The 115343-nt window shown below is 57.3% G+C and carries 95 protein-coding genes, 1 tRNA gene, 1 pseudogene and 1 riboswitch (1 of these 98 running past the window's edge); of the genes and pseudogenes, 32 read left to right on the plus strand and 65 right to left on the minus strand.

Going from position 1 to position 115343, the window contains the following annotated elements; translation table 11 throughout:
• Positions 1-83: 83 nt before the first annotated feature.
• From CLV88_RS14525 to CLV88_RS14545, 5 genes are all read right to left on the minus strand, one after another.
• Positions 84-1028 (minus strand): aminotransferase class IV, encoded by a 945-nt coding sequence (locus tag CLV88_RS14525; RefSeq protein ID WP_106609145.1) that lies wholly within the window; start codon positions 1026-1028, stop codon positions 84-86.
• A complete protein-coding gene (locus tag CLV88_RS14530) occupies positions 1025-1438 on the minus strand; it encodes a rhodanese-like domain-containing protein (RefSeq protein WP_106609146.1) in 414 nt (137 codons plus the stop codon). Before CLV88_RS14530 ends, CLV88_RS14525 begins: the two co-directional genes overlap by 4 nt.
• A 206-nt stretch (positions 1439-1644) precedes the next feature.
• A complete protein-coding gene (locus CLV88_RS14535) occupies positions 1645-2439 on the minus strand; it encodes an ATP-binding cassette domain-containing protein (RefSeq protein ID WP_106609147.1) in 795 nt (264 codons plus the stop codon).
• Position 2440: 1 nt separating this feature from the next.
• Positions 2441-3565 carry an ABC transporter permease gene (locus CLV88_RS14540; RefSeq protein WP_106609267.1) on the minus strand — a complete coding sequence of 375 codons (1125 nt, stop codon included), beginning with the start codon at positions 3563-3565 and terminating at the stop codon, positions 2441-2443.
• 83 nt (positions 3566-3648) lie between these two features.
• Entirely contained in the window at positions 3649-4599 is a 951-nt protein-coding gene (locus CLV88_RS14545) for a sugar ABC transporter substrate-binding protein (RefSeq protein ID WP_106609148.1), read from the minus strand.
• A gap of 181 nt (positions 4600-4780) precedes the next feature.
• On the opposite strand from CLV88_RS14545, the gene CLV88_RS14550 reads away from it, so the two are divergent.
• Entirely contained in the window at positions 4781-5782 is a 1002-nt protein-coding gene (locus CLV88_RS14550; protein WP_106609149.1) for a LacI family DNA-binding transcriptional regulator, read from the plus strand.
• A 7-nt stretch (positions 5783-5789) separates the two neighbouring features.
• Here the strand turns inward: CLV88_RS14550 and CLV88_RS14555 are convergent, their stop codons facing one another.
• From CLV88_RS14555 to CLV88_RS14565, 3 genes are all read right to left on the minus strand, one after another.
• Positions 5790-6923, minus strand: coding sequence for a Gfo/Idh/MocA family protein (locus CLV88_RS14555; RefSeq protein WP_106609150.1), 1134 nt, complete (start codon positions 6921-6923; stop codon positions 5790-5792).
• A 94-nt stretch (positions 6924-7017) separates the two neighbouring features.
• Entirely contained in the window at positions 7018-7911 is an 894-nt protein-coding gene (locus CLV88_RS14560) for a TIM barrel protein (protein ID WP_106609151.1), read from the minus strand.
• A gap of 17 nt (positions 7912-7928) precedes the next feature.
• Entirely contained in the window at positions 7929-9032 is a 1104-nt protein-coding gene (locus CLV88_RS14565; protein WP_106609268.1) for a Gfo/Idh/MocA family protein, read from the minus strand.
• A 148-nt stretch (positions 9033-9180) separates the two neighbouring features.
• On the opposite strand from CLV88_RS14565, the gene iolD reads away from it, so the two are divergent.
• Genes iolD through CLV88_RS14585 form a run of 4 tightly spaced genes read left to right on the plus strand, consistent with a single transcriptional unit; the run spans position 9181 to position 13723 of the window.
• Entirely contained in the window at positions 9181-11049 is a 1869-nt protein-coding gene (gene iolD / locus CLV88_RS14570; RefSeq protein WP_106609152.1) for a 3D-(3,5/4)-trihydroxycyclohexane-1,2-dione acylhydrolase (decyclizing), read from the plus strand.
• Entirely contained in the window at positions 11049-12032 is a 984-nt protein-coding gene (gene iolC / locus CLV88_RS14575) for a 5-dehydro-2-deoxygluconokinase (RefSeq protein WP_106609153.1), read from the plus strand. The genes iolD and iolC overlap by 1 nt, the downstream gene beginning before the upstream one ends.
• A gap of 21 nt (positions 12033-12053) precedes the next feature.
• Positions 12054-12896, plus strand: a complete 843-nt coding sequence (locus CLV88_RS14580; RefSeq protein ID WP_106609154.1) for a 5-deoxy-glucuronate isomerase — start codon at positions 12054-12056, stop codon at positions 12894-12896.
• A complete protein-coding gene (locus tag CLV88_RS14585) occupies positions 12893-13723 on the plus strand; it encodes a class II fructose-bisphosphate aldolase (protein ID WP_106609155.1) in 831 nt (276 codons plus the stop codon). Before CLV88_RS14580 ends, CLV88_RS14585 begins: the two co-directional genes overlap by 4 nt.
• Positions 13724-13776: 53 nt before the next feature.
• On the opposite strand, the gene comE is transcribed toward CLV88_RS14585, so the two are convergent.
• The 10 genes from comE to CLV88_RS14635 are packed head-to-tail and all read right to left on the minus strand — an operon-like array spanning position 13777 to position 23841.
• Positions 13777-14331, minus strand: coding sequence for a sulfopyruvate decarboxylase subunit beta (gene comE / locus CLV88_RS14590; protein WP_106609156.1), 555 nt, complete (start codon positions 14329-14331; stop codon positions 13777-13779).
• Positions 14332-14333: 2 nt separating this feature from the next.
• Entirely contained in the window at positions 14334-14837 is a 504-nt protein-coding gene (gene comD / locus CLV88_RS14595; protein WP_106609157.1) for a sulfopyruvate decarboxylase subunit alpha, read from the minus strand.
• Positions 14838-14839: 2 nt separating this feature from the next.
• The gene (locus CLV88_RS14600; RefSeq protein WP_243403671.1) at positions 14840-15763 is read right to left on the minus strand and encodes a hydroxyacid dehydrogenase; all 924 of its coding nucleotides are present in this window, start codon (positions 15761-15763) and stop codon (positions 14840-14842) included.
• Positions 15760-17214, minus strand: coding sequence for an NAD-dependent succinate-semialdehyde dehydrogenase (locus tag CLV88_RS14605; protein ID WP_106609158.1), 1455 nt, complete (start codon positions 17212-17214; stop codon positions 15760-15762). The genes CLV88_RS14600 and CLV88_RS14605 overlap by 4 nt, the downstream gene beginning before the upstream one ends.
• Positions 17211-18206, minus strand: a complete 996-nt coding sequence (locus CLV88_RS14610; RefSeq protein WP_106609159.1) for an aldose epimerase family protein — start codon at positions 18204-18206, stop codon at positions 17211-17213. The genes CLV88_RS14605 and CLV88_RS14610 overlap by 4 nt, the downstream gene beginning before the upstream one ends.
• A 2-nt stretch (positions 18207-18208) precedes the next feature.
• Positions 18209-19297, minus strand: coding sequence for a Gfo/Idh/MocA family protein (locus tag CLV88_RS14615; RefSeq protein ID WP_106609160.1), 1089 nt, complete (start codon positions 19295-19297; stop codon positions 18209-18211).
• A gap of 5 nt (positions 19298-19302) precedes the next feature.
• Positions 19303-20685, minus strand: a complete 1383-nt coding sequence (locus tag CLV88_RS14620) for an L-fucose/L-arabinose isomerase family protein (protein WP_106609161.1) — start codon at positions 20683-20685, stop codon at positions 19303-19305.
• Positions 20686-21720, minus strand: coding sequence for a tagatose 1,6-diphosphate aldolase (locus CLV88_RS14625; RefSeq protein ID WP_106609162.1), 1035 nt, complete (start codon positions 21718-21720; stop codon positions 20686-20688). It lies immediately after the preceding gene.
• On the minus strand, positions 21701-22603 hold the full coding sequence (locus CLV88_RS14630) for a PfkB family carbohydrate kinase (RefSeq protein WP_106609163.1): 903 nt from the start codon (positions 22601-22603) through the stop codon (positions 21701-21703). Before CLV88_RS14630 ends, CLV88_RS14625 begins: the two co-directional genes overlap by 20 nt.
• Entirely contained in the window at positions 22603-23841 is a 1239-nt protein-coding gene (locus tag CLV88_RS14635) for a cytochrome-c peroxidase (RefSeq protein WP_243403672.1), read from the minus strand. The genes CLV88_RS14630 and CLV88_RS14635 overlap by 1 nt, the downstream gene beginning before the upstream one ends.
• Before the next feature lie 81 nt (positions 23842-23922).
• Between CLV88_RS14635 and CLV88_RS14640 the strand changes: the two genes are divergently transcribed.
• Positions 23923-24393 (plus strand): tetratricopeptide repeat protein, encoded by a 471-nt coding sequence (locus tag CLV88_RS14640; RefSeq protein WP_106609165.1) that lies wholly within the window; start codon positions 23923-23925, stop codon positions 24391-24393.
• Between the two features lie 54 nt (positions 24394-24447).
• Here CLV88_RS14640 and CLV88_RS14645 read toward each other — a convergent pair whose 3' ends face one another.
• The 6 genes from CLV88_RS14645 to CLV88_RS14670 form a co-directional block, all read right to left on the minus strand.
• Positions 24448-25506, minus strand: coding sequence for a TRAP transporter substrate-binding protein (locus CLV88_RS14645; RefSeq protein WP_106609166.1), 1059 nt, complete (start codon positions 25504-25506; stop codon positions 24448-24450).
• Between the two features lie 39 nt (positions 25507-25545).
• Positions 25546-27042: a TRAP transporter large permease gene (locus CLV88_RS14650; protein ID WP_106609167.1), complete on the minus strand. Its 1497-nt coding sequence runs from the start codon at positions 27040-27042 to the stop codon at positions 25546-25548.
• Positions 27042-27623: a TRAP transporter small permease gene (locus tag CLV88_RS14655; protein ID WP_106609168.1), complete on the minus strand. Its 582-nt coding sequence runs from the start codon at positions 27621-27623 to the stop codon at positions 27042-27044. Before CLV88_RS14655 ends, CLV88_RS14650 begins: the two co-directional genes overlap by 1 nt.
• Positions 27624-27749: 126 nt before the next feature.
• Entirely contained in the window at positions 27750-28520 is a 771-nt protein-coding gene (locus CLV88_RS14660) for a DeoR/GlpR family DNA-binding transcription regulator (protein WP_106609169.1), read from the minus strand.
• Positions 28521-28618: 98 nt separating this feature from the next.
• Positions 28619-29647: an SIS domain-containing protein gene (locus CLV88_RS14665; protein WP_106609170.1), complete on the minus strand. Its 1029-nt coding sequence runs from the start codon at positions 29645-29647 to the stop codon at positions 28619-28621.
• 13 nt (positions 29648-29660) lie between these two features.
• Positions 29661-30455, minus strand: coding sequence for a GntR family transcriptional regulator (locus CLV88_RS14670; protein ID WP_423827739.1), 795 nt, complete (start codon positions 30453-30455; stop codon positions 29661-29663).
• Between the two features lie 379 nt (positions 30456-30834).
• Between CLV88_RS14670 and CLV88_RS14675 the strand changes: the two genes are divergently transcribed.
• The 6 genes from CLV88_RS14675 to CLV88_RS14700 all read left to right on the plus strand — a co-directional run bounded on the left by CLV88_RS14675 (position 30835) and on the right by CLV88_RS14700 (position 37850).
• The gene (locus tag CLV88_RS14675) at positions 30835-32037 is read left to right on the plus strand and encodes a pyridoxal phosphate-dependent aminotransferase (RefSeq protein ID WP_106609171.1); all 1203 of its coding nucleotides are present in this window, start codon (positions 30835-30837) and stop codon (positions 32035-32037) included.
• 5 nt (positions 32038-32042) lie between these two features.
• The gene (locus CLV88_RS14680) at positions 32043-33113 is read left to right on the plus strand and encodes a GNAT family N-acetyltransferase (protein WP_106609172.1); all 1071 of its coding nucleotides are present in this window, start codon (positions 32043-32045) and stop codon (positions 33111-33113) included.
• 228 nt (positions 33114-33341) lie between these two features.
• Positions 33342-34076 carry an RraA family protein gene (locus tag CLV88_RS14685; protein ID WP_165798907.1) on the plus strand — a complete coding sequence of 245 codons (735 nt, stop codon included), beginning with the start codon at positions 33342-33344 and terminating at the stop codon, positions 34074-34076.
• A 62-nt stretch (positions 34077-34138) separates the two neighbouring features.
• Entirely contained in the window at positions 34139-35326 is a 1188-nt protein-coding gene (locus CLV88_RS14690; RefSeq protein ID WP_106609174.1) for a carboxylate--amine ligase, read from the plus strand.
• Between the two features lie 51 nt (positions 35327-35377).
• Positions 35378-36799, plus strand: a complete 1422-nt coding sequence (locus tag CLV88_RS14695) for an oligosaccharide flippase family protein (RefSeq protein ID WP_106609175.1) — start codon at positions 35378-35380, stop codon at positions 36797-36799.
• Between the two features lie 346 nt (positions 36800-37145).
• The gene (locus CLV88_RS14700) at positions 37146-37850 is read left to right on the plus strand and encodes a sugar transferase (protein WP_106609176.1); all 705 of its coding nucleotides are present in this window, start codon (positions 37146-37148) and stop codon (positions 37848-37850) included.
• 261 nt (positions 37851-38111) lie between these two features.
• Here the strand turns inward: CLV88_RS14700 and CLV88_RS14705 are convergent, their stop codons facing one another.
• Positions 38112-39329 (minus strand): glycosyltransferase, encoded by a 1218-nt coding sequence (locus tag CLV88_RS14705; protein WP_106609177.1) that lies wholly within the window; start codon positions 39327-39329, stop codon positions 38112-38114.
• 147 nt (positions 39330-39476) lie between these two features.
• On the opposite strand from CLV88_RS14705, the gene CLV88_RS14710 reads away from it, so the two are divergent.
• Positions 39477-40655 carry a polysaccharide pyruvyl transferase family protein gene (locus tag CLV88_RS14710; RefSeq protein WP_106609178.1) on the plus strand — a complete coding sequence of 393 codons (1179 nt, stop codon included), beginning with the start codon at positions 39477-39479 and terminating at the stop codon, positions 40653-40655.
• Positions 40656-40663: 8 nt separating this feature from the next.
• On the opposite strand, the gene CLV88_RS14715 is transcribed toward CLV88_RS14710, so the two are convergent.
• Both CLV88_RS14715 and CLV88_RS14720 read right to left on the minus strand, forming a co-directional pair.
• The gene (locus CLV88_RS14715) at positions 40664-42352 is read right to left on the minus strand and encodes a hypothetical protein (RefSeq protein ID WP_106609179.1); all 1689 of its coding nucleotides are present in this window, start codon (positions 42350-42352) and stop codon (positions 40664-40666) included.
• A 1-nt stretch (position 42353) separates the two neighbouring features.
• Positions 42354-43790: a hypothetical protein gene (locus CLV88_RS14720; RefSeq protein WP_165798908.1), complete on the minus strand. Its 1437-nt coding sequence runs from the start codon at positions 43788-43790 to the stop codon at positions 42354-42356.
• A gap of 357 nt (positions 43791-44147) precedes the next feature.
• On the opposite strand from CLV88_RS14720, the gene CLV88_RS14725 reads away from it, so the two are divergent.
• Both CLV88_RS14725 and CLV88_RS14730 read left to right on the plus strand, forming a co-directional pair.
• Complete coding sequence (locus CLV88_RS14725) at positions 44148-46355, plus strand: GumC family protein (RefSeq protein WP_165798909.1); 2208 nt, start codon at positions 44148-44150, stop codon at positions 46353-46355.
• Positions 46342-47511, plus strand: coding sequence for a glycosyltransferase (locus CLV88_RS14730; RefSeq protein WP_106609182.1), 1170 nt, complete (start codon positions 46342-46344; stop codon positions 47509-47511). Before CLV88_RS14725 ends, CLV88_RS14730 begins: the two co-directional genes overlap by 14 nt.
• Before the next feature lie 5 nt (positions 47512-47516).
• On the opposite strand, the gene CLV88_RS14735 is transcribed toward CLV88_RS14730, so the two are convergent.
• Both CLV88_RS14735 and CLV88_RS14740 read right to left on the minus strand, forming a co-directional pair.
• Positions 47517-48929 carry a glucosamine inositolphosphorylceramide transferase family protein gene (locus CLV88_RS14735; protein ID WP_133169971.1) on the minus strand — a complete coding sequence of 471 codons (1413 nt, stop codon included), beginning with the start codon at positions 48927-48929 and terminating at the stop codon, positions 47517-47519.
• A 75-nt stretch (positions 48930-49004) separates the two neighbouring features.
• On the minus strand, positions 49005-50975 hold the full coding sequence (locus CLV88_RS14740; protein WP_207797070.1) for a di-heme-cytochrome C peroxidase: 1971 nt from the start codon (positions 50973-50975) through the stop codon (positions 49005-49007).
• Positions 50976-51106: 131 nt separating this feature from the next.
• Between CLV88_RS14740 and CLV88_RS14745 the strand changes: the two genes are divergently transcribed.
• Positions 51107-51745: a hypothetical protein gene (locus CLV88_RS14745; RefSeq protein WP_106609185.1), complete on the plus strand. Its 639-nt coding sequence runs from the start codon at positions 51107-51109 to the stop codon at positions 51743-51745.
• Positions 51746-51753: 8 nt separating this feature from the next.
• Here CLV88_RS14745 and CLV88_RS14750 read toward each other — a convergent pair whose 3' ends face one another.
• Positions 51754-54903, minus strand: a complete 3150-nt coding sequence (locus tag CLV88_RS14750; protein ID WP_106609186.1) for an ATP-binding protein — start codon at positions 54901-54903, stop codon at positions 51754-51756.
• 253 nt (positions 54904-55156) lie between these two features.
• Between CLV88_RS14750 and CLV88_RS14755 the strand changes: the two genes are divergently transcribed.
• The 3 genes from CLV88_RS14755 to CLV88_RS14765 all read left to right on the plus strand — a co-directional run bounded on the left by CLV88_RS14755 (position 55157) and on the right by CLV88_RS14765 (position 62169).
• Positions 55157-56617: a hypothetical protein gene (locus CLV88_RS14755; RefSeq protein ID WP_106609187.1), complete on the plus strand. Its 1461-nt coding sequence runs from the start codon at positions 55157-55159 to the stop codon at positions 56615-56617.
• Positions 56617-60882 carry an alpha/beta fold hydrolase gene (locus CLV88_RS14760; RefSeq protein WP_106609188.1) on the plus strand — a complete coding sequence of 1422 codons (4266 nt, stop codon included), beginning with the start codon at positions 56617-56619 and terminating at the stop codon, positions 60880-60882. Before CLV88_RS14755 ends, CLV88_RS14760 begins: the two co-directional genes overlap by 1 nt.
• A gap of 165 nt (positions 60883-61047) precedes the next feature.
• On the plus strand, positions 61048-62169 hold the full coding sequence (locus CLV88_RS14765; protein WP_106609189.1) for an MHYT domain-containing protein: 1122 nt from the start codon (positions 61048-61050) through the stop codon (positions 62167-62169).
• 5 nt (positions 62170-62174) lie between these two features.
• On the opposite strand, the gene CLV88_RS14770 is transcribed toward CLV88_RS14765, so the two are convergent.
• From CLV88_RS14770 to CLV88_RS14785, 4 genes are read right to left on the minus strand one after another with little or no spacing between them, the layout of a single operon-like run.
• Complete coding sequence (locus CLV88_RS14770; protein WP_243403679.1) at positions 62175-63188, minus strand: FecCD family ABC transporter permease; 1014 nt, start codon at positions 63186-63188, stop codon at positions 62175-62177.
• Between the two features lie 50 nt (positions 63189-63238).
• Positions 63239-64174 carry an ABC transporter substrate-binding protein gene (locus CLV88_RS14775; protein ID WP_106609190.1) on the minus strand — a complete coding sequence of 312 codons (936 nt, stop codon included), beginning with the start codon at positions 64172-64174 and terminating at the stop codon, positions 63239-63241.
• Positions 64175-64185: 11 nt separating this feature from the next.
• The gene (locus CLV88_RS14780) at positions 64186-64968 is read right to left on the minus strand and encodes an ABC transporter ATP-binding protein (protein ID WP_106609191.1); all 783 of its coding nucleotides are present in this window, start codon (positions 64966-64968) and stop codon (positions 64186-64188) included.
• On the minus strand, positions 64965-65372 hold the full coding sequence (locus CLV88_RS14785; RefSeq protein ID WP_106609272.1) for a DUF1636 family protein: 408 nt from the start codon (positions 65370-65372) through the stop codon (positions 64965-64967). The genes CLV88_RS14780 and CLV88_RS14785 overlap by 4 nt, the downstream gene beginning before the upstream one ends.
• A 102-nt stretch (positions 65373-65474) precedes the next feature.
• Positions 65475-65681: riboswitch (cobalamin riboswitch) on the minus strand.
• A 180-nt stretch (positions 65682-65861) separates the two neighbouring features.
• Here CLV88_RS14785 and CLV88_RS14790 point away from each other — a divergent pair.
• Positions 65862-66833 carry an alpha/beta hydrolase gene (locus tag CLV88_RS14790; protein WP_106609192.1) on the plus strand — a complete coding sequence of 324 codons (972 nt, stop codon included), beginning with the start codon at positions 65862-65864 and terminating at the stop codon, positions 66831-66833.
• 130 nt (positions 66834-66963) lie between these two features.
• Here the strand turns inward: CLV88_RS14790 and CLV88_RS14795 are convergent, their stop codons facing one another.
• From CLV88_RS14795 to CLV88_RS14815, 5 genes are all read right to left on the minus strand, one after another.
• Complete coding sequence (locus tag CLV88_RS14795; RefSeq protein WP_165798910.1) at positions 66964-67287, minus strand: hypothetical protein; 324 nt, start codon at positions 67285-67287, stop codon at positions 66964-66966.
• 171 nt (positions 67288-67458) lie between these two features.
• Positions 67459-67535: transfer RNA gene (locus tag CLV88_RS14800), tRNA-Arg, on the minus strand.
• A 72-nt stretch (positions 67536-67607) separates the two neighbouring features.
• Positions 67608-68996, minus strand: a complete 1389-nt coding sequence (locus CLV88_RS14805; protein ID WP_106609194.1) for a sensor histidine kinase — start codon at positions 68994-68996, stop codon at positions 67608-67610.
• A 20-nt stretch (positions 68997-69016) separates the two neighbouring features.
• Positions 69017-70435, minus strand: coding sequence for a dihydrolipoyl dehydrogenase family protein (locus CLV88_RS14810; protein WP_106609195.1), 1419 nt, complete (start codon positions 70433-70435; stop codon positions 69017-69019).
• Complete coding sequence (locus tag CLV88_RS14815) at positions 70435-71178, minus strand: TVP38/TMEM64 family protein (RefSeq protein WP_106609273.1); 744 nt, start codon at positions 71176-71178, stop codon at positions 70435-70437. Before CLV88_RS14815 ends, CLV88_RS14810 begins: the two co-directional genes overlap by 1 nt.
• A gap of 291 nt (positions 71179-71469) precedes the next feature.
• On the opposite strand from CLV88_RS14815, the gene rpmH reads away from it, so the two are divergent.
• The 7 genes and pseudogenes from rpmH (at position 71470) to CLV88_RS14845 (ending at position 75039) form a co-directional block, all read left to right on the plus strand.
• Positions 71470-71604: a 50S ribosomal protein L34 gene (gene rpmH, locus CLV88_RS14820; protein ID WP_048599009.1), complete on the plus strand. Its 135-nt coding sequence runs from the start codon at positions 71470-71472 to the stop codon at positions 71602-71604.
• 27 nt (positions 71605-71631) lie between these two features.
• Positions 71632-72048 carry a ribonuclease P protein component gene (gene rnpA / locus CLV88_RS14825; protein ID WP_106609196.1) on the plus strand — a complete coding sequence of 139 codons (417 nt, stop codon included), beginning with the start codon at positions 71632-71634 and terminating at the stop codon, positions 72046-72048.
• 144 nt (positions 72049-72192) lie between these two features.
• The gene (locus tag CLV88_RS23785; RefSeq protein ID WP_423827738.1) at positions 72193-72309 is read left to right on the plus strand and encodes a putative quinol monooxygenase; all 117 of its coding nucleotides are present in this window, start codon (positions 72193-72195) and stop codon (positions 72307-72309) included.
• 12 nt (positions 72310-72321) lie between these two features.
• Positions 72322-72480 (plus strand): annotated as a pseudogene (locus tag CLV88_RS23375) (putative quinol monooxygenase); the annotation flags it as partial.
• A gap of 396 nt (positions 72481-72876) precedes the next feature.
• Positions 72877-73740: an acetylglutamate kinase gene (gene argB, locus CLV88_RS14835; RefSeq protein WP_106609197.1), complete on the plus strand. Its 864-nt coding sequence runs from the start codon at positions 72877-72879 to the stop codon at positions 73738-73740.
• A 155-nt stretch (positions 73741-73895) separates the two neighbouring features.
• On the plus strand, positions 73896-74558 hold the full coding sequence (locus CLV88_RS14840) for a ferredoxin (protein ID WP_106609198.1): 663 nt from the start codon (positions 73896-73898) through the stop codon (positions 74556-74558).
• Complete coding sequence (locus CLV88_RS14845) at positions 74548-75039, plus strand: SixA phosphatase family protein (protein ID WP_106609199.1); 492 nt, start codon at positions 74548-74550, stop codon at positions 75037-75039. The genes CLV88_RS14840 and CLV88_RS14845 overlap by 11 nt, the downstream gene beginning before the upstream one ends.
• 73 nt (positions 75040-75112) lie before the next feature.
• On the opposite strand, the gene CLV88_RS14850 is transcribed toward CLV88_RS14845, so the two are convergent.
• The 12 genes from CLV88_RS14850 to mutL form a co-directional block, all read right to left on the minus strand.
• Positions 75113-75904 carry an amino acid ABC transporter ATP-binding protein gene (locus CLV88_RS14850; RefSeq protein ID WP_106609200.1) on the minus strand — a complete coding sequence of 264 codons (792 nt, stop codon included), beginning with the start codon at positions 75902-75904 and terminating at the stop codon, positions 75113-75115.
• Between the two features lie 15 nt (positions 75905-75919).
• Positions 75920-77215, minus strand: coding sequence for an amino acid ABC transporter permease (locus tag CLV88_RS14855; protein ID WP_106609201.1), 1296 nt, complete (start codon positions 77213-77215; stop codon positions 75920-75922).
• A 3-nt stretch (positions 77216-77218) separates the two neighbouring features.
• Positions 77219-78451 (minus strand): amino acid ABC transporter permease, encoded by a 1233-nt coding sequence (locus CLV88_RS14860; RefSeq protein WP_106609202.1) that lies wholly within the window; start codon positions 78449-78451, stop codon positions 77219-77221.
• Positions 78452-78587: 136 nt separating this feature from the next.
• Positions 78588-79604 carry an amino acid ABC transporter substrate-binding protein gene (locus CLV88_RS14865; RefSeq protein WP_106609274.1) on the minus strand — a complete coding sequence of 339 codons (1017 nt, stop codon included), beginning with the start codon at positions 79602-79604 and terminating at the stop codon, positions 78588-78590.
• 203 nt (positions 79605-79807) lie between these two features.
• Complete coding sequence (locus CLV88_RS14870; RefSeq protein WP_106609203.1) at positions 79808-80515, minus strand: ATP12 family chaperone protein; 708 nt, start codon at positions 80513-80515, stop codon at positions 79808-79810.
• Between the two features lie 2 nt (positions 80516-80517).
• Positions 80518-81192: an HAD-IA family hydrolase gene (locus CLV88_RS14875; protein ID WP_106609204.1), complete on the minus strand. Its 675-nt coding sequence runs from the start codon at positions 81190-81192 to the stop codon at positions 80518-80520.
• A complete protein-coding gene (locus tag CLV88_RS14880; protein WP_106609205.1) occupies positions 81189-82232 on the minus strand; it encodes an RluA family pseudouridine synthase in 1044 nt (347 codons plus the stop codon). Before CLV88_RS14880 ends, CLV88_RS14875 begins: the two co-directional genes overlap by 4 nt.
• Entirely contained in the window at positions 82229-82606 is a 378-nt protein-coding gene (gene crcB, locus CLV88_RS14885; protein WP_106609275.1) for a fluoride efflux transporter CrcB, read from the minus strand. Before crcB ends, CLV88_RS14880 begins: the two co-directional genes overlap by 4 nt.
• A gap of 102 nt (positions 82607-82708) precedes the next feature.
• The gene (locus tag CLV88_RS14890) at positions 82709-84019 is read right to left on the minus strand and encodes a replication-associated recombination protein A (RefSeq protein WP_106609276.1); all 1311 of its coding nucleotides are present in this window, start codon (positions 84017-84019) and stop codon (positions 82709-82711) included.
• 141 nt (positions 84020-84160) lie between these two features.
• The gene (locus CLV88_RS14895) at positions 84161-84487 is read right to left on the minus strand and encodes a DUF3775 domain-containing protein (protein WP_106609206.1); all 327 of its coding nucleotides are present in this window, start codon (positions 84485-84487) and stop codon (positions 84161-84163) included.
• A gap of 167 nt (positions 84488-84654) precedes the next feature.
• Complete coding sequence (locus CLV88_RS14900) at positions 84655-86043, minus strand: DNA recombination protein RmuC (RefSeq protein ID WP_106609207.1); 1389 nt, start codon at positions 86041-86043, stop codon at positions 84655-84657.
• Between the two features lie 68 nt (positions 86044-86111).
• Positions 86112-88019, minus strand: a complete 1908-nt coding sequence (gene mutL, locus CLV88_RS14905) for a DNA mismatch repair endonuclease MutL (RefSeq protein ID WP_106609208.1) — start codon at positions 88017-88019, stop codon at positions 86112-86114.
• 158 nt (positions 88020-88177) lie between these two features.
• Here mutL and CLV88_RS14910 point away from each other — a divergent pair, with 158 nt between their 5' ends.
• Positions 88178-89527: an aminotransferase class III-fold pyridoxal phosphate-dependent enzyme gene (locus CLV88_RS14910; protein ID WP_106609209.1), complete on the plus strand. Its 1350-nt coding sequence runs from the start codon at positions 88178-88180 to the stop codon at positions 89525-89527.
• Positions 89528-89667: 140 nt separating this feature from the next.
• Here the strand turns inward: CLV88_RS14910 and CLV88_RS14915 are convergent, their stop codons facing one another.
• On the minus strand, positions 89668-93246 hold the full coding sequence (locus CLV88_RS14915; RefSeq protein WP_106609210.1) for a hydantoinase B/oxoprolinase family protein: 3579 nt from the start codon (positions 93244-93246) through the stop codon (positions 89668-89670).
• Between the two features lie 175 nt (positions 93247-93421).
• Between CLV88_RS14915 and CLV88_RS14920 the strand changes: the two genes are divergently transcribed.
• On the plus strand, positions 93422-95146 hold the full coding sequence (locus CLV88_RS14920) for a SulP family inorganic anion transporter (RefSeq protein ID WP_106609211.1): 1725 nt from the start codon (positions 93422-93424) through the stop codon (positions 95144-95146).
• A 61-nt stretch (positions 95147-95207) separates the two neighbouring features.
• Here the strand turns inward: CLV88_RS14920 and CLV88_RS14925 are convergent, their stop codons facing one another.
• The 4 genes from CLV88_RS14925 to CLV88_RS14940 are packed head-to-tail and all read right to left on the minus strand — an operon-like array spanning position 95208 to position 99104.
• On the minus strand, positions 95208-96134 hold the full coding sequence (locus CLV88_RS14925) for a metal ABC transporter permease (RefSeq protein WP_106609212.1): 927 nt from the start codon (positions 96132-96134) through the stop codon (positions 95208-95210).
• On the minus strand, positions 96131-97336 hold the full coding sequence (locus CLV88_RS14930; RefSeq protein WP_106609213.1) for a metal ABC transporter permease: 1206 nt from the start codon (positions 97334-97336) through the stop codon (positions 96131-96133). Before CLV88_RS14930 ends, CLV88_RS14925 begins: the two co-directional genes overlap by 4 nt.
• A 3-nt stretch (positions 97337-97339) precedes the next feature.
• Entirely contained in the window at positions 97340-98137 is a 798-nt protein-coding gene (locus CLV88_RS14935; protein WP_106609214.1) for a metal ABC transporter ATP-binding protein, read from the minus strand.
• Position 98138: 1 nt separating this feature from the next.
• Positions 98139-99104, minus strand: a complete 966-nt coding sequence (locus CLV88_RS14940) for a metal ABC transporter solute-binding protein, Zn/Mn family (RefSeq protein WP_106609215.1) — start codon at positions 99102-99104, stop codon at positions 98139-98141.
• A 199-nt stretch (positions 99105-99303) separates the two neighbouring features.
• Here CLV88_RS14940 and deoC point away from each other — a divergent pair, with 199 nt between their 5' ends.
• A complete protein-coding gene (gene deoC / locus CLV88_RS14945; RefSeq protein WP_106609216.1) occupies positions 99304-100308 on the plus strand; it encodes a deoxyribose-phosphate aldolase in 1005 nt (334 codons plus the stop codon).
• A 10-nt stretch (positions 100309-100318) separates the two neighbouring features.
• Complete coding sequence (locus CLV88_RS14950) at positions 100319-102664, plus strand: aldehyde dehydrogenase family protein (RefSeq protein ID WP_106609217.1); 2346 nt, start codon at positions 100319-100321, stop codon at positions 102662-102664.
• Positions 102665-102811: 147 nt separating this feature from the next.
• Here CLV88_RS14950 and CLV88_RS14955 read toward each other — a convergent pair whose 3' ends face one another.
• Both CLV88_RS14955 and CLV88_RS14960 read right to left on the minus strand, forming a co-directional pair.
• A complete protein-coding gene (locus CLV88_RS14955) occupies positions 102812-104269 on the minus strand; it encodes a diguanylate cyclase (RefSeq protein ID WP_243403675.1) in 1458 nt (485 codons plus the stop codon).
• A 191-nt stretch (positions 104270-104460) separates the two neighbouring features.
• Positions 104461-105846, minus strand: coding sequence for a DUF3179 domain-containing (seleno)protein (locus CLV88_RS14960; protein WP_243403676.1), 1386 nt, complete (start codon positions 105844-105846; stop codon positions 104461-104463).
• A gap of 190 nt (positions 105847-106036) precedes the next feature.
• Between CLV88_RS14960 and CLV88_RS14965 the strand changes: the two genes are divergently transcribed.
• Positions 106037-106807, plus strand: a complete 771-nt coding sequence (locus tag CLV88_RS14965) for a class I SAM-dependent methyltransferase (RefSeq protein ID WP_106609219.1) — start codon at positions 106037-106039, stop codon at positions 106805-106807.
• Positions 106808-106848: 41 nt separating this feature from the next.
• On the opposite strand, the gene CLV88_RS14970 is transcribed toward CLV88_RS14965, so the two are convergent.
• From CLV88_RS14970 to CLV88_RS15000, 7 genes are all read right to left on the minus strand, one after another.
• On the minus strand, positions 106849-108147 hold the full coding sequence (locus CLV88_RS14970; protein WP_106609220.1) for a M16 family metallopeptidase: 1299 nt from the start codon (positions 108145-108147) through the stop codon (positions 106849-106851).
• Positions 108144-109478: a M16 family metallopeptidase gene (locus CLV88_RS14975; RefSeq protein ID WP_106609221.1), complete on the minus strand. Its 1335-nt coding sequence runs from the start codon at positions 109476-109478 to the stop codon at positions 108144-108146. The genes CLV88_RS14970 and CLV88_RS14975 overlap by 4 nt, the downstream gene beginning before the upstream one ends.
• Positions 109479-109629: 151 nt before the next feature.
• Positions 109630-110145, minus strand: a complete 516-nt coding sequence (locus CLV88_RS14980; RefSeq protein WP_106609222.1) for a DUF3035 domain-containing protein — start codon at positions 110143-110145, stop codon at positions 109630-109632.
• Between the two features lie 52 nt (positions 110146-110197).
• Complete coding sequence (gene lspA / locus CLV88_RS14985; protein ID WP_106609223.1) at positions 110198-110668, minus strand: signal peptidase II; 471 nt, start codon at positions 110666-110668, stop codon at positions 110198-110200.
• Between the two features lie 107 nt (positions 110669-110775).
• Positions 110776-112365 (minus strand): bifunctional phosphoribosylaminoimidazolecarboxamide formyltransferase/IMP cyclohydrolase, encoded by a 1590-nt coding sequence (purH, locus tag CLV88_RS14990; protein WP_106609224.1) that lies wholly within the window; start codon positions 112363-112365, stop codon positions 110776-110778.
• Between the two features lie 22 nt (positions 112366-112387).
• Positions 112388-114130: a heparinase II/III family protein gene (locus tag CLV88_RS14995; RefSeq protein ID WP_106609225.1), complete on the minus strand. Its 1743-nt coding sequence runs from the start codon at positions 114128-114130 to the stop codon at positions 112388-112390.
• Positions 114131-114297: 167 nt separating this feature from the next.
• Positions 114298-115343: the 3' portion of an RsmB/NOP family class I SAM-dependent RNA methyltransferase gene (locus tag CLV88_RS15000; RefSeq protein ID WP_243403677.1), read on the minus strand. It continues 262 nt past the right edge of the window; only the last 1046 of its 1308 coding nucleotides appear in the window; the start codon falls outside the window, past its right edge — the gene reads right to left on this strand; the stop codon is at positions 114298-114300.

Consider the following 115343-nt stretch of genomic DNA (forward strand, 5'->3'; position numbering starts at 1 on the left):
AAGATCAAAACAAGGAAACAAAACCGCAATCAATATCCCAACAAAAAGAACATACCTATTCAACAAAAATACAGGAAAAAGAATCAAATAAGGGGTGTTTTCTGCGCTGCCACGTCCGCCGCAACCAGCGCCTTATAGAGCGCCCTTAAGCGCAGCGTCATTGGACCCGCGCCCGATGTGCTGCCGATCACCTTGCCGTCAATCTCGGCCACCGGTGTCTGCGCGCCAAACGTTCCGGTAAGAAACGCCTCATCCGCGCCATAGGCCTCGTATAGCGAATAGTTCTTTTCGCGCACCGGAATGTCGTTTTCCCGGCACAGATCGATCACCTTCTGGCGCGTCACGCCATTCATGCAATAATCCCCGGTCGAGGTCCAAACCTCGCCCCGGCGCACGATGAAGAAATTGCAGGCGTTGGTCGTGTTCACAAATCCATGCGGATCCAGCATCAGCGCCTCATCGGCCCCTGCCTGTTCGGCCTGTAAACAGGCAATCACACAGTTCAGCTTGGAATGGCTGTTGAACTTGGCATCCTGACTGGTCGGCAGCCCGCGCACCTGTGGCACCGTGGCCAGCCTGATCCCCTTGGCCTGCACGTTTTCTGCCGGTTTGGAATGCTCAACAATCGCCACGATAGTCGGCCCGAAGCGCGACAGGCTGGGGTGCTGAAACGGCTTGGCCTTGCGGCCGCGCGTGATCATCAGACGGCAATGTGCATCGCCTGTCATGCCATTCGCCGCTGCCGTGCGGTTCAGAATGTCGCGAATATCCGCAGGCCCCATGTCAATCTCTAGCGACACCGATTTCAGCGAATTGAACAGCCGGTCCATGTGCTCGTCAAAAAACGCCCAACACCCATCGTACAGTCGCATCCCCTCCCACATGCCGTCGCCCAGCATGAAACCGCTGTCATAGACCGACACCTTGGCCGCGTCCTTGTGCACGATCTCGCCGTTCACATAGATCAACAGATCGTCGTTGCGTGCATCCGCCTCTGCGTCATGGGTCGTCTGGCCCAGTTCGATCATGCACCCTCCCCCCTTGACGCAGAAGGGATTTCAACGGGCCCACCCTGCTTCTCCCACGTCGAAAATCCCTCTTTCAAATGCGCTGCCTCAAACCCCATGTCCTGCAGCAACGCCACCGAAAGTGCCGAGCGCCAGCCAGACGCGCAATGGAAGACAAATTTGCGGTCCTCGCCAAAGATTGGCTTGAAATATGGGCTCTCGGGATCAACCCAGAACTCCAGCATCCCGCGCGGACAGTGGAAACTGCCGGGGATATAACCCAGTTTCTGGCGTTCCCGCACGTCGCGCAGATCAACAACCAAAACCGACGGGTCGTCCAGCATTGCGATCATGTCCGGCGTTTCCACCTCTTCGATCCGCGCTCGTGCGGCGCTGACCATCTCTTTGACCGAAGTCCTCAATTTTGGCATCTGCCCCCCTTTTGCCGTCTGCGCGGTCACATCAATTCAATCCCGCCACCCAAAGTAGTGACGCCATTCAATCGCACCATCAAGCTCGACCTCACATTTTGCAGGCGTTGAACACGCGGGCCTTCCTCGTTGCCAAATCGCGACCAAAACAAAAAACACCGCCCCAGATCACTCCGGCGCGGTGTCATTTAATCAAATACGTCAGATCAGACAGTTCCGCCGAGGCTCCCCTCAAGCGCAACCAGCTCCTGACCACCGGCCATCAGATCCTGCAACTCTTCTGGCGTGATCTGCCCGCGTTGCGCGGTGCCCAGCGTTTTGCCACGGTTCAGCACGGTAAAGCGATCTCCCACGGCCATCGCGTGGCGTACGTTGTGTGTGATGAAGACTACCGCGATCCCCTGCTTGCGCACCTTGTCGATGGTCGCCAGCACGTTCGCGGTCTGACGCACACCAAGGGCCGAGGTCGGCTCGTCCAAAATCAGCACTTTCGCGCCAAAATGAACCGCACGGGCAATGGCAACCGTTTGACGCTCACCGCCCGACAAAGTCCCGACCGCCTGATCCGGCCCCCGCAGGTTGATGCCCATCTTGCGCATCTCTTCCATGGTGACCCGGTTGGCCTTTTCATGATCAAAGAACGACATGCCAGCCACTTTCTTGGTCGGCTCATTGCCCATAAAAAAGTTACGGCTGACAGACATCAGCGGGATCATCGCCAAATGCTGGTGCACGGTTGCAATCCCCGCCGAAATCGCATCCCGGGGATCTGCAAAATGCATCTCCTGACCTTCGAAATGGATTTCGCCATGGGTGGGTTTGTGCACACCAGACATCGTTTTGATAAAGGTCGATTTTCCGGCACCGTTATCACCCAACAGGCAATGACATTCGCCGGGATACACCTCGACCGACACCCCAGCCAGCGCAATCACGCTGCCAAAATGCTTTTCGATGTTCTTCATCTGAATGATGGGCGCATGTTCTGTACGAGAGTTCATATCAACGCTCCCCCGTAATGATGCGACGGATATACGTGTTCAGGATCACAGCACCGAGCAGGATCACCCCAAGGAACACCCTAAAGAGCGAACTTTCGACCCCGGCAAAGAACAGACCCTGCTGCACCACACCAAAGATCAACGCCCCCAGCGCCGCCCCAATGACAGAGCCATATCCGCCCGTCAAAAGCGCGCCACCGATCACAACCGCAATGATCGCCTCAAATTCCTTGAGCAAACCACGGTCCGCCCCGGCAGAGCCGAACTCCATCACCTGACAGGTTGCAAACACACAGGCGCAGAACGCGGTGAACATGAACATCAGGATTTTGACGCGGTTCACTGGCACACCCGAGTTGCGCGCTGCTTCTGCGTCGCCACCCGAGGCAAAGATCCAGTTGCCGAATTTGGTCTTGGTCAACAGAATATGACCCAACACCACCAGTATCAGCGCCCAAACGATCAGCATCGGCACGCCGTCAACAACTGGTTGCCCGGCCCGCGATCCGCGCTCAAACACCGCGATAATCCCGGCGTCACCCATCCACTGGAAAAATCCGGTCAGGATCTTGCCGCCAAACACCGCTGCCAGCCAATCACCTTCGGAAACATCCTTGATGCCGCCAATGATCGTCTTGCGTTCGATCGTCTGTGGGAAATAAATCGTAAACCCGCGTAGAATGAACAGGAACGCCAGCGTCACGATGAAGCTTGGCAAACCTGTGCGGATCACGATGAACCCGTTCAACGCGCCCAGCGCGATGCACAGGATAAAGGCCGTGATAATGGCCATCCACACCGGCCAGCCCAACGTGACCGAGAAGATTGCGATCATCATGCCCGCAAAGCCGATCATCGACCCGACCGACAGGTCAAACTCGCCCGCAATCATCAACAAACAGGCACCCACTGCGATAATCATGAATTGGGCCGAAACCTGGCTCCAGTTCATAATGCCCTGGCTGTTGAACATGCCCGAGTCAAAGGCGAAAAGAAGGAAAAGAGCGAATACAATGGCGGTGCCCACAATGCCGCCGAGTTCAGGGCGGATCATGGCTTCGCGGAACTTAGAGCGTTGTTTAATACGCTCGTCACCGCCTGCCGCCGCATTAGGTGCGTCAGACATGGTCATGGACCTCGATTAAGTTTGGATTGGGGTAGCGAAAAAAGAAGGGGCGGCCAGCACGTGCCAGCCGCCCACAACATTAATCAGCGATATTCGCCGGCATACTTCTCGACCAGGGTCAGACCATCAGCAGTCACAAACCCAGGGCCAGAGTTGATGTTGTTACCCGGCAGAACGCCGTAGCGGTGATAGTTGGTCATAACCACAACCGGCAGGTATGCCTGCAGGAACGGCTGCTGGTCGATGCCCCAGTTAATGGTGCCCGCCTTAATGCCTTTGACGATTTCTTCACCCAGATCGAAGGTGCCGAAATAGATGTCACCGGCCATGCCGTTTTCATCCAGCGCCAACAGGGTTGGATCAGCAGATGTCGGGCCAAGCGTCAGAACGGCGTCTGTATCAGGATTAGCTGACAGATACGCCAGAACCTTGTTCTTGATTTCCGATGGATCCTGACCCGAGTCGATCATCTGGTTGGCCAGATCAATACCCAGACCATCCGCGAAGCCCTGGCAACGCTCGGTCGACGATGGCGACGAGATATAGTGGTTCACGCAGAGGAACGATCCAACGCCGTCACCCTTTGCACGCAGACCAGCCGCATGGCCAGCATCATATTCGGGCTGACCCACATACATCAGCGCGCCTACTTCGCGTGCCTGCTCAGGGGTGCCTGAGTTCATGATGATCACATCAACACCGGAATCAACCGCCGCCTGAATGGGGCCGGACAGAACGTCATAGTCGCTCAGCGTGGTGATGATGCCGTTTGGCCCAGACGCTGCCGCCTGCTCGATGATACGCGCCATGTCGGCCAAATCGCCGGTGGGCGGGTTGCGGTATTCGACCTCAACACCCATCTGCTCGCCCGCAAGCGCGATGCCGTTCTTGATGGTGTTCCACCAGCTGTCGCTGTCGGGTGCGTGGCTGACGAGGATATATTTCTCGCCCTCAGCAGACGCCACAGTTGCCGCCATCAGCGGCGTTACAATAACTGCCGCGGCCAGTGCGGCCTTCTTGAAAATTGATTGCATACTTTTCCTCCCTAAAGTCTCCGGTCAAGGCGAGAGATCGGAATCTCTCCACCCTTCGACTCAAAACTAAGCACATCGCGACCCATATTGCAACCGGTTGCAAATTATGCTCTCCTATTTTTCACAAGCCTGCGGTAAACCTCGCAAATTGTCACAGCCAGCCATGGGAGCAGCCAACCGAATGTCGATCACACTCAAAGAAGTGGCCCAACGTGCGGGTGTCTCGCGGTCGGCCGTGTCACGCACGTTCACCGATGGTGCTTCGGTCTCTGAGAAGATGCGGCGCAAGGTTGAAAAAGCGGCCAAGGAACTGGGTTACAGTCCCAACGCGCTGGCCTCTTCGCTGACCACAGGCCGCACCAAGATGATCGGCCTGATCTCGAACAACTTTCACAACCCGATCTTCCTACAAGTCTTTGATCTCTTTACACGCGGCCTTCAGGAACGCGGCTTGCGCCCCCTTCTTGTGAACCTCACAGACGAGGTCGATCCGGAAAACTCGGTCCGCATGTTGCGCCAATACAGCGTAGATGGCGTGGTGGTGGCATCTTCCACCCTGCCCCCGGAATTTGCCGAGGCATTCCGCGATGCCAAAATGCCCGTTGTGCACTCCTTTGGCCGTCAATCTGCCAACCCAAAAGTGCACGTCGTTGGCATCGACAACGTCGAATGTGGGCGCATGGTTGCGCGCACGTTGTACGAGCGGGGGTATACTGACGTTGCCTTTCTTGGTGGTCCAGAAAACGCGACCTCGACCCAGGATCGCCAAAAAGGGTTCCTCTGGCAGCTCTCTGAGTACCCATCAATGAACGTCAGCCACAGTTTTGCCGACGCCTATTCGTTTGAGGCCGGGCGCCGCGAAATGCTCCGTCTGCTAGACGCGGGCAAACCCGCGCAGGCGTACTTCTGCGGGGATGATGTCTTGTCTATCGGGGCACTTTCCGCAGTCTGTGATCGCGGATTGAAAGTACCTGATGACATTGGAATCATTGGGCTAAACGACATGGAAATGTCCCGCTGGGAGAATATCGACCTCACGACCGTTCACCAGCCGATCAGCCAGATTGTCACCTCTTCGGTGGAATTGGTCGTTGCCATGCTCGACGAACCCGACAGGTTCCCCGAGGCGCGGATTTTCCCCTGCTCAGTGGTGGACCGGGGCACGTTGCGCCCCGCTCCTTAATTTCAGTTCAGCGAAAGATCGACGGACGCGCATCAACCCACGCGCCATTGTCGTTGGATGATGCGACAGCTGCATGAACCGCCGCCATCGACCGCACACCATCCGCCGCATTGGGCAACCCATCACGGATCTCGCCGCGAATCGCATCCGCGAGATCGCAATAGATATTGGCCACTGCCAGCGGGAAGCCCTCTGGGTGCGCAATTGCAACGCGCGACAAACGCTCCGCATCCGCACTCAGCCCGCCTTCTCCCTTTTCAATGATCTGCGTGCGACCGCCCACCGGTGTATAAATCAACTGGTTCGGCTGTTCAGACGCCCAGCGCAAACCGCCGGTCTCGCCAAATATCTGGATATCAAACCCATGCTGACGCCCAATCGCCACGGATGATGTCCAGAGCCGCCCAACCGTGCCGCCATCCATACGGAAATTGACCATTGCGTCGTCTTCCAACTCTCGGCTGGCAATCGTCGACGCAAAGTCGGCAGACAGAGTTTTCACCTCGTCATCACAGACGAAGCTGGCCATGTGCAACGCATGAATGCCGCAATCGGCAAACTGCCCGGACACACCTGCCATCTTGGGGTCATAGCGCCAGCGCACACGCGGATTATCCGCATCTGTCGCGTCTCCATGATGTCCGTGACTAAAGTTTGTCACCACCAGCCGCACTTTGCCGATCTCACCCGTCCGCACCATAGCCCGTGCCTGACGCACCATTGGATAGGCCGAGTAGCAATAGTTCACCGCACAGATTTTGCCGGTGGATTCGGCCACGCGCACAATCTCTTCGCCTTCCTCAACGGTCATTGTCATCGGCTTTTCGCACAGCACGTTGAACCCGGCCTCAAGGAACGATTTGGTAATCTCAAAATGTGTCGAATTCGGAGTCGCAACCGTCACCAGATCAACGCGATCCTCGCGACCCTGCTCTCCGGCTAGCATGTCCTCCCAGCCGCCATAGGCCCGGTCAGCCGCCACGCCCAGCCGCTGCGCATACTCTCGCCCAACCTCCGGGCGATGATCCAGCGCCCCGGCAGCTAATTCAAAATGCCCGTCCGCAAGCGCACCCAACCTGTGCGCTGGTCCGATCTGGCTGCCTTCACCGCCACCGATCATTCCCCATTTCAGCTTCTTCATGCCAACATCCTTCTCGTGTCACAGGCACCCGTCGACCGCAAAACGGCACAGACGCAATACCGACGTAATACCGACGTAATACCGACGTCGCATTTTACGCAAATCCGATCCCTTCAAGATACTCTCGGTTCAGGCGTGCATCCCCCAACGGATCGGGGTCCAACAGCGGGTCACAATCCTGTTCTACCGTGCACCATCCTTGGAAATTTGCCTCTAACAGAACGTCGCGCACCGCTGAAAAATTGACATCCCCATCGCCCAGATTACAAAAAATTCCTTGCCCGCAAGCGTCATAGAACCCGGTCCGGTTTTCAATGACCTCTGCCTTGATCCTTGGGTTTATGTCTTTGAAATGCATATAAGAAATTCTCCCAATATGCCGTTTCATAAAGGCCACAGGATCAAACCCGGCGTAGGAATGGTGCCCGGTGTCAAAGCAGATCTTCATGATCTTCTCATCCACTTCATCCAACAGCCGTTCCAACTCTGGCTCAAAATCCATAAACCCCGCCGCATGAGCGTGGATGCCCACGGTCAATCCATACTCCTCGGTCCCAATCCTTGCCGCCGTCGCAATCCGATCCCGATAGGCATTCCATTCGGCCGTTTCCATCTGCTCGGCCTCGCTTGCACGCCCCGCTGTCGGCGCCCTTCGTTCGCTGATTGAGTCAATTAAAACAAGGTGTTGTGCGCCATGCGCGGACAGTGAACGACAGGTTCTGTGCGTCGCGTCCAAAACCTCATCCCATTTCTCAGCGTCATGAAACGGGCGAAAAACAACGCCGCCAATCAGCTCCAGATCATGCTGCGCCAGCCCCTCACCCAGCTCTACTGGGTCCTCGGGCATGAACCCCACAGGGCCCAGCTCAATGCCCTTGTATCCCGCCGCTGCGCAGTCCCGCAAAACGGATCGCCAACTCGGATTACGAGGATCATTTGCAAACTCCACACCCCAACTACATGGGGCATTCCCAATTCTGATTGCCATGGCTTTTTCTCCAACCGTCAGAAATGACTGACGTTTTTCCACATCTTGTCGCGCGACGATTGCATCGCCGCGGCAATTACCCGGTTCACGTCATGCCCATCCCGAAAGGTGGGCCAAACCGGTTGTCCGGTCTCAATGGCCAACAGGAAATCCCGCGCCTCGATGATAATTTGATCCTGATACCCGGTTCCATGACCGGGTCCCTGACAGAACGGTAAATAGTCCGGATGCGCCGGCCCGGTCAGCACTTTGACAAACCCGCGCGTCGCCTCATCCCCGTGTGATCGATAAACCCAAATCGCGTTCTGATCTTCCTGATCAAATCGAATGGCGCCTTTTGTTCCCGTGATTTCATAGGCATAGCCCATCTTGCGCCCATGCGCGACGCGGCTGAAATATAGCTGCCCCATCGCGCCATTTTCGAACCGGCACATGAATTGCCCATGATCGTCATTGGTCACATCCCCACCCGGACGGGTGCTGTGAACGGTCTCCACCTCTGCGATCAATCGATCAATCGGTCCAATCAGCGCCAATGCTGCATTCACCATATGCGGGGCCAAATCGCCCATTGTGCCATTGGCCTGCCCGGTCGTACGCCAGTTCGCAGGCGTTTCGGGATCTGCCAGGAAATCTTCGGTATGTTCTCCGCGAAACCAGGTCACATCGCCAATCTCACCATCCGCAATCAACTTGCGCGCAAACTGGCTGGCAGGGGTACGAATGTAGTTGAACCCAACCATATTGGCGACACCATGGGTCTCGGCCAGCTCCACCATCCGTGCGCCATCTTCGATTGACGCCCCCAGCGGTTTTTCACACAAAACCGGCTTGCCCAGCCGCATCGCGGCCTCAGCGATTTCCAGATGTGTCTCTTGTGGCGATGCGATCACAACAGCCTCAACCGAAGGGTCGTTCACTAAAACACGCCAATCATGCGTCGCGCGGTGAAACCCATAGGCCACCCGGTAGCGCTCTGCCGACGCCTTGCTTGTAGCACAAACCATTTCCAGGCTTGGGCGCAAATTCGTATTGAACACGGCCCCCACAGCAGACATGGCAACAGCATGGGCTTTGCCCATGTAACCACCGCCAACGATGCCTATACCGACCTTTGCCACCACAGTTTCCTCCGAACACCAATTTGGCTACCGATTCTCAAGTTGTGATTTTCAATTTGCAACCGGTTGCAAAATTAGTATCCTGAGAATCGAGAGGCTGCAAGTCTCTTTCGATATCGCCGCATGCCCACGAAAGGTTTTGGCCACCATGACGACAACCAGCGAAACGATCACCCTAACGACTGCTCAGGCCATCATTCGTTGGCTATCCAATCAGTTCATCGAAGTGGATGGCAAGGAGATGCGCGTATGCGGAGGAGGATTTGGAATCTTCGGGCATGGCAACGTAACCTGCCTTGGCGAAGCTCTGCACGGTGTTCAGGATGAACTGCCGCTCTATCGCGGACAAAACGAGCAAAGCATGGGTTTTGCCGCGGCTGGCTATTCCAAGCAATGGCTGCGGCAGCGATTCATGTTCTGCACCGCCAGCGCAGGGCCCGGTACGTCTAACCTGCTGACCAGCGCGGCCTTGGCACATGCCAACCGTCTGCCGATGCTGCTTTTGTGTGGTGACACGTTCCTGACGCGTCTGCCTGACCCGGTTTTGCAGCAGATGGAGAATTACAACGATCCAACTTTTGGTGTGAATGACGCGTTCAAGCCGGTGGTCCGCTATTGGGATCGCATCTGCCACCCGGCGCAGATCCTGCAATCGCTGCCAAACGCGCTTGCCACAATGCTTGATCCGGCTGATTGCGGCCCGGCATTCCTTGGGCTGCCGCAAGATGTACAAGGATGGACCTACGATTACCCAACGGTTTTCTTTGAGAAAAAAGTGCACCGCATTCGACGCCAGTCCCCGGATGAGAGCGAAATCGCTGATGCCGTTGCACTGCTCAAGTCAGCTCAGCGGCCGATGATCATTGCGGGTGGCGGGGTTCAATATTCGCGCGCTACGGCCGAGCTCACCGCTTTTGCAGAAGCGCACCAAATCCCGGTTGTCGAAACAATCGCCGGACGCGCCAACATGCTCGACACGCATCCGCTCAATATTGGGCCGATCGGCGTGACCGGATCGGATTCGGCCAATGCCATTGCCGAAAAGGCCGACGTTATTCTGGCCGTCGGCACCCGCCTTCAGGACTTTACCACCGGATCATGGACTGCATTTGCCAAAGACGCCAAATTTGTCTCAGTCAACGCGGCCCGTCACGATGCGGGCAAACACATGTCATTGCCAGTTGTCGGCGACGCCAAAATGTCGCTTGCCGCTTTGGCGCACGCCCTTGATTACGACACCCCATCCGAATGGGTCACATTTGCCAAGGCAGAGCGCACCAAGTGGGTCAGCTATGTTGCCGACAATGTCGCTTATGGCAATCGCCCCAACTCCTATGCACAAGCCATCGGAGTGGTGAACAAACTCTGCGATTCCCGTGACAGGGTGGTCGCTGCAGCGGGCGGTCTGCCTGCCGAAGTTACCGCAAACTGGCGCACTTTGGACATCGGCACAGTTGACGTTGAATTCGGGTTCTCTTGCATGGGTTACGAAATTTCGGGCGCATGGGGTGCCAGAATTGCCCAGGCCGAACGTGAACCAGATCGCGACACCATCACATTCTGCGGTGATGGCTCTTACATGATGATGAATAGCGACATCTATTCGTCTGTCCTCAGCCAAAAGAAGATGATTGTGCTGGTTCTGGACAATGGCGGGTTCGCGGTTATCAACAAGCTGCAAAACAACACCGGCAACGAGAGCTTTAACAACCTGCTGGCCGATTGCCCGACCATCGCTGAACCCTTTGCCGTCGATTTCGAAGCCCACGCCGCCGCCATGGGCGCCGCAACCGAACGCGTCGCAAACCCAGCCGAGCTGGAAGACGCGTTCAAACGCGCCAAGGCTTCTGACAAAACCTACGTCATTGTTATGGACGTTGATCCCTACGATGGCTGGACAACCGAAGGTCACGCATGGTGGGAGGTGGGCACACCACACATCACCGACGATGAAAACGTGCGCAAAGCGCATGTCGACTGGGAATCTTCCCGCTCCAAACAGCGACGGGGTGTGTGATGAGCGCCCTACTCGAAGGCATTCGCAAGAACCGCTTTGCCGTGTTCGGGCGGGCGGGCATGGATATGTTTGCTGACCCGGTCGGCACCAAAAGCGAAAATGCTGAACAATTCCGCTCAGACCTTGGCGGGTCTTCCGCCAATATCTGCGCAGGCCTGTGCAAGCTGGGCAGCACCAGCGCGCTGGTGACGTCAGTCTCGGACGACGCCGTCGGGCGGTTCTGTATCAATCGGCTAAATCACTACGGTGTCGACACTCGCTATGTGCGCTCAATTGCTGGCGAATTCCGAACATCCCTTGCCGTTTACGAAAGCTGTATCGAAGATTTCCAGAATGTCATCTACCGGAATGGCGCCGCCGATTTCCAAGTGACCGACGCGGATGTCGACGCTGTTGATTACGCCAATTTCAGCGCTCTGATTTCCGCCGGAACCGTGTTTGCCGCCGAACCTTCGCGCGGCTCAACGTTTCGGGCCTTTGAAAACGCACGCAAGGCGGGCCTGCCGGTGATCTTTGACATCGACTATCGCCCATACTCGTGGCCGTCGCCCGAGGTCGCATCCGACGTACTTTCGCGCGCGGGCGATCAAAGCGACCTGATCGTTGGCAATGATGAAGAGTTCGGCTTTATGGCGGGCGGCATCGAAAAAGGCTTGGAGAAAGCGCGCGAACTGGCGTCAAAACCGGGCCGCATCGTGATCTACAAAATGGGTCACGAAGGGGCCGTTACCTTTGCCGACGGTAAAGAAATTCGCACCGGAATCTACCCCGTGACTGCTGTAAAACCCAATGGTGCTGGCGACAGCTTCATGGCTGGCCTTTTGGCTTCACTGGCCAACGGACATGATCTGCGCGACGCCGTTTTACGCGGCTCGGCCTGCGCGTCGATTGTCGTGTCGCAACCCGGCTGTGCTCCGGCCATGCCCACCACCAATGAACTTGAGGCATTTCTCGCTTCTCACTCCGGCCCAAGCGACGCTTGAGCCGCCAGAAAGGACTGCACAATGCATATTGCGCCTTACGATAACCAAAACCAGGCCATCGTGGATGCTGACCACGATCTGGTGCCGCTGACCTATTTCAACATCGTCAAACTCAAGCAAGGTGAGGTGTTCGAATACAGCGTGCCAGGCTATGAAACCTGTATTGTTCCAGCCACGGGCACCGTTGACGTCGATGTCGAAGGCGCAGTTTACACAGGAATTGGCAACCGCACCGTCGATGTCTGGGACGGCGACCCCGAAGGTGTCTACGTGCCGGTCGGAGCCACCGTGCGCCTGACTTGCAAATCTGAGGCCACGGAAACCTTCATTGCCGGGGCGAAATATGACAAGGTGCTAGAGCCATTCGACGTGCGCGCCGATGCGCTTGATCTTGTGCAATACGGATCAGATGACACCAAAACCCACCGCAAAATCAAACACATCCTTGGCGCAAAGCACCACGACAAAGTAGGCCGCCTTTTGGTCAGTGAGCTGTTCACAGTTGGCCAAGGGGGCTGGTCCGGATTTCCCAGCCACAAGCACGACACAGACCGCTTGCCCGAAGAAACCCGCCACGACGAAACCTATAACTTCCGATTCCGCCCAAATTACGGTTCCGGCCTGCAAATGCTGCAACGCGAAGATAACAAGCCCGGCGATGCCTATCACATCGTGGATGGCTCCACGATTTGCATCGACAAGGGATATCACCCCTGTGCGGTCCTGCCCGGCTATGAGATGTACTATTTCACCATTCTGGGCGGTTTGAGCCAACGCAGCCTGAAGCAATATTTCCAACCCACACATGCCGAACAATTGCACACAATTCCCGGCATCATGGACATGGTGGCAAAGTTCAAATGAGTTTGGTGACTTTGAAAGATGTCCTTCAACCCGCGTTGAAGGATGGTTACGCCGTGGCTGGTCTTGTGACACTTGGCTGGGAAGACATGCGTGCCTATGTAGCCGCCGCCGAGGCCGAAAATGTGCCCGTCATTCTACAGGCTGGTCCCTCGTGCCGTGCACATACACCGTTGTCTGTGTTGGGCAAGATGTTCACGCACCTTGCTGAAAACGCATCCGTCCCGGTCGTGGCCCATCTTGATCATGGCTACACGCCCGAAGAATGCCACGAAGCCATCGACAGCGGCTTTACCTCCGTTATGTTTGACGGCTCTCGCGAGGCGATTGACAAGAACATCGCCAACACAGCCGCCATCGTTGAAATGGCCCATACAGCGGGGGTATCTTGCGAGGGTGAGATTGGATTTGTTGGCTATTCCGGCGGCGAGGGTTCCGCAGGAACCGACCCCGAAGAAGCCGCCCGTTTTGCCCGCGAAACCGGCGTCGACGCGATGGCCATTTCCGTAGGCAACGTCCATTTGCAGCAAAACAAAGAAGGCGGCCTGGACGAGGCGCGCATCCGTGCCATCGAAGCAATGACCGACATTCCGCTGGTCATCCACGGCGGCTCTGGCGTGCCGGTCGCTCAGCGCACCTCATTGGCGCAGCAGTCCAGTATCTGTAAATTCAACATCGGTACCGAACTGCGCATGGCCTTTGGTTCTGCGCTACGCACTTCGGTCAATGCCGATCCTGACCGGTTCGACCGCGTGCAAATCCTGAAAGACACCCATGACCCGTTGGTCGCCGCGACCCGCACGGTTCTGCGCGCCTTTCAAAAAGGCTAGGGTCAGGACCCTAAGAGTTCTGGGCGCGGGTCAAACCCGCGCCCAAACCGCCATTACTTGGCAACTTCTGTCATGAAACGATCGCGGATCACCACAGGATCCATGGTAATCACCGGCATCTTGGCATTACCGCTCTCGCATTTGCAGACGATGATCGTCATTTGATCGCCATCCAACGCCTCTTGCAGCACCCGTCCTGTGTCCTCCGCTGCGCACTCGACCACATTCTCGCACCCACACGCCTCGGCCACTTTGGCAAGCGATGTTTTCATGCCCGCATAAGTCGGTTGATCTCCGGTCGACCCGTATGAACCATTATCCACAATCATCAAAATGAAGTTATTTGCCACATTGTTCGCAATGGTCGGCAACGTGCCAAGGTTGGTCAACACAGACCCATCCCCGTCAATCGCGATCACTTTCTTGGGTTGTGCCAAGGCCAGCCCCAACCCGATTGATGAGGCCAGTCCCATTGTGCCCAACATGTAAAAGTTGGTTGGCTGATCGTCGATGGCGTGCAGCTCTTGGCTGGGAATGCCGATATTACAGACCACCAACTGATCCCGCAGGATCGGTGCGATTTCTTTAAGTATTTCAGAGCGGATCATGATCAGTACCCTCCCCAGAATGACGCATCCGTCAGGATTGCGACCGGTTTGTTGCACATGAACGTATAGTCGATGATCTTACCCAGCTCCTCGACATCGTCACGTTTATGGAAATGATAGGTCGGGATGTTCATCTGCGCCAAAAGCGCCTTGGTGTGCACCGCCATCTCCACCTGACACGCCACCGGTTCGCCCAGCTCTCCGCGATAGGAGATCAGCATCGGCAAAGGCATCCGGTAATACTGGATCAACGTCGCCAATGTGTTGATTGTCACGCCCAACGCGGTGTTCTGCATGATGATCGCGGGCTTTTTGCCGCCCATAAAGGCACCGGCGCACAGGCCCATGCCCTCGTCTTCTTTGTTTGATGGCACGTGATGAATATCGGGCGACTCTTCAAGAACTTCGATCACCCCGGCCAGCTGCTTGCACGGCACCGTGGTGATAAAGTTAACGCCCTTTTCGGTTAGGTCGGATACGATCCGCCTGTCTATGTCCTTGGCCATGTTCACTCCTGCGATAAAGTCTTGAGGGTCAGGTCTGCGATCATCTCGCTGACCCGAACGTTGCTGTCCTGCGTCACGCCCGCAATATGCGGGGTCAGGATCAGGTTGGGCAGTTCGGCGAATTTCGCCGCCGCCTTTGCTGTCAAAGGTTCGGTCTCAAACACGTCCAGCGCAGCACCAGCAATGCCGCCCTGTCGCAGCGCATCGGCCAGCGCCGCTTCATCCACGACGCCCCCGCGCGCTGCATTGATCAACACCGCATCATCACGCATCTGCCCCAGCGCTTCGGCGTTGATCAGATGGCGGGTGCCATCCGTCAACGGGACGTGCAGGCTGATCACATCCGCACATGCATACATATCTTCCAGCGACACATTCTTGGTCTTGGACCAAAGCGGGCTGTCTGATGGGACAAACGGATCATGTGCACAGGTCCGCATTCCCAGATTATGCGCCATATCCGCCGTTGCTTGTGCAATCTCGCCAAACCCGATCAACCCTAATGTGCGCCCGGCAACCTCTCGCCCGGAACATGCGGCGCGCGGCCAGGCGCCCGCCAGCATCTGCGCCTTGGCCTGATAGGCATTGCGCAACAGGATTGCAGCGTTGGTCACAACGTATTCGGCCACCGAAAGCGTATTGGCGCCCACAGCTGGACACACGGCAACACCAGCCTCCTTGCAGGCTGCAAGGTCGATGTTATCAAGCCCAACACCAAGCCGGCCAACCATCTGCAAATCCGGCGCTGCGGCAAGCAGCGCCCGTGTCACCTGTGTTCTGTTGCGCACGATCAGCACCCGGACACCGGCCATCCTCGCCGGTATATCGCCTTGGGCATCGGCCAACTCCGGCGCGTATTGCGTTGGAAAGGCGTCCGCCATCCGCACGACCGACGCCTCGTCCATGAATTCTGTGACCAGTATCAACCGCCCAACTCCGCAAGGCACAGGTACTTGGTCTCAAGGTAGTCATCCAGCCCTTGGCTGCCGCCCTCCTTGCCCATACCGCTTTCCTTAAGGCCACCAAACGGCGCTTCTACGGTGGTGATAAGCCCCGAATTTATACCGATCAGCCCATAGTCCAGTTCTTCGTTCAGCCGGAACGCCCGCCCCAGATCGCGGGTATAAGCATAGGCGGCCAGCCCGAACTCTGTGTCATTTGCCGCCGCAATAGCCTCTTCTTCGGATTCGAACTTGAAGACAGCCGCGATGGGGCCAAAAATCTCGTCCTTGGCAAATTGCATGTCAGCAGTGGCGCCAGTGATCACGGTTGGCTCAAAAAACGTTCCACCTAGCGCGTGACGATTGCCGCCCTGCACAACCTCGCCGCCTTTGGTCGTGGCGTCGGCAATCATTTCTTCAACCTTCGCAACCGCGCCGTCATCAATCAGCGGGCCTTGCGCTACGCCATCCTGCGTTCCGTCCCCAACAACAAGTTTTGCCGTCGCCTCGCGCAGCTTCTCGACAAAGGTGTCGTGAATGCCTGCCTGCACGTAAAACCGGTTGGTACAGACACAGGTCTGCCCCATGTTACGGAATTTGGCGATCATGCCGCCTTCAACGGCGGCGTCCACATCGGCATCGTCAAACACAAGGAACGGTGCGTTGCCGCCCAGCTCCATCGACACTTTCTTGACCGTATCTGCCGACTGGCGGATCAGTGTTTTGCCCACCTCGGTAGAGCCGGTGAAGGTCACCTTGCGCACCTCTGGGCTGGCCATGATCGCTCCGCCAATGGCGCGCGCGCTGCCGGTCACGATATTGATCACACCAGCAGGAAACCCGACATCCTCGGCCAGCTTGCCCCACACCAGACCGGAATACGGTGTTGATGTCGCGGGTTTTGCCACGACAGTGCAGCCCGCCGCCAAGGCTGGCCCCAGCTTACGCGCCAGCATGGATGACGGGAAATTCCACGGCGTAATCGCCCCAACCACACCCACCGGGTGGCGCGTCGCCATCAACCGCCGGCCATTGATCGGCGCGGGGATGATCTCGCCTTTGGCGCGGCGGATTTCTTCGGCAAACCAGCGGATATAGGCCGCGCCAATTGCAATCTCGCCACGCGCTTCAAACAGCGGCTTGCCCTGTTCTGCGGTCAGCAGCTGCGCCAGCGCCTCTTGGTTGTCCATCAGCGCATCGTGCAGCTTGTGCATCAGCCCGACACGCTCCAGCAAACCGGTACGCGCCCATGGCTTAAACGCCGCACTTGCGGCGGCAATCGCGCGCTCGGTTTCATCCGCGCCACTGTTGGGAACACTGCCCAGTGCCGCGCCAGTGGCAGGATTGGTCACTGCAATCTCCGCCCCTCCATCGGCGCCAACCCATTCACCGCCAATCAGGTTGGCCTGCATCATCAAACCGTTAAAATCGCTCATGTGTTTTCCTTCAAAAATACGAATTGCGTGTGTTGGCGATAGCGCTCATCAGGTCGCAATATCGCCTGTGGAAAATGGGCGTGATGGTTGGCGTCTGGCCAAACCTGCGGTTCCATCGCAAGCCCCGCATACGCCCCCATAGGCTCTCCACTCAGCCCTCCCAGGTCAATATTGATATTCGCACCGTCATATATCTGAAGCCCCGGTTCGGTTGTGCGGCACTCCATAGACACCCCCGAACGTTGGCTCTTGAGCCATGCGACCGGGCGTATCGCGCCGCGTTTCTGTGACAGACAGAAATTGTGATCCACAGGATGGGCCTGTTTCAACCGCGCAAACGCGCGAAAATCAAAGCTGGTTCCATCAACATCGCGGACTTCTCCGGTCGGGATCAACTCACCGTCCACTGGCAAATATTGCCCCGTATCAACTTTGAGCAAATGCTCAGAAATAGTCCGGCCATCATCCAGCACAAAATAACTATGATGCGCCAAATTACACAGCGTTGGCGCATCCGTCTCGGCTTCCATCACAAAATCCAGCACACCGCCATCAAGAACCCGGATCGTCACCCGTGCGGTTAACGCGCCCGGAAACCCCATATGCCCGTCCGGTAACTCATGTGTCAGCACGACATGCGACGCGCTGTGTTCCTGCACCTGCCACAGCCGTTTGCCCATGCTGTCCAGCCCACCGTGCAAACAGTGCTTTCCCAGAAAATTGCAGGCCAGCTGATGCGTGGCGCCGTCAATCTCAAGATGCCCGTCTGCAATCCGATTGGCGTAACGCCCGGCAATCGCACCAAAAAACGGCGAACGGTCAAGGTAAGGTGCAAACTCGGGAAACCCAAGCACCAGCGGCGCGTCATGCCCCTCCAGTCTCAGGTCCTGCAACACCGCCCCATAGGTCAGCACATGCGCCGTCAGGCCTCCTCCCTCCAGCCGCAGCCGATGCACCGTTTCGCCTGTTGGCATGGTCCCAAATGCGTGCATCTTTACACCTTCACGTCAATGGCCTGCCCGCAACGCGCGCTTTCTTCGGCAGCCTCGCCCACGATCACTGACCACAACCCGTCCAACAGCGTCACTTCGGGTGTGCCGTGACCTTGGTTCACCAGATCGCGGAATTTCGCGTGTTGGAAATAGGTCGATCCGTGGTGATCGCCCGCCGACAGGATGGAATGATCGACCTCGATCTCTTCGCGGATCACGTCCTTGCTGGCGCGGTGTGAAATCTCGATTTCCGAGGCACGCTCGGCCCCGTCCACTGTGAATCGCGCTGGCCCCGGCACCTTGGCGTCAACCCGCGCCGCCGCCCCTGTAACCGACACCACCTCTTGCCAATAAGACCCTTCGGCAAACATGCACAGATCAAGCATTCCGCGTGTCCCGTTCTCAAAATCGACAACCACATAGGCGTTGTCGATAATGTCCGGCACGCGCCCCTCGTAGCGCTCGTCCAGATGATTCACATCCACACCCGCGCTGGCAAACACCCGCACCGGATTGCTCTCGAGCGTCAGGCGCATCAAGTCCCAGAAATGGCAGCATTTTTCAACCAAAGTGCCCCCGGTACGTTTTGAAAACCGGTTCCAGTCGCCAACCTTTTCCAGAAATGGAAAGCGGTGTTCCCGGATCGACATCATGCGCGGCGCGCCCACTGTGCCGCTCTGCACCTCCTGCAAAAGCCGTTGTACGGGTGGCATGTAACGGTACTCCATCGCCACCCATACGGGTGCGGCACGGCCATCGGCCTTGGCCAAAACTTCGCGGCAATCCGCAGACGTGGTGCACAATGGTTTTTCGCACAGGATGGGCAGGTTAGTTTCCAACAGATCCAGCATAATGGAGTGGTGCGTGTCATTTGGCGCGCCAATTAACACCGCATCACACACGCCCGCCGACAGCATATCCTTGTAATCGGCGAACCCCGTTGCCCCGCCCGCAGTTTCAATCGACGCGGCGCGCATCCCCTCATTCGGGTCGGCCACGGCCGTGACTTCGCACCCCTCCAGCAGGTTGAGGTTACGAATGTGTTCTTGCCCCATCATCCCGGAACCGATGATGCCATATCGCACTGTCATTCCGCTCAAAGCTCCAAAACCGGCAGGTTCATGGCACCCGCCACCCCGCGCAACGTGTCAATATGGTCGCCATAGGCCAGCGCCATGTGATGCTCCAAACCGCACTCGATCATCCGGTCCAGCACTTCGCCAGTGGGTCGCGTGAATTTCAAAACACCCGAGGTGCCGGTGAATGCCATTGGCCGCGCCTGCATCTCTCCTTTGGCCAGCACCATCGATGGTACGCCATCCGCCTGGCTGATCCGCATCATGGTCACGGTGCCCGGTTTCAGAGGAAACTGAAACAGCAATGGCTGTTTGCGATTGGTGTGAACCGTCGCTTCAGCCTCAAACGCCGGGTCACGCATCGACATGGGCGCCTGTCCGCAATGCCAAACGACCCCTGTGTCGTCCTCTGCATCCATGTCCACGATATCCGTCAAAAACACCGGGGCATCAGCGGCCTGCATCAGGATCAACTGGGTCAGCGCCCCGTAAACGTCAGCTTCGCAGGCACAGGGCACGCGCGCCTCGCCCAACATCCCCGCCGGTCCGCACACCGCGCCGCCATATTCGGTAAACGTCTCAGGCCAGCACCGAATGGCAAAAGCATCATATGCCCCTTCAGCGCGCAGCGTGTCCAACCCCGCCTTAAGCCGCAAAGACCGATCCAGCTGCGCCTGATCCACGTCTTCCAACCCGCTCAGCACCTGATCCGCCTCATTTCTCAACGCCCGCGCCCGCTCATCAGATGCGTTGCGCGCCTTATCAAACAGGTCGTCCAGCTCAATCGCATCAACCCCGACCTGCGCCAGATCCCGGATCGCATTTGCATCATAGGCGCATGTGTCAAAGCCAACCGGATGGGCACCAATGCGCGCAATCCGGTTGCCTTTGACGGCCTCTGCTACCGCGCGCCCTGCGTCGGTCGCCTCCGGGCGCGCTGCTGCCACCGCGTGGCCTGCGCCACGCGCACCTGTCAACAAATCCTGCACATCGCGAGAAACATCCGCCTCTGGATCGGCATAGAGCCAGCCAAAGTCGCGCCCGTTGCGCCGCAAGGCATGGCTGGCGAGGTTCAGCCCGCAAAAGGCGTTCAGCCGCAGCCGCCCGCCGAGCCTCGGTTCGGGAACGGCCCAAATATGCAGCGCCTGTTCAAACGCATTGGCCACCGAAACCACAAAAGACGCATCCGTAAACGTCACCTGCAACACCAGAACCGCGTCGACATGTCCCTGCTGCAACGTGTCAATCGCCGCTCCTGCTGCTTCGTCATCCATCAACAACACGCGCGGCCCGCACAATTCGTGCCCGCTCGCGTCCAACACCGCGAGCATCGCCGCCAACTTGCTTTCAGCATAGGCCACATCAAATGTCGGCCGCGCCAATGGCAGTATTCCAAGTTTCATTCAGTGGTCTCCAAAATCGCCATATTCGTGGCGAAAACTCGCATCCCCGGGCGCAAACCGCGCACCACCGGCACCATAACACGCATGTTCCGCCCAATTGGCCGCGCTTGCATCCGCCAACGCCGAGATATCGGCCATGTACTCCGCCGACGGCCCCTCAAGTTCACGCCGAATGGCATCCCAATCCGGGTAGGCGCCAAACGCATCCAGCCAAATCGCCCGCCCCGCCAAAAAGCCTGACGCACCGGCGGCAAAGGCATGTTCCAGAACTTTGCGGAACTCTGGCTTGCCTGCACCTGCGCTCAACATCACCCAAGGCCGCCCGGCAAGCCGCCCCATCTCGTCAAACACCTGCTGAACCTCTGCCGAACCATCCGCATCTGCGGCATTCACCGGGCTTTCCAGCTTAAAGACGTCAACACCGTATTCCGGCTTAGCAAACTCCTCGACCGAGGCCAGAACATCGTCCGCCTTCTTGCCCTTCATCTCCACATATTCCTTGGTCTGGTGCGCATCCGCCGCCAATGGATAGACCAGCAATTCAAACAGGAATGGAACGTCATAGCGGGCGCATTCTTCGCCAATCCTCTTGACATAATCCTTCTGTGCCTGATTGACCGCGTCCCCCGCATCCGGACGATACCATGCCAGCACCTTGACCGCGTCACCGCCCATGCGCTTGATCTTGGCAACGGACCACTCGTCGATATCAGACGACAATCGCCCCTCTGGCGTTTCGCTGAACAGGCTGTCTTCCAGCGTCACAATCAGCCCCTTTGTCGGGGACAATACGTCAACGCTATGGGGTATCGCATAATGCGGGTCCAAGAGCATCGCCGTGCTTTGCGCCTGCAATGTCTCGATCAACAGTCCCTTGAACCGTGCAACCTCCTCCCAAGGGGCCTGCTCCACGCCCAGATGCTTGGCGATCGGGCCCTTGATCGGCGGGCGTTGATCTACGGCTGTCATTTTAAACAGACCGTTCTCGTCGGCCATACGGCGCAACCCCCAAAGCTTACCGGGTGTCAGTGTCATGGGTTCTCTCCTTCAGGAATTCGTCTGTTTCTTCGCGCGTTGGCGCACCTTCCCGACCACCGGGTTTCAGGCATTTCAACGCCGCCGCTGCATTCGCAAATTCAATGGCGCGCCGCTCGGTCAGCCCTTCGGCCAACCCCAGCGCCAGCGCCCCGTGCCAGATGTCTCCGGCACCTAATGTGTCAATTGGTTCGACCTGAAATGCCGGTACATGCACGATGTCACCACCATCCGCGTACCAAACGCCATGTTCACCGTCGGTCACACAGACCCAGCACCCATAGCGTTCGCAGATCTGCAACAGGGCCGCCTCGGGCGTCATACCCGGCACCAGATCCTTCAGGCCCTGCATGGATAACGCAGCATGGCTGGCATGGTTCAGCAATTCGGGATCAATCGGCGCTTCACCGTCCAGCACACCCGGCACCCCGCACTCACGTGCAAACTGAAGCGCATCCCGCGCCGCCGAAACGCGCCGGGTATCCGTTAAAACCGCGCCCAGCCCTTCAATCCCAGCGAACCAATCCGTGGCCAGCACAAGCCCCTGACCACGGAAGTTCACAATCTGCCGCTCGCCGGCCGCATCCACATAAACCGATGAATACGAACTGCGCGCACCGGGTGTGCGGGTCACGTTGGACACGTCAACTCCGTCCTTGCTCAACCCGTCCAGCACCATGTCGCCAATCAAGTCCTGCCCCAATCGTGCGCCAAGGATCGCATGACCGCCCAGCCGTGCCACGGCCACCGCCGCGTTTGCCGCGCACCCGCCGCCAACGATCGCCGCGTCCTCGGTCCCGAATTTTTCGGCCCGCTCAGGCAATTCCGGTAAATAGAACAGAAAATCGACCACTGCAGCGCCGACACACAAAACTTTGCTCATCAGGGCACCTCAAGTCCGCTTGGCACCTGATCAGGCCGCCCCAACCGCCCCTTGACCGACTCTGTCCCGGTTAGCGCATGAAGAAAGGCCACGATCTGGGCCACTTCCGCATCACTCAACGAAACCGGTTCAATATCGGATACCGCACCCAGCCGCGCGCGCTCGCGCTTGTCCTGCATCGAAAGCAAATCTGCTGCCGACAACCATGGAACCTCTGGCAGAACCGCCATGCTCGCATCCCAAGCCTCAAACGCAGCTCGTGCATCGAGGTGGTGGCGCACGATCCCTTCCAACGTCGCATAAGCTCCGTTGTGCCCATACGGCCCAGTCAGCGCGACGTTACGCAATTGCGGCGTCCTGAACCGATACGCATCCTCTAAACGGTCCGATGCCCCCATGCGCCCCACATCGCGCACAATCGGATCCCACTGGCGTGTTTTGCCGGGTCCAAAATGCGGCAACATCAGCGCATGAAAACTTTGATCTGACAACAACTTACCGGAATGGCAAGCGCTGCACTGCGCCTTGCCAAAAAACAGGTCCATGCCCGCCTTTTGCGCCCCGTCCAGCGCTGCTTTATCACCGTTCAGATAGGCGTCAAACGGGCTGTCGAAACTCTGAAATTCACTGCCCTGAAACGCTGCCAAAGCATTGGCGACATGGGTTATCGAAATATCCAGCGGCTTGTTCACATCCTCAAACGCTGCCACAAACATGTCCGCATATTCCGGAATCACCCGCACCCGCTTGGCGATAATTGGCCAAACCGCATCAATCCGATCATAGGCCGCGCCAGCGACCTGATTTTCCTTTGGATCACCCGCCATTTCAAACTGCGACGTCATCGGAAACACCGCCTGTACGGCCAGAATGCTGTCCAACCCTTCGGGCAGCCATTCCTGTGCTGGCGTGTCAAACCCATTGTCATAAATCGCAGACTTCGAAACGCGCCCGTCGTGAAACAGAATATCAATGTCACGCGCACCCAAATTCCACAGCGCGGGTGCATTGCGCGGAATGCGCTTGATAATACGCGTATTCCCTTGACCCGGCGTCCGCTCCGGGCCCAGCCCCATGCCACCTTCGCCAATGCCCAGCGACAAACCGTCCCCGCTGCCATGCTCGGGGTGATGACAGGTCGCGCAGGCGATGTTGCGATTACCCGACAGGATTGGGTCAAAAAACAACAGCTGCCCGATCTTGGCCTTGGCTGGATCAAACTCCAGAAAATCCGACACTTGCAAAGGTGCCGGAAGCGGGTTCCCATACGCGGGCGCGCACGCAAACGCGGCGCAAAATATCAAACCAACGGAGCCAAAATGAAGCGACTTGCCCTTGTTCTGATGCTGACTGCCCAGACCGCCTTTGCCGAAATCGAAACGGCGCGCGATCTTATGGATGCCCAGGATTACGAGGCCGCGATGCAGGAACTCCTGCCAGCGGCGCGGTCCGGCAATGCCGAGGCCGAAGAACTGATTGGCGTGATGTACGCGCTGGGGCTGGGTGTCCCGCGCGACGATATCCGCGCATTTGAGTGGTACTTGCGCTCCTCTCTCAAGGGGCACGCTGGCGCTCAATCTGGTATTGGATGGTATTACGAGGTCGGCCGCGGAATGCCCGCACCGGATCTGGTCAGAGCCTACATGTGGTACACGCTCTCCGCGATCGGAGGCGATCCGGATGCGGCCATTTCCCTTGAGGAAGTGGTGAAAAAGATGACCAAGGAACAAATCGAAAAAGCCCATATTCTGGTGGACGACTATCGGGTCTGGCTTTACCCGTTTCGCTAAGCGGAGGCGGAGGCGCCCACACAGGCGCCTCCCTTTTCTTGCACATAGGAACGATCAGTTCAGATCTTTCGCCATGCCTTCGTTGATGCTGGCTTCGGCGTCCGCTACGGCAGATACCAGCGCGTCAAAGATCACGTCACCGCCGTCAATGTTGCCTTTGAACCAGTCATATACCGGCGCAGCAGCTTCTTTGAACGCGGCCTTTTCTTCAGGTGTCGGCACATAGAGATCACCGCCACCGGCGACAAAATCTTCATACGCTTGGATCGACTTACGCTTGGGCGACGCGAAGGTTGCCTGCTGCAACGCCGAGAACCCATCGACAACAACGCGACGCATATCTTCTGGCATATCCATGAACTTGGCGTTGTTCATCCACCACAGCGCGCCCATATAGGCGTGGCCGTCCAGCGTCACATATTGCAGGCCAGCATCCGGGAATTTCATACCCATGATGTCGGTGATACCGTTCTTGGAACCTTCTACAACACCAGTCTGAAAGCTGGTGAACAGCTCAGGCCATGGGATCGGAGTTGGCGATGCACCCAGTGCGCGCACCAGCTCTTGGGGCAGGTCTGCAACCACGGTCCGGATCTTCAGCCCTTCCATGTCGCTGGGCGACTGAACGCGGCGTTTAGTGTTGGCAAAGTTACGCCAGCCGCCAGTGTTACCAATGGTCATCAGGCGAATTGTCCCGCCGCTGTCTTCCAGCGCCATTTCACGCATCTTGCGGGTGAAATCACCGGCAAGCACTTCTTCGGCAATGCGGTCGTTCGCCATCAGATACGGCAGGTCAAGCACCTGAACATAAGGGAAAATCCCCGATGCGCCGCCCGAAGTCGAAATATAGACATCGATGGTGCCGTCAGCCACACCTTGCAAACACTCCGCACCCTTTGCGCACAGCTGTGTACCGATGAACAGCTCAACTTCAATCGCGCCGTTCGATGCGGCTTCTACAAAATTCTTGAAGACAACAAGACCGTCGTAGTCCTCGTCGTTTTCATTCGAGTTCGCAGTCGCCCGGATCGTGTAGTCCGCCGCTTGCACCGCAATGGCCGAACCGGCCAGCATCGCAGCCGCCGTAAGCGCCTTGATGGTTGATTTGAACATGTTTTCCTCCTTGTTAACTCTTGGTTTTAGCTTTTGTTTTTATTGGACAAAGCCCGTCAGACGCGGGATCGTCATAGAAATCGCCGGGATATAGGTGATCAGGAAGATCACGACCACCTCGACCATCAGGAACGGCAGGATCGCCTTCGAGATCGCCTCGACCTTTTCACCAGACACTGAACTGGCCACAAACAGCACCAGCCCCATCGGCGGCGTGGCCAGACCTACGGTCAGGTTCACGCTCATAATGATCGCAAAGTGAACCGGGTGCACACCCAGATCGACAAAGATTGGACCCAGGATTGGACCCAGAATGATAATTGCCGGCCCCGCATCCAGGAACATACCGACCACAAACAGCAGGATGTTGATCAGAAACAACAGGATCAGCGGGTTTTCAGACAGCCCCAGAATCCAGTCCGCCATGATCTCCGGCGCGTGGCTCAAGCTCACCACCGTTTTAAAGGCGACAGCCGCCCCAACCAGCAACAGAACCGTCGACGACGCCAGCGCCGCCCGTGTCAGCGCGCCCGGCAAATCGCTCAGCTTCATAGACCGCAAGATAAAGAACGATACCACCAGCGCATAGGCCACCGCGACCGCACTTGCTTCGGTTGGGGTAAAGACACCCACCAGAATACCGCCCAGAATGATGATCGGAGTCTGCAAAGGCGCCACCGCCTTTTTACAGATGATCCTGAAATCGTTGCTCACCTTGGTCCGCAACCGCATTAGCAAAAGATGCGCAATCGGCAGGAACACAAGAAACACCAGCCAGCCATTGACCGAGATATTCACCCCGGCCAATCCCAGCAGGGCGGATACACCAGCAAACAAACCGACCAGCACCCCGGCAAAATTCAACCGCAGCAACGCAAAGCTGACATTCGCTTCCAGCGGAGTAATCGTCTGATTTTGATGCACAATCCGTTCGGCCTTTGGCAGATCGTATTTGTCCGCCATCAGGCGCACCATCACCATCAGACCAATACCCACCATCACACCCGGCACAATTCCGGCCAGGAACAGCGCGGCAACGCTTTCGCCCATTACATAGGCGTAAATGATCATGATGCCAGAGGGCGGAATGATCGGTCCGATCACCGAGCTCGCCGCCGTCACCGCCGCCGCGAAGGTCCGCGAGTAACCGTTTTTCTCCATCGCCGGGATCAGCGTCGAGCCAAGCGCCGACGTGTCCGCCACCGCAGAGCCGGACAGTCCGGCAAACAGGATGGAACTCAGAATGTTCACATGCGCCAGCCCGCCGCGCAAATGCCCCATCATGGCTTGGCTGAACTCGACAATCCGCGTGGTAATACCGCCGCGGTTCATCAGCTCACCCGCCAGTACAAAAAACGGCAACGCCATTAGCGGGAAACTGTCCATCCCGTTGTAAACATTGCGGTACAACAGCGCGATATCGCGTTCCTGCCCATTCAGCATCAGCAGCACACCAGGCGCAAACAGCAAGGCAAAGACAACCGGCAGACCGATCATCAGGAAGACTAGGAAAACCGGAAGGAAAAGAGCCAGCATCAGTCGGCCTCCATCGCTACGCCAAAGCTGTCATCGTCCGGCAAAGTTGCATTCGGATTGATCAACAGGAACACCGTCCGCATCAACAGTTCGATATTCACCGAGATCAGCAAAAGGACACACAGGAACAGCGAGCCATACATATAGCGCAGCTTCACTTTGATGGCCTCAAGCCCGACCCAGTCAAACGGCAACACCAAAGACGAGCTGTTAAAGTTGCCCCCAAACCCCATCGTGTGATTGTATCCGTGGCTTACCGCAATCAGCAGAACGGCCAGCGACATGACCAGCAAAACCAAGTTCAGCATCGCGCCCAACCGGCTCGGGAGTGCTGAGCCAAGCATGTCGATGGCGACAAACCCGCCCCACCGATACGCCGACGGCGCCATCAAACCCGTCATCCACAGCATCAGAAACCGCGCGCCCTCATCCGGCCACGGCAAGGCGCTGTTCAAAACATAGCGACAAAAAACCTGAGTCAGAATCACGACAACCATCAAGGCGAGGGCAACCCAGCCCACCAGCCTTCCGGCGCGCAAAATCCACGTGTTCACCCACGCTAGGGCGTTCAAAATAGCCATTCTATTACCTTCCTCCCCGGAGGCACCAGATCAGCGTGACCAATGATGGTTCGTTTTGATTTCGTTATTTTCGATTAGAAGCACAAGTCGAAGCGACCTGTCAAGAAAATGCGCATCGCTTTCTCATTATGCCTCTACCAACCCAACACCGTGGGCTACACAAAGCGCGCGCAATTCCTGCGGACACCGGCGATCTGTCACCAATGTGCGCACCTGCGACAAATGCCCGATGCAGACAGAGGCCATTCGGTCATATTTCGAACTGTCCGCTGCCAGAATAACGTGGCGCGCGTTCTCAACAATCGCGCGAACAAGCGATGCTTCGCGCAAGTCATAGTCCAGCAATGCACCGTCCTGCGCGATGGCTGCCGCGCCAATCACGGCAACATCGGACCGGAACTGACGAATGAAATCCACAGCCACCTCACCCAATATCGCACCGTCGGATGCTCGGACCACGCCACCGGGAACCATCACTTCTACACCCGGAAAATCTCTTATTTCATTGGCCACGGACACTGAATCCGTCACAATCTTCAAGCCAGTGTGCCCCTGAAGATGGCGCGCCACGGCCGCCGTCGTCGTGCCCGAGTTGATCATAACGGCAGTGTTATCCGGTACCATTTCGGCCACCGCACGACCAATCGTTTCTTTCTCATCTTTCGCGATCTGTTGGCGCACGGAAAACCGGGTGTATTCCGTGCCCGCCAAAAGAGATGCGCCACCGTGAAAGCGCATCACCAGACCTTCGTCCGCGAGATAACTCAGGTCTTTACGAATGGTTTGTGGCGTGGTCACGAATAACGCCGCCAATTCATCCACAGTCGCGCGCCCGTTTTCCTTAAGCCGGGCCAGGATCGCTGCATGGCGAGACTGTGAATTTTTCGACGGTCGCATATCTTTCGCTTTCACCAGTTAACTTTCGTATTTAGCAAAAAACGAAAGCACATGGCAAGTCGCACTAGCCAGATTCGGGCCATACGCACCAGATTCGCTCAGACCGTTTCCGTGACTTTGTTCAAATGGCGCGGCACATCCGGGTTTATGCCACGGTTTGCCGCGACTTGGTCAACCATACCATAAAACGAAACAATCGCTGCAATTGGGTCCGTCAACCAATGCCCTGTTCGAACATGCGGCAGGACGTTGGCTTGCTTCACCAGCGACGTGGTCGCAAAAACTTGCGCGCCCTTGGCCGCCAATTCGTCGGCAACACCGGCAACTGAAGTTTCAGCAGCGTCGGCACCTGCAAAGATCAACACTGGAAATCCTTGCTCCACAATGGACACCGGCCCATGCATCACCTCAGCCGAAGAATAGCTTTCGGCCTGAATCAAACAGGTTTCCTTAAACTTCAATGCGGCTTCGTTCGAAATAGCCCACGACGGCCCCCGCCCCAGCGTATAAAGCGGCCTTCCATCCATTGCGCCCGCCGCCGTGCCCCAATCGCAACTGGTGGCTTGCGACAGGAACTCAGGAAGCGAAAACAGCGCGGCTTTGAGCGCTTCATCGTGCTTCCATTCCGCCAGAAACCAAAGCCCGGCAATAATTGACGTGACAAAGGTTTTGGTCGCCGCAACGCTCAGCTCTGGCCCCGCATGGATCGGCAATGTCGCGTTTGACACTTTGGCCAGTCGCGACTCGTCGTTGTTCGTGATCGCCACAGCATAGCTCCCCGCCTCCGCCAGCGAACGTGTCATCTGCACAATGTCCGGGCTTTGACCGGATTGCGACACCGAAACACAAACCGAACGATCGCACCGCAGGTTAACGCCATAGATTGATTGCACCGATGGCCCAACCGATGCCATTGGCCGCTGCAACAACAGCTCACTGGCGTATTTCAGATAGGTACATGCATGGTCCGACGACCCGCGCGCGACAGACATCAAAAAGGGTGGATCAATGGCTCTGACATCATCGGCGGCCTGAACAATATTGGCACCGCCCAGCGACAACAGACGTTCAACCGCTTCGGGAATTTCCAAAATCTCTCGTTTCATTTGGGATTCAGACTGTGTCATAACAAGCCGCCTTTCATGTGGACAAGCGCAGATCGGCCACAAAATCGTAGGCGTCACCGCGAAAAATGGAGCGGGTCAGTTCAATAACACGACCGCTGCTAAGGTAAGATCTGCGCAGAATTCTCAACCCGGCTGTCCCCTCAGCCACCTGCAACAGCTCCGCGTCTTCTGCCTCCAGGTTGATTGCAGAAATCTTTTGCACGGCCCGCACAGGGTGGTTCCCGGATTTGTGAAGCAAATCATAAAGCGAGGTGGTCACCTCAACTGGATTGGGAAGGATGTCATACGGTAGAGAGGCGTATTCCAACGCCATCGGACGCTTTTCTGCTTCCCTCAATCGGCAAATCCGTGAGACTTGCTCGCCCTCGGCCAGCCCCAGCGCCTGCACTTCTTCAAAGGTTGGCCGAAAAACACCGCGCTCCAGCCAAGTCGACCGCGCTTGCATTCCACGGTCACGCATCTCTTCGGTAAATGACGTCAGGTGAGACAGCGATTGTTCAACCCGAACAACATCATCCCGCACGAATGAACCGGATCCCTGCCTCTGCTCAATGACACCCTGCCGCACCAATTCCTGAATGGCCTTGCGGACTGTGACCCGCGACAGACCTGTGATTTCAACCAGTTCCCGCTCAGGTGGCAGAGAGGAATTTGGGCGCAGAACACCCGTTTCGATCCCCTCCACTAGGCGATGGCGCAGCTGCACGTATCGCGGTCCACCCACCCCACGGCCCAACCAGCCGTCCGGTTTCAGAAAGTCGACAACATCCACAACCTCGCCTCCTACTACTTCGTAGCCCACCACCATCGCCGCCAATCGGTACGGCGCCACGCAATCGAACCAATGTGTAACTGCTCCAATAAGCGCAAAATAATACCATTTCAATACCTTTATTCAGCAATGTGAATTCAATAAATACCAATTATTAAAAAACAAGACCAATCAAGGAAAATATGGTCCAATTTCACCGCTGAAAATAGGTCGTAAGACCGGTTTAAGAACCGCACCATTCTTAGATGGAGCCCACCCCCCACCTCATCAATCGTGCTCCAGAGACCCATAACAATCTCGATATATGTATTTTTTTCAAACGCTTATCCTGAAAAATCACACAAGCATTGTGAACAACAGTGAATTCGCACAGTATCCAGAAGGCTGAAGATGATCGCACAGGACGCCAAGAAACATGATTTCCAAAGCAGGCAAGCTTGCCGGTGTTAAACGTCCCGCCTCAATGGAAATGGCACAAAAGGCCCGAGAACTGGCTCAGTCCGGCCAAAACATCATTTCGCTGAGTTCGGGCCAACCTCATTGGGATACACCGCAGCCTGTCAAAGACGCAGCATGGCGCGCGCTAGAACACGGCGAGACCAAATACACACCCGTTGACGGCATCCCGCCGCTCAAGCACGCGATCATTGAAAAATTCATACGGGACAACGATTTATCATATAATCCGTCCGAGGTTATTGTGGGCGCGGGCGTCAAACAAGTCATTTCCAACGCGCTCGCGGCCACGCTTGATCCCGGCGATGAGGTGCTCTTTCCAACACCATGCTGGGTCAGCTACCCCGACATTGCACGCCTGTGCGGGGCCACTCCAGTCCCGATTGCGACTGGCCCCGAAACCCAATTCAAACTCACCCCGGATCAGCTGAGCAGCGCAATCACGCCACGCACAAAATGGGTTATTCTGAATTCTCCAAACAACCCGTCCGGCGCGATTTACACGGCGCAAGAGCTCAGGGCACTGGCCGAAATCCTGCTGCAACACGAACACGTGGCCATCCTCTGCGACGATATTTACGAGCATTTTTGCTACACCGATGCCCCTTTCGTAACGATGGCTCAGGTCGAGCCGCGCCTGAAATCACGCACCCTGACATGCAATGGCGTCTCCAAGGCTTATGCAATGACAGGCTGGCGCATCGGCTACGCGGGCGGGCCCGACTCTGTAATTTCCGGCATGCGCACAATCCAGTCGCAAACCACATCCGCACCCAGCTCAATCGCACAATGGGCCGCTGTTGAGGCTTTGACAGGCGATCAATCGTTCCTTGTCACCAACCGCGAACTTTACCGGTCCAACCGCGATGTCGCAGTCGGCCTTCTCTCCTCAGTTGACGGCATGTCTTGCCAAACACCCGATGGCGGGTTCTATGCCTACCCAGATATTTCGACGCTTATCGGCAAATCAACACCCGGTGGTGTTCGCATTGAAACAGATGACGACTTTGCCATGCAATTGCTGCTGGAAACCGGCGTCGCGATCGTCGCAGGGTCTGCCTACGGTACCTCGCCATTTATAAGGGTCAGCTTTGCAACGTCGCAGGCTTTGTTGAAGGACGCGTGCCAGCGCATTGCTGCCTTCTGCCAAGACTTGCGCTAACCAAGATGCGCTGCGATATCATCTCTGTCCCGGACCTCGACGCAGACAGCATCGAACAATGGCGCCAGAACCAGCTCCAAAACCCCGACCTGTGCAGCCCATTCTTCTCTGTTGGCTATGCACAGGCTGTTGCCAAACACCGCAGCGACGTCAAAGTCGCGGTTATAGAATACTCCGAACAGACAAAAAGCTTCTTTGCCTTCCACAAACTGTCCAGAGCGCGCGGCGCGCCGCTGGGTGGGCAAATCTCCGACTACCAAGGGATCGTCGGCCCAACTGGCGCCCCCATTCACACCCCGTCCTTCCTTAAATCTGTCGGCCTTGCCAGCTACGATTTCAACCATGCGCTCCAAACACAGCCAACCTTTGCGCAAAATGCATACTGGCAGTCAGACTCGCCCCGCATCGACCTGCGCGACGGGTATGAGAACTGGTATAAAGGCCGCGCGCAGGAAACCAGCGCGCTCAAAACCGTCGCTCGCAAAAAACGTAAACTGATCCGCGAACTGGGCGAGCTGCGTTTCCTGGCACATGACCCCGACCCTGATGCGTGGGACATTTTTCTTGAATGGAAACGGGCCGCATTAGCGGAACAGAACGCCCGGTTTATTCTGGATACGCCATGGCTCATGGACGTCGCCAAGACCATCCGCGATACAAAAACAACTGATTTTGCTGGCATGTTTTCGACGCTCTACGCTGGGGACCGCCTGATCGCGGCGCATTTCGGAATGCGTTCACACGCGGCGCTGCACTGGTGGATGCCATCTTATGACGCCTCGCTTAATCGATATTCTCCGGGCCTCGTGCACCTCGCGCTTTGCGCCGAAGACGCAGACGCGCGCGGGCTCAGCGAAGTGGACCTCGGGCGCGGTACGCAGCGGTACAAAAGAGAATTTTCAAACGCGTCGCGCCAGTTGTGCGAAGGCAGCTTGGAACGCCCGCTTTCAATTCCCGGCAGTGCGCGCGGTATACGCAAACTCACCCAAAAAGGACTCAACAGGTTTGGCTCAAACCGCTCAGCGGAACTCGGCAAACGTGCAATGACCCGCGCTTTATCACAGGGCCGCGTCTAAAAGAGGCACCATTGTTTCCAATTGTGATACAATAATTCAAAAAAACGTCATTGATTTGGAAACAGTTCGTTTCCAAGATCTCTGTTTCAACTCCACGAACGAATGCGCGTATCCTGTGTTCAGTTTGTATTAAAATCTTATTGGGTTTGCGTCGCCGTTTCCGGGCGCGGACCGTTGTTCATGTCTACTCGGATCGGTTCTACCGTCTTAAACTGGGGGAAAGACAGAATGTTGGAAAAAAATGTGTGCGCCGCGAAACCCAAATCCGCGGACATCACGCCGGGACCAGGATTTCGCATCAAGTCATCCAGCGAACGGCTACCCCAAGATATCATTGATGGTTTTAGCAAATTTGAATCATGTGATGTGTCTGACATGCTCAACCGCATGTTCGCGATGCATCAACAGATCAATAACGTTGTGAACACGAGAAAGCTGTTTGGCCCCGCCTGCACGGTCAAAGTGTATCCGGGCGACAATCTCATGGTGCACAAGGTACTGGATATTGCCAATCCCGGCGATGTGATCGTTGTCGATTGCACCGGCTCCGCTAGCGCTGCTGTCATTGGCGACCTGATTGCAAACAAGGCAGCGTCGCGTGGCATAGCCGGGTTTGTCATTGACGGTCTGGTGCGTGATCTGGACGGCCTCAAGGAACTCGACATGCCGATCTTTGCCCGTGGCACGACACCCTTCGGCCCGCTCCATCGGGGGCCGGGCGAAATAAACTACCCGATCAGCTGCGGCGGCGTAGTGGTCAATCAAGGTGATGTCATCTGCGCGGATTGCAGCGGGGTAACTGTGGTCCCTCAGGACTTTGCCACCGAGGTTCTCGCGCGACTTCAGGCCAACGATGCACGCATGTCCGAATACGTCGCAAATATACGCATGGGAAATTTTTCGAATGCGTGGGTTGATGATCTTCTTGAAGAAAAAGGTTGTCGATTAGACGAAAACTCTTGATCGTCCTTACAATACAGCGCGGCGCTCTCTGACCGCTTTTCAAACAGGCCAGAAGGCGACCAATGAATACCAGCACCCCCATATTGTTTCTTGGCGGCGAAATGAACGCGCTCGCAATTGCACGCCACCTTGGTCCGCTGGGAGTGCCGATCAAGGCCAGTGGCAATTCCGGTTGCTGGGTGATGAACAGCCGCTATTGCCAGCAGAGTTTTCCGGTTCCCGAAGGAACCGAAACCCATGCTCATTGGCGCGCGCTGCTTTTGGGCGCTGACACCCATGGCCTCGAGGGGCACATTCTATTCGCGCTCAATGACGATTCCATCGAATTTGTCCTCGACAATTATGACGCCCTAAAAGACCGCTTTATTCTTGAACGGTTCGATCCAGACCTGAAACGCGCCGTGTTGAACAAGCAGGACACACTCGACCTTGCCAATCAGGTCGGCGTGCCCGCGCCTCTATATTGGCCGGTCTCAAACATGGAAGACGTACGCCAAGCGGTGCCCGATGTCACCTTTCCGGTCATGATCAAACCCATGCACTCGCACCACTTTGTCGAGACGTTTGGCAAAAAGCTCTTTATCATCGAAGACAGTCCGGACGAGCTTCTGGAAAAGGCGCAGCTCGCGTTTGACCACGATCTCGACATCATGATTGTCGAAATGATCCCGGGCGACGATAACATGGCGACCAGTTGTTACACCTATTACGGAGAGCACGGCAAACCGCTGATCCATTTCACCAAAACCATTATTCGTCGCCTGCCCAAGAACATGGGCGGCGCTGTGTTTCATAATACCGAATGGCACGAAGAAACCGATCGCGTCGGGCACCAGTTCATTTCTGGCATCGGTTGGCGCGGCATTGCAGAGCTTGAATTCAAGATCGACGCCCGCGACGGCAAACTCAAGATTATCGAGCTGAACTCCAGATTTACAGCCCCCCATCGCCTGCTGATCAAGGTCGGGGCCAAAACGGATCTGATCGTCTATTGCGACCTTACGGGCCAACCCATTCCAAAACTTGAAAATTTTGACTACGGCCTGCGGTGCTGGTATCCGATACGCGACTTCCGCGCCTATCTCGAATTGCGCAAAAAGGGCGAGCTGACGCTCTGGCAATGGCTGGGCTCCGTTTTCGAGAAGCGATGGATTTTGCCTTCTTTCAGCTGGGTTGATCCGGTGCCTGAACTCATCCGGTTGGGCCAGACGCTCAGAAATGGATTTCGCCGTCTCGGGCGCCTGAATTGATCCTTCCACTTTTTCCACTTTGTGCCACGGGCATCTGTCGACGACTTTCAAATGCATAGTTTCATCCAAAAACTTGCGTCTCCTTTTGCCGTTGGCGTTGGCGCACGTTTGTTGGTTCAATGCCTGTCTTTTGTCAGCATTATGATTGCATCGCGCGTTCTTTCACTCGCTGAATTTGGTGTGTTCGCACTGTCATGGGCGCTGTTGGTTGTCTCCAACAGCTTTATGTTTACCGGCTTTTACCACGCGCTCCTGCGCAGTCACGATTTGGACCGGGACAAGGACACCTATTTTTGGGTCCTGTTTATCATGGCGGCCATAACGTCACTCGTTTTCCTCGGGCTTGGCCTGATTTCACAGGCAAATGCCTCAAATCTCGGCGCGCTGCTCGTAGTTTTCTGCCTCTTGCCCTTCCTACGTGCACCAATCGCCTGGAACGAAGCACAGCTCTTTGCCGACAAACGCCCCCGCACCGCCAGCGCGTATATCGTTGTCGGAGAAGTGATCGCGCTGATCGCCATGATCCTCGCGCTGCGATCCGGTTGGGGCGTATACGCGCTGGTTCTTGGCCGGTACACAACATCCATTGTCGAATTGTTGGTCACAACCGCGATCCTGCGCCGGTTCCCTCGGTTTTCCTGCCAGCTCGAAATCGTCAAGCGCGGCTGGAAAACCGCCCGGTCCCTTTGGGTCACAACCGCAACCGGTATGTTCAATAATTACGGCGCAGATTTTCTGCTCGGGCTTTTTCTGACGCCCGCCGCCGTTGGTGCCTTTCGTGGCGGAGCCCGCATCGCACAAACCGCCTCGGACTTGCTGGCAACCCCGCTTTCCCTGCTCAGCTGGGCCCGTTTCTCGCGCCTCGAAAAAGAAAACCAGAGCACCGACATGGCGTCCGCTTGGCACGAATACACTGCCTTTGGAGCCGCAGCGATTTGGCCGGCAATGGTGTCACTTGCTTTGCTATCCGACCAAATTGTCGTGCTGGTTTTCACCAAAGACTGGTTGCCAGCGGCACCCATTATCGGAATTCTTTGTCTGGCCCGCGCCATTAGATTGGGCTCCATGCTGCTTGAGCCGACAATGGGCTGCCGCAACAAGGCGATCATCCAAGAGCGCATTCGATGGCTCGGCCTGATCGTTCTGCTGGTCCTGTTGCTGACAATTGGACGTTCTGGTGCCGAAATGGCCGCCTTTTGTCTGCTTGGCACGGCCGTTGTTATCTCAACAGTTTCACTCATCGCGATGGTCAAAGAGCTGGACCTCAAGCTGTCCGATATCGTGCGTGACATTACACCCGGCGTCGTCATTTCGCTGATGTGCATCGCAATGATTTCCGCCTCTGATTCTTTTTTGAACCATCTGCCGGACACGACAGCCTTCATGTTTCTATTTGCCTCGTTATTTATTTGCTGGGTGGCGAGCATTACGATCTGCATAAAAGCTAAGTTGCTTGTTTTACCCGCCAGCTAAGTCTCAGCTCAATTGAGAGGTACAAACCATTCCAGCGCGCCTATTTTGCAGCTCTGGGCACCATAGACCGACGCTCCAGCCCGACCGTTTTTCACCAAAAACCAAACAATTTCAGAGATTTATGCCAAATATTCTTTGGTGGAACCAATACTGCGACGGCAGAGCGCTCCATTCAACACAGGTGGAAATCACCTCGCGGAACAGCCGCCTCTTGGGCCTCAATGGTACTCAGATCACCAATCAGCACTATCGTTTCCCACACGGAAACCTATTGTTTCAATATTTTACGGAAAGCATATATCCAATTTATGCAATATTTGCAGAGCGTCACTGAGGGGGACGAAACTTGTACCAACAGCGTATTCCTCTGGAACCAAGCGCGGGGCCAGAGACTGCATACAAGTTAAGGGTCGCAGAAGGCAACCAACGCAGGGGCATAACTGCCAGCCTGCTAGAACCTGTGTTTGATCGCACCTTTGCCGCCGTAGCTCTGTTCGCCGTAACGCCCCTTATTCTGTTGCTCTGCCTGCTATTAAAACTCACCCAGGGCGGTCCGGTGTTTTACGCACACAACCGGCTGGGCAAAGGTGGCAAAACTTTTCCATGTTACAAGTTCCGCACGATGGCACAGAATGCCGACCAGCGCCTTGAACAAGTGCTGCGCATAGATCCGATTGCGCGCGCGGAATGGGAACAAAGGCAAAAACTTGATCGCGACCCCCGCGTTCACAAGCTGGGTGCGTTCCTGCGTAAGACCAGCCTGGACGAAATCCCGCAATTCTGGAACGTTCTGGTGGGCCATATGTCAATCGTTGGCCCGCGCCCCATTACCCGCGACGAGGCACACCATTATGGTGCAGATCTCAGCCTGTGTTTGTCGGTCAAACCCGGCATTACCGGCATTTGGCAGGTCAGCGGGCGCTCAAACACCACCTACGCGGAACGCGTTGCCCTTGATGTCGGCTATGTTAAAAACCTGCGTCTTTGGACCGACATAAAAATCATCCTTAAAACGGTGTTTGTCGTCCTGAACCAAAGCGACGCGCGTTAAGGTCAGGCCCCATTAATCCTGCATCTCTGGCGCCAAATCCGCGAAATATCGTTGGTTTGGGCTGCGAAGGTAAGTGTTGCTCATTTTATTGAACGGCCCGAGCCTCTGAGATGAAACGGAATTGGCGTCCTTTGGATTTGGCGGATTTTCAGCCCGGCCATGTCTCGGGATCTTAAAATTGAACCGCTATTCCTTCACCCCTGATCCTAACTAAACCGAAAACCTGTCAAACCAGTGGCGCAGGATTAATGGCGCCTGACCCTAGCGCGCCACGCTTTCATAAAGCTCCATCAATTCGTCGATCCAGCTTTGCTGAGTATGGGCCAACTGATGCCAGACATCGAAGGCCCTTTCGCTCATGCCCCGTAAGGCGTCATCCGACAGCTCGTCGAACGTAGTCAGAGCACTGCACATACTATCGATGTCATGAACATCAAACTGATACCCCACACCTAACCCACAAATCTCTTCCGCCATCAGCGCAGATTGCGCCGTCAGAACCGGCACGCCGCTGCCCAGCGCTTCGACCAAGACCAGGGCAAACGGTTCGGGATGCAGCGACGGCATGACCAGCGCGCGATGTCCTTCAATACGTTGCCCTATCTCTTCGCGCGTCAGCCACCCCGTGACCTCGAAACCTTGCGATACCAGCGTTTCGGCCAACGGCCCCTCGCCCACAAAGGTCACGTGTGCACCGCAGCGAACGGCTGCTTCGGCCAGCCGGGCAACTCCTTTATCGGCCTCCAAGCGTCCGACATAGACAAATCCGGTGTTCTCTTCGACACACACCCGCTGATCCGTAAACGGCCGCGCCGGGTTTCTGACGGTGTGAAACATCTCCGGCTCATACCCGGCGCGCGACAACCTTGGGATCATCGCAGGAAGGATCGGCACAATGCCGGCCCAGCCCTCCTGTCTCGCAAACAACCGCTGGACATTGCGCTGACGCGCCAACCGCCACAGCTTGTGCGGATAGGATCGCTTGTCGCAGTTGCGCGTGACACAGGCAAAAGACAACGGCACGCGCTGGCACACAGTGTCATGCCGGTAGTCCATGTAAACACCGTTTGGACAGGCCAAAAACATGTCATGCGCATGCACCCATGTGCGCCGTGCCACGGGACGCAGCGCCTCAAACACCGCCGGTGAAAACACCTGCGCCCACCCATGCAGATGATACACCGTGCCCGCGCTATCATGCTTGCGCAGAACTTGGGCGATCAATCCCTCTGTCGCGTCATTGTAAAGCCCGCGTCGAAACGCCCTGGCAGCGCTTTGAGACAACAGCCGCTCGCCCCCGAGGGCGTGCACCTCAACCCCCAATCGCGCCAACTCATCGTTTTCGCCATCGTCCCCACACACATACACAACCGGCACACCGCGCTCTCGAAGCAATCGCACAGACAATAGCGCCAATCCGGTGGCGCCACCCCGCGCTTGGCTGGCATCATTGATCACGACAACCTTTTGGACCGGCATGGTTTGGCTTATCTCCGCATCTTGCGGCACAAACCGCGGTTTCTCTGCACCTTACAGCCACAACGTTGCATTCGTGCGCAATTTTTATCTGTGCACATCAGCCATGCCAGATACCTTTAGTGTCGAACAGACAATTGGGACTGCACAATGAAAATTGTCATCTTTGGCCTGCCTTACAGCGAAAATGTTGGCGACGGTGTCATTGCGGAATGCCTGTCCCACACGCTTGAAGCCGCCCCCGCTCAGCCGCGTGTCAACTGCATCGACATCTCCGGGCGCGAAGGCTTTGGTCAGGTCATGGTCAAAAATCGCCAACACGTGTTGCGCGTACTGTCTGCCCTGCCCTTACCTGTCCGGCAATTGCTCGTGAAATGGAAGCTGGGAAAGCTGCTCGACACCCACGCGCCGCGCTGGTCTCAGACCCTCAATGGCGCGGATCTGGCGATCATCGGCGGCGGTCAGATTCTGTCAGACGCCGATCTCAACTTCCCGCTCAAGGTCAGCCGCGTTGCGCGCCTGTTGCGTGGCGCTGGAATTCCATACGCACTCTACGCGGCGGGAGTTGCCAGCAATTGGACCAAACCCGGCGCTGCCCTGTTTCACGATGTCTTCTCACCCGATCTGTTTCTGATTGGGCTGCGCGATGCCGGATCAATCGAAAACTGGCAGTCTCAATGTCCAGGCACATCCCCCTTGCCCCTGTTGCGGCTCGATCCGGGTTTGCTGGCCTTCGCCACCTATGGTGCGCCGTCTAAACACGGTGATCGTATCGGCCTGTGCATCACCGATCCCAGCATTCTCAACTACCATGCGGATGGTCAAGCCGCCGGAACCAGCGGCAACGGGCTGGACTTCTACGCCGACATCATTCTCACGCTGATCGCCCAAGAAAATCCGGTTTCAATCTTTTGCAATGGTGCCGCCGAAGACCGGCGCACCGTGGAAACACTGGCCACACACCCAGACCTGCACCCACATAAGGAAACCGGAGCACTTCGCATTGAAAGCGCACCAAATACGCCCCGCGAACTGGTGTCGCTGATCTCTGGCTATCGCGCTGTGCTTGCCCACCGACTACACGCATGTATCGTTGCGTATTCCTATCAAATTCCATGCGTCGGGTTTGGATGGGACAATAAGTTGGCCGACTTTTTCAAAACCGTGCACCTCGGTGACCGCGTTCTGACAGACCCAAAAATCTCTCCAGCAGACGTGCTCGAAAAACTCAACACAGCCTTGTCCCAAGGCATAAACCCGGATCAACACGCTCAAATCCTCGCCAAAACCCGTGATGACATCCATGCTTTAACAACCGTGCCCAAGTAGCCCAGCGCTTAACGCGTCGTTCGATACATCCGCACCCGCAACTGCGTGACATCACCCTGTGATGTCTCACCCGGCCCCACGATCACATCCACCTGATCCGCCTTGCCCACTGCGATCGGCCCCAGATTAAATTCTTGCGCGGATGTCACCACCTCGTGGATCAGCACATCTCCATTCAGAATCACATCCAAGGTCACCCCATCGGTGCTGCGATCCGCCGGGGATATATCCACCTGCACTATCACGTCTCGTGCCTTCGGGCTCACGTGGCGCACCATGACGTCCAAGGGCGCATCGCCATGCAATCCGGGCAGCACCCAGCCCGGACCAGCCCGCGTCAACCCATCCAGATCGGTGCCCAGATAGGGCGTCCACGGTACTCCGTTCTTTTCCTGCCCACGCCGCAATTGCATTGGCCTTTCCGCACCGCCCTTGCGCACGTGCCAACTGAAATTGCTTCCTCGCTGCGCGGGATCAAACGCAAACTGAAACCGGGTATCTGCCAGCACAGGGCTTTGGCCAAGCTGGACTTCCTCGCCCAACGCACCTTCCGCAGACACCAAAATCACCGGCGTATCTTCGTCCAACGTGATCTTTTCGCCGCCCCATTCCGCACCATTGGGCAAAACAGCCCGAATATTAGGGTCGCGGATTACCACATCCCGATTTGCCCCCCACAGAACCATGGCGTTTTCGCCATAACGACAGCCAAAAACCAGCGGATCGTCAGAGACAGGCGCAACCGATTGCCCGACAAAATACTGCTGTATCAATGCAAATGTCTTGCCCACGTCCGTGGGCTCGAAATCCTCACCAATCAGCGGCGCATACCCGTCACCCCTTGGGTTTAGCGGATACCAAACCGCGCGCGTTACGCCAGACAGCGACATCTGACAATGGCTCTTGATCAGATAAGCTGGCGCCTCCTGCCCCGAGCGCCATCCGAACTCCGTGATCTCCAACGGCACTTCCCGCGCCTCTGGCCGCAACCGCAACAGGTCGATCATCGCGGGCAAATCCTCTGGTGCCACCGAATAGGGATGCACAACCCAGGCATCCACAAACTTGGCCGCGCCCTGTTCAAACAACGCGTCAAACCACGCTAGCGGGATCGATTCTGCCGCCCCGCCAAGAATACGCATCGGCTTTTCCAGTCCGCGCACATGAGTTGAGGTCTCAGCAAGCAGTGCCACATACGCCGCCGCCCGCTCCTCTAATGTGCCATCCCACCCCGGCCCCGACGCAAATCTCTGGCTGTTCATCTCGTTGCCAACCTCAACGGCATCCACCGCTGCAAACCGCTGCGCCGCCGTTGCCGCAAACCGCGCAAACGCCCCCACAGCCTCCGCGCTGTACGGCGTGTTGCCTTCGTCATAGCGTTCATGCGGGTTGTTGACGGTCAAACTCATGCGCGCCCCAAATGCGCCAATCGTGTCAGGGTAAACAACACGTGGCCCCGCAAAGTCATACGCCCCGCCCGCCTGCTCGACCGATTGCCAATAGACGGCATCGCGAAAATCACGCACGCCCAGCGCAATCGCTGCCTGCATCATTCTGTCCGATGTTGCCTGCCCAAAATTAGAAGCCGCCCCCAGACGCGCACCAACCCGGTCTTGGGCCAGCGCTGGTTGGGCACAGATCCCGATCACCAGCGCACTTGCCAGTAACCGTCGCACTTTGCTCAAATACCCCGACATCTCAGTACGCCGCCTGCCCGCGCATGGCCTTGGTCTGTAACGGTACATCAACCATCGCGCGATACCTCAAGACACTGCCCCGCGACAAACCCGCCGACAATCCGGCTAACGTGAAAAAGAACATGCCCGGATTGGGCGTCGTCGCAATCAACAAATCCGAGCAGAAAAACGCAAAACACGCCGCCTTTAGCGATTCCGTAACCGCCACATTCTCCTGATCACGCGGATCAGGCGACAGGCGGAACAATGACAAAAAGAAAATCAGATACAAACCTGTGCCAATCACCCCAATGCTGCCCAAACTCGCCACCAGCCAGTTTGACGCCCGCACACTGCCCAATCCCGCGCCCACCATCCACGTATCTACAAAATTCTGAAACGCCTGATTGTTCCAGCTCATCCGCTCCACACCCGAACTGGTATCCAGCTTGCCAAACAGCGAGCGTTCCAGAAAATCAGACACCGGCGTTAACGTTTCCATCGCCACATACAATGTCCATCCAAACAGCCAGCACAGCATGACAACCGCAATTGCCACCGCCGCCGCGCGTCCGGGCAGGCGGTCGCGCATACGCGTCACCATCATGAAACCGCCATACAGCACCAGATAGATAACCACCGCCACATACGCGCCCGAAGACGTGGATCTCAGCAAGACAAAGATCGACAACGCCAACATCCACGGCGCAATCTTTGATTGCCGGTTCTGCGCCCAGTAATGCAGCCAAAACGCAAACAGCCCCAGCGAAAATGCGCCAAAGACCGACGCCTCTGGAAAGCCTCCGATCATGCGTTTTAGACCCATCATATAATGGTCTTCCAGAATGGCGTAATTGGCGGTGCGGATCGGCTCCATCAGGGCACTGGTCCCGGTTGAGAATGTAAAGACATCCAGCAATCCCAGCACCAGATGCACCACCGATGCAACCACCATCGAGCGCACCACAATGGCGCCATTGGGCCGCGCCCGAAACAAAGTCGCAAAACACAGATAGGCCAGCGCGCTCATCGTCAGCAGGAACAGCTGCGTGATATTCCCACTCGTCGCCCGCAGCGGAATCGCAACAATGCCGCTATCATTCGAGCTGCGCGACAGGCTAAAAATCTCAGTCTGCCCTGCAAACACCCGCGCCGCAAACAGTGCTGAAAGCAGGCAAAACAACCAGAACATCAGCAACCAGAACCCCGGCTGGCCGGGTTTCAACGTGCCCAGCATCCTGTTCGCTCCATAGGGTTGCACCGCGCAGCATGCAAAAACAGCCAAGACCGCGCATTCCTTCAACCCGATAGTCGAACCACCAACCGCGGGCAAATTAAACGCCGCCGCGGCACCAAACGGAACCAACGCAAAAAACACCCACAGGCTTTTGTAGGGGCCTTGGCTGACAATCAAACCGCAGGCGGCCAGGGCCAGGAATGTGCTTGGGACTATCTCCATTGTCATCCAGCATAAGCTACGCGCGCTTGTTTCTGTCAAGACACGCGAACACACGCGGCAAATCTATCTAAACGTCAGCGCTTTCAAGATATGATTCGGCGCAAACCGGGCACGCTCCCCTTGCTACCACGCAACAATCCAACCCTCTGGCCGCGATTGTGCAACAATCAGCGCATTGAACCCGGCGTCATGCGAATCTGGTCCGTTAACCTCGACTTACGGGACATTAGACGTCACAATTTGGGGAAACCGGCGCGGCGGCAAAACAACCGTATGAATATCGCATGGCAATTCCGGTGTTCACAGACCGGTCAGAGCAGCAATTTCAATCCGCCGGAACACAAAATGGAACGTTGGATGAATCGACACGACCCCAGACATGACGCATCCCCCTACGGGATGCCGCGCGGAGAAAGCCTGACCGACCCGGATTCACATGATATCCGGGCGCTGTTTCGCAGCCTCTGGCAAAAACGCTGGCGTTTCCTGCTTGTTATGCTTGGCGTCGGTATTGCGGTCTTCGTCTTGGTCTCCAGCATGGCACCCACCTACACCGCATATGCCAAGGTGGTTCTTGACCCGCGCAAAGCACAGATCGTAACCGGCAACGAGGTTGTTGCGTCCCTTCAGCCCAGCGAAGAAATGGTGAACGGAGAAGTTGCCGTTCTCAGCTCAAATCTGTTGATCACAGACGTGGTCAATCTGCTGTCCGATGACCTCAAGAATAAACTGGACCCGGCCTTACAGCCTAAATCGCTGATGGATCGCGGCAAAGACACGGTCAAATCCGCACTGGGCGCCCTCACCGGATCGTCGCCCGCCCCGACACCTTCCAGCGGTCTGTCCGAGGAAGAACAACGCACCGCCCGCGTGGTCAAGGCCATCCGAAACGGCTTGTCCGTTTATGACGAACCCGATTCCTTTGTGATTGTCGTGAAGTCCGAATTTGGCGACCGTGAATTGGCCCAAGTCATCCCTAACACCGTCATCAATGTCTACCTCGACACTCAGACCGGCGCGCGACGTGACGCCGTCACACAGGCTGCCGACTCGCTCCAGGCGCAAGTCAGCACGCTGGAAGCCGAGGTGGAAGCCGCCGAACTGGCCGTATCTGAATATATCGCCAAGAGTGTTTTGGAAAACGGCGGCACACTGGAAAACACCGTTGAACAGCTCTCCAGCCTTAACACCCAGCTGATCGCAACCCGTTCAGAGCGTGTCGCCGCTCGTGCGCGGTTTACGCAACTGGAAAGCACGATCAACACCCGTGGCCCACGCGCAGCAGCCAATATCGTGGACACTCCCACGATGGAGACTTTGCGCGTTCAGGAACTGTCACTCCTGCAAGAAGACGCTGAATGGGCCCGCAGCTTTGACGAAACCCAAAAACGGCGTGTACGCATCCGCGATGAACTAGAAGCCGTCGGTCAGGCAATGGAGCGCGAGGTCATGGATGTCCTTGAAATCCAGCGCAATGAACTAGAAATTGCCGAGCTGCGCGAAGCAAGCCTGAGTCAAAGCATTGCCAACCTCGAGGCCAAGGTCATTCAGATTTCCGGCAGTATGCTGCAACTCAAACAGTTAGAGCGCGAGGCCGCAGCGTCGCGCCAAAACTATCAGACCCTGTTAACACGCCTGACCGAGATGCGCAGCCAACGCGACCTGCAACAAGCTGACGCAAAACTGATCGAAACCGCCATTCGCCCTGAAATCCCCACGGCGCCCAGACCCAAACTGATGGCGGCCTTTACCGCCATTCTGGCTGGCACCGTGCTGGGCGCGGTTATTCTGTTCAATGAAATGGCCCCCACCACGTTCCGCTCCAGCCACGAGCTGGAACGCGCCACCGATCTGCCAATCCTCTCAGCGCTGCCCAAACTGCGACGATCGGCTGCGCGCAACATTCTGTCAGAGGTCAAGGGCAACCCACTTGGTGCCTATTCCGAAGGTGTCCGACAATTGCGCACATCCCTTGATGTGATGGGACATCGGCAACAAACCGTCATGCTCACATCCGCGCTCCAGAACGAAGGCAAATCAACCACGCTTCTCGCGCTGGCTCAAGTCACCGCCATGGCCAACAAAGACGTCATCGTGCTTGACCTTGACGCGCGCGGACCGTCCATCAAACGGCAACTTGGGATTACGCTCGAAAACGACCTGTCGGACTACATCAACCACAAATGCAATTTGTCTGAGGTAATCTACCGGGCGGACAACCTTGATTTTGACGTGCTTGCCTTTGACGACCTTGATTTGCAGGCGGTCGAGGATCTGTCGACCGACTGGATCGAACCCTTGATCACCGAGCTCAAAGACAAATACGACGCCGTATTGATTGACTCACCCGCATTGTTCCCAGCACTTGACGCATTACTGATTTCGCAGCTTGTCGATGCGCGCATTCTTGTTGTCGCCTGTGAAAGCACCCAACGGTCTGCCGTTATGCGCGGTATCCGCCACTTCAAAAAGGCTCATACGCCAATCGACGGTGCGGTGCTCAGCATGGCCAATAACCGTAACGCCTCGCGCCAATACGAAGTCGGTAGCTATGAATACTCATAGCTATCCCCATATCCAAACCACAAACGCCAGCGATTTGCGGGTGGCCATTGTCCATTATTGGCTGGTTGGAATGCGTGGCGGTGAAAAGGTTCTGGAAACCTTATGCCGCATGTTCCCACAAGCGGTCATTTTCACCCATGTCTACGCGCCCGACCAGATGAGCGACCTCATCAACAGCCACGAGGTGCGCACCACCAAAATCTCCAACCTGCCCATGGCGCGCAGCATGTACCAAAAATACCTGCCGCTCATGCCAAACGCACTCGCCAAACTCGACCTGACAGATTTTGACCTGATCATTTCCAGCGAGTCCGGCCCAGCCAAAGGCGTTAAAACACGCGCTGACGCGGTGCACCTGTGCTACTGCCATTCCCCCATGCGTTACATTTGGGATCAATACGATGTTTACCGACAGCAGGCCGGTCTGATCACCCGTACCGTGATGCCCGCATTGGTTGGAAAATTGCGCAGCTGGGACCAGCAAAGCGCCAGCGCGCTTGATGGTATCGCCAGCAATTCCAACCATGTTGCCAATCGGGTCAAAACCTATTGGGACTGTCCGTCACACGTCGTCCACCCCCCCGTCGCGGTCGAGGACTTTTCGCCCGTACCCGCCTCGGAACTGGGCGAATTTTACCTTTGGGCGGGTGAGCTCGCCCCCTATAAACGCCCAGATCTCGCGGTGGAGGCATTCAATCGCCTTAAGAAACCGCTGATCGTCATTGGCGGTCCACCCAAAACCGAACGCACCCTTTCGCGGCTCGCAAATCCGGAATATGTCCATTTTCTCGGACGTGTCAGCTTTGACAAAATGAAGGCATACATGGCCCATTGCCGCGCGCTGATCTTCCCCGGAGAAGAAGATTTCGGCATTGTTCCGGTCGAGGTCATGGCTTCGGGTCGTCCCGTCATTGCCTATGGAAAAGGTGGTGCATTGGACACCGTTGTTGACGGCAAAACGGGTCTTTTATTTCAGGATCAAACCGTCGAAGGGTTGATACAAGCCGTTACGGATTTTGAGGCACAGGGCCTCGACAAACTGCCAGCACATTCCATCGTCAAACACGCCCAGAAATTCTCTGAAAAGGTTTTTGTCGAACGTTTCCTTGCCTTCGCACGCGACCATGGCCTCGATATCGCTCTTACCGAAGAGTGACCCACCTAAGGGTGTCTAACATCCACCACAAACCACCCATCCGCAAAATCCGCATGATGACAGCCGATCACACCGGGGATCTGCTCTGGCGTCACGTGTCTTAGTCGCCGTTCGGAATATGCCTCCAGCGTCAATTCAGTGATCTCCATCACGTTCAACCCATAGCCGTAAACACCTCCGGTATTGTCCTGTGACATCCGAACCAACCGGCCATCGCCCACGTGCACCCGCCCGGCATTGCGCGCCGTGGCGCTGTCAATCACCACAGGGTTCATCGGATGCGGCTCCACGGATTTCAAGGCGGGGCCATCCACCCGAAACACATGCAGATCGCTGCAAAAATCCCCAAAGCTGTCGCTGCTCAGATTGGCAAACATCCACGTTTCTCCACCGTGTTTTGCCAACACCACATCTGACGCGGCTTGCCCCTCCAACGCTGTAGTGTGCAGTTCCCACCCCAAAGGGAAATCCGTTGCGCGCCACACTTCAACCCGTTTGGCCGCGCAGGTTTCGGGGATCATGTACACTTCGCCATCTTGCTCAAAGACAAACGGAAACGACAAATGTATGTCGCGCCGCATCACCTCGCCCAACGGGTGCCAACCGGCCTCATCCACACGCGCCACCGAAAGATGCCCCAACCCTCGGGAATAGTCATATTCCTCGTAAAAACAGTATGTCGCGCCCTGCCACTGAAACAAAAACGGATCCGCTGCAAATGTTCCCCGCTCTGGGGTCACTTCAATCGCGCTCGCCGGATCAAAGTCGTCCAACCCGCCACGCCCATAGCGCAGGCGAAACTGCCGTGGCGCGCGCCCCATCCGCGATCTGACCTTGCGAACAACACGCCCCGCTGCTTCCCCAGCAACAGCACCCAAATATCCCGCAACTGACACAGACGCGTGCCCCGGCACCATCTCAAATCGTGGCCCTTGGCCATCCACATCGCACCGCGCTAACTCGCGCAGGACCAATTGCACCGATTTCTCGCGCAAATAGGCTTTTGTCATCGACACAAGCGGTTTGGTGTCATAGCTGCCCGCCGCCAGAAAGGAATCCTCACCGTCCCGCCCCACCCGCGACAGCATCACCTTAACAAACGGCGCCCCCCGAGACATCTCTGCCCATCCGGCATCCGCCGCATAAGACGATAGTCGCCACATCCCAAACCGCGCCTGGGTGGCAATATCAAACGCAACTTGAGACATTGAAAAATCGATCACCACATCGGGCTGTCCCGGCACCACGTCGCTGACAGGAGCCTCAACCGGTTTAGACAAAGGCCGCAATCGCGTCTCAAGCCGCTCTATGACCGCCATGGCGCCACCGGGTCGGGCCATGTCTTCGTCCGCAACACGCTGAAACAAAACAAGCTCGTAGCGCGCGTCTCGTTTCAACGCAGAAACAAGACGCACCACGCCTGCATCACCGGCCAACGCGCTCGGGCAAACAATTCCAACTTTCAGGATACGCTCGCCCTCGCTCGCCTTGCGTCAAATCGACTTCAGAAACTCGATGATCGCCGCGCGCTCCTCATCCGTGAACGCGGGCCCAATCACACCCGTCTTGTCGCCGTTTTTCTGCACTCCAAATCCATGCCCTGAATTTAGGTTTCCCGGCAACGATGTGTCCAGAATAAACAGCCCATCCTGATAAGGTGGATAGCTGTCAGCCCCCAAATCGGGCTGTTTCACACCCACTTTTATCGGATCAATCTCGAGGCTGCCCAATTGCACGAATGCAGGACGTTCATCAACCGGGCGCAACAGATCGTCCAATGTCGGGACCGAGCCGTTATGCAAGAACGGCGCAGTTGCCCAAACGCCGTTCAGCGGGCGCGCCTTATATCCGGCATCCGCCTGCAAACAGTTTGGCCGGTTACCTTGATATGGCGCGCGGTCGGCTTCGGCAATGCCATTGGCCTCGAACCACGCATTGTTGGTGTTCTGCACCAGCGCCGCCAGCGCCTTGGCAAAATTCAGCATCGGTCCGTCATTCACCCGAACCTGCTCCAATGCGCCGTTGCCTTGGTTCAAACAGATCGTCGCCGCCAGCCCAATAGCCTCGGTCCCTGTCTCAATATTACCGGCGGTGTCGATTGTGCGATCCCGCAAAATTCCCGCCTGTGCCGGATCGGTGCCCACCACACGCAAGGGGATTACGTTGACACTGATATAGGGCAGTTCCGTTTCCAACTGCTGCGCACCGGACGTGTACTGGATTTTTTTGAACACCCGATCCGACCAGAACGCTTCGCTATCCGGTGCGGGTAAATGGCACCCGGAACAGTGTTTTGCATACAGCGCGGCACCCTTGGTGCGCAATTCTCCGTCAATCGCGCCCAACGCATCTGGCCATTTTGGCGACAACAGCCCGCCAAAAGCCTTGGCCTCCATCGGATGTGTTTTGCCTGCCAGCGTATCTTCGATCCAATCCAGGTTTCTGACCGGCACAGCAGATGAAAACCGCTGTTCGTCCTTGGGCGCGGTTGTGTTGACATGCGTATGCACACCCAATGCCTCGCCAGAGTTGCGCATCAGCGGCTGCATGATCGACCCGTCATACTGCACCCAGTTAAACCAAGACGATGTCCAGATATGCGGGAAATTCACCGGCGCCGAAATCGGCACGTAATTCTGTGGCCGGTCAATATTTTCTGCAAAAACCTGATTGCCAATCCGGTTCAGCGCGTCCAACCGTCCATGCCCCTCAAGCACGTTGAACCGATCCGGATAGGACGCGCCCAGTGCCCCTTTCAGATCGACCGCCAATTGCTGTTTCGCCGCCGCCCCATAGCGATCACCCAGAATGGTCCGGGCAAACCGCTCAAATCGCCGGTTGGGTGTCGGCAAAGCCGAAGCCAACGCCGTCTGCCCCAACGCCGCCCCCAACGTATTGGTCAGCGCATCCAAATCCACGGTCGACGGCCCGCCGTCCACGACATATCGCTTGCCCTCATAGCTGAACTGCCCCGTATGACAGGCCGCACAGGTCAACCCAAGAGATGTTGCCTTGCCCGACACACCCGGCAAATTCTGGAAATCCGACGTCGCAAACCCAATCGGAAGCCCATACGGATTGTCCGGCGAAACCGGCGATGGAATGAACCCGAACCGCGCCAGATACCCGGTTTCGAAAAGCCTTGGCTGTCGGTTGGGCCACAACAAACCGCTCAACGAGGCTTCCGGTACCTCCAGCGCCAGCAACCACTCTACCGGAACCGGAAACGTGCTGGTCCCCTGAGAGGTGTGATGGAACCTGTGCCGCGTGTCAGCACTCCAGTTTTGCCCCATCTCATCAGCCATCTCCAGCGTGGCCACATCTGGCAACTCAGGTGGTGTCAAGCGCTCTCGCAACGTGGCCACCGTGGGCGATTTTAGCCCGATCACGACCAACACGGCCACGCCGATCACAACAATCAGCCAAAACTTCCACGAACCTAGAAATGAAAAGAACCGTCGCAACATATTGTTCCTAAACAGTTAAAATAAACACCTGTGCGAAAGCACCAATGGGATGGAACCAAGCATAATTCACCCTATGCTTGTGTGTCACTCATTTCTTCTCGCATAGTGTTAATGCGAGGAGACAAATCATGTTTATTGGTCACTATGGAATTGCTCTAGGAACACACGCTTTGATCCCCGCAGCGCCCCTGCCTGCAGTGTTCCTTGCCACCCAGTCAATCGACATCGTTTGGTCTTCACTGGTACTGGCGGGCGTGGAAAAGGTAGAGATCCGCCCCGGTGCCACTGCGACCACGCCGCTAAATCTCTACTACATGCCCTATTCGCACAGCCTGCTTGGCGCTTGTGTTATCAGCCTCGCCTGCGCGGGATTGGCGCTTGGGGCTGGTTTGACAGGGGCGGTCGCCCTTGTCATTTTCGCTGTCGCTCTGTCGCACTGGTTTCTGGACCTGATCGTACATGTTCACACACTCAGCATTTTGCCGCACGGTCGCAAAGTCGGCTTTGGCCTTTGGCAAAACCGGCCCGCATCAATCATTCTGGAATTTGCCCTTATCCTTGGCGGAATGGCGCTCTATTGGTCGGCTTTCGCCCCGCTCAAGGGCGCGTCAGGATGGCTGTTCCTTGCGGTCTGCGCCTTTGCGCTCTTTGCTCAGGCCATGTCGTTCTTTGGAAAACCGCCCAAAAACAAAACCGCGCTGTGCCTGACGATCCTGGGGGTGTTCACGGCTCTCACGCTGGCCTCATTCTGGATGAACCAGACCTGACCGGGCGCTTACGCCCCCAGTTCATCCAACGACTGGCGCACCTCTTGCGCGGCAAGGTCATATCCGTCCGCGTCAAAGAACTCTCGCGCCAATTCCAAATGGTCACGCGCCACCTCTGCACGGCGACCAGACTTGGCCAATAGCCCCAAACCGTGATGTGCCCGCGCGACCAGCGGGCCGGTTCTGGCATTTGTATCCTTCAGGTATTTCTCAAACAGCGCCTTGGCTCGCCCGCGCGCAGATAAACGCATCTGCGCAAATGCCAGCAAATCCTTTGCCCCCAATTTCGGCTTTGGTCCCGTCGACCGCCTCAACCCCATCAGCGCCAACAGGATTTCAGCCTGATAAAGCAACATGATACGCTGCAATTCATTGGTTCCCAAAACGCGCACATCCTCGGTCATGTCGCGCATCTCTTGCCGGCCCCGCGCGATCTTTCCAGACTTGAAACACGCCATCATGCGCCCAATCCACGTGGTATGGTGCAGCGTAAAATCCTCGATATCGCGCGATGTTTGCATAATCGGCGTAAACGCCTCAGGGTCCGGAAATTCGCCCTCTTCCAACAGACCGATGGCAACATCAAATAACCCTGCAACACGCCAATCCGCCGTTCCGGGGACGGCATGTTCAAACACCGTTTGCGTCGCTTCGCGCAGCTTCACCGGATCGCGCTTGGTAAAACAATGCACCGCCTTGGCCCAATTCGCATAGGCCATGGCGCGCGAATCCCGGTTTTCAAGCCCATAGGCCTCCAGTTCATCGATCAACTTTTCGGCTTTGCGTGTCTGACCGTTGCCACGGAAACACGCCTGCATGTTGTAGATACACGCCTGTATCATATGCCCGTCCTGCAACCGTTCCGCGACCGGGCGAACCTCCTTGTAAATCGCGTAAAGCTCGTCAATCGTGGCCGCTTCGGTATCACCATAGATCCTCAGTTTGGCGGCTTTGACCCAGGCTTTCGACGCCTCGTCGCCGATGGCTTCACTATCGCGCGTCGCTTGTTCGATCAGGTCCAACGCCAGCGGATAGTTCCCGCCATGGCATCGCGACAACGCCTGCAATGTCAGGCAAATCACGTAATTTCGCGACGGCCCAATCGCCTCCAACCGCCCACCACGTTGTTCCACCACTTCGTTCACACGGCGGAAATTCCCAAAGATGTCCAATGCCCGGCAATGCAGCAATAGCATCTCGCCATAGTCGCGATCCCCGACAATGTCTGGGTCGGCCTCGATCAATTCAAAGGCGCGTTCCAGTTGGACATCGGCAATATCAACCGCGTAAACCGACATCGATTCCGACGCAGCCTGCCAAAAATATTGCACCGCTTTATCGGGGTCTTCTCCATTGGAGAAATGAAATGCCAACTCCGCCGCAGTCGACCCATCCACCGTTTCCAACGCCGCACCAACCTGCAAATGCAACCGCGTCCGCTCGGCTTTCAGGATCGACTCGTAGATCGTTTCCCCAACCAGCGCGTGCGAAAACCGCAAGGCCCTACGCCCGCCCCGCGGATCAATCTCTGCAATCCCGAGGTTTGTGACCTCATCAACGGCCGCCAGCACGGCGTCATTGTCTCCGGTACATTTTTCCAGAAAACCAACGCTGAAACGCCGCCCCTTGGTCGCCGCAAATTTAAGACAGCTTTGCGCGTCTGATGACAGCCCGTCAAACCCGCTCAGAATGATATGCTGCAAATTGCCCGCCTCGCGCAGCGTTCCATCCTTGGCTTCAAACGTGACTTTGCCGTTCTCAATCTGGATTTGCCCGTCCTGCTTCAGGAATTGCACCACTTCCTCGGCAAACAATGGCAGACCGTCGCTGGTCTGTGTCACGAATTTTAACAGGTTATCGGGGATTTCAGCGGCGCCCAGAACCGACCGTATGATGCTCGCTAATCCTTCGGTGCTCAGCGGGCTTAACTGTAAATGCCGAACTGTTCCGGAAAGAATACCTTCCATGCGTTTATCAGGGCGGCGGGTCACTGCGATCCGCAAATCGCCGCTGGCAACCATTTCCGACAACAGATCAGCACTTGTCGAATCCATCCAGTGTGCATCTTCAATCAGGATCGCAATATCCGACTGACGCGACAGTACCCGCAACGCACGCGTCAGCTCGGCACGTATTTCAATCGCATTCTCGCGCTCCGCTCTGGCACTGCCCCCCGCCGTCCCGGCCAACAAATCGACAAAGGCATGTGCCTCAACAACCTGTGGCCCAAAGGCACTGGCCATTTGCGCCGTCAACACAGAAACTGGCTGGTCCGGTGCCCAGTTCAAATAGGAACGCAGCAACCCAACCAATGGATAGAACGACGCGCTGCGCCGCCCAATCTCGCAATTCCCCTTCAACAGCCGGATCTTTTGCCCCAAACGGCTGCCCAGCTCGTAAAACAGCCGGGATTTTCCAATCCCGGCCTGTCCGACAATCTCGATAACGGGTGCTTCGCTCTGATCCTGCCCGGCCCACTTTGTCAGGATGTCCAGTTCCGCATCGCGCCCCGCAAAATCCTTTGCCCCGCGCCGTAATCGCATCTGGAACGCGCTGCGTTCCTGCAATACCGATTTCAATCGGAAAACCGGCTCTGGCTCAGAAAATCCCTTGAGGGTCTTGTCGCCAAGCGCTTCTAACTCAACATGATTTTCCACCTGATCGCGGATGCGCGTCGAAATTAGCACTTCGCCCGCCTGCGCCATACCCTCTAACCGCGAGGCCCGGTTTACCGCACTGCCCAGCACGTTCAGGCTCATCTTGGAACTGATCGACAAATCCCCAACAGTGACAACACCGCCGCCCAGCCCAATCCGCATCTGCGGCGCGTGACCATAAAGCTTTTCAAACTGCTCCGCGTTCTCGCTCAGAAAACTCTGGATCTCCAGGGCCGTTTCACAGGCATTCAACGACGCATTCTCAACCGCGACCGGCGCGCCAAAGATCGCCAACAGGCTGTCGCCGCCGAATTCCACGGTGTGCCCGTGGCGTTTCTCAACGATTGACCACGCCCCGCGCATCAGGTCACGCATCAACCCGTAAAAATTGTCAGCACCCAGCGTTTCAGACAATTCCGTCGACCCAACCACATCCGCAAACAGGATCGCCGCCCAACGTCTCTGGCCGGAAATCTCTTCTTGCTGGGTCAAGTTTGTCATTTTTAGTCACCCATTTCATAGGCGCTCGGCGCATTGGCTACGCATCGTTTCACAACCGTGCAACACCAACTTCCCTTACGTTAATCGAGGATAGTGCGTTTACCAAAAGGCGCAAATCATTTGTCAATTTCGCGTCCAACGGACCGAAAAATCGAAAAATATTAGGTCAAAATTCCACCCTGCGCTACCATGACGGGAACATTTACCCCGTGACATTCTTCTATAGCGACATCACCTTTTGAAAGGTAAGCCATTGGAACAGACTCATAACACCCTGAAATACGTTTGCCTTTCCGATTTTCACTCCGGCGCATTATCCAGCGTCTTCACGGCCTTAGACAAAAACTGTGCGTTTGATCCCGATACTGTCAGCCCGACGACCGAGACACTGGGCGCAGCCCTTGGCGCAACCCTCAAATCCCTTAACGGAAAAGACGCTCCGCCTGATCTGATCATGATGGGCGATTCGTTCGATATGTCCTTTTCGCCACCCGATCGCGCCAGCCATGTTCTCGGGACGGTTCTCAAATCGCTCTACGCTACACCCGGCGCTCTATCGCAGAAAATGCTGTTCCTGCCGGGCAATCATGATCACGCGCTCTGGACAGCCGAACGGTATGATGGACGTGCCGAAGATGGCGTTGTACCGGGCTTTCGTCACGTCACGGCCGCGTTCCAGCCGACCAACGAATGCCCCGCCTCACGCATACTCGAACATCTCGCATCCACGCTTGGCCTCGACCTCAAGGTGCCCACCTATTACCCTAATATGGGCCTCACCAATGCGGCTGGCGACCGCGCCATTGTGCTGCATCACGGCCACTTCACCGAAAGCACTTATCGCGCCATGAATCTTGTCGCCTCCGTGATGAGCGGACGTACCGACATCGGTGAGGACGTGGAAACGCTTGAGGCGCTAAATGGCAACTGGATCGATTTTGGCTGGTCCACCATCGGCTCTGGTGGTCTTCTGGGCAAGGACGTCACCGAGGCCTATCACAGCCTGCTCACAGGCGCAGAAACCGCCAAATTTCAACAACGTATCGCGGACCATCTGGCCCACATCGTGGCCACAAAATTTGACCTCCCCCCGACAAAAATGATCGAAGAGGGCCTCGCGATTGCCGCCCGTGGGATCGTCGAAAGCCTCGTTGGTAATTTCAGCCAACTGGAACGCTACGCCTACACCGCGCCCCTCTCTGCCGGGTCGGTCGATACGCTGAAATCCTATCTCTCCAAAGCGGTCTTGCCGCAAATGCACAAGGAACTCGGTGCAACTCTGCCCGACCGCACCACGTTCATCTTTGGCCACACCCACAAGCCCTTCGAAGACCAGATCATCACGGACGGATTTTCCGGCCCTGTCGGCCTTTATAACACCGGCGGCTGGGTGCTGGACACAGCGCTGCTCTCAACAGTCGAGGGCGGCTCGGCGGTGTTTATCGACGATGATCTCAACACCGCCGCCCTGCGCCTCTACGGAATGCCGGTCAACGGCCAACCCACCAGCGTGCGTGTCACCACTGCCGATATTGACCGCGACGGAAACAACCCGCTGGTTCAGCGCCTGCAACACGCCGTCGACCAGAACGCGGATCTCTGGACCGCCTTTTCCAACGCTGTCGCAGGGGATTTGGAACTGCGCCAAACCATGATCCTTCGAATGACCGAAGAATCCGACAGCCGCGCCAACAAATTGGGAGGGCTGGTGTGATGACCAAACCCGAAAAGAACCTCACCGCAAACCTCACCACATCCTTCCACATGGACCCGATTTCGATCACGCCCTCCGCTCTGACCGAGACAACATTCGACGCCATTGTCGTTGGCAGCGGTTACGGCGGCGGCGTCGCGGCCTCTCGCCTCTCGCGCGCTGGTCTAAAGGTCTGTGTGCTCGAACGAGGCCGCGAAATCCTACCCGGTGACTACCCGAATTCCATCACGTCCGCCCTTGCCGAAACCCAGCTGACCGCCTCTCAAGTCGGTCGGCTGACACCGGACAAAAACGGCATGATGGACATGCGCATGAACGACGATATCAATGTGATTGTCGGCTGCGGGCTTGGCGGCACATCCCTGATCAACGCCAACGTCGCGTTGGAAACCGACCCGCGCACGTTCAAGGATAAACGCTGGCCCGACTTCTTCCGCCAAGACGGCGCACTTGATCCATTCTACGACATGGCGCGCGACATGCTCGGCTCCAACCCATTGCCGCCGCAATACAACCCGCACAAGCTGCAAGCGCTTGAAACGTCAGCCAATTACATGGATGCAAAGTTCGAGCGCCCACCGATCAATGTCACCTTCACCGACGGCCCAAATGCCGCCGGGGTGATGCAGGCCGCCTGCAACATGTGCGGCGATTGCTGCTCGGGTTGCAACTACGGCGCCAAGAACACAACCCTGATGAACTACCTTCCCGATGCCCACAAACACGGCGCCACCATCGTCTGCGAAGCCCGCGTGCAAACCGTGCTGCAAAAGGGTGACGGCTGGGAGGTTACTATCGAGGACATCACCGATCTCAAGAACCCAAAGACCATTCACCTATCTGCCGACACCGTCGTGTTGGGCGCGGGTACTTTGGGCAGCACCGAAATCCTCATGCGCTCGTCCAAGGCGGGCCTGCCGCTCAGCACCAAAAATCTCGGCGCTGGCTTTTCCGGCAATGGCGACGTGCTGGCCTTTGGTTTTGATGCCAACTGGAAGCACGCCAAAACCGAGAAAGACCGCGCGCCGGTCTACGGCATTGGTGCCGGCGCGAACATCCCCACATGGGACACGCCGCAATACATGCCCGGCCCCTGCATCACCGGTGTGATCAAGGTCGACATGGAACCGGGTAAACCCGGCGAAAAGGGCCTTGTCATCGAAGAGGGTGTCGCCCCCGGCGCGCTCGCCATGGTCTACGGCGCGGCCTTTTTCATGGAAGAGGCCCTTCATGGTGATCTGTTCCGCTTCCCCGACGCCCAAATGCGCCTGATGGACATCAAGGCCATCGGAAACGCCTTTGAAACCGGAGGTGACATTACCGGCATGGCCTATGACGGCCCGATCAGCCGCACACAGACTTTCCTGTTGATGTCGCACGACGCCGCAGATGGCGAAATCCAGTATGATCAAGACCTCGACATGGCCATCGTCTCATGGCCCGGCGTCGGCGCGTCCAAAACATATCTGCACGATAACGACATGATCCGCGACGCCTGTGATGGTATTTGGGCCAACTACCTCGAAAACCCGATCTCGCTCACACCGTTTGGCGAAAAACTCGTCACCGTACACCCGGTTGGCGGGTGCCGCATGGGTGACAGCGGCGAAACCGGTGTGGTCAATGATCACTGCGAGTTGTTCACCGGCACGGGCACCGACACCCACAAGGGGCTTCTGGTCTGTGACGGCTCGGTCATGCCCACCTCGCTTGGCCTGAACCCTCTCTTGACCATTACCGCCGTGTCCGAACGCGCGATGTCGATGCTGATCGAGAAAAACGGCTGGAAAAACACCGAAGCACAGCCCGCCCATCAACCCATGATGCGCAAAATGGACGATCCCATCGACCACGCCTTGCCTAAAACTGACGCCAAATCTGGCCAGCCTGAAATCATAACCAAGGTCATTCATGGTCTCGATGATGTACGCGCAAAACTCAGCCATATCCAAAAACTACGCGAAACCGATCTCTCCGCCGCCACCAAGGCGGCGCGCGAGTTGCTGGACGACCTGATCGACAAATACGGCCCTGATAGCTGGATCAAGAAAAAATACGCCAAGACTCGCGTCTACTGGGGGCTGACCGATGGCGAAATGCGCGATGATCTCGGCCCGGCCATCGACGACATCCTGCATGTGCTCGACAAGGTCAGCGACGAAATGTCGGAAAACGCCGACACTGTTCCATGGACCACGCGCCTCGAAGGGGTCATTGAATACCTCGCCGATGACGTTGGCGATTTCTCTCCCGAAGCCAGCTTTGACGAAACCATGTCAGGCCACGTCGCCCGCCCCACACCAGCGGCAACCGGGGCAATCTCTGACCCCTACGCCGTATCCGCAGCACTTGGCGCCACCCGCGACGACGGCGAGATGACCGGCAATTTCCACATCTACGCCCCCTCGATCGAGGCCGTGCTCAAAGACAAAACCCATCCCGCCGACCTCTCGGGCGAGGTACTCTGCCCGCTCTTGCCCGGTGGCAAAGGCACTATCAAACCCGGCACCGGTACGTTTGAGCTCTTGAAACAGGATGCTTCGCATGTCGAAGAATGGCTGATGGTCTATGTCGGCCAACTGGTGTCCAAGGACGATCCCGACGGCACTGTGCATTATTTCAAAGGTGTCAAAACCCTCAAACGCCGTGCCGGTTCCGATTGGTGGACTGACCTCACCACGCTCTTTGTGGACCTTTACGAGGGCGAGGACGACACCGGCAATCACATCGCCCAAGGTGTGATCCGCCTTGGCATGCAACAGCTTGCTGCTCAGGCGCAGACAATCACGTCGAAACTCAACACCGACGTGCCGGCCGATCTGATCTACCGCCTGTTTATGGACATCGTCTCGCGCGGCAATTTGCACAAGGATTTGGTCGCACCCAAGACCCGCAAACAACTCATGCGCCGCATCCTTCAGGCGATCCTTGCCAAGCTCGACCCAGAGGCCGCGTCCAAGGTCGAAATGGCCATCTCCATGGTCTTTGGCAAACAGGTCGGTGTGCTCTTTGCCATGCTGATTTTCCGCACCTATGGCGGTTTCCTCGCCTACATGAAAAATTTCCCCGCCACAGATCCCGATCCCGGCAACACATTGCCCGTCGACGGAGAGCTTTTGCGCAAGGGCTCTGACATCACGGTGCAAAAGGTGGCGATCACCACCAAAACCGGCGTGCCTCTTGAACTGCTGCGCGCCAAGGGCGGCACCGCCGGGCCCGTGATCCTCGCCCCCGGTTTTGCCACCAAGGCCAGCTCATTTGCCTTGCGCACAGTCGAGACCAACTTTGTTGAAATGCTCTGCGACGCTGGTTTTGACGTCTGGATGTTCGAATATCGCGGCAGCCCTGCCTTGGGCAAAACCTCGATGGAACCTTTCACCATCGACGACGTCGCACACGAAGACTGGCCCGCCGCCGTCGATCACGTGCTTCAGGCGACCGGGGCCGACGACGTGCAAATCGTCGCCCATTGCATGGGGTCCATGACTTGCCTGATGTCCATCCTCTGCGGCGCGGTCGACAAATCCAAAATCCGCTCGATCGTCTCGTCTCAGCTCACCACGCACCCGGTCACAAACTGGTTCAACCAAATGAAGGCCGACACCCGCGTGACCAGCCTGATCCGAAACGGCGTACCAGACAGCCTGCACGGCCTCGTCTCACAGGTTGTGCCCGATCCGGCCATGGCGGACCTTTTCTTTGGCCTCGAAACCATCGACGCCAATTCCTCAGCCGCTTTCCCACCCGACCCGGCCAATCCGGGTCTGCAAAAACAGGATCAGGCAATTGACCTGATGATGTGGAAGGTGCCTTTCCCCAACGAAGACCCGTGCTACAGCCCCACATGCCATCGTATCTATGGCATCTACGGCCCGATTTATCTGCACAGCCAGCTGAACGAGGCCACCCATAACGCGGTCAAGGATATCTTCGGACGCATCTCGACCAAACCGTTCCTGCAAATCGCCCTGATGATGCGCGAAGGACAATCCGTGGCGGCTGATGGGTCTAATATCTACCTCCCAAACCACCAGAACCTTGATATGCCGATCACCTTCATCGCCGGTGCCCTGAACGAAGAGTTCCTGCCCGACACGTCACTGCGCACGCTTGAATGGCTGCGCGAGGCCAACCCGGACAAGGCGCATCTCTATCATCGGCATGTTTTCACGGAATATGGCCACATGGATTGCTTCATTGGCCGCAACGCCAACCGCGATATCTTCCCAATGATCATCGAACGCCTCAAAAACCCGACCCCCTGACCACCGGGCGCGCCGCCCTCGCGAGGAAAGCCCGCACGGGCTTGACGAGCGGCGCCCCAAGCAACTCCCTACCCTGCACTACATGCCTCTATGCGCAAACAGACTGTTTGCACATTGCTATTGCTTTGCTAACCTATCGCCGGGAGCCGAGGAAAACGCCTGAGAATGCTGGATTATTCGCACAACGCGCTATTGGTTGCGGCGTCGCTGGCCATTGCCATGATGGCAGGTTTCAGCGGCCTGTCACTCACCCGTGGCGCTTCGGCACTTGCTGGAACACAGCGTAAACTGATTGTGGTGATTTCTGCCGTCATTCTGGGCGGTGGCATCTGGTCGATGCATTTTGTGGCCATGCTTGGCCTGCAATTGCCGATCTTGTTCTATTACGACGGGCTGATGACCCTGATCTCGGCCCTAACCGCGATCCTGATGGTTGGTTTTGCGCTTCTGATCCTGCATTTTCGAACCCGCACCCCCCTGACGCTCACATTGGCGGGCGCGGTTGTCGGTTTTGGCATCGTGGCCATGCACTATATCGGCATGTTGGGCATGGAGCTGTGCAAACCGGTATTCGCCCCCAGCGGCATCATTATCGCACTAGCCTCGGCCATGGGCCTGTCTGTGCTGGCCATCTGGGTCGCGTACGGGGCCCGCACCAAGGGCAATATTCTCCTCGGCACCGTCTGTTTCGGGCTCTCGGTCTTTGCGGTGCATTTTGTGGCGATGTCCGGCACAAGCTTTATTGCGCTGGACACCACCGGCGGCGGTGGGCCCGCCCTTTCCAACGAAGTTCTCGCCATGGGTGTCACCGTGACGGCCTTTGTAATCTGCGGTGTTTTTTTGCTGAACGGCGTGTCGTTCCTCGAACCTACGGCCCAAAATGCGGTGCCATCTCCCGCCGTGCAACCCGAACCAGCCCCTGAACCGGCCCCCGAACCTGTTGCCGCCCCCGACATCACCCCGGTGCCCTTCGAAAAAGAGGGCCGCACCCAGTTTCTCGAACGCACCGCAATCGCCGCCATACGTGCGGAAGGCCACTATACCGTACTCTATGCGGGTGACGAAAAACTCTTTTGCCCCTGGTCCATTTCCGAGGCCGAAACCCGCCTTGGCACGTCCCATTTCATTCGTGCGCATCGCAGCTATCTGATCAACCCGGCCTATGTCACCGAATTCCGCCGCGCCAAGGATAGCGGCGTTTGCTTCTTTGATGGGGTTGGCTCTTTGCCCAAAGTACCCGTCGCGCGCTCACGCTTAAACGAGGTGCGCGACCTGCTGGGTGTCTGACCTGCTCACGCGCCACCCTGCCCCGATTTGCGCCGCAAGAGCCAAACAAAAAAGCACCCGCCAACAAACCCGGTTACAATGCCAATCGGCATATCCTCTGGCGCCATCACCGTGCGCGCCACAATATCGGCCCACAGCACAAACAGCCCGCCCAGAAAGGCCGACATCGGCACCACGCGGCGATAATCCCCCCCGGTGATCAGCCGCGCAATATGCGGCACCATCAGCCCGACAAACCCGATCATGCCCGAAAACGCCACCATCACCCCGGTGATCAACGCACCAATCACAAAAACCGACAACCGAAACCGCGCAACCCTCAGCCCAAGCGTCGTCGCGGTTTCATCACCAATTGTCATTGCATTCAGGTCACCCGCCCGCAGGTAAAACCAGCCAAGGCACGGCACCAGCACAACCAGCGGGTACATCAGATGGGACCACTGCGCCAATCCCAACCCGCCCAGCATCCAGAATACAACCGTATGGATGGCCCGCGGATCCCCCATAAATATCAACATGTTGGCTCCGGCCATGATCACAAACGAAATCGCAACCCCTGTCAGCACCAACCGATCCGCGCTGGTGGCCGAGGCAAAGTTAGACATGCCCAGCACCAACAGCGTCGCCATCAGCGCCCCGCCAAAGGCAAACAACGGCACCGTGAGCAGCCCAAGAAACAACCCGGTATGCAGCAACGCCAAAATGGCACCAAAAGCCCCGCCCGACGAAATCCCCAGCAAATGCGGATCGGCAAGCGGATTGCGCGTCACCGCCTGCAACGTGGCCCCCACGGCGGCCAACCCGGCCCCGACGATCACCGCCAATATCGCGCGGGGAAAACGGATATCCCACACGATGGCCGACTTGCCCCGCGACCACGTCACCTCGACTGAACCCGGCGCAATCTTGTCCAGCACAATGCCCCACACCGTCCCCGCCGGGACAGAAACCGCCCCAACGCAGACGGCCATTGTCACCGACGCCGCCAACAGCGCCACACCCACCAAGGTATAGCGTATCGCATGTCGCGGGCGGGGTGCGCCCGCGCTGTTTGCGGCGTTCAGCGGCACTACTGAGCCCAAAAGCTCTCGGCTAGCGTTTTGATCGCCGCAATATTGCGTGGCCCCGGTGTGGCCTCAACATATTCCAGCGTCACGAACCGGTCGTTCTTGACGGCATCAATATCGGCAAAAGCTGGGCTCGACATCATGAACGCCCGCTTTTCCTCAGCGGTGACATTGCCGTAATTCACGATCACGATCACCTCGGGATTGCGCTCGACCACTTTTTCCCACGTGATCGTGGCCCAGCTTTTTTCAAAGTCATCCAGAATATTCTGCCCCCCGGCCGCCTCAATCAGCGCGGTTGGCATGGCGTAACGCCCCGCTGTAAACGGCGTGCTTTCACCGCTGTCATAGACAAACACCCGCAGCGGCGTGTCACCCGCGTCCAGCTCAGCCGTAAAAGCCGCCAACTCGGCCTTATACCCGTCCACCAGCGCCTGCGCCTTGTCCTCAACATCAAATATCCGACCCAGATTCAGCAGGTCATTATACATGTCGTCCATACCGACCTTGGCCTTTTGACCAATGTGGATACAGCTCTCGGTCAGCTCGTAAACGTCAATCCCAAACGGCGCCAACGTCTGGGGCGTCACTTCGCCACCCACCTTCATGCCGTAATTCCAGCCCGCGAAAAAGAAATCCGCATCGGCCCCGATCAACACTTCTTTGCTGGGGTATTTGGACGACAACTCAGGAAGCGCCTCAACACCGGCCCGCATATCTTCATCCAGCGTTTTCCAGCCCGAAATGCCGGTATAGCCAACCATATGATCCGCCAACCCCAGAACAAGCATCATCTCTGTCAGGTTGACGTCATTGGAAATCGCCGCGCTTGGCACCTTGTCAAAGGTCACGTCCCGGTCACAGCTTTGCACCGTGGTTTCAGCCGCCAGCGCGCTCGCGCACAGGCTCAGCCCCGCAGCAATTGCGAGTTGTTTCATCTTGGGTCCTCTCAAGAGTTTCGTTGAAATGAAAAATGGCGTGATTGACTGCGGCTCAGCGTTTCCAACTGCGCCATCACATGAAATGCGCCCGACACCAGCGGCTCTGTCAGAACCTCTTCAGGCGGTCCAAAGGCACGACAATGGCCATTCTGCAGAACCAAAATGTCATCACAGAACGACGACGCAACGTTCAGGTCATGCAGCGACACAACCACGGTCATGCCCAGTTGCCGCACCAGCTCCAACAGCTCCAGCTGATGGTGGATGTCCAGATGATTGGTTGGCTCGTCCAGCACAATAACACGCGGGGCCTGTGCAACTGCACGGGCCACCATTGCCCGTTGCCGCTCGCCTCCCGACAGCGTGCCAATGCTCCGGTCCGCCAGTCGCGTCAGGTCCGTGCGCTCCAGAACGTCCTCGACAATCTCGCCACACCGGCGCCCCGGCGTGGAAAACCCCAGCCGATGCGGCAACCGACCCAGCGTCACCACGTCGCGCACCGTCAGCGCAAAATCGTTGCTCTGCTCCTGCAACACCGCCGCCACAGTACGCGCCGCCTCGCGCGGGGCCATCTGCCAGATGTCCTGACCATCAATCAGCACCCTCCCGCCGCTTGGCTTGTGATAGCGATAAAGCGTTCGCAACAGCGTCGACTTACCCGCGCCATTCGGCCCGACAATGCCCAGAATGCGCCCCGCTTTGAGATGAAAACTCACCGGATGCAGGATCGGCTGACCATCTGTCCCGGCTTGCCAACTGACGTCTTTAACCTGTAACTCTGCCGCGCTCATTGCACCGGCTCCTGCGATTTTTCCACCGCAATGATGCTGGCCGGTACGCGTGCCAGCGTAGATTTCTTCAATTTGCCGGGTCGGTCCACGGATGTGCTCCACCCGTCATGCAGATAGGCGTAGTCCCGCGCGAATGTCACCAGATCGTCGATATCCGCCTCTGCATCAACATCGCCAAACAGATATGTCGCCTTACGCGAACCGTGATAGGCCACCGTACACGGGCGATCACACCCCGCCATACAGGCAACCCCCGAGATCTCGAAATCCTCGGGGATGGTATCGCGCGCCGCCTCAATCGCCTGTCGCAGCCGATCAATCAGCTCATACCCCGGCTTACAGGTTTCGCCCTTGTGTTTGCAGGATGTGCAGATCGTAATCTTGTGTGTTTTGGTCCGGTCCATATCGCCCTCCGCGCTGTCGCGGGGCGTTACAAAAACCATTTATGTCAACGGCATAAGCCAATTCAACCACAATGGCCTCCTATCGGGACACCCCGCCCGGTTCGAGTTTCATTTGCGATGGCAGGTCTCCTGACTCGCGGGTCAAAACTCATCCGATCCTTCCCAGCCCACGTCTTGGGCCAGTGGTGTCATCGGGGTCGCTCGCCGCCTACAGTTGCGGGGGCAGTCACGGACTTGGCCCAATGGGCCGCACCGTATTCCCTGTGTCAAAGCCTTGCGACTCTGAGCACCATCACAGCTACGGGTATCAGCGAAATCTGATGCCGGTCAATCTCGAAAATGGCGCTTCGCACCATTCCTTCCGGCATAGCCCCGCCGATCGAGCGCCCGCAACCCATGCGAGAATGACGCAAGGTCAATAACCTGCTAAGGTCGAACTCATCCTGACCGCCTTGTATTCAACCATCCCAATTTCACCCGGAGCACACCATGCTGTTCGTAACAAATCGTTTCCCTACCCAAAGCATTCGCACCCGTCGCGGGCGAAAATTTAATTTCGACCTGAAAAACAATGCCCCCAGCAACTCCATTTTCTTTTGCGAAAAAGGGAACGGTGACGATCACACCGAAATCGGTAGCCTCGATTTCCTCCAACGCCTCAAGGACAGCGACTACCGCCAGGTGATGATCTTTGTGCACGGCTTTAACAATTTGCCCGACTACATTTTCGAGATGGCCCAAGATCTCCAAACCTTGTGCGATGCCAAAAAGGACAAAGAGGTGCTGGTCGTGCCGCTGATCTGGCCTTGCGACAATGATCTGGGCATTGTCTCAGACTACTGGGACGATCAGAAATCCGCCGACCAAAGCAGCTACTCTTTTGCCCGCGTTCTGGAAAAATTCCTAGACTGGCGCAACTCGGATGCTAATGACCCCGAGGTCGCGCCTTGTCTAAAACGCATCAACATGCTCGCACATTCAATGGGAAACCGTGTGTTGCGGCAAACCCTGTTCAACTGGAACAAATATGACCTCGCCTCAGGCGTGCCCCTGATGTTTCGAAACACCTTTATGGTCGCGGCGGATGTCGTCAACGAAACCCTGCACCATGGCCATTCTGGCGAGCTGATCTCGCACGCGTCGCGCAATGTCGTGGTTTACTATGCCTCCGACGATCTCGCCCTGCGCGCCAGCAAAGCCGCAAACCTTAAATCCAAGATCGCTTCACGCCGCCTTGGACACACCGGCCCCGAAAACATCGGCCATACACCGCGCAACGTGTTTCAGGTCGATTGTGATGACGTAAACACCGCCTACGACACACCAAAGGGGCATAACTATTTCCGCTACGGCAAAGCCGCAGGCCAACCCGGTCTGGTCTTTGATCACATTTTCCAATGTATCCAAAGCGGGCGGGTCTTCCCAGACGACCCTCATCAACGATCGATCATTTTGAAATAAACTGCACCGGCGCAATGACCGGAACTACCATATTGGGTGCAAGGGAAATTGATCCCCCAATTCGCAAACATAATAAATGCACACCACGCTCAAGGTCTGATCCTTCTCTCTTTTTCAGTTCGCTGGGAATTCAAACCTGCACCGAAGCTGCGTTCGGCCCTGTGTCTCGAAACATGCCCCGCATCATCCGAACGCCGCCCCAGAAAAGAGAACCGATCTTCAAAAATTCAGCCGCGACATAGAACAGATGCAAAAAGCTCTCTTCGACAGATTGGCCCGCGATGATCGCCAGCGTTCGATTGTCCAGCACCGGCAGAAGCCAAAGCCTTTGAAACCCGAACACACCAAAAGCAGCTATTAGCGGCAAACAAGGTTTCTGCCGGGAAGACAGAAAAAGCGCTACAACCACCAGCGCACAAACCGCTTCGAAGACACCAATCCACATAAACTGCATGCGGCCAACGTCCAAGGCGACTGGCAAAGTCAAAGACGGGGCCATGAATTTGGCGGGAGCCGCCACTACGCTGGGCGTAGCCGTAAATAGCGATGGGTAAAAGCGATAATGGAATAATAACCTGGTCCGTTTCTGGTGGCAGAACGGCGTGTCTCTTCACATCCGGGAAATTGGCGCTCTGGGGAGGATTCGAACCCCCGACCCCCTGATTCGTAGTCAGGTACTCTATCCAGCTGAGCTACCAGAGCGCGTTGAGGTGGGGTTTAGTTTGAACGCACGGGGCTTGCAAGAGCAAAAAACAAGAAAATTTTTCCCCGCGTTCAAACCTGTGCCACGTCCCCTTTCGGAAGGCATATTTCAAAGCACGTTCCGCCCTCTCCGGTGCGTTCCAGCGTCACGCGGCCACCATGCCCGCGGATCAATTCAGCCGAAATCGCCAGTCCAAGTCCGGACCCACCCTTGCGAATCCCTCCTTGGAACGGTGTGAAAAGATGTTCCTGTGCTTTGGGTGGCAAACCCGGCCCGGTGTCATCCACGTGAATATACCACATGTCGTCATCTTCCTGACAGGAAACGGAAATTTCCCCCGGCTTGCCACTTGTCACAATCGCCTGCCGCGCATTGCGCACCAGGTTCGAGATCACCCGGTACAGCTGCTCAGGATCCGCCCGAACATTCAATCCTGCCGGAATATTTTCAGCAAAGCTCAGATCAAAGTCACCCACGGCAAGCCGCTCACTCTCGATTACATCCGACACGATATCAGCTAACGGCACACGCGTCAGCGAGGGGGGCGGTTCTTCTGCCTTCCCAAAGGCCAGCGTCGATTCGCACAGGTTCACCGCCCGCGTGATCGAATTCACCAGCTTGGGCGCCAACCGCGTGACCAGCGGGTCTTCACTCATCTCGATCCGGTCCGTGAACAGCTGCGCCGACGTCAGGATATTGCGTAGATCGTGGCTCACCTTGGCCACCGCCCCACCCAGCTGTGCCAACCTCTCCTTCTGCCGCAGCGATGCCGTCAGCTCGGTCTGAAGGCTCTGCAATGCTTCCTCCGCCTCACGCAGCTCGACCACGCTTGACGTCGGCTGAATGATGCGCCGCCCATCCTCAGGCGCAGCCGCATAAGACTGCATATAGCCCACCACACCCTTGATTGGGCGCACCAGAATGGCGCGCACCGCCAAGAACAACAGGAACGCTGTCACCACCGAAATCACCGCCGACAGGATCAGAATACGCACGCCGTAATCCAGCATCGAGGCGCGCAAATCCATCGTGTCCATCGTCACTTCGATCAACAACCCCGCCTCTCGTACCGGCGCGCCAATCACCCGGATCACCCGATCCTCATTGTCAAAAAGCTGCATCATCGCATCGCGGATCAGCTCAAACGCAGGGGCCTCACGCATGTCAAAGGTGGCATAGATCGGTTTCGGTATGGGCGAGCTCAGCATCAGCTGCCGGATCTCATCACGCCGCAGCACCACGTTATAAACGCCAGCGTTCGCCAACAGTTCGGTTTCCAGCTCCGCATCGATCATATCATCCGCCAGCAATGCCAGAGATGCAATCTGCGCCCTCTCCAGCCGTGACAACAGGTAATCTTCGCGATAGCGCGCGACAGAAGGCACAAAAATCAAAATCTCTGCCAGCATCACGAAGATGACAGTCAGGATCAAAAATCGGCCCGAAAGCGTGTTGAGCATAATTACGTGCCTGTTGGTTCCTATGGTAGCCAGCGCTGCACCAGTCCGACCACCTTTTTCACCTTAGGGTTATCAAATAGTTGCGGCGAGAAATAGGCCCCCGCCACACGCTTATTCACCTCACCCACCGTCGGATAAGGCGAGACCATTGCCGCCACAGCAGCCATCTTTAGCCTATTTGCAATCACCAGTGCCCACAGATTGATCAATTCGCCCGCCTGCGGCCCAGCAATTGACACCCCAACCGGACGCCCCTTGACCACCATCGCCTTGATCAGCCCCTTGGCTTTTCGCTCGGCAATCAGACGGTCATTATGTGTAATCTCAAACCGGGCCACCGTCAGCTTGTCGCCATAAATCTCGCGCGCCTCGGCCTCAGTTGGTCCGATCTGCGCCAGTTCCGGATCGGTATAGGTCGCATAAGGAATGTGATCCGTGCGTGCCTTGGCTGGCAACCCAAACAGCGCCGAGCGAATGATCACTCCGGCATGATAGCCTGCCACATGGGTAAACTGTGCGCCCCCGGCCACGTCGCCAATCGCATAGACGCGTTTGTTTGTGGTCTTCAAGCTATCGTCCACTTTGATACCCGTCCGCGTCTGCGCAATGCCCGCCGCCTCAAGGTTCAGCCGATCCACATTTGCCTTTCGTCCCACCGCCATCAACAGATGCGTGCCGCTAAAGCTGCGCCCATCCTTTGTGGCGACTGTTATGTCACCACGTCCACCTGTAATCTCTGCCGCCAGCGCGTCTTCGGCGATCTCCACACCCTCGTCGCGCAGCTGGTCCAGCACAAATGCCGCAATCTCCGGGTCATCACGTCCCAGCGCCTTGGCCCCTTCGATCACCGTCACCTGACAGCCTAGCCTCACATGTGCCTGCGCCATCTCTATGCCAATCGGACCACCGCCGATAATCAACAGATGCTCGGGCTTTTCCTTAAGGTCAAACAAGGTCTCGTTGGTCAGCCACGGCACGTTGTCCAACCCCGGTATCGGCGGGACCAGCGGGCTAGAGCCAGTCGCAATCACCACCCGGCGGGCTGTGATCCGATGCGCTCCGGCCTCCACCACGCGTTCGGAAACAAACGTGCCAAACGCGCGGATCACCTGCACACCCAGCCCCTCGAACCGCTCCTGACTGTCCATTGGCTCAATCTGCGCAATCACATCCGCCACATGGTCTTTGGCCGCCGCATAATCCACCGCTGGCGTCACATCTTTGACGCCATAGGCCGCCGCATGGGCCTGCCCATAGGCTGCCTTTCCGCTCGCAATCAGCGCCTTGGACGGCACACATCCCCAGTTGAGGCAATCGCCGCCCATTTCGTGCCCTTCCAACAGGACAACACTGGCACCCATCTGTACGGCACCCGCCGCAACCGAAAGGCCACCCGACCCGGCGCCAATGACCAACAGATCCGTCTTGATGTCTTCCATCAAAGGGCCTCCCGACCGCCGCGCAGCGCCTTAATTATCATTGGCAACGCGGCCAGCACACACAGACCAAGGATCGGCAATAGGATATGCGGCTCAAAGATAATGCCCAGATCGGGCGTCTCGCCACGGGCAAACACCTCGCCCAGCCCCGCGCCGACCGACGTATAAACCAGCCCGCCGGGAATGATCCCGACGAACGTCGTCAACACATAGCGCCACAGCTTGACCCCCACCAACGCAGGCACAAGGTTGGCCACAAAAAATGGCACCAGCGGCACCAGCCGGATAAGAAACAGCATCGACCACTGGTTCTCGTCAATGCCCTGTTTGATCGCCTTCACCCGGCCCTGAGATGCATCCATCTTGCCGGCCAGCCGCTCGCCCAGTCCCCAACGCGCGGCCAAGAATATCACCACCGCGCCAATGGTTGCAGCGCCAACGTTGAACACCACGCCCGGAAAAGTGCCAAACAGAAACCCTCCGGTCAGCGTCGCCACCGTCGCCCCCGGCAAAGAGAAACTCACAATAACAACATAGACGGCAATGAATATCAGCGCCGCAGCAAGGTAATGCTGATCCCGATACGCGATCAGCATTTCACGGTTCGCGCCCAGCGCCTCGAATGTCAGCACATCGCGCAAGGTGAAAAACCCGACACCCGCCACCGCAAGGATCACCAAAAGGGGGACGGCGCGCGTCCAACCTGATTGATCCTTCTCGTTTCTGTTCGTCACGTCAGCCATCATCTGTCCATTACTTGTCTTGTTTTCCAAAATGCGGTACTTGGGCGCAAAACAACACCCAACTCACGGTGGCTTGATCGCAAACACGCGGTTTCGTGATACAAACGGCTGGATCGCGGCGAACTGAAACAATCCGTCGCCGAACCATTGCATTTTTGTTGCAAATCCCCGATCAGAGGTTTGACTTATACCCGGCCTTCCCCTAAAGACCGGGCTTCGAATAGCACATGGGCCCGCGATTCCCGATCAGAATATCTGACGGTGCCGCCCTGATAGTATGGAGACGGAGCGATGAAGCGCACCTACCAACCCTCGAACCTGGTTCGCAAACGGCGCCACGGTTTTCGTTCGCGTATGGCCACCAAAGCCGGTCGCAAGATTCTGAACGCACGCCGCGCACGCGGTCGCAAGTCGCTGAGCGCCTAAGCTCAACGACACGACGTTCTGACGGACATGACACCGCCGGAGGCCCCCACGGATGGCACTGCCAGCCACGGGGAAACGCCCCCGGCGGTGTCCGTTTGTCTTGAGGTCATGAAAAAACGCCGCGACTTTCTGCTTGCGGCCCGTGCCCGTCGTCAAGGCACCAAGGCGATGATGCTACAGGCCCGCAAGCGTCGCGACGAAGAAGACGTGCCGACACACGTCATCCGCGTCGGTTTCACCTGCTCCAAAAAGGTCGGCAACGCCGTTGCCCGCAATCGCGCCAAACGCCGAATGCGCGAAATCGCCCGCCTGATTCTGCCCGCATATGGCACCCCCGGCTGGGACTATGTCCTGATTGGCCGCGCCCACGAAACCGCCGCCCGCGATTTCAAAGCCCTGCAATCCGATCTCAAATACGCTCTGCGCAAGGTCCACGCCCAATAGCCAAAAGATCCTGGGTCGCGTCTTTGCCCGATGGAACACGCAAACCCTCTAACTCATACAATTGCTTAGTCAATGTGTGGACTTGCGCTGAGCCAACCAAAGGATAGATCTGCACTCGGGCGCCAATTGTTAAGAGGCACCGCGATGGGACTGACGATACTTGTCCGAATCACAGCAGTACCCGGCAAAGAAGAATTGCTTGAAATTGAAATGAAAAAGCTGATCAACATCACCCGCGCCGAACCCGGTTGCACTAATTAAGATCTCCACAGAGATAACGAAACGCCCGGCCTTTTTGTGTTCTACGAAAACTGGGAAAGCCGCGAGCTTTGGCAACAGCATATGAATGCCCCGCACCTCGCGGCCTACTCGGCCGCAACCGAGGGCGACGTCGCGAGCCTTGAGCTACATGAGATGAAAAAGACAGGCTAACATAACCGCACCTCATAAGGCCGGTCCGTGCCGGCCTCAGTCGCGAGAAAAGCCCGCACGGGCTTGAGGAGCAAGCGCCCCCAAACGCAACGCCCGTGCCATTAACTCGCGCTCTTCGCAAAAACAGCACCGACGCAATACCGACGTAATACCGACGTAATACCGACGTTGCGCCGACGTTGCGCCGACGTGCCATTTCCAATGAAACAAGGGCGTTAACCACGATTCGCCGTCATTTCGTGTCGGCACACCGGTTTTCACACGAACTCCGCCTCACAACCCGCTGAAAAATTGCGATTCTGTTTCCAATATCCAGTGTCTGCCACACTGGTATCGCTAAACCGCTTGGAACTCCTCGGCCAACCCGGTAACAACACCTCCCAAAGAGGTCATGAGATGAAGAAGCAAAACATGAACCGCGACTGGATCGCCACCGCCGCCACCCTGTCACAGGCACTGCCTTATCTTCAGCGCTATACCGGCGCGATTGTGGTGATCAAGCTTGGCGGCCACGCCATGGGCAGCGACGAAGCGATGGACGATTTCGCTCGCGACGTGGTGCTGATGCGTCAGGTCGGTGTCAATCCAGTGATCGTCCACGGCGGTGGCCCGATGATCAACGCGATGCTCAAACGCCTTGATATCAAATCGGAATTTGTCAACGGAAAGCGCGTAACCGACATCGACACTGTCGAAGTGGTCGAGATGGTCCTCTCCGGTCTCGTCAACAAACGCATTGTTCAGGCAATCAACAATCAGGGCGGCAAGGCCGTGGGCCTTTCGGGCAAGGACGCCAACCTGATGATTTGTGACCAGACCAACCCTGATCTTGGCTTTGTCGGCACCCCTGCTGACATGGACCCATCCATTTTGAACGAGCTGTTTTCAAACAACACGATCCCCGTCATCGCCCCTCTTGGAGCAGGACGCAACGGTGAAACCTTCAACGTCAACGGCGACACTGCCGCCGGGGCCATCGCCGCTGCGCTCAAGGCCGATCGCCTGCTTTTGTTGACAGACGTTGCTGGTGTTAAAAACGCCGATGGCGACGTCATGACAGAGCTAAAAGCTCAACAAATCCGAAACCTTACGACGGATGGCGTGATCGCCGGCGGTATGATTCCCAAGACAGAAACCGCGCTCGATGCGATCGACGGGGGCGTGCGTGCCGTCGTCATCCTCGACGGTCGTGCACCCAATGCCTGCCTTCTTGAACTCTTCACTGAACACGGTGCGGGCTCGCTGATCCGGGCGGATTGACCCCCTCAAACCTCGTGTCGCAGGCGCGCAACCGTGCGCCGCGTCTCCACATTGCGCAACACATCTGAAACCGTGATACTATGCAAGTCGAGTTGAACGGACAGATCACAGGCTGACACGCGAACTCGGCGCCAAAAAGTGATGGGTGCGCGTGCATGAACTACGATCTGATATTGCGGGCTTCTGCCGCCCAGAACCTCGATATCCTCGGCGGTTTCCACCCTAACGGGGATAGAGATCCGGCCCTCACCGGAGTTGGCACACTCCTGTTGCTCGGCCCACGCGAGCCGGGTTTTTGGGACGCGTTTTCAGAAACGCCCGAGTACCGCGACGGCACACCAAATCCCATGGATCGCTGGTCGTCCCGCGTCATCACTGGCCTTGCCACAGCCTTCAACGCGCATCCCTTCTTCCCCTTTGGTGGCCCGCCCTACCAGCCCTTTTTTCAATGGGCAGTTCGCTCCGGCCGCTGCCATCCCTCTCCCATCTCGCTTCTGGTTCACGACACTGCGGGTCTCTTTGTCAGCTTTCGGGGCGCCCTCGCCTTCCCACAGCAGATCGAAATCCCGCAACCGCCTGAAAACCCATGCAATTCCTGCGTAGGCAAGCCCTGCACCACAGCCTGCCCCGTCGACGCATTTGCCTCTGATCAATACCGCATAGACGCGTGCCGGACATTCCTCGCGCAACGCGACGGTGCGGACTGTATGTCGCAAGGTTGCGCCGCTCGCCGCGCTTGCCCGGTCTCCGCCCGCTATGGCAGACTGCCCGCACAATCTGCCTTCCACATGCGAGCGTTCCAGAGCAATGGCCCTTAAACTGATCCTTGTCCGTCACGCCAAATCCAGCTGGGATGACCTGACTCTTCCTGATCACGACCGCCCCCTCAACAAACGTGGGCGCGCCTCAGCGCGGGCTTTGGGCGATTGGCTGCGCCACGAAGGCATGCTTCCAGATCAGATATTTACCTCCTCTGCGCAGCGCACGCTGGAAACACTCGACTTGATGCAACTCGCGGTAAAACCCGTTGTCAAATCCGCGCTATACCACGCGGGCGCATTCGCCATGCTGCATCAGATCAAGGACGCCACGGGCCGTAAAGTCATGGTACTCGGCCACAATCCCGGTATCGGTGAGCTTGCCGAACGCCTCGCCCGAAAACTGCCAAAGCACCAGAAATTCCTCGACTATCCCACCGGAGCAACCACCGTTTTCCGGTTCAATACCGACAGCTGGAAAGACGTTGAATTTGGCACGGGCAAGGTCAAAAGCTTCGTGATTCCACGCGAACTTATCTAAACGCAAAAGGGCGAGGTAAACCCCCGCCCTTTCACAATAATTCCGGAATCACGGGGCCACGCCCCGCCGTTCTTTAGTGTCCCAGAATTTGGCTGAGGAACAGTTGCGTCCGCTCGCTCTTGGGGTTGTTAAAGAACTCTTCCGGCTCGTTCTGTTCAACGATCTGACCCGCATCCATAAAGATCACGCGGTTCGCCACCTGACGGGCAAAACCCATCTCGTGCGTCACGCAGAGCATGGTCATGCCTTCTTCGGCCAGCTCGATCATGGTATCGAGAACTTCCTTGATCATCTCAGGGTCAAGCGCCGAAGTCGGTTCGTCAAACAGCATGATCCGCGGTCTCATGCAAAGGCTTCGCGCAATCGCCACACGCTGTTGCTGACCACCCGAAAGTTGACCGGGATACTTATCCGCCTGCTCCGGAATCTTCACCTTTTCAAGGAAATGCATCGCTGTTTCTTCGGCTTCTTTCTTGGGCGTCTTGCGAACCCAGATCGGTGCCAGCGTACAGTTTTCCAAAATGGTCAGATGCGGGAAAAGATTAAAGTGCTGAAAGCACATCCCAACTTCCGAGCGGATCTTGTCGATGTTCTTCAAGTCGCTGGTAAGCTCGGTTCCATCCACAAAAATATCACCCGATTGGTGTTCTTCCAGTCGGTTGATACAGCGGATCAGGGTCGATTTCCCCGAGCCAGATGGCCCAGCGATCACGATCCGCTCGCCTTCATTGACGGTCAGGTTTATGTCGCGCAGCACATGGAATGTGCCGTACCACTTGTTCATGTTATTGATTTCAATCGCAACATTATCGCTCACCTGCATCTTGGAGCGGTCGATGGCGCGGTCAGATATAAGTTCAGACATTTCGTGAACTCCTACTTAATGGCCTTTGTGGAGCTTACGCTCGAGCCACTGTGAATATTGAGAGATGCTGTAGCAAACGACAAAGAACAACAAGGCGGCAAAGCCCAACAGTTCCCAGTAAACGCCGTTCCACTCGGTGGATGCGAGGATCGGACCACGGATCATACCGACAAGGTCGAACATCGAGATCACCGATACCAGTGTCGTATCTTTGAACAGGCCAACGGCCACGTTCACGATACCCGGAATCGAAATCTTCAACGCTTGAGGCAGGATGATCAGGCGCATGGCCTGAGCATAGTCCAGCCCAAGACTGTCTGCCGCCTCGTACTGCCCCTTTGGCAACGCAGCCAAACCGCCTCGGATCACTTCGGCAATATAGGCCGCCGAGAACATAGTGATCATGATCACCACGCGCAGGAACAGATCTACCGTGCTTTCTGGTGGGAAGAAGTAAGACAGCATCACAGAGGCCACAAAGAGCAGCGTGATCAGCGGCACGCCTCGTACGAACTCGATGAAGACCACACAGATACCCTTGATCAGCGGCATGTTTGACTGACGCCCAAGCGCCAATGCGATGCCCAGCGGGATCGACAACGACACACAGGTCAAACCCAACATCATGTTGAGCATAAAACCACCCAGATCACGGCTCGGCACCGCCGAAAGCACTGCGTTCTCCGATGCCCCCTCAGGGATCAACGCGCCGCCAATGCTCCACACAATCAGCGCAATCACCGCGCCGCCAAAGAAGCCCAAGGCAAAGTTCGAACGACCGAACTTCTGAAAGAACGCGCCCGCAATCACGAACCCGAGCAAGGCAACCACAGGGGCCATGATCGTGCCGCCCCAGATCAGCCAAAAGGCCACAAATGGATAAAGTGCCGTGAATACGAGCATTTTGCGCGGCAAGTCAAAGAACAGCACAGGAGCAATGGCAACCAGCATCAGCACAAACGCAAGGTTGGGTCTCCAATAGGCGTCAGTTGGATACTTGAATCCGTAAAGCAACTGGTTCCAGCGTTCCGTCAGAACCGAGAAACACGCCCCAGTTTTACCCGCCAGCACTTCGCGACATTCAGCAAGCGACGACGTCGTCCAGACGCCGTTCAAGATCCACGGCAAGGTACTCGACAGTATCACATAGATGAGCCAGAGCGATACCAGCGTCAGAATACCGTTCGGGATCGACGAGAACAGGTTCTCGCGCCCCCATTTCACAATTCCAGTCTCGCGCGCGGGGGGCGGCGATTCCGGGATGACTTCGGTTGCCACAAAGGCAATGGAGTTTTTATCAGGTCCAGCCATGCCTCAGCGCTCCTTCAGCTTCACGGATGCGTTGTAGACGTTCATAACCATCGAAATGGTCAAGGACGCAGTGAGATAGAACAACATCAGCAAGAGCACGCACTCAATCGCCCGCCCCGTCTGGTTGAGCGTGATTCCCCCCAGCGTCGCGGTGATATCGGCATAGCCCACGGCAATTGCCAGCGATGAGTTCTTGGTGATGTTCAGGTACTGCGAAATCAGCGGTGGGATGATCACACGCAACGCCTGTGGCAGAACCACAAGGTTCATCACGCGACGCGGACGCAACCCAAGGGCCGAAGCCGCCTCGGTCTGACCTTTGGAAACCGCCTGAATACCAGCACGCACGTTCTCAGCAATAAACGCGCCTGTGTAGATCGACAGAGCGAACCACAGCGCAATCAGCGGCCCACCAATCTTGATGCCTCCGCTAAAGTTGAATCCCTTCAGCGCAGGCACTTCCCAGGACAGGCCCATGATGACCATGAGCGCGAGAAAAGGCACCAACCATATCGCCAGGTTCGTCCATAGTGTCTTGGGGCGTACGCCAGTATCGGCTTGGATCTGAGCGGCCCGCGCGGACACCTTTCGCGTGGCAAACCACGACCCAACTGCAACCAGCAGCACAAGAACCCAATTCATTGTCGGGCTGCCAAAGAGTCCATTTTCAAAAAACGGCATCGGCACATAGACGCCGCGATTGGTGAAGGCAAACAGATCCAGCACCATGCTTGACGTTGGGTTGTCTCCGCGGAATTCCCGAGGCCCAGGCATCACAGCGGTCATTATTGTAAAGATAATGATGATCCAGATCAGAACCGGGATATTGCGGAAAATCTCCACATAAACCGCCATCAGCTTGGATACGATCCAGTTGTTGGACAGCCGCAAAACACCGGCAATCACACCAAAAATGGTCGCCGTTATGCACGCCAGGAATGCTACTAACAGCGTGTTGAGCAATCCGACCAGTGCGGCCTTCGCATGGCTTGATTGGCTGTCGTATTCGACAAGGCGTTGGTTGATATCGTAACCCGCAGGATCACCTAGAAAGTCATACGAAATGTTGAGGCCAGCTGCGCGCAGGTTCTGGATCAGGTTGTTTCCAAGATACCAGATCGACAGCGCCAGAGCCACGGCAGCGATTGCTTGAAATGTCAAAGATCGATAGCGCGTATCATTGAACAGCATCGACAGCCGGAACGACGCCTTGGGAGGGTCGGTCAAAGTGGTCATAAGATTTGTTCCCCGTGACTCGGTCTGATTTTTGTTATCTGGCGCATTGATGCGCCGGGACCGAAGTTTTGGTGTGTAGGCATTACCCTAAGTAGTAAGGGCGCAAGGTTTCCCCTGCGCCCTTTTGTCTTGAAACTTAACGGAAGGGTGGCGAGTAGATCAGGCCACCATCGGTCCACTGAGCGTTCAGGCCACGGGCCAGACCGATCGGGGTGCTTTCTCCGATGTTACCTTCGAACAGCTCACCATAGTTGCCGCCCGCCATCAGGGCGTTCTTGCCCCAGTCGGCCGACAGACCCAGCATTTCGCCAAGGGTGCCTTCTGTACCGAGCAGACGGTTTACTTCTGGGTTGTTGGTGCCGGCTGCCATCTCACCGATGTTGGCCGAAGTCACACCCAGCTCTTCCGCTGTGATCAGCGCGTTCAGAGTCCAGCGCACTACGTCACCCCAATTGTCATCGCCATGGCGAACGAGCGGACCCAGAGGCTCTTTCGAGATGATCTCAGGCAGCAGTACGTGCGCCGAAGGATCTTCGAATGTTGCACGTGTCGCGGCCAAGCCGGATGCGTCCGTGGTGTAAACGTCACATGCACCAGCCAGATACTGCTGCTGTGCTTCTGCGTTTGTTTCGATTGGAACCGGCTCATAGCTGATGTTATTCGAGCGGAAGAAATCCGCCAGGTTCAGCTCAGTTGTTGTCCCGGTCTGGATACAAACGGTTGCACCGTCCAGTTCCTTGGCCGAGGACACTCCGAGCTCTTTTGGAACCATAAAGCCCTGACCGTCATAGTAGTTCACGCCGACGAAAGTGAACTTGAGGTCCACATCGCGTGAGAAGGTCCAGGTGGTGTTACGGGCCAGCATGTCGATCTCACCAGATGCCAGCGCAGTAAAGCGTGTCTTACCGGTGGTCGGAACAAATTCTACGGCCTTGGGATCACCCAGAACAGCAGCAGCAACGGCACGGCAGACACCCACGTCAAAGCCATCCCATTCGCCGTTTGCATCTGGTGCGGCAAAGCCAACCAAGCCGGTTGTCACACCACAGTTCAGCTTGCCACGAGCCTTGACGTCGTCAAGTGTTCCAGCGGCAGCAGCACCTGCGGCAAGTCCAGCCACGGTTAGCGCACCAAAAATTACGGATTTTTTCATTTTTACCTCTTCCTGATTGGCCACCTTTTTGGTGGTCATTCGACCGTTTCATTTTTCGGTCTTACGAGTGCGAAGGCACTGTCCCATGCACTCCGCATCAGCAGTTTGGGCGCAATCATCAGGAAACGTCAAGAGGTCCATAACGGATTTCGATAATCCGCCAAATTGACCCTACGGAAAGCCTAAGGAAAAGACAAAGGTGTTTAAGAGAGCATATTTACAAAGCGATAAGCGTGCAGAAAATCTCGTTTTTTGCGAGCAGCTTGCTCTGCAGCCTCTTCATCCACGCCCCATTGCTCTTCCTGCCAGTCTTCATCAATTCGTGATATGCGCCATATTTCTTCGGGCGCGAGATGGTCCAAAAGAGCTGCAAAGCCCAACACAAGAGACCCCGACATGCTGACTAAATCGTGAAAAGCGGCCAGTTCAAAGTTGTTCAGCGCATGCACTTTTTCACGCAAAATCTGCAATGCCGAATCGTCCTGCGCCTGAAACATTACCCCGGAAACCGGCACCAATCGCGCGTTTAGCACGGTGGCGGCCCAGTCCAAAATCGGGTCCCAGCTTTCTGCTTCGCGGGCGATCAACTCCGCAGGCGAAGTGGCCCGATAACACAGCAAATCGCTCGCTCCGTATTCCGCCAAAAGGTCCGCGACTTCGCTATGTTGTACCGACACTTTATCAATAGCCGCATTGGCGGAACGGGTGACAGGCATAGTGTTCGGGTTTATCACTTCTTCCTGCGCGTCCCATTCCTCAGCGACAGCCTCAGCCATCGCGCGGGTTGGCACGATCAACGCCGCCTTAGCCGGTGTTTTCAGCGCGCGACTATCCAGCAGCACTGTAAAGCCACCTTCAACCTCTAAAACGCTCGCAGTCTTCCAGAACCGCTTTTTTGCCCAATCGCTCATCGTCAAATTCCCAAGATGTCTTTCACCGCAGCGTCCAGATCGTCAAACCGATCAATGACGATATCCGCGTCTCTCAATGAAGAACGGTCGTGATAACCCCAACTGACACCGATGGCTGCCATGCCAGCGGCCCGCGCCATGTCCATGTCAAACCGCGTATCCCCGATCATCACAGCCGCCCCCGGCACGACGCCTGCTTCATGCATTGCGGCCTCAAGCATTGAGGGATGCGGCTTTGACGGATGGTGGTCGGCCACTTGCTCGGTCACGAACATGCCGTTCAGGTCATGCCCTTCCAACAGCTTGTCCAGGCCTCGCCGCGACTTTCCCGTCGCCACGCCCAACAACGTTTCCTCTCGCTTCGACAACCGCTCCAGTGCGGCACGCGCTCCGGGATAGAGCGGCGAAGAAACGGCGGTACCTTTGGTCCGACGATGGTTCATATAGCTTGATTTATACGTCTCAACCATTCGATCCCGCATCGCCACACCAAGCTTTGGCGCCAGTTCAGCTATTGCGACATCCAGTGACAAACCAACAATCCCAAGGATTGCTTCACGCGGCGGTGCCGCTTCGCCCTCAGCCGCAAACGCTGCCCGCATCGAACTCAGGATATCGGCCTGACTGTCCACCAATGTTCCATCAACATCAAAGACAACCAGCGCCAATTCCGTCATTGCAGCGCCTCAAACGGATCGTCCGCAGCCAGATCCGGCGTCCATTGAAAGGTTTCAAACGTGTGTTCCATATGAGGCGGCAGCGGGGCCTCGATTGTCAGAATGCGTTTGGTCACCGGGTGCTCAAATTCCATCTTGCGCGCGTGCAGGTGCAGTTTGTTGCTGATGATCCCGCCTAGATTCGCGCCCCAGCCATCGCCCATGTTTTCCTGACCCGACCCGCCATACTTGCCATCACCGATGATCGGATGCCCGATCTCAGCCATATGGGCCCGTAATTGGTGTGTGCGCCCTGTGATCGGTTCCATCGCCACCCACGCGGCACGGCTGGCCACCCGGTACAGCGTCGCATATTGCGTGATCGCGCGCTTTGCCCCTGGCGTTTTATCGACGTCGCGCGGGTGCAGGCAATGCATCTTTTCGCCCTCGCCCCGTGCGCCATGCCCCGGAGCTTTGACCAGACCGTATTTGATTTCGCCCAAATACGGCGTTGGCACACCGGCCACGACGGCCCAGTAAATCTTGCGAGTCTGACGATGCCGGATCGCTGCAGTCATCGCCGCTGCCATCTGGCGCGTACGGGCAAGCAGCAAAACACCGGACGTGTCCTTGTCCAAGCGATGCACAAGGCGCGGCTTCTCGTCATAATCAAATGTCAACGCCTCGGCCATGCCGTCGACATGCCGCTTTTGTTTACTACCGCCTTGCGTCGGCAGACCCGGCGGTTTGTTAAGTGCAATGATGTGGTCGTCTTTAAAAATCACGCAATCGCGGATCAGGCGCGCATCGGCATCCGACACACGCGAGAATATCTTAGGGGGCTGAGACCCCGGCTCTGGTAATGGCGGAACGCGCACCTGCTGTCCCGTGGCCAGTCGTGTCGAAGCCTTGACCCGCCCGCCATCAACACGAATTTCGCCCTTGCGGCACAGTTTTTCGATCCGGCCCTGTCCGACATGCGGAAACATGCGCTTGAACCATCGGTCCAACCTTTGATCGGTGTCTTCCGGCCCCACGGTAATTGTTTGAACTCGGCTCATGCAAAGGCTCCTCTGGCAACCCAAAGCCCCAACATCAGGGCGGCAACTGATCCAATAACGGATATGGACACATACAGCGCAGCCGCACCAAGCTGCCCGCGCTCAATCATCGTGACCGTCTCGAGCGAAAACGCCGAAAAGGTGGTGAACCCACCAAGCAGGCCGGTCATGACCAAAGGTGAATAATGGTTCAGCCCGCGATGGGCTGCATACACCACAAACACGCCCATCAGGAAAGACCCGATTACGTTGACCGTGATGATCGCCAGCGGAAACCCGTGCCCCACCATACGCACCACGCCCAAACCGACGAGGTATCGCAGGCCAGCACCAACAGCGCCGCCAAAAGCCACATATAACAATGAATGCATCATGCCCGGTCCATCGCGCGCACCCGAGGGCTTGTCAAGCGAACAGCCCAATTCAAGACGCGCCGTAGGCAGCAAAGCCACGTTCTAGCGGTGAACTACCCGAATTCAGGGACCAAAGCGTTTGGGAACCGGGCGACCAGTCACGCGCTCCCAATACTCGTCCGCGCGTTTTTCAAATGTCGGCGCGTCACGCGCCTCGCTCTGATAAAACCGCCCCGGCTCCATTCCCGGCGCATATTCCTGTTCGACCCAGCCCCTCGGGTCTTTGTGCGGGCTGCGATACCCGCCATGGCCCAGCGCCTCAGCCCCCTGATAATGGGCGTCCCGCAGATGCATCGGCACGGGCAACGGCGGTTCATTGGTCACAGCTGTCAAAGCCGCAGAAATCCCGTGGTTGGCCGAACCCGATTTTGGCGCGCGAGCAACGTGCAGCGCGGCATGGGCCAGAATGATCCGCGCCTCGGGGTAGCCTATCATCTCAACTGCCTGCGCCGCGGCCACCGCCGTCTGCAACGCTGTGTTATCGGCCAGACCCACATCTTCGGAGGCTTGAATCATGATCCGGCGCGCAATGAACCGCGGGTCTTCACCACCGTGGATTAACCGAGCCAACCAATACAAGACCGCCTCAGGCTCGCCGCCACGCATCGATTTGATGAAGGCCGATATGATGTCATAATGCTGATCGCCCGACCTGTCGTGATTGACCGGAGCCGCATTATACACCTCTTCGATCATTTCCCCGGTAATCGTGACCTCGGCGCCCTCAGCGTGCCCCACGGCAAGGCTTTCCAACGTTGTCAACGCACTGCGCGCATCGCCCCCGGAACGCCCGGCAATCACCCGCTTGTGCGCATCGCTTAAAGTCACCTTGATGCCCAGTTTGGTCAGATGCGCCAACCCGCGCTGCACCACTGTCAGCATATCGTCCAGAGATATTGGCTCCAGCTTGAGAATGGTGGAGCGTGACACCAGCGCCTTTGGCAAAGACGTGTAGGGATTCTGCGTGGTGGCCCCGATAAAATCCGCCGTGCCCTCTTCGCAGATAGCCAACAAATCGTCAGCTTGAGTCGCCGAAAACCGGTGCACCTCATCAACAAAAATAAGTAAGGGCCGGATGCGCGCCTCATCTGCAAGTTGGCGAATGTCTTTTACGCCCGCCCGCGTGGCATGAAGCTGGCGAAACTCCTTGTTCAGCATTTGACCCACAGCGCGCGCAATTGACGTTTTGCCAACGCCGGGCGGGCCATAAAGCACAATGCTGCCTAATTGGTTGGCCGCTATCCTGCGTCTCAGCACAGAGTCTTCGGCGGTTAGCGCATCTTGTCCAATGATATCGTTCAGCGACTGCGGCCTCAGAGCTGCGGCAAGAGGTTGATTATGCTGCGCACGCCCCATATCGAACAGATCTGACACAGTCATCCTCCCGCCTCGCGGCTCACCGTTATCAGATGCCTGATCAAGCAAGAGGTTTTCGTCAAGCGTAAATTCGCCTGCTACTCTCGGAACGCGGGCGTAGGTCGGACAAAATTGTCCGACTTACCTAACGCTTTCCTGCTACCCGCGCCGCACCAAACCGTCTTCGGCCTCCGACAACGACAGGCCAAGTGCCTCCATGCCATTCTCAAGATGGTCAGACAAATGCGGTGTCCCGATCAAGTAATCTACAGTTGGCGTTGTTGCTTCGGCCTTGGCTGTCGCAATCGCTTCATCCAATTCAGTCGCTGAAAACGCATCGCGCCCAACCCACATAACGGCAACAAGGCTTGCTTGTTCGTCTTCGTTCAAGCGATCTACAAAACCGCGCAATTCACCTTCGGCTCTGTCCAGTTCGCGTGACATCAGCACAACCTGTGCCACTTTCCACGGTGTGATCTCTAACATGTCGCGTCTCCTTTTGTCGGTTCCACTCTACTTCACCGCGGAACACGTATCCTGTCCTTGATCTTGCGCAAACCGACCCAAGCACTCCCGCCACCCATCAGACCAGCAAAGCTGGGCTTCTGGCTGTTGGGCCCAGCACGCTCCGCGTGCGCTCCCCGACACTTGCCTCAGTCGTCTTGCACATCCAACGAAGATAAAGGGCGCGTATCGGATTCGATCATCGCCGGAGTTTCCAATTCGCTATCTTGTGTCACAACACCCATCGCCTCAAACTTGCGCGCAGATGGCAGCACCCGCCCCTCCATCGAGCCGACCGCTTTGTTATAGCTGCTGACCGAACTGTTCAGCGCGCGACCGACTGCAGACAAATGGCCACCAAAGGTCTTCAACCGATCGTAAAGCTCTTTGGCGGTCCGCTGCACCTCAACGGCATTTTCTGCCATTTTCTCCTGTTGCCAGCCATATGCAATGGCCTTGACCAGCGCCATCAGAGTGGTCGGAGTGGCAATCAAAACTTTGTTTTTGAACGCAAACTCGATCAAACCCGGATCAGCTTCGGCGGCAGCACCGACAAATGTCTCTCCTGGAATGAACATGACCACAAAGTCAGGCGTGGTGGCAATTTCGTCCTGATAAGCCTTGGAAAACAAAACCTTTACGTGCTCACGCACTTGCCGCGCGTGTTGGGCCATTGAAGCCGCCTGCGCCTCGGGTGTTTCGGCCTCGAGCGCGTCAAGATAGGCCTCCAAAGGTGTCTTGGCATCAACCACAATAGATTTACCACCGGGGATATGCACGATGGCATCCGGACGCATCTTGCCGCGATCTGTCTCCATATGGTGTTCCAGCGTAAAATCGACATTTTCCGCCATGCCCGCCATCTCGAACACCTGCCGCAGCTGCATCTCGCCCCAACGACCACGTGTCTTGGGCGCGCGCAATGCCTGAACTAGCTTACGTGTCTCACTGCCCAAGGCGAGTTGACCTCTTGCCAACACCTGCACCTGTTCGTTGATCGCGCCATAAGCCTCGGTTCGGGACTTCTCGATCTCGGTGATTTTCTTGTCAAAAACGCTTAGCTTTTCGTCTAGTGGCTTGACCAGATTGGCAATCTCCAGCTTGCGCTTGTCAAGATCATCTGTGGCCGTCTGGTTGTGGGATTTAAACCGTTCGCTGACCAATTCCAGAAAACTCTCGGAATTTTTACGCAACACACCCGAGGCGAGCGCATCGAACTTATCCTCAAGCTCTTTTTTCATGCCACGCAACTCTTCGAGCCGCGCCTCATGTGCTTCGTGCAACACGCGATATTGGGCTTCTGCCTCGATGCGTTTCGCCTGTTCCTGCGTGTGACGTGTGCGCCAGGCTTCGACCTGGGTCGCCAACTCCTCTGCCTTGGCCGCACGGGTCTGTTCGGCGCTCAACGCTTCAGACAACTTGGCAGCCTCAAGCCGGAGTGCGGAAAGCCGTGATGTGACGCCCATCAAGCGCACCAAAAGCGCCAGTGCCACTACGCCTGCCACCACCAATAGCCAAATCCACAAATCGCCAGTCATTATCAACCTCACGGAATTTCCCGCTTAAGTAGAAACCCGATCGCCATCAGGTACAAGCCGAAAGCGGTTCAGCTGCGCCCGAAAAGACGTTCAATATCGCTGAGCTTCAGCTCGACATATGTAGGCCGCCCATGGTTGCACTGCCCCGAATGCGGGGTCGCCTCCATCTCGCGCAGCAGCGCATTCATTTCGTCGGCCCGCATTCGGCGCCCGGACCGAACCGAGCCATGACAGGCCACCCGACTGAGAATCGCCTCGATCCGCGCCTGCACCAACAGGCTCTCGCCCTGATCATCCAGCTCGTCCAGAATATCCAGTACCATGGCCCGTGCATTGACCTCGCCCAGAATTGCGGGCGTTTCGCGCACGGCCACAGCGCCACCACCAAAGGGCTCCAGCGTAAGACCAAGCCGCGACAGATCGTCAGCAACCGCAAGAAGGCGCGCGCAATCGCCCTCGCTCAACTCGACAATCTCGGGAATCAACAACGCCTGCGCTGCAACGCCGTTTTCAGACATCTGCGCCTTGAGCCTTTCGTATACCAGCCGTTCATGGGCGGCGTGTTGATCGACAATGACCATGCCCGTTTGTGTTTGCGCCACAATGTAATTCTCGTGAACCTGTGCGCGGGCGGCCCCAAGCGGGAGGTGTTCGACCGGTTCTGCGGGCATCTCCTCGGACCCTTGCGGGGCCTCCTCGATTATGGGTTCTACACGCGCGCTGTAGTCCTGGGAAAACTCAGCAAATCCGGGCTCAGACGTGGGCTGATACCCGGGGGCCTGATAAGCTGGAGCCTGCGCCGCGTAAGATGCTTGCCGCGCGCCGAGCGACGGGCGATCCATCTGATAGACGCGCGCCGGGCCATTCCCAGTCGGCTCTGGCCGCATCGCGCCAAGGGTTGCACCAGCCACTGTGGTCGAGGCGCGATGCCCCGCCTCTGCCAAAGCATGGCGCAGGGCGCTGACAATCAAGCCGCGCGCAAGGCCCGGATCGCGAAAACGTACTTCGGACTTTGCCGGGTGCACGTTGACGTCCACCAGATGCGGATCGCAATCAATGAACAACGCTACCGCCGGGTGCCGGTCGCGGCTCAGGAAATCGAAATAGGCCCCACGCAACGCGCCAATCAACAGCTTGTCTTTGACAGGGCGACCATTCACGAACAGGTATTGCGCCACAGACGACCCGCGCGAGTATGTCGGCAACGCCGCATATCCCAAAAGGCGTAACCCGTCGCGCGAAGCATCAATCCGCAGCGCATTCTCGGCAAACTCGGTGCCAATTATGCGGGCCAAGCGCCCATGCAGCGCATCAAACAAATCGCCATTCTCGGCTTCGACCCGAAATGAAACACGCCCCTCGCCACCTCCGGTCACGTCGCGCAATGTGAACGCAACAAAGGGCTCGGCCATGGCAAGACGCTTGACCACATCCGTGATCGCCTGAGCCTCGGCCCGGTCGGTGCGCATGAATTTCAGCCGCGCAGGAGTGGCGTAAAACAGATCACGCAATTCCACGATCGTACCCGCTGACAAAGCCGCCGGCTTGACCGGCTTCATGCTGCCACCTTCGACCGAAATAGACGCCCCATCCTCGCGCCCAACACGCGACGTGATCGTCAATCGCCCCACAGCACCCAGCGACGGCAACGCCTCTCCGCGAAATCCAAAGGTGTGGATATCAAGCAGATCGCTATCATCAATTTTTGAGGTCGCATGACGCGACAGTGCCAGAGGCAATGCTTCGGCCTCAATGCCGCAGCCATCATCCGTCACGCGGATCAGAGTCTTGCCCCCGTCGGCATAGGCAATCTCAATCCGCCGCGCGCCTGCGTCGACGGCGTTTTCCACCAGCTCCTTCACGGCGGAGGCTGGGCGTTCCACAACTTCGCCAGCTGCAATACGGTTAATCGCACCATCATCTAACTGACGGATAACGGGTCGGTTTTCGCTTATCTTGGGGTCACTCAGAGGCATACCGCAAAACCTAGCACGTTCTGGTTTGATTCTGCCACCGGCTTCAGGCCGCAATTCTTTGCCTCGTCGCGAACAGGCTGGACAGCGCATATCGCACCGCCATTATGTGTTCAAACCCCATTTCCCACAACAAAGCCAGCGCGATTCGGAGGCCCTCGATGAAAGACGACAACTTCCTCAAGGAAAACAACGCCCGTCACCTTTGGCACCCGATGGGCGCGCCTGGCGACACGCAGGAAAACGCCCCGACGATCATCAAAAGCGCGGCTGGAGCAACCATCACTGACCTTGACGAACGTACCGTTATTGATGCGGTGGGTGGGCTTTGGTGCGTGAACCTAGGCTATTCAAATGACGTCATAAAAGACGCTATCGCCAAGCAACTTTATGACCTGCCTTACTATTCCGCCTTTGCCGGAACATCGAATCCGATGGCGATTGAGGCGTCGTATGCGGTGCGCGAATTTTTCGCCGAAGACGGCATGGCGCGGGTGTTTTTCACCTCGGGCGGGTCGGACAGTGTGGAAACCGCCTTGCGTCTGTCGCGCCAATACCATCGGTTACGGGGCGAACCGACCCGAACCAAGTTCATGTCACTGAAAAAAGGCTACCACGGCACGCATTTTGGCGGCGCCTCTGTAAACGGCAACAACCGGTTCAGGATCAATTATGAACCGCTGATGCCGGGATGTTTTCACCTGCCCAGCCCTTACCCCTATCGCAACCCGTTCAACGAAACTAATCCAGCCTATCTGGCCCAGAATGTCGCTGCGGCGTTCGAGGACGAGATCGCCTTTCAGGGTGCAAACACCATCGCTGCGTTCATTATGGAACCTATTCAAGGCGCAGGCGGCGTTATCGTGCCTGACGCATCCTTTATGACGCTCATGCGCGAGATTTGTGATCGGCACGGTATATTGATGATTTCGGACGAAGTGATTACCGGGTTTGGACGCACCGGCGATTGGTCCGGCGCGCGCCATTGGGGGGTAAAACCCGACATCATGACAACGGCGAAAGGGATCACGTCAGGCTATTTCCCTGTTGGTGCTGCTCTGTTCAGCGACAAGGTGGCAGAGGTATTTGAAAAGGGCGGTCCGGACGCCGCAATTTTCCATGGCTACACCTATTCCGCACATCCCGTTGGCGCCGCAGCCGTGGTTGCGACCTTGTCAGAAACGCTGCGGTTGGACACTAAGACCAACGCTGGCCTTCGCGGAACACAGCTTTACGAAGGGGTTTGCGCGTTGGCAGAGAAACACGACATCATTGGCGATGTGCGAGGCGGGCATGGCTTGATGACCGGGATCGAACTTGTCACGGATCGCGCCAACAAGACGCCCATGGATGCGGGCAGCATGCAACGCGTGCACGCAGCGACCTATGAGGCGGGCACTATGGTGCGCATCGGTGGTAATAACATCCTGATGTCTCCGCCGCTGACAATTTCGGCGGCTGAGGTCGATCAGATTATCGCGGCACTTGATGTTGGTTTCAGCGCGGTTTGAGGGGGCGTTCGGTGGCTCAGCAAAGCTGAGCCTGAAGGGGCGCTGCCCCTTGTCACAGCAAAAGCTGTGACCACCCCGGTATGTTTATTGGCGAAAGGAAAGGGGCGAGGAAAGCCCGCAAGGGCTTGATGAGCTACTCCCTAGCCTTGCCCCCAGCCTCCGCCCCCCGGGGTACCCATGCCAAACACCGCGCCCGCGGGCAGGTCAATCTCGTCAAACCCTTTCAGATCAACCCGCGTACCATCTGGCATTTCAGCCCAATTCACGCCCACAGCCCCAGGCGCACCGCCGGCAACACCAAATGGTGCTACTTCGCGATGCGAGCAAAGTGTTGTCACCGTGACCGGTTTCAGAAACCGCATACTGCGCCACGCACCATTTCCACCTGACCATTTGCCAACGCCACCAGAGCCATCCCGGACCGAGAAAGCCTCAAGCCGTACTGGAAACCGTTTCTCAAGAATTTCAGGATCGGTCATGCGCGTGTTGGTCATGTGGCTTTGCACCGCATCGCACCCATTGAACCCCGGCCCCGCACCGGTGCCCCCAGCAATAGTTTCGTAATTCTGGAAATCGTCATTGCCCCAGATAAAGTTATTCATCGTCGCCTGCGAACTGGCCATAACCCCCAATGCACCATAGAGTGCATTGCAAGTGGCCTGAGATACCTCGGTATTCCCCGCAATCACCGCCGCCGGATAGACCGGGTTCAGCATTGAACCATCCGGCACAACGATCCTGAGCGGTTTCAGACAGCCTTCATTGAGCGGAATTTCCGCCCCAACCATGGTTCGAAAGACGTAGAGCACCACAGCTCGGCAAACGGCCAACGGCGCGTTGTAGTTGCCGGGATGCTGTGGACTGGTGCCTGAGAAATCGATTACGGCCTCGCGCGCTTTATGGTCGACACTCACATGCACGTCGATCTTGGCACCATGATCCATCGGATAGCTGAACTGGCCATCCTTGAGCCGGTCAATCACGCGGCGAACGCTTTCCTCGGCATTGTCCTGAACGTGGCCCATATAGGCCATCACCACGTCCAATCCATACTGTCCGACAACTTTCAGCAACTCACGCCGCCCGGTCTCGTTTGCGGCGACCTGCGCCTTGAGGTCTGCCATATTCTGATCCGGGTTACGCGCCGGATACATGCCGCTTGCCAGCACGTCGCGGGCGGTTGCATCCTGTAAAACGCCCCCTTTGACCAGCCGGACATTGTCGATCAGAACACCCTCGTGGTCGATATGGGTGCTATCGGGCGGTCCGGATCCGGGTGTCCGCCCGCCGATATCTGCATGATGCCCGCGAGAGCCCAGCCAGAATACCACTTTGCCGTCATGGAACACAGGCGTCACAACCGTCACATCCGGCAAGTGTGTGCCGCCATTGTATGGCGAGTTCAGCATAAATGCGTCGCCGTCGTGAATGTCTCCGTCATTCTCGCGCATCACCGTGCGAATACTCTCCGCCATTGACCCCAGATGTACTGGCACATGCGGTGCATTGGCGACCAGATCACCCGCCGTATCAAAGATCGCGCATGAAAAATCGAGCCGTTCCTTGATGTTCACAGACCAGCTCGTATTGGCCAGCGTCGCGCCCATCTGGTCCGCGACACTCATGAACAGGTTATTGAACACTTCCAACAACACTGGGTCCACGTTAGTGCCCGCTGCCACTTCGCGCGCTTTTTCTTCGTGCCGTTCCAGAACAAGGTTGCCCAACCGGTCAACCCGCGCCGACCAACCCGGTTCAACCACGTTCGTGCCAGTCTTTTCCTTTATGACAGCAGGCCCCTTGACCACCGAGTCGTGGTTTAACAGGTCCCGATCATAAATCGGCACCTCTCCCCACACGCCTCCGGTATACATATCGATCTGCCCGACCGGAACGCCGTTGCCTTTAGGCATGTCGCCCGAAACCGCACCGGTGCCACCGCCCGTGGCTTCGACACTCACCATGTCGATAAGGATCGTGCGATCCGGCGAGATAAAGCCGTAACGTTCTTTGTGCCGTGCCTCAAAATCTGCCCGAGCACGCGCTGCATCACCAAAAACCACCGGAATCGCCTCGTGCGAGCCCTCATAACGCAGATGCGCGCGATGCTGGCATTGCACATCTTCGCCGCCTTGCTCTGCCACCTCGGCCAACGCGGCATCGGCCAATGCATCTGATACGTCCCGCGCCACCGTTACATCACTCAGGGGCACATCCACCTGCGCCTCCTTCATCGAAGAAATTTGTGCCAAGCCCATGCCATAAGCCGACAAAACACCTGCATATGGATGCACAAAAACCCGTGTCATGCCCAGCGCATCGGCCACGAGGCACGCGTGCTGCCCGCCCGCGCCGCCAAAACACTGTAAGGTGTATTGCGTCACATCATGGCCGCGCTGAACGCTGATCTTTTTGATCGCGTTGGCCATGTTGTCCACCGCAATACGCAGAAAACCTTCGGCCATCTCTTCAGGGCTGCGCGCTGCCTCACCTGTTTCTGCCGCGACGTCGCTGGCCATTTTTGCAAAACGCTGACGCACCACCTCAACATCCAAGGGCTCGTTGCCCTCGGGACCAAACACATGTGGGAAATGGTCGGGGTTCAGTTTACCCAGCATCACGTTGCAATCCGTCACGGCCAATGGCCCACCACGCCGATAACAGGCCGGGCCGGGATCCGCACCGGCGCTTTCCGGTCCTACCTGAAATCGCCCATCACGGAAGGTACAGATCGACCCGCCCCCTGCAGCCACAGTATGAATATCCATCATCGGAGCGCGCATGCGCACACCCGCCACTTCGGTCTCAAACGAGCGTTCGTAGTCACCTGCGTAATGGCTCACATCGGTGGACGTTCCCCCCATATCGAACCCGATCAGGTGATCAAAGTCTGCGGCTTCGCCGGTCTCGACCATGCCGACAATCCCGCCAGCGGGTCCGGACAGGATCGCATCGCGCCCCTGAAACCGGTGCGCCTCGGTCAAGCCGCCATTGGATTGCATGAACAAGAGCCGCTCACATGCTGTACCCAGATCAAGCGCCCCAGCAACCTGATCGACATAACGTCGCAGAATTGGAGACAGGTACGCATCGACAACCGTCGTATCGCCGCGCCCAACCAACTTGGCCAATTGGCTAACCTCGTGGCTGGCGCTGACTTGCATAAACCCGATCTCGCGCGCCATTTCAGCGGCCCGCGCCTCATGGACAGGGTTCAAATAGGCGTGCAAACCCGCAATCGCGATGGCGCGAATACCGCGGTCGAAACCCGACTGCATCGCCTTGGACAATGCATCCTCATCCAGACAGCGAACAACACCGCCCTCGGCATCCAGCCGTTCGTCCATTTCGACCACGTCTTCATACAGCAAATCAGGCCGCTTGATCTCAAGATCAAACAGGCGCGGGCGTGACTGATAACCGATTTGCAACAGATCGCGGAACCCCTTGGTGATCACCAGCAACACACGTTCGCCCTTGCGCTCCAACAGCGCGTTTGTCGCCACAGTGGTACCCATCTTGACCGCACTGATGCTGTTGGAAGCAAAATTTCCAGTCACACCCATCACGTCGCGAATGCCCTGAACGGCGGCGTCCTTGTAGCGCTCGGGGTTCTCAGACAACAGTTTGTGCGTGACAATTCCGCCATCCGGCTGGCGCGCGACAATATCCGTAAACGTGCCACCCCGATCGATCCAGAATTCCCAACGCCCGCTCATCGCTGCCTCCGCAATTTTTCTGCACGAGACAGGCTTCTCCTTCCCGTCGACCAATGTCAACGCCCCAACGCAAGAAGCGCCCGCTAGGGCGCGCGGAGCTGTCGCACCTCAAAATCTTTACAAATTCCATTTTCCGAATATGAAGGGAGCTCCCGTATTCGGAGACCCACCATAAATGTCCCGCTATTTTCCGATTTTGACCTGGGCGCGCTTCTACACACCCCAAACGTTCAGCGCCGACCTAATGGCCGCTGTGATTGTAACGATCATGCTGATCCCACAGTCGCTTGCCTATGCGCTCCTCGCGGGTCTGCCACCAGAAATGGGGCTTTATGCATCGGTTCTCCCACTTGCGGCCTACGCGATATTTGGCACCTCACGCACGCTTTCTGTCGGACCAGTTGCCGTGGTCTCACTCATGACCGCCGCCGCGATTGGCAATCTCGGTCTCGAAACAAAGACTGACTACATCGGCGCTGCTATCACTCTTGCTTTCCTGTCTGGCATGCTGCTCACACTTATGGGGCTCTTTCGCCTCGGCTTTCTCGCGAATTTCCTGTCACACCCTGTTATCGCCGGGTTCATCACCGCCTCTGGTATCCTGATCGCCACCAGCCAACTCAAACACTTACTTGGTGTCACCGCCCACGGTCACTCGCTGCCAGAGCTGCTAACGTCTCTCGTCAGCCACCTGCCTGAAACCAACCTGGTCACACTTACCCTTGGTTCGATGACACTCGTATTTCTGTTCTGGGTGCGCTTTGCACTAAGGCCGACACTCACAAAATTTGGTCTGCCGTCGGGCCTCTCCGATATCCTCGCCAAAGCTGGCCCAGTTGCTGCAATCGGTATCAGCACCGTTGTGGTCTGGGCTTTTGGCCTACCCGAAAAGGGCGTGCAGATCGTGGGCACCATCCCCGCGGGGCTTCCGCCCCTAACCCTGCCCAGCTTTGACCCGGATCTTTGGTCAGCTCTCTTTACGTCGGCCCTGCTTATCTCCGTCATCGGCTTCGTTGAATCTGTTTCCGTCGCTCAGACACTCGCCGCCAAGAAACGCCAGCGGATTGATCCCGATCAAGAATTGATCGGGCTTGGCGCATCAAATATCGCGGCTGCCGCCACGGGCGGTTATCCTGTCACCGGAGGATTTGCCCGATCCGTCGTCAATTTCGATGCGGGTGCCGAAACCCCCGCTGCCGGAGCCATGACAGCCATCGGGATTGCACTCGCCGCGCTTTTTCTCACACCCATTTTATTTTTCCTGCCCAAGGCAGCGCTGGCGGCCACCATCATTGTTGCCGTCACGTCGCTGGTCGATTTTTCGATCCTTAGAAAAACATGGCGCTATTCCCGTGTCGATTTCACTGCTGTCGCCGCGACCATTCTGCTCACGCTGGGCTTTGGTGTCGAAGCCGGTGTCGCGGCGGGCGTTCTACTTTCCATTGCGCTTTTTCTCTTTAAAACATCGCGTCCGCATGTCGCCGAAGTTGGCCTAGTTCCCGGCACACAGCATTTTCGCAACGTCCTGCGCCACGAGGTGCAGACGGACCCAGCGATTGTCACGCTCCGCATTGATGAAAGCCTTTACTTCGCCAATGCGCGTTACCTTGAGGACCACATCAATACCCGTGTGATCGGTGACGATCCAGTCCGCCACGTTGTTCTCATGTGCTCAGCCGTCAATGAAATCGATATGAGCGCGCTGGAAAGTCTCGAAGAGATCAACCAGCGACTTTCGGATATGGGTATCACGCTCCACCTGTCAGAGGTCAAAGGCCCGGTCATGGACCGATTGAAACGCAGTCATTTTCTGGATGACCTCACAGGCAGCGTCTTCTTGTCTCAACACGACGCGTGGAAAACACTCTCAAGCGAAACATCAAAGCCAACTGCTGCCTGAAACGGGCCCGAGGGCCCGTGCCTGCGGCGCGGGTATTTGGGAACATTGAGAATTCCAAAGGTTATTGCGCCGGTGCGCCCGATCGCATCCGGCAGGGCGCCCACAGCGCGCACGCCGCCAGAATAAGCCCCGACACGGTCGCAATCATTCCCGCGGCACTGACCGCATTGTCCAGCCCCAACCACAATGGCCCATATCCCGCCAGAATATATCCCAGCACCGCCGATAGAACTGCAAATACCACCGACCAAGTGATCTGTATCTCAAGCCGATTGGTCATCAAACGGGCAGCAGCGGGCGGGCAAATGAACATCGCAATAACGATGATCGACCCGACCGCGTCAAACGCGGCCACCGCCGCAATTGCGGCAACAACCACCAGCGCCAGTCCAATCCAGCTGGTGCGCATTCCAAGCGTCTGCGCAAAGGCTTCATCAAAGGTCGACAATTTCAACGGGCGCCAACACACCCACAGGAACACACCCACCGCAACCAGCGTGAGCGCGATCCGCAGCAACTCGTCCGGCAACCCGGCCAGCGCAACCGGGTCGAGCAGGCTCTCCCAGCCCACGGCGTCCAGCCAGATGAGCGCCTCCAGATTACCGTAAAGCGCGTGTTCAACGTCCAGATGAACACCGGACGTGTCGCTTTGCTCCAACAGCAAAACGCCACCCGCGAACATCGCCGTAAAGGTCAGTCCCATCGCCGCGCCCGGTTCGATCCGTCCTAGACGGCGCACAGCCTCTATCATGACCACGGCCACCAATGATGCCAGTGCCGCGCCAATCATCGTCGGCCACGCGGTTACCACACCCGTGACCAAAAACGCTACCACGATACCCGGCAACACCACATGGCTGATCGCATCTCCAATCAACGCTTGGCGCCGCAACAAAAGGAAATTTCCCGGCAACGCGCAGGCAACAGCAGAAAACACGCCGATCAATAATGGTGTCAATGACAGAGGAACAAACTCGACACCGCTCATGACATCACCCCTTTTGGTCCGCCAATTCGGTTGTCAATTTCGTCAATCTGATCACCTGTCAGCACGGTCTCAATCTCACGCAACCCGTCATACAGGGCCGCCGCGCTTTCAAACAACGGGTCCGCTCGCACTAATTCCCAGCGTTTCTCGTCGCGCAGCGCCTTTGCCGCCCGCGCCTTGCCAGCTTCGGTCGCCACCCCATCCGACAGCGCAAGTCCTGCCCGCTTTAGCAGACGCAGCGTAAATGCTTCATAGATCGGTTGACCTTGAGCCAGCGCTAACAACCCTTGGCGCAAATGCACACGACGTTGGAACCGGCGATGGCGCAGTATCGCAGCCAGCACGCCCCGGTTTGGAGCCAGAAACAACGATACCGCAAACATCGCAAAGCTGACCAGAACGATGATCGGGCCAGTTGGCAGCGACGGTGCGCTCGCCGACAGGGCCGCACCAACCCACGCCGCGATGCCTCCGCATGTGCCGGAAATAAGCACCATCAAATCCGTGCGATTTGTCCAGAACCGCGCCGTCACCGGAGGGATGATCAGCATGGCCACAATCAGGATCAAGCCCACGATCTTGAGCCCCACCACCGTGACCGCCATTGCCAGCCCCATGATCGCCAGATCGATCCGCGCCACATTAACCCCGCTCGAGGCCGCAAATTCCGGGTCAAATGCCACATGGCTCATGGGGCGGCGCAAGATCATCACCAGCACCAGCGTCAACACGCCTCCACCGGCAATCACCATCGCGTCATTCCACAGCATCCCCGCTGTTGACCCCAATAAAAACCCTTCCAGGCCCGCGGCGCGCCCTGCGCTCATGTTTTGAATGACGGTGAGCAACACAATGCCAAAACCAAAGAACACCGACAACACCGCGCCAATCGCGGCATCTTCGGCCAGACGTGTGCGCCGGGTCAGCCAGTTCACGCACAACAAACCCAATCCAGCGGACACAGCCGAGCCAAACAAAAGACCGGGCAAGTTGCGTCCGTCACCGCCCAGTGCCACCATCGCCATAAAGGCCAGACCAACCCCGGGCAGTGTCGCATGGCTGATCGCATCGCTGACCAGCGCGCGTTTTCGCAAATAGAGGAACGTCCCCGTCACCCCAGCGGCCACGCCGAGGAAACAGGCACCAATTGTCACCAGCGTGGCATTGTAGCCAAGCTGCAACGTCAACGCGTCCCAAATCATAACTTAGCTCGCCGCACGATCCATCTGAGCCGTCGCCAGACGGCCACCATAGGCCCGATCCAAAGCGTCCGGCGTAAAGGCTTCGGCCACGGACCCTTCGGCAACCTTACGTGTGTTGATCAGGAACACCCGGTCAAAATACTCGTGTACCGTTGCCAGATCATGATGCACCGCCACCACCGTCTTGCCATCTGCACGCAATCCCTTGAGCACCGCGATAATCGCCTTTTCGGTTGCGGCATCGACACCGGCAAACGGTTCGTCTAACAGATACAAATCTGCCCCTTGCGCCAACGCGCGCGCCAGAAACACTCGCTGTTGCTGACCACCGGACAATTGCCCAATCTGGCGATCTGCAAAATCCGCCATTCCGACGCGCTCCAAACATGAGGTGGCCTTGTCCAGATGCGTCTTGCGCACCCGTCGCAACAAACCCAGCTCACGGTACAGCCCCATCAAAACAACGTCGATCACTCGTGTTGGAAAATCCCAGTCAACGCTGGCGCGCTGCGGAACATACGCGATACGATGTCGTTGTGATCTGAGAGGCTTTCCAAAAACCTTTGCCTGCCCGGCCAAGGGTGTCACAATCCCAAGCGCCGCCTTGAGCAATGTCGATTTACCGGCCCCATTTGGGCCAATGATAGCCGTCATTGACCCCTCTTGCACCGTCATATCGACCGAAAACACAACCGGCTTTTGACCGTATGACACCGTCATCCCGCGAATTGCCAGTGGGCTCTCTTCCGGGTGGCGCGCATCTGGTGCAATGCCTTGATCAGAGATCAACTCAACTGTCATATCAAGACCCCGCTGACAGCTTGCCGCTCAAACCACGCGCAGGCACCGAACCGCCCAACGCACCAGCTATCACTGTGAAATTATGGTCAATCATGCCGGGATAAGTGCCCTCATAGGTGCCCTCCTGCCCCATCGCATCTGAGAACAGCTCGCCTCCGATGATCACCTCATGCCCCTTGGCGGCTGCACCCTCGCTCAGCGCGCGGATCGACCGGTCCGAGACCGAGCTCTCCACAAACACGGCACCGATTTTGCGCTCAACCAGCAGGTCTACCAGTTCGCCAATGCGGTTCAGGCCCGCTTCGGATTCGGTCGAAATGCCCTGAATACCCATAACCTCAAACCCATATGCGCGGCCAAAATAGCCAAATGCATCATGCGCCGTTACCAAGACGCGTGCTTCTTGGGGCACCGTGGCCATCGCCCGTGCACCATAGACGGCCAAGGCCTCCAGCTCGGTAATCAGAGTTTTTGTGTTGGCTGCAAACAACTCGGCATTCGCCGGACTTTTGGCGGTCAGCGCGTCGCGGATATGCTCTACAACATATGTCCACAATGTCGGGTCCATCCAAACATGAGGGTCAAACTTGTCGGCATAATCGTCATGCCCGCGCAACAACTCGCGGGGTAAGGTGTCTGTCGCCGCCACAACTGTGCCGCGCTTTTCCAGCTTGTGCAGGAAATCCTGCATCTGTGCCTCAAGATACAACCCATGCCACAGCACAAGATCCGCGCGCGTCATGGCGACAATATCGGTGCGGGTCTGGCGATAGGCATGCGGATCAACTCCCGCCCCCATCAGTGACTTGACCTCAACCGCGCCACCACCAATGCGACGCGCGGTATCAGCAATCATGCCCGTCGTTGCCACAACCGACAGTGTGTCGGACGCCAAAACCGGACCGGAAAAACCGGAAAACCCAACTGCGGCACCAGCTGCCAGAAAACCACGACGCGAGAATCGCATGGACGTACCTCACCCTTGTTCAACTTGAATATGAGAACCATTCTCAATAATGTCAACGCAATTGCGAATTATTTGCAACTTAACTTGACCAAAAGGTCAAAAAATGACGATTTCCCCAACGCGCGCGCTTGAAAACCACCCGTCACCGTGACACGGTAAGGCCTGTTTTTTCGATCAGGCCCCACCTGAGGACACGCACATGCAGACGCCTATCATGACACAGGACGACACCACGTCCGGCCACCAGCTGCCCACAGCCATCGAGCCCCGCAATCCCGGCATGGCGCTTGATCTCGATTGGGTGCGCATGGCACAGGCCAACACGTCAGCCATTGAACGTCGCGCCAAGACACTGCCGGGCCGCCGTTCGGTCAAGAAAGACTATCAGGCGGCATGGCTCTGTCGGGCGATCGCTTGCATCGACCTGACAACTCTGGCTGGCGACGATACCGAAGAACGCGTGCGCCGACTATGTGCCAAGGCCGCAAACCCTGTGCGCGCAGACATCCTCGATGCGCTTGGCATGACCGGGCTCACTACAGGGGCTGTCTGCGTTTACCACGACATGGTCGACACGGCGGTCTCCGCCGTCGCAGGCACAGGTATCCCTGTCGCAGCAGTCTCCACCGGCTTTCCAGCGGGTCTCTCACCTTTCCATCTGCGCGTGGCAGAGATTGAAGAAAGCGTCAAAGCAGGCGCCGAAGAAATCGATATCGTCATCACCCGCCGCCACGTCCTGCAAGGCAATTGGCAGGCACTCTACGATGAGATGAAAGCCTTCCGCGAAGCGTGCGGCGACGCGCACGTCAAAGCCATTCTCGCCACCGGCGAACTCGGCACGCTTCGCAACGTCGCGCGCGCTTCGCTCGTGTGTATGATGGCCGGAGCCGATTTCATCAAAACGTCAACCGGTAAGGAAAGCGTTAATGCCACCTTGCCTGTCTCGCTCGTCATGATCCGCGCCATCCGCGACTATTACGACCGCACCGGCTACCGCATCGGTTACAAACCCGCAGGTGGCATCTCCAAGGCCAAGGACGCCCTGGTCTACTTGGCGCTCATGAAAGACGAACTCGGCGACCGCTGGCTGCAACCTGACCTTTTCCGCTTTGGCGCAAGCTCGCTTTTGAATGACATCGAACGCCAGCTCGAACACCATGTCACCGGCCACTATTCGGCCTCCTACCGCCACGCAATGGCCTGAGGATACGCTCATGACCGTGAAAGAAATCTTCGAGTCTATGGACTACGGCCCCGCCCCTGAATCCGCTGCTGATGCGCTGGCATGGATCGTTGATCAGGGCGCGGCTTTTGGCCAGTTCATCAACGGCACTTGGACCACTCCGCGCAAGGATTTCCAGTCGCGCAATCCTGCCAACGGGGAAACTCTCGCCGACCTGTCTCAGGCCACCCAAGACGAAGTGAACGCCGCCGTTGATGCCGCCCGCAAGGCGCAACCCAAATGGCAAAAGCTCGGCGGCCATGGCCGCGCTAAGATCATCTACGCCATCGCGCGCCTGTTGCAAAAACACTCACGCCTCTTTGCCGTGCTCGAAACACTCGACAACGGCAAACCGATCCGCGAAAGCCGCGACATCGATATCCCCCTTGTCCAGCGCCACTTCTACTATCACGCTGGCATGGCCCAACTGATGGAGAGCGAACTGCCCGACGCAGAGGCACTCGGCGTCTGTGGCCAGATCATCCCTTGGAACTTCCCCCTCCTGATGCTCGCATGGAAGGTCGCCCCGGCGCTCGCCATGGGCAACACGGTGGTGCTGAAACCCGCCGAATACACGTCTCTTACCGCCCTCCTGTTTGCTGATATCTGCCAACAGGCGGGCGTCCCTGCAGGTGTGGTCAACATTGTGACTGGCGATGGCGCTGTGGGCGAAATGATCACCGCCCATGACGGCATCGATAAAATCGCCTTCACTGGCTCCACCTCTGTTGGGCGCGCCATCCGCGCCGCCACGGCAGGCTCGGGCAAATCCCTCACGCTCGAGTTAGGCGGCAAGTCCCCTTACATTGTTTTTGACGACGCCGATATCGACAGCGCCATCGAGGGGCTTGTCGATGCAATCTGGTTCAACCAAGGCCAGGTTTGTTGCGCCGGCTCACGCTTGCTTGTGCAAGAAGGCATCGCAGATCGGTTCCACGCCAAGCTCAAGACCCGCATGGATGGGTTGCGCCTTGGCAATCCGCTCGACAAATGCATCGACGTCGGCGCGGTCGTCGATCCGGTCCAGTTGCAAACCATCACCAACTTGGTGGCCAGCAACACCGAAGGCGAAACCTACGCCGCCGCCGTCGACATGCCCGTCGAAGGCTGTTTCTACCCGCCCACCCTGATCACCGGCCTCGCCCCCTCGTCACGCCTCATGCAAGAGGAAATCTTCGGCCCCGTACTGGTCTCCACCACTTTCCGCACTCCGTCCGAGGCCGTGGCACTGGCCAACAACACGCGCTACGGGCTCGCCGCAACGCTCTGGACCGAGAATGTGAACCTCGCCCTCGACATCGCACCGAAACTGGTTGCCGGGGTCGTATGGGTAAATGCGACCAATCTCTTTGACGCCGCCGCTGGCTTTGGCGGAATACGCGAAAGTGGCTTTGGACGTGAAGGCGGCTGGGAAGGTCTTTCCGCCTACACCAAACCCAATTCCAGCGCCAAGCCGCTCAATCCCCTCACCGCATTCACCGGCGACAAGGGTCCCGCTGACCCGCTCGACCGCACCGCCAAACTCTATATCGGAGGCAAGCAGACGCGGCCCGATGGCGGCTATTCCCGCAACGTTTACGGTAAAACCGGCGCCCTTCTCGGACAGGCCCCACTGGCCAACCGCAAAGACCTGCGCAACGCAGTCGAGGCTGCCCAAGCCGCCAAAGGCTGGTCCGGCACCACCGGGCACCTGCGCGCGCAAATCCTCTACTATATCGCCGAAAACCTCTCGGCACGGCATGATGAATTCGCCGCCCGGATCAACGCCCTGACCGGGGCGCGCAACGGCGCGCGCGAGGTCGACGCCGCGGTCCAGCGCCTCTTCACCTATGCCGCTTGGGCCGACAAATACGATGGCCAGGCACATGGTGTGCCAATTCGCGGCGTGGCGCTGGCCATGAAAGAACCCGTTGGTGTGATCGGCGCCTTCTGCCCAGACGAGGCTCCCTTGCTCGGTCTAGTCTCGACAATGGCCCCCGCCATCGCCATGGGCAACCGCGCCATACTGATCGCATCCGAGCCTTTCCCCCTCGCCGCCACCGACTTTTACCAAGTGCTGGAAACCTCTGACGTGCCCGCTGGCGTGGTCAATATCCTCACTGGTTCCCACGCCGAACTCGCCAAACCACTGGCCGGTCACCTTGATGTGGACGCGGTCTGGTCCTTCTCCTCGACCGACCTTTCCGCCACACTCGAACGCGAAAGCGCGGGCAACCTCAAACGCACCTGGGTCAACAACACCCAATCGCGCGATTGGCACGGCCCAGCCGGAGAAGGCGGCGCCTTCCTGCAAGCGGCAACCCAGGTTAAAAACATCTGGATCCCCTACGGCGAATGATTGAAAGGGGCAGTCTGCCATGATCGCCCCTCACTTCGTCTTGTAAAAATACTTTGCCCTTGTCACAGCCCGCTGTGACGGGGGCAAAGCCGCCTTTCCCACGTCACCTTCCGCGCTCCTATTCGGATGTTGCATAAAAGGTCGCATTCAACAACATTTCCCCTCCACATCAGCAGCCGCGCGTACGCAATTACGCCCAGCGGCCTTGGCCGCATAAAGCGCCTTGTCAGCCGCCTTAATCAAGTCTTGCGGCATGGTCCCATCAGCTGGATAGCTCGCCACACCAATAGAAATCGTCACCCGTGGCAACTCACCGGCCCCATAGCGCACCTGAACCTCTTCAACCGCTGCCCGCAATTTTTCCGCAATCACAAGCCCACGTGCCGTATCCGCCTTCGGCACCAGCACGGAAAACTCTTCACCACCAAATCGGCACGGCGTTTCTCCTTTGGCAAACATGTCCAGCATCTTGTCGCTGATCGCGCGCAACACCATGTCGCCCGCATCATGCCCGTGATTGTCGTTGAACGATTTGAACTTGTCCGCGTCAAATGCCAGCAAAGCAAAACTCTCATCCTTGCGCGCTGCCATGACCCCATCGGATCGCAACGCCTCCAGGAAATAACGTCGATTGTATAATCGGGTCAGCGGGCCGCGCGTGCTCTGGTCGTGCAACTCGTCGCGCAGTTTCACATTGGCAATCGCCAGACTGATATGTTCTCCGCATTGCAACGCAAACTCGTTCGCCTCCAGAACACGCCTGCGCTCCATCTGCGCTGGATAAACCACGTGCAGTAATCCAACCGTATCTCCATGAGCTACAATCGGCACACAGATCGCATTCTCGATCTCTGGAATGCCATCTGCCGCGTCCAGCATATGCTGACACTCTAACCCGGCACCGGATGCGTCATAATGATAGCCCCGGCCGCGTCGCAACGCCCAACAACTGTCCGGCGCGATATGGTCGTGGGTTTTGGCCTCCCCCCATGTACAGCTCCCGTCCAACACATCACGCGAGTTGGAATACAGATACAGCTCTCCATCGGTGCACGGCAGCAGGCTCGGCATGAAACGACGCACGACCTCAAACAGCTCGTCCAGTGACTTGCAGCTCTGCAACCACTCGTCCAGCTGCGCCAGCAGCTTCCCTTCACTGCGCCAAGCTTGCTCTTTTGCCAGAAGAGCAAGCGCCTTTGTCTCCGCGGCTTCCGCGGCCTTCTTTGCCTTGTCCAAGTCGGCGGCGTCCCGACGAAACTGGGTCACATCGGTAAAAGTCACCACATATCCGCCATCCATCAAGGGCCGCGCAAAGGATGACACCACCCGCCCCGAGGGCATATTACGATCAAAGTGGAACGGCTGACCGCTTTTGAAATTCCCCTGAACTTCATCCATTTTGGCTTGGGAAATAACGCCATACGAGACACTGATTTTCAGAAACTGTTCTCGGCTCATCCCCACCCGAAGATCACACGTATTCAACTCCAGAACTCGGAAAATCCTGTCATTGTGAAGCCTGCACACACCGTCCGGCGACCAAGCGACGATGCCCTGCTCCATCTGGTTGAGGATTTCAAACAGCTGTGCGCTATTACTGCTCATGACCGGCGTGGCCGTGTTCGTCTTTGGTGGCTTTCTGTTTTCCGTCATGTACGTCATCGCTCCAACCCCAAGTCGGGCCCCAAGCTAACGGCGAACCGTCTGAATTGTGTTAATGCTCCCTAAATCAGTCGCCAAAAATGCATCGCCTTTGAGCAAAATGCCTTCGAGTACACCCGCCCATCATCTGGCGCCTATCCAGCCCACAAAGCTGTGCCAGGGTAAAATTGCGACCACGCAAACCAAAACGCCTGATGACTGCCCAAATCTTTGCCGCTTGCATCCACTGCCCGAATGCCCCCGGCATCCAGCTTCAAATGTACGTTCTCAACAATAACGTCGCGCCCCTGCTTTAGCGCAGAAAACGCCTTGCTACGCTGAAACGCCACCGGCTGACCGCTCGCCGTCACCACACCGATCACATCCTCATGCACGCCCAAACGCGGGTCCACATCCCCCACCGGGAAAATCGGGCCATCCGCATCGCGCCCATTGCGAAAATCGAAATTCCGCCCCAGCGCCAACGACTCGACCAGTACTGTTGTCTCTGGATGTGCTTTTTCCCATTCGCCCCAGGTTGTCGTTACAACACTGACCTGCTCCAGCTTGACACCCTTCCTTGCCAACGGCCCTGTCACCGCATCGCCGCGAAACGTGTCAAAAACCGAGTAGGTGTTGAGGTCATACATCACCTTGTTCGACCGGATAAGCAGTCCCGACGTCCTCAAAACAGGCCGCATAACGCCTGGGATGTTATCCGTGAAATAGGCCTGCGCCGCGCCGCATAACGTGCAATAGGGAATACCCAAGTCGCGCCCGCCCAGCGTGTCATTCACCATCTCGCGCACTTCCATGATCTGGCGCGGATAGGCGCGGTATTCGCCATTGACCTCAACTCCAAACACGATGTCACGCTTCTTTAACCACCGCGCCTCCTTAGCACTCACAACCTCCGGGTTGTCCGCGGCCGGAATGCAGTTGCACGGGGTATCCGTCGTGCCAAATGGACGGTCATCAATCAGCACGCCACCCCACGATACCATGCGCCAGTCAATGTCACCCTCGACAAAGATGCGCTCCCATCCGGGGACGAAATTTGTAAAAATCGAGCGCTTCGTGTCCAAATACCCCGGATAGGCCGGAATATTCCATGCGATCAGGTAATCCGTAATCTCCCCCCAGCGCTGAGGTGTTTTCAACTCGACCTGCAATAAGGTTTCTGCTGCGGCGGCTAAGGCATCGTCAAAGTTACGCCGCCACGTGAACCGCATCATATCGCTTATGATCCACACCAGCCGTGGATCGCCAGACTCCGCAATTTCGCGCAGCGCAGTCTCCTGATCCTGCCCCCAAGCCGATTGCTCAAGGCTTTCTTCAAACACCACATGTACCGCCTCTCGCACGGCTGGAGGCAACCGGCCTTCCGGAACGCCCGGCGGCGCGCCATATTGCTCAATCACATGTGACGAGAGTGCCTTTGCGTAAACACGCGGCCCAGCGCTAATGGTTACCAGCGCCCCCAAAACCATCACCCCAACCATCCTGCGGATCACGCCAATTATTCCACGTGACATGCTCATGCTTTCCCCCCTTTGTTGTGACTTGCCCAAATCGGGTTCGGCGCAACCGAACTCACACACCCAGTGTCGCACAAACACTCGACCACTCAATTCACGTCTGTATCATCGACGCGTGAGCGCACGCTAAACAGCAATATTTGCACCCAATTATTGTGCTAAACCCAATCCCATACACCGCGAGAGAGAAGCTATGACCCGCGATTACTTGACGACCAACAAAGATGTCTGGAATGCCGACGCCGCCAACTGGGTCGATTTTGCTAAGGACCGCTGGGTTCTCGATCCACCGCAATGGGGCACCTGGGGCAATACCGAAGAACAACTGTCCATGCTGCCTGTCGATATGGCGGGCATGGACGCAATCGAGCTCGGATGTGGCACGGGGTATGTCTCTTACTGGATGTCCCGGCGCGGAGCGCGGGTGACGGGGATCGACATCTCTACCGAGCAACTGCAAACCGCGCGCAATCTGGCAACACAACACGGCTCTGACATCGCGTTTGTCGAAGGCAACGCCGAGGAAACCGGCCTGCCCGATGGGTCGTTCGACTTTGCAATCTCGGAATACGGCGCCTCGATCTGGTGCCCTCCGGATTCGTGGCTGCCCGAGGCATGGCGATTGCTGCGCCCCGGTGGACAGCTCGTGTTCCTCGGCAACCACCCTTTATCACTGATCTGTTCGCCACTCGACGGTGCGCCCGCCAATCGCACCCTGCACCGGCCCTACAAAAACATATGGGGCGCTGACTGGACCACGGTCGAATTTGAACCGACCGGCGTGTGTTTCAATCTGACTATGTCTGGTTGGATGGACTTGTTTTCACAAATCGGCTTCCTCGTCACCCGGTATCAAGAACTCTATGCACCAGAATGGGCGCAAGGGACACGCGCCGCGATCCCTTCTGACTGGGCCAAAGAATACCCGGTCGAGCAGGTCTTTCACCTCAGAAAACCGAACTAGAATGAAAAAGACCCCCTATCACCGACAAGGGGCCTGCTTCTTTACACGCCGTCAGGCTTACCAACCACCACAAAGGTCAGCGCCTCTGGGTCCAACAGCTCGCCCGCGACCCGGTTGATCTGGTCCAGCGTCACCGCATCCACCTGATCATTCCGCGTCACAATGTAATCAACCGGCAAGCCATCCATCTGCATTCCAACCATGATCTTGGCAATCGACCCGTTACCATCAAATCGCAGCGGATAGGCCCCGGTCAAAAGCGCCTTGGCCGCTGTCAGTTCGTCCTGCGTGACGCCATTCTCGGCCATTCGCGCCCATTCAGCGCGGATGACGTCAATCGCCTCGCCAATCCGGTCGTTGGCCGATGCCACACTGCCCAGATACAAGTCGGAATGATCCCGAAGAACCAGATAGGAATAGACCCCATATGTCAGGCCGCGCTTCTCACGCACCTCGGTCATCAACCGGCTTTCAAAACCGCCGCCGCCCATGATCGTGTTGAGCACATAGGCCGCAAAGAAATCCGGGTCTTCTCGATGAATACCCGGCTGGCCAAAGATCGCCACTGATTGTGGCGTTTCAAACTCAACCACCTCCACTTCACCGCTCAACACTTCGTTCGCGCGTTCGGGCAGGGGCGCGCCCGTCTCGGGCAACGCCCCCAAAAGGTTATCCAGCAACATCCCAAGCTCGTCGGCGGTGATGTCGCCCACCGCCGCAACAAACAGCCGGTCCCGCGCTAATGCGCCCTGATGGGCCTCAACAATGTCGTCGCGGGTCAAGGCCGTCACGCTCTCAACAGTGCCTGACCCGTCGGTGCCATAGGGATGATCACCAAAAACCGCCGCATTGAAATGTTCTCCTGCGATGTCGTTAGGATCCTTTGCACGAGAGCGAATGCCACTCAGCACCTGCGCACGTACCCGGTCCACAGCAACCTGTGGAAAGGTCGGCTCGATCAGTGACAAGCGCAGCAACTCCAATGCTTCATCGCGGTTTTCGCTCAGAAACCGGGCCGAAATCGTGACCGCATCATCGTGGCTGTCATACCCAAATTGCGCCGCCAGCGCTTCGCTTGCGCGCGCAAACCCCTGTGCATCCAGATCACCGGCACCCTCTTCGAGCAACCCAACCATCAGGTTGGTCGCCCCGCGTTTGCCCGCAACATCCAGCGAGGTGCCGCCCCGAAACCGCAGTTCCAGCGCAACAAATGGGATAGACGGTTCCTCTACAAGCCACGCCTTGATCCCGCCCTCAGAGGTCACTTCCTTGATGTTGATCTCTGCCCATGCGGGCAATGCCGCAAAAAACCCGACAAATACCAATACAAACCGCATCATTGCGTGACCTCCTCTTCGGCCATCAACCAGCCCGTGACCGACCGTTTCCTGTCAAACACAGCTTGTGCCGCTGCAATAATCTCGTCTCCAGTGATCGATTGCAGGATCTCGGGCCACTCCTGAACATCCGCAACCGTCAACCCGGACGTCAACGCGCGCCCGTACCGATTGGCCAGCGCCTCAACGTCGTCTCGGGCATACACCTGGCTCGCTCTCAGCTGCATCTTGATCCGGTCAAGCTGCTCTCCGTCTACGCCTGTTTCGATAAACTCAGCCACAGCTGCGTCCATTGCGTCCTCGGCCTCTCGCAGCGACACGCCCGGCACTGGCACCACAGTCAAGTTAAAGGTGGTCTGATCCAGCGTCGTTCCACTATACCATGCCCCGGCATAAACCACTTTTTTTGCCTCAAACTGCAACTTCTGGTTCAAAACAGACGTCTGCGATCCGCCTAAAACCTCGCCCAGCAACGTCAACGCCGCAGCCGTGCGCTGATCACCGGGGTTGCGCTCGGGTGCAAGGTAGGACCGCGTTACATATGGCTGCGACACGCGCGGATCGCTGTACTCCATGCGCCGCGCGCTGGTCTGTGGCGGTTCCTGTGGGCGTGCACGTGGCCCAAGATCGGGATTGGCCGGGATCACACCATAGTATTGTTCCGCCAAAACTTTGACCGCATCGGGCTCAACATCGCCGGCGACGACCAGAATGGCGTTATTGGGCGCATAGAACTGTTCGTAATACTCCAACGCATCTTCCAATGATAAATCCACCATCTCGTGGCGCCAACCAATGATAGGTACGCCATACCGATGGTTCATGTACTGCGCCGCGCTCATCTGTTCGCGAAACAGCGAACCGGGGCTGTTCTCCACCCTTTGATTGCGCTCTTCGATGATCACATCCCGCTCGGTTAGAATGTCCTCATCATCAAGCTGAAGGTTGACCATCCGATCACTCTCCATGCGCATCATCAATTCCAGCCGATCTGCAGCGACCCGTTGAAAATACCCGGTGTAGTCATAACTTGTAAACGCATTGTCGCGCCCGCCATTAGCCGCCACCGTGGCGGAAAACTCGCCCGGTTCCAGCGTTTCCGTCCCCTTGAACAGCAAGTGCTCCAGAAAATGCGCCACCCCGGACACACCAGGCTTTTCATCTGCCGAACCGGCTCGATACCAAACCATATGCATGACAACCGGCGCCCGATGATCCTCGATCACCACCACCTCCATGCCGTTGTCCAGCGTGAAATCCGTCACCAGATCACTGGCCCACGCGGGCACGGCCAAAACAGCGGCTCCCACAGCCATAGCGAAACGTCGCAACATGAAAAACCTCTCTGCGAAGAACCAACCGCATCCGCAGACCGGTCGAAAAACTATCACATGATAGTTACGCTCGAACGGCGCGGCTGCAAGGGCTGTGACAGAGATGTGAGGACATAACCGGATTTTTCACCCGGCCTTACGTTGCACGCCGTCACTCACCGGGTGGTGCGGCTGGTGTGCGCACACCAGCACGCCGCCAGCGCCACCATTCGTCATAGCTTCGCAACGTTTCCCGCCGATACAGCTCGTTATAGCGGTCCTGTCGCACAATTCGAATGTTGCTGAAACGCCCGCGTTTGACGCGAAACGCTTCGTCTTCGGCGGCAACTGTGCGGCGGATATCCGCCTGACGTCCATTGCGCGAGGTATAGTTGATCAACGCCGTATCCGCACGCCCAACGCTTGATGTATTACTCCGTGCGGCGGCTGATCCGCCTAGGGCGACCACCGCATCTGCCAGCGGATCCTGATCACTCAGATTGCGCCCGCCCGGTGTTGGCGGCGGCAGGGCAGCATAGTTTTCTGGCTGTACCAGTGGTTTGCCCGGCACAACAACAAACTCGTCCGGACCATCGCCAGTCTTGGACAAAACCCGCACACCTTTTTCACCGCTGCACGCAGCCAGTGCCAGAACAGACCCGATCATCAGCAGACGCATCATGCGCATTGCCACCCTCCGATAAGCTTTGCGAAATCCTTACCGCATCACCGCGACAAGGTCACGCCTCTCTTTTTTCCCCACCAAAAAACACCAGCCCCAGCGCGCCCGCAAATATCCAGACATCGGCGAAATTGAACGCATATGGGTTGTCGATGCCACAACAGGACATGTTCAGGAAATCCGCAACCGCACCGTACAACAGCCGATCCACCACATTGCCCAGCGCGCCGCCCACCAGCATTCCGGCACAGATCAGGCCCCACTTGCCGGGCGGATCTTTGCGCACCCAATATAGCACAAATCCTGAAATCGCGATTGCCAGCGCAATCAGAATCCAGCGCGCCGCATCTGCATTGTTGGCGAACAAGCCAAAATTGATGCCACGATTCCACGCCATGTGAAACTGCAACAGCGGCGGCAGCACATCGATCTGCAGGATTTCCTGCAAATTCATCATGTGCACCACTATGTACTTGCTGGCCTGGTCCGTCAGAAACGCCCAGAATCCTGCCCAAAATACCAGACGCATCTGCGCCCCCTTTCTGCCTCGCTACACAGCCCGTGTGCCCCTTGTTTTCAGGGGCTTACTCTGGCCGCTGTGCGCCCGGAGAACCCGGGCACAAAACTCTTGCCGCCTTAGTGACGGAAATGGCGCATACCGGTAAAAACCATAGCCAAACCGGCCTCATCCGCGGCCTTGATGACCTCTTCGTCGCGCATAGATCCGCCCGGCTGGATCACACAAGTGCCGCCCGCCGCGGCTGCTTCAAGCAGTCCATCCGCAAACGGAAAGAACGCATCCGACGCTACAGCGCTGCCCTTGGCAGGGCTTTCGCTCATGCCCAATTCAGCGGCCATGCGCTCGGCTTTGGCGGCGGCCACATTGGCACTGTCCAACCGGCTCATCTGACCTGCGCCCACGCCCACGGTTGCGCCACCTTTAACGTAGACAATAGCGTTTGACTTGACGTGTTTCGCCACCTTCCACGCAAACAACAGATCGGCCAATTCCTGCGCATCCGGCGCTTTCTTGGTCACGACCTTAAGGTCATCCAGCCCAACATACCCAACGTCCTTGTCCTGCACCAACAACCCGCCAGCAACTTGTTTGTAGGCCGTGATCGCCACCTTCGGATCTGGCAGACCATCGGTCAGCAACAACCGCAGGTTCTTCTTGGCCGAAAATATTTCCTTGGCTTCTTCTGACGCACCCGGTGCAATCACCACCTCGGTGAAGATCTCCACGATCTTCTTGGCGGTTTCACCGTCCAGCGGCTGGTTCAACGCGACAATCCCGCCAAACGCACTGGTGCGGTCGCAATCAAACGCCTTTTGATACGCCTCAACCAGCGTCGCACCCACAGCGACACCACACGGGTTAGCGTGTTTGATGATGGCACAGGCCGGACCATTTTCCGGATCAAACTCAGACACCAGCTCAAACGCGGCGTCCGTATCGTTGATGTTGTTATAGCTCAGCTCTTTGCCCTGCAATTGCCGGGCTGTCGCGACACCCGGACGACCGGAACCATCCGTATAGAATGCTGCCTGCTGATGGCTGTTCTCGCCATAACGCAACGTCTGTTTCAGCTCACCGGCCACCGCGCGGCGGCGGGGCGTCTCTTCGCCAATCGCGCCCGCCATCCATGTGGATACAGCGGCGTCATAGGCCGCAGTGCGCGCATAGGCCGTCTGCGCCAGCGACTTGCGGAAAGCCAAGGTCGTTGCGCCGTCATTGGCCTCCATCTGGTCCAGCAACGCGCTATAGTCTGTGCCATCAACAACAACGGCAACGTCGCCGTGGTTCTTTGCCGCGGCCCGGATCATCGCAGGTCCACCGATGTCGATATTTTCGATACATGTGTCATAATCCGCGCCCTTAGCCACGGTCTCTTCAAATGGATACAGGTTCACAACCAAAAGATCGATTGGCCCGATCCCGTGCTCTTCCATCGCAGCCACATGCTCTGGGTTTTCACGCAGCGCCAGCAAACCACCGTGCACTTTGGGGTGCAACGTCTTCACACGCCCGTCCATCATCTCGGGAAACCCTGTGATATCCGCCACGTCTTTCACCGCCAAGCCCGCTTCCCGCAACATACCTGCGCTGCCGCCTGTCGAAAGCAACTCGACGCCACGCGCCGCCAATGCCTGGCCCAGCTCAACGAGCCCAGTCTTATCGGATACAGAAATCAATGCGCGGCGGATGGGGGTGATGTCGGTCATATCTTGGTGTCGTCCCAAATGGTCAATGTGTCAGGTCCAGCTCTTCTCGGTTCAGGTCCCTGATCGCCACGGATGTTTCATGCGCTTTGGAAAGGGACCACCGGATGCGCGTCGCATACTCCATTGCCACGCCAGATAGAACGACCTGTTTTGTCGCGCGGGGCTTTAATCGGCCTTTTTCGAGAAAAACACTGGGTTCAAGCTCCATTTTAACGCTTCCGTCATGTCGAAAGACCCAAATCTCGCCGCTTTTGAGTGCGATCGACACCGCCGCGCCACCCATGTCCAGCTCTGCATCTGCCTCTGGGTGTAAATGGAATCGCATCGCATAGGGTATCCCCTGCAATGTTTTGGCATCCATCACCCGGTCAAATCGCCGCTTCGCCGTGTCGTCCAGCGCGATCAACATATCCTCACCGACCATGCCGCGCCCATCAAAGGTGAGCTCCAAAGTGCGTGCATGGGTCAGCCCATGGGTGCGCAAATACCCATCATGCCCGCCCTCAAATCTCAGACCATCTGATGCCTGGCTCATCTGGATCGGCACCTCCTTAGGGCCATCCACCAGGTGTTCTTCGCGCCACCCGCGCCCTTCTTCACCTAGCCGAGCGCTCGACAACCCATCCAGCGACAATGTCGAATGCGAAGGCGTCGCCCGCCCTGCACGTCGCCAATCTTCACCAAAGCCGGACCCCGACCCACAATTCACGATCAATGGCCGCCGCCCACTGGTCAGCTCAAACGCCAACGTCGATGCATGTGCATTGATCGAGCTGTCTCCTTTCGGAGGCGGGCTTGCATCAACAACCACACTTGTGCGCCCCGCGCTCAGCCGCGCATACCCCATGGCCAACCCATCCGCCTGACGCGATTTGACCGAACTCTCGGCTAGCGCACTGTCCAGCCGCCCCTCCATGCCGCGCCCACCGCCGTGAAACCGAGCGAGGCTTCCATCAGAGTGCCGTAACGTGCGCAGCGTCGGTGCAATGCGGGCAATCGCCTGTTCGTGCGCGTCTGAGACCGGCTTACCCGCCTCGCCCAGCGCCGTCGCCGCCCATGTCAGCAACGTGAACACTTCCAACAGCTCTTCCGGATTGCGTGTCGGGATCCCGCCCTGCTCGTCCACCTGTCGGCGGCATTCCTTGTCCAGCGCCTTACAGGCCGGGGCCACATGCTCGGCCATGCCTTCAAGCGCCAATCCGGCATAGATCAACCCGGTCAGCGCCTCAAACCGTGGCAATCCCGGTGACGTCTTTTGCCAACGTCGCGACAAGAAAATCGTTTGCTGCCCAAGCGAGCGGTAAAAAGCCTCTGACTGCTCGGAATCGCGTGAGCGCAAAAGAAACAATGCGTGGCTGATCCAGCGAATCAACCGCCGTCCCGTCAAATCCGGCGTCCATCCTGGCCCTCGCCCTTGGCCGTAACGATCAATCCAGCGCCATAGCCAAAGCTGCGCCCGGTCCCTTGCAACTGCATCCCCCACCGCGGCCAGATCGTCCATCCAGGCGAACCCATGCAGCTCCTGCGCAAAAACCTCATCGGGGATATCGATATCCCAGATCGACGTGTCCGTTGCGCTAACCAGATGGCCCGCAAACAGAAAATTACCCGCCACCAGCTGCTTGCCACGTGCAAAAAGCCCGATCGTGCGCGGCTCTGGCATAGACGTGAAACCCGTCGCCGGACGCGCCATCGTAGAGATGCGCGCATGCAACCGGTGCATGGCCCGCGTATAGCGTGCTGACAAACTATTTGGGTCGGACATCTGCTCTGCCTCTACGCTCTTTGGCGTTTGGTCAGAGTGTAGCCGCCTTGACGCAATGAGTCACCGATTGAATCGCTCGATCAACCAGCAACTCCGCTTTTGCGTACTTTCTGAACCATAAAAGATGCGAAGCGGCCCGCACGGGCCAATGAGCGCCCACCGCCGTCTCAGCCGTCCTTGCGCAGACAGGCGACATAGAACCCGTCCATACCCCCCAATTCACTCCAGTAATCAGGGCGCAACCGCAGCCCGCCTTCTTCCGTGATCCACTCCGGCTCGATCCCCGGCACCTCAAGCGCAGTGCGGTCCACGCGCACATCATTGTGCCGCTCAAGCGCCTCTTCCACCTGTACTTCTCCCTCATCCGGCAACAGCGAACAGGTGCAAAACACTAACCGTCCGCCGGGCTTGAGCAATGAAAGCGCATGGTCCAGCATCCATGACTGCATCCCGATCAGATCACCAAATTCGCTGCCATCCTTGGCATGTGGCAAATCAGGGTGCCGCCGCATGGTGCCGGTTGCCGAACAGGGCGCATCCAGCAGGATCGCATCATAACTACCCTTTTGGGCCATCACGTCACCCACGACCAGCTCGGCCTTAAGCTGGGTGCGTTTCAAATTCTCCCGCACCCGTTCCATCCGCGCCGGGTTGTCATCCACTGCCGTTACCGTGGCACCGCTTGCCGCCACCTGCATGGTCTTGCCGCCCGGTGCCGCGCATAGGTCCAGCACGTGTTCTCCCGCTTGAGCATTCAATACTCGCGCCGGAATGGCTGCGGCTGCATCCTGCACCCACCACTCACCGGCCTCAAACCCCGGCAAGCCCGAAACCTGCCCCGCATCGGCAATGCGCACCGATCCAGTCGGCAATACCACGCCCCCCACGGTTTCAGCCAGCGCTGCCGCGCCGCCCTTGACCGTCAAATCCAAAGGCGCGCCCGCAAAATGTGCAGCTTCAATCGCCATCATAGTCTCCGGCCCATAGGCCTGTACCAACGGGCCGCGCAGCCACTTGGGCAGGCGCGGCACCCGCAACAAATTCCACGCATCTTCGCCTTGTGCGACCACCTTGCGCAGCACAGCGTTCACCAGCCCCTTCATCCCAGCCGTGCGTTTGTTGCGCGACACAATTTCAACGGCGTCATTTACGACGCCATGCGCCGCGCCACCCTGACACAGCTCCAGCGTGGCCAGCCGCAACACATTGCGTA

Origin of the sequence: Shimia abyssi (genome assembly GCF_003014475.1) — a bacterium.
Taxonomy (GTDB): Bacteria; Pseudomonadota; Alphaproteobacteria; order Rhodobacterales; family Rhodobacteraceae; genus Shimia; species Shimia abyssi.

What these genes read in the sequence shown, in the direction of transcription:
- CLV88_RS14525 (WP_106609145.1), bottom strand. Translation starts at nt 1,028, where the DNA reads ATGATCGAACTGGGCCAGACGACCCATGACGCAGAGGCGGATGCACGC.
- CLV88_RS14530 (WP_106609146.1), bottom strand. Translation starts at nt 1,438, where the DNA reads ATGCCAAAATTGAGGACTTCGGTCAAAGAGATGGTCAGCGCCGCACGA.
- CLV88_RS14535 (WP_106609147.1), bottom strand. Translation starts at nt 2,439, where the DNA reads ATGAACTCTCGTACAGAACATGCGCCCATCATTCAGATGAAGAACATC.
- CLV88_RS14540 (WP_106609267.1), bottom strand. Translation starts at nt 3,565, where the DNA reads ATGTCTGACGCACCTAATGCGGCGGCAGGCGGTGACGAGCGTATTAAA.
- CLV88_RS14545 (WP_106609148.1), bottom strand. Translation starts at nt 4,599, where the DNA reads ATGCAATCAATTTTCAAGAAGGCCGCACTGGCCGCGGCAGTTATTGTA.
- CLV88_RS14550 (WP_106609149.1), top strand. Translation starts at nt 4,781, where the DNA reads ATGTCGATCACACTCAAAGAAGTGGCCCAACGTGCGGGTGTCTCGCGG.
- CLV88_RS14555 (WP_106609150.1), bottom strand. Translation starts at nt 6,923, where the DNA reads ATGAAGAAGCTGAAATGGGGAATGATCGGTGGCGGTGAAGGCAGCCAG.
- CLV88_RS14560 (WP_106609151.1), bottom strand. Translation starts at nt 7,911, where the DNA reads ATGGCAATCAGAATTGGGAATGCCCCATGTAGTTGGGGTGTGGAGTTT.
- iolD (WP_106609152.1), top strand. Translation starts at nt 9,181, where the DNA reads ATGACGACAACCAGCGAAACGATCACCCTAACGACTGCTCAGGCCATC.
- iolC (WP_106609153.1), top strand. Translation starts at nt 11,049, where the DNA reads ATGAGCGCCCTACTCGAAGGCATTCGCAAGAACCGCTTTGCCGTGTTC.
- CLV88_RS14580 (WP_106609154.1), top strand. Translation starts at nt 12,054, where the DNA reads ATGCATATTGCGCCTTACGATAACCAAAACCAGGCCATCGTGGATGCT.
- CLV88_RS14585 (WP_106609155.1), top strand. Translation starts at nt 12,893, where the DNA reads ATGAGTTTGGTGACTTTGAAAGATGTCCTTCAACCCGCGTTGAAGGAT.
- comE (WP_106609156.1), bottom strand. Translation starts at nt 14,331, where the DNA reads ATGATCCGCTCTGAAATACTTAAAGAAATCGCACCGATCCTGCGGGAT.
- comD (WP_106609157.1), bottom strand. Translation starts at nt 14,837, where the DNA reads ATGGCCAAGGACATAGACAGGCGGATCGTATCCGACCTAACCGAAAAG.
- CLV88_RS14605 (WP_106609158.1), bottom strand. Translation starts at nt 17,214, where the DNA reads ATGAGCGATTTTAACGGTTTGATGATGCAGGCCAACCTGATTGGCGGT.
- CLV88_RS14610 (WP_106609159.1), bottom strand. Translation starts at nt 18,206, where the DNA reads ATGCACGCATTTGGGACCATGCCAACAGGCGAAACGGTGCATCGGCTG.
- CLV88_RS14615 (WP_106609160.1), bottom strand. Translation starts at nt 19,297, where the DNA reads ATGACAGTGCGATATGGCATCATCGGTTCCGGGATGATGGGGCAAGAA.
- CLV88_RS14620 (WP_106609161.1), bottom strand. Translation starts at nt 20,685, where the DNA reads ATGAAACTTGGAATACTGCCATTGGCGCGGCCGACATTTGATGTGGCC.
- CLV88_RS14625 (WP_106609162.1), bottom strand. Translation starts at nt 21,720, where the DNA reads ATGACACTGACACCCGGTAAGCTTTGGGGGTTGCGCCGTATGGCCGAC.
- CLV88_RS14630 (WP_106609163.1), bottom strand. Translation starts at nt 22,603, where the DNA reads ATGAGCAAAGTTTTGTGTGTCGGCGCTGCAGTGGTCGATTTTCTGTTC.
- CLV88_RS14640 (WP_106609165.1), top strand. Translation starts at nt 23,923, where the DNA reads ATGAAGCGACTTGCCCTTGTTCTGATGCTGACTGCCCAGACCGCCTTT.
- CLV88_RS14645 (WP_106609166.1), bottom strand. Translation starts at nt 25,506, where the DNA reads ATGTTCAAATCAACCATCAAGGCGCTTACGGCGGCTGCGATGCTGGCC.
- CLV88_RS14650 (WP_106609167.1), bottom strand. Translation starts at nt 27,042, where the DNA reads ATGCTGGCTCTTTTCCTTCCGGTTTTCCTAGTCTTCCTGATGATCGGT.
- CLV88_RS14655 (WP_106609168.1), bottom strand. Translation starts at nt 27,623, where the DNA reads ATGGCTATTTTGAACGCCCTAGCGTGGGTGAACACGTGGATTTTGCGC.
- CLV88_RS14660 (WP_106609169.1), bottom strand. Translation starts at nt 28,520, where the DNA reads ATGCGACCGTCGAAAAATTCACAGTCTCGCCATGCAGCGATCCTGGCC.
- CLV88_RS14665 (WP_106609170.1), bottom strand. Translation starts at nt 29,647, where the DNA reads ATGACACAGTCTGAATCCCAAATGAAACGAGAGATTTTGGAAATTCCC.
- CLV88_RS14670 (WP_423827739.1), bottom strand. Translation starts at nt 30,455, where the DNA reads ATGGTGGTGGGCTACGAAGTAGTAGGAGGCGAGGTTGTGGATGTTGTC.
- CLV88_RS14675 (WP_106609171.1), top strand. Translation starts at nt 30,835, where the DNA reads ATGATTTCCAAAGCAGGCAAGCTTGCCGGTGTTAAACGTCCCGCCTCA.
- CLV88_RS14680 (WP_106609172.1), top strand. Translation starts at nt 32,043, where the DNA reads ATGCGCTGCGATATCATCTCTGTCCCGGACCTCGACGCAGACAGCATC.
- CLV88_RS14685 (WP_165798907.1), top strand. Translation starts at nt 33,342, where the DNA reads ATGTTGGAAAAAAATGTGTGCGCCGCGAAACCCAAATCCGCGGACATC.
- CLV88_RS14690 (WP_106609174.1), top strand. Translation starts at nt 34,139, where the DNA reads ATGAATACCAGCACCCCCATATTGTTTCTTGGCGGCGAAATGAACGCG.
- CLV88_RS14695 (WP_106609175.1), top strand. Translation starts at nt 35,378, where the DNA reads ATGCATAGTTTCATCCAAAAACTTGCGTCTCCTTTTGCCGTTGGCGTT.
- CLV88_RS14705 (WP_106609177.1), bottom strand. Translation starts at nt 39,329, where the DNA reads ATGCCGGTCCAAAAGGTTGTCGTGATCAATGATGCCAGCCAAGCGCGG.
- CLV88_RS14710 (WP_106609178.1), top strand. Translation starts at nt 39,477, where the DNA reads ATGAAAATTGTCATCTTTGGCCTGCCTTACAGCGAAAATGTTGGCGAC.
- CLV88_RS14715 (WP_106609179.1), bottom strand. Translation starts at nt 42,352, where the DNA reads ATGTCGGGGTATTTGAGCAAAGTGCGACGGTTACTGGCAAGTGCGCTG.
- CLV88_RS14720 (WP_165798908.1), bottom strand. Translation starts at nt 43,790, where the DNA reads ATGGAGATAGTCCCAAGCACATTCCTGGCCCTGGCCGCCTGCGGTTTG.
- CLV88_RS14725 (WP_165798909.1), top strand. Translation starts at nt 44,148, where the DNA reads ATGAATCGACACGACCCCAGACATGACGCATCCCCCTACGGGATGCCG.
- CLV88_RS14730 (WP_106609182.1), top strand. Translation starts at nt 46,342, where the DNA reads ATGAATACTCATAGCTATCCCCATATCCAAACCACAAACGCCAGCGAT.
- CLV88_RS14745 (WP_106609185.1), top strand. Translation starts at nt 51,107, where the DNA reads ATGTTTATTGGTCACTATGGAATTGCTCTAGGAACACACGCTTTGATC.
- CLV88_RS14750 (WP_106609186.1), bottom strand. Translation starts at nt 54,903, where the DNA reads ATGACAAACTTGACCCAGCAAGAAGAGATTTCCGGCCAGAGACGTTGG.
- CLV88_RS14760 (WP_106609188.1), top strand. Translation starts at nt 56,617, where the DNA reads ATGACCAAACCCGAAAAGAACCTCACCGCAAACCTCACCACATCCTTC.
- CLV88_RS14765 (WP_106609189.1), top strand. Translation starts at nt 61,048, where the DNA reads ATGCTGGATTATTCGCACAACGCGCTATTGGTTGCGGCGTCGCTGGCC.
- CLV88_RS14775 (WP_106609190.1), bottom strand. Translation starts at nt 64,174, where the DNA reads ATGAAACAACTCGCAATTGCTGCGGGGCTGAGCCTGTGCGCGAGCGCG.
- CLV88_RS14780 (WP_106609191.1), bottom strand. Translation starts at nt 64,968, where the DNA reads ATGAGCGCGGCAGAGTTACAGGTTAAAGACGTCAGTTGGCAAGCCGGG.
- CLV88_RS14785 (WP_106609272.1), bottom strand. Translation starts at nt 65,372, where the DNA reads ATGGACCGGACCAAAACACACAAGATTACGATCTGCACATCCTGCAAA.
- CLV88_RS14790 (WP_106609192.1), top strand. Translation starts at nt 65,862, where the DNA reads ATGCTGTTCGTAACAAATCGTTTCCCTACCCAAAGCATTCGCACCCGT.
- CLV88_RS14795 (WP_165798910.1), bottom strand. Translation starts at nt 67,287, where the DNA reads ATGCAGTTTATGTGGATTGGTGTCTTCGAAGCGGTTTGTGCGCTGGTG.
- CLV88_RS14805 (WP_106609194.1), bottom strand. Translation starts at nt 68,996, where the DNA reads ATGCTCAACACGCTTTCGGGCCGATTTTTGATCCTGACTGTCATCTTC.
- CLV88_RS14810 (WP_106609195.1), bottom strand. Translation starts at nt 70,435, where the DNA reads ATGGAAGACATCAAGACGGATCTGTTGGTCATTGGCGCCGGGTCGGGT.
- CLV88_RS14815 (WP_106609273.1), bottom strand. Translation starts at nt 71,178, where the DNA reads ATGGCTGACGTGACGAACAGAAACGAGAAGGATCAATCAGGTTGGACG.
- rpmH (WP_048599009.1), top strand. Translation starts at nt 71,470, where the DNA reads ATGAAGCGCACCTACCAACCCTCGAACCTGGTTCGCAAACGGCGCCAC.
- rnpA (WP_106609196.1), top strand. Translation starts at nt 71,632, where the DNA reads ATGACACCGCCGGAGGCCCCCACGGATGGCACTGCCAGCCACGGGGAA.
- CLV88_RS23785 (WP_423827738.1), top strand. Translation starts at nt 72,193, where the DNA reads ATGGGACTGACGATACTTGTCCGAATCACAGCAGTACCCGGCAAAGAA.
- argB (WP_106609197.1), top strand. Translation starts at nt 72,877, where the DNA reads ATGAAGAAGCAAAACATGAACCGCGACTGGATCGCCACCGCCGCCACC.
- CLV88_RS14840 (WP_106609198.1), top strand. Translation starts at nt 73,896, where the DNA reads ATGAACTACGATCTGATATTGCGGGCTTCTGCCGCCCAGAACCTCGAT.
- CLV88_RS14845 (WP_106609199.1), top strand. Translation starts at nt 74,548, where the DNA reads ATGGCCCTTAAACTGATCCTTGTCCGTCACGCCAAATCCAGCTGGGAT.
- CLV88_RS14850 (WP_106609200.1), bottom strand. Translation starts at nt 75,904, where the DNA reads ATGTCTGAACTTATATCTGACCGCGCCATCGACCGCTCCAAGATGCAG.
- CLV88_RS14855 (WP_106609201.1), bottom strand. Translation starts at nt 77,215, where the DNA reads ATGGCTGGACCTGATAAAAACTCCATTGCCTTTGTGGCAACCGAAGTC.
- CLV88_RS14860 (WP_106609202.1), bottom strand. Translation starts at nt 78,451, where the DNA reads ATGACCACTTTGACCGACCCTCCCAAGGCGTCGTTCCGGCTGTCGATG.
- CLV88_RS14865 (WP_106609274.1), bottom strand. Translation starts at nt 79,604, where the DNA reads ATGAAAAAATCCGTAATTTTTGGTGCGCTAACCGTGGCTGGACTTGCC.
- CLV88_RS14870 (WP_106609203.1), bottom strand. Translation starts at nt 80,515, where the DNA reads ATGAGCGATTGGGCAAAAAAGCGGTTCTGGAAGACTGCGAGCGTTTTA.
- CLV88_RS14875 (WP_106609204.1), bottom strand. Translation starts at nt 81,192, where the DNA reads ATGACGGAATTGGCGCTGGTTGTCTTTGATGTTGATGGAACATTGGTG.
- CLV88_RS14880 (WP_106609205.1), bottom strand. Translation starts at nt 82,232, where the DNA reads ATGAGCCGAGTTCAAACAATTACCGTGGGGCCGGAAGACACCGATCAA.
- crcB (WP_106609275.1), bottom strand. Translation starts at nt 82,606, where the DNA reads ATGATGCATTCATTGTTATATGTGGCTTTTGGCGGCGCTGTTGGTGCT.
- CLV88_RS14895 (WP_106609206.1), bottom strand. Translation starts at nt 84,487, where the DNA reads ATGTTAGAGATCACACCGTGGAAAGTGGCACAGGTTGTGCTGATGTCA.
- CLV88_RS14900 (WP_106609207.1), bottom strand. Translation starts at nt 86,043, where the DNA reads ATGACTGGCGATTTGTGGATTTGGCTATTGGTGGTGGCAGGCGTAGTG.
- mutL (WP_106609208.1), bottom strand. Translation starts at nt 88,019, where the DNA reads ATGCCTCTGAGTGACCCCAAGATAAGCGAAAACCGACCCGTTATCCGT.
- CLV88_RS14910 (WP_106609209.1), top strand. Translation starts at nt 88,178, where the DNA reads ATGAAAGACGACAACTTCCTCAAGGAAAACAACGCCCGTCACCTTTGG.
- CLV88_RS14915 (WP_106609210.1), bottom strand. Translation starts at nt 93,246, where the DNA reads ATGAGCGGGCGTTGGGAATTCTGGATCGATCGGGGTGGCACGTTTACG.
- CLV88_RS14920 (WP_106609211.1), top strand. Translation starts at nt 93,422, where the DNA reads ATGTCCCGCTATTTTCCGATTTTGACCTGGGCGCGCTTCTACACACCC.
- CLV88_RS14925 (WP_106609212.1), bottom strand. Translation starts at nt 96,134, where the DNA reads ATGAGCGGTGTCGAGTTTGTTCCTCTGTCATTGACACCATTATTGATC.
- CLV88_RS14930 (WP_106609213.1), bottom strand. Translation starts at nt 97,336, where the DNA reads ATGATTTGGGACGCGTTGACGTTGCAGCTTGGCTACAATGCCACGCTG.
- CLV88_RS14935 (WP_106609214.1), bottom strand. Translation starts at nt 98,137, where the DNA reads ATGACAGTTGAGTTGATCTCTGATCAAGGCATTGCACCAGATGCGCGC.
- CLV88_RS14940 (WP_106609215.1), bottom strand. Translation starts at nt 99,104, where the DNA reads ATGCGATTCTCGCGTCGTGGTTTTCTGGCAGCTGGTGCCGCAGTTGGG.
- deoC (WP_106609216.1), top strand. Translation starts at nt 99,304, where the DNA reads ATGCAGACGCCTATCATGACACAGGACGACACCACGTCCGGCCACCAG.
- CLV88_RS14950 (WP_106609217.1), top strand. Translation starts at nt 100,319, where the DNA reads ATGACCGTGAAAGAAATCTTCGAGTCTATGGACTACGGCCCCGCCCCT.
- CLV88_RS14955 (WP_243403675.1), bottom strand. Translation starts at nt 104,269, where the DNA reads ATGAGCAGTAATAGCGCACAGCTGTTTGAAATCCTCAACCAGATGGAG.
- CLV88_RS14960 (WP_243403676.1), bottom strand. Translation starts at nt 105,846, where the DNA reads ATGAGCATGTCACGTGGAATAATTGGCGTGATCCGCAGGATGGTTGGG.
- CLV88_RS14965 (WP_106609219.1), top strand. Translation starts at nt 106,037, where the DNA reads ATGACCCGCGATTACTTGACGACCAACAAAGATGTCTGGAATGCCGAC.
- CLV88_RS14970 (WP_106609220.1), bottom strand. Translation starts at nt 108,147, where the DNA reads ATGATGCGGTTTGTATTGGTATTTGTCGGGTTTTTTGCGGCATTGCCC.
- CLV88_RS14975 (WP_106609221.1), bottom strand. Translation starts at nt 109,478, where the DNA reads ATGTTGCGACGTTTCGCTATGGCTGTGGGAGCCGCTGTTTTGGCCGTG.
- CLV88_RS14980 (WP_106609222.1), bottom strand. Translation starts at nt 110,145, where the DNA reads ATGCGCATGATGCGTCTGCTGATGATCGGGTCTGTTCTGGCACTGGCT.
- lspA (WP_106609223.1), bottom strand. Translation starts at nt 110,668, where the DNA reads ATGCGTCTGGTATTTTGGGCAGGATTCTGGGCGTTTCTGACGGACCAG.
- purH (WP_106609224.1), bottom strand. Translation starts at nt 112,365, where the DNA reads ATGACCGACATCACCCCCATCCGCCGCGCATTGATTTCTGTATCCGAT.
- CLV88_RS14995 (WP_106609225.1), bottom strand. Translation starts at nt 114,130, where the DNA reads ATGTCCGACCCAAATAGTTTGTCAGCACGCTATACGCGGGCCATGCAC.